81 protein-coding genes, 1 tRNA gene and 3 rRNA genes (2 of these 85 only partly in view) are annotated in these 115,343 nt (G+C 42.8%); 48 read left to right on the top strand and 37 right to left on the bottom strand.

Annotation, left to right across the window (positions count from 1 at the left end; genetic code table 11):
- Together J1N51_RS10060 and J1N51_RS10055 are read right to left on the bottom strand one after the other, a co-directional pair.
- On the bottom strand, positions 1 to 557 hold the beginning of the coding sequence (locus J1N51_RS10060; RefSeq protein ID WP_208830954.1) for a TonB-dependent siderophore receptor. The gene continues 1,561 nt to the left of window position 1, outside the view; the window shows 557 of its 2,118 coding nt (coding positions 1–557); its start codon is at positions 555 to 557; its stop codon lies off the left edge, out of view.
- Between the two features lie 224 nt (positions 558 to 781).
- Positions 782 to 3,040, bottom strand: coding sequence for a TonB-dependent receptor (locus tag J1N51_RS10055; protein ID WP_208830952.1), 2,259 nt, complete (start codon positions 3,038 to 3,040; stop codon positions 782 to 784).
- 205 nt (positions 3,041 to 3,245) lie between these two features.
- On the opposite strand from J1N51_RS10055, the gene J1N51_RS10050 reads away from it, so the two are divergent.
- The 3 genes from J1N51_RS10050 to treF all read left to right on the top strand — a co-directional run bounded on the left by J1N51_RS10050 (position 3,246) and on the right by treF (position 7,191).
- On the top strand, positions 3,246 to 4,253 hold the full coding sequence (locus J1N51_RS10050; protein WP_208830950.1) for a LacI family DNA-binding transcriptional regulator: 1,008 nt from the start codon (positions 3,246 to 3,248) through the stop codon (positions 4,251 to 4,253).
- 160 nt (positions 4,254 to 4,413) lie between these two features.
- Positions 4,414 to 5,649, top strand: a complete 1,236-nt coding sequence (locus J1N51_RS10045) for an MFS transporter (protein WP_208830948.1) — start codon at positions 4,414 to 4,416, stop codon at positions 5,647 to 5,649.
- 3 nt (positions 5,650 to 5,652) lie between these two features.
- Positions 5,653 to 7,191 (top strand): alpha,alpha-trehalase TreF, encoded by a 1,539-nt coding sequence (gene treF, locus J1N51_RS10040; RefSeq protein WP_208830946.1) that lies wholly within the window; start codon positions 5,653 to 5,655, stop codon positions 7,189 to 7,191.
- Between the two features lie 62 nt (positions 7,192 to 7,253).
- On the opposite strand, the gene J1N51_RS10035 is transcribed toward treF, so the two are convergent.
- From J1N51_RS10035 to J1N51_RS10020, 4 genes are all read right to left on the bottom strand, one after another.
- Complete coding sequence (locus tag J1N51_RS10035; protein ID WP_208830944.1) at positions 7,254 to 9,113, bottom strand: cation:proton antiporter; 1,860 nt, start codon at positions 9,111 to 9,113, stop codon at positions 7,254 to 7,256.
- A gap of 217 nt (positions 9,114 to 9,330) precedes the next feature.
- Complete coding sequence (locus J1N51_RS10030; protein WP_208830942.1) at positions 9,331 to 10,770, bottom strand: YdgA family protein; 1,440 nt, start codon at positions 10,768 to 10,770, stop codon at positions 9,331 to 9,333.
- A 95-nt stretch (positions 10,771 to 10,865) separates the two neighbouring features.
- On the bottom strand, positions 10,866 to 18,953 hold the full coding sequence (locus tag J1N51_RS10025; protein WP_208830940.1) for a choice-of-anchor L domain-containing protein: 8,088 nt from the start codon (positions 18,951 to 18,953) through the stop codon (positions 10,866 to 10,868).
- A 189-nt stretch (positions 18,954 to 19,142) separates the two neighbouring features.
- On the bottom strand, positions 19,143 to 20,360 hold the full coding sequence (locus J1N51_RS10020; protein ID WP_208830938.1) for a BaiN/RdsA family NAD(P)/FAD-dependent oxidoreductase: 1,218 nt from the start codon (positions 20,358 to 20,360) through the stop codon (positions 19,143 to 19,145).
- Between the two features lie 283 nt (positions 20,361 to 20,643).
- Between J1N51_RS10020 and J1N51_RS10015 the strand changes: the two genes are divergently transcribed.
- Together J1N51_RS10015 and J1N51_RS10010 are read left to right on the top strand one after the other, a co-directional pair.
- Positions 20,644 to 21,435, top strand: coding sequence for a DUF481 domain-containing protein (locus J1N51_RS10015; RefSeq protein ID WP_208830936.1), 792 nt, complete (start codon positions 20,644 to 20,646; stop codon positions 21,433 to 21,435).
- A gap of 97 nt (positions 21,436 to 21,532) precedes the next feature.
- Entirely contained in the window at positions 21,533 to 22,282 is a 750-nt protein-coding gene (locus J1N51_RS10010; RefSeq protein ID WP_208830934.1) for a DUF481 domain-containing protein, read from the top strand.
- Between the two features lie 13 nt (positions 22,283 to 22,295).
- Here J1N51_RS10010 and J1N51_RS10005 read toward each other — a convergent pair whose 3' ends face one another.
- The gene (locus J1N51_RS10005; RefSeq protein ID WP_208830932.1) at positions 22,296 to 23,234 is read right to left on the bottom strand and encodes a diacylglycerol/lipid kinase family protein; all 939 of its coding nucleotides are present in this window, start codon (positions 23,232 to 23,234) and stop codon (positions 22,296 to 22,298) included.
- 233 nt (positions 23,235 to 23,467) lie between these two features.
- Between J1N51_RS10005 and J1N51_RS10000 the strand changes: the two genes are divergently transcribed.
- The 4 genes from J1N51_RS10000 to cysG are packed head-to-tail and all read left to right on the top strand — an operon-like array spanning position 23,468 to position 29,351.
- The gene (locus J1N51_RS10000) at positions 23,468 to 25,336 is read left to right on the top strand and encodes an assimilatory sulfite reductase (NADPH) flavoprotein subunit (RefSeq protein ID WP_208830930.1); all 1,869 of its coding nucleotides are present in this window, start codon (positions 23,468 to 23,470) and stop codon (positions 25,334 to 25,336) included.
- Positions 25,336 to 27,063: an assimilatory sulfite reductase (NADPH) hemoprotein subunit gene (gene cysI / locus J1N51_RS09995; protein WP_208830928.1), complete on the top strand. Its 1,728-nt coding sequence runs from the start codon at positions 25,336 to 25,338 to the stop codon at positions 27,061 to 27,063. The genes J1N51_RS10000 and cysI overlap by 1 nt, the downstream gene beginning before the upstream one ends.
- A 34-nt stretch (positions 27,064 to 27,097) precedes the next feature.
- Positions 27,098 to 27,895: a phosphoadenylyl-sulfate reductase gene (locus J1N51_RS09990; protein WP_208830926.1), complete on the top strand. Its 798-nt coding sequence runs from the start codon at positions 27,098 to 27,100 to the stop codon at positions 27,893 to 27,895.
- 1 nt (position 27,896) lies between these two features.
- Positions 27,897 to 29,351, top strand: a complete 1,455-nt coding sequence (gene cysG / locus J1N51_RS09985) for a siroheme synthase CysG (RefSeq protein WP_208830924.1) — start codon at positions 27,897 to 27,899, stop codon at positions 29,349 to 29,351.
- Here cysG and J1N51_RS09980 read toward each other — a convergent pair.
- Positions 29,335 to 30,837, bottom strand: a complete 1,503-nt coding sequence (locus tag J1N51_RS09980) for a thioredoxin-like domain-containing protein (protein WP_208830922.1) — start codon at positions 30,835 to 30,837, stop codon at positions 29,335 to 29,337. The genes cysG and J1N51_RS09980 overlap by 17 nt on opposite strands.
- Before the next feature lie 100 nt (positions 30,838 to 30,937).
- Positions 30,938 to 32,599 carry a DUF342 domain-containing protein gene (locus J1N51_RS09975; RefSeq protein ID WP_208830920.1) on the bottom strand — a complete coding sequence of 554 codons (1,662 nt, stop codon included), beginning with the start codon at positions 32,597 to 32,599 and terminating at the stop codon, positions 30,938 to 30,940.
- A gap of 173 nt (positions 32,600 to 32,772) precedes the next feature.
- Here J1N51_RS09975 and J1N51_RS09970 point away from each other — a divergent pair, with 173 nt between their 5' ends.
- The 4 genes from J1N51_RS09970 to J1N51_RS09955 all read left to right on the top strand — a co-directional run bounded on the left by J1N51_RS09970 (position 32,773) and on the right by J1N51_RS09955 (position 38,862).
- Positions 32,773 to 35,538 (top strand): choice-of-anchor B family protein, encoded by a 2,766-nt coding sequence (locus J1N51_RS09970; protein ID WP_208830917.1) that lies wholly within the window; start codon positions 32,773 to 32,775, stop codon positions 35,536 to 35,538.
- Between the two features lie 90 nt (positions 35,539 to 35,628).
- Positions 35,629 to 35,705, top strand: a tRNA-Ile gene (locus tag J1N51_RS09965).
- A 309-nt stretch (positions 35,706 to 36,014) separates the two neighbouring features.
- Complete coding sequence (locus tag J1N51_RS09960; RefSeq protein WP_208830915.1) at positions 36,015 to 36,800, top strand: class I SAM-dependent methyltransferase; 786 nt, start codon at positions 36,015 to 36,017, stop codon at positions 36,798 to 36,800.
- A gap of 154 nt (positions 36,801 to 36,954) precedes the next feature.
- Complete coding sequence (locus J1N51_RS09955) at positions 36,955 to 38,862, top strand: S9 family peptidase (RefSeq protein ID WP_208830913.1); 1,908 nt, start codon at positions 36,955 to 36,957, stop codon at positions 38,860 to 38,862.
- Between the two features lie 4 nt (positions 38,863 to 38,866).
- On the opposite strand, the gene J1N51_RS09950 is transcribed toward J1N51_RS09955, so the two are convergent.
- The 3 genes from J1N51_RS09950 to J1N51_RS09940 are packed head-to-tail and all read right to left on the bottom strand — an operon-like array spanning position 38,867 to position 42,221.
- On the bottom strand, positions 38,867 to 40,576 hold the full coding sequence (locus J1N51_RS09950; RefSeq protein WP_208830911.1) for a two-component system response regulator: 1,710 nt from the start codon (positions 40,574 to 40,576) through the stop codon (positions 38,867 to 38,869).
- Between the two features lie 36 nt (positions 40,577 to 40,612).
- Positions 40,613 to 41,044, bottom strand: a complete 432-nt coding sequence (locus J1N51_RS09945; RefSeq protein WP_208830909.1) for a response regulator — start codon at positions 41,042 to 41,044, stop codon at positions 40,613 to 40,615.
- Positions 41,031 to 42,221, bottom strand: coding sequence for a sensor histidine kinase (locus J1N51_RS09940; protein ID WP_208830907.1), 1,191 nt, complete (start codon positions 42,219 to 42,221; stop codon positions 41,031 to 41,033). The genes J1N51_RS09945 and J1N51_RS09940 overlap by 14 nt, the downstream gene beginning before the upstream one ends.
- Positions 42,222 to 42,546: 325 nt before the next feature.
- Between J1N51_RS09940 and J1N51_RS09935 the strand changes: the two genes are divergently transcribed.
- On the top strand, positions 42,547 to 43,248 hold the full coding sequence (locus J1N51_RS09935; RefSeq protein WP_208830906.1) for a hypothetical protein: 702 nt from the start codon (positions 42,547 to 42,549) through the stop codon (positions 43,246 to 43,248).
- A 14-nt stretch (positions 43,249 to 43,262) separates the two neighbouring features.
- On the opposite strand, the gene J1N51_RS09930 is transcribed toward J1N51_RS09935, so the two are convergent.
- The 3 genes from J1N51_RS09930 to J1N51_RS09920 form a co-directional block, all read right to left on the bottom strand.
- Positions 43,263 to 43,454, bottom strand: a complete 192-nt coding sequence (locus tag J1N51_RS09930) for a hypothetical protein (protein WP_208830904.1) — start codon at positions 43,452 to 43,454, stop codon at positions 43,263 to 43,265.
- Positions 43,455 to 43,710: 256 nt separating this feature from the next.
- Positions 43,711 to 46,566 (bottom strand): ATP-binding protein, encoded by a 2,856-nt coding sequence (locus J1N51_RS09925; protein WP_208830902.1) that lies wholly within the window; start codon positions 46,564 to 46,566, stop codon positions 43,711 to 43,713.
- Between the two features lie 31 nt (positions 46,567 to 46,597).
- Complete coding sequence (locus tag J1N51_RS09920) at positions 46,598 to 47,773, bottom strand: ABC transporter substrate-binding protein (RefSeq protein WP_208830900.1); 1,176 nt, start codon at positions 47,771 to 47,773, stop codon at positions 46,598 to 46,600.
- Positions 47,774 to 47,940: 167 nt separating this feature from the next.
- Between J1N51_RS09920 and J1N51_RS09915 the strand changes: the two genes are divergently transcribed.
- The 4 genes from J1N51_RS09915 (at position 47,941) to J1N51_RS09900 (ending at position 51,229) form a co-directional block, all read left to right on the top strand.
- The gene (locus J1N51_RS09915; RefSeq protein ID WP_208830898.1) at positions 47,941 to 49,254 is read left to right on the top strand and encodes an ABC1 kinase family protein; all 1,314 of its coding nucleotides are present in this window, start codon (positions 47,941 to 47,943) and stop codon (positions 49,252 to 49,254) included.
- An 18-nt stretch (positions 49,255 to 49,272) separates the two neighbouring features.
- Positions 49,273 to 49,539: a TIGR03643 family protein gene (locus J1N51_RS09910; RefSeq protein ID WP_208830896.1), complete on the top strand. Its 267-nt coding sequence runs from the start codon at positions 49,273 to 49,275 to the stop codon at positions 49,537 to 49,539.
- A gap of 75 nt (positions 49,540 to 49,614) precedes the next feature.
- Positions 49,615 to 50,541, top strand: coding sequence for a GGDEF domain-containing response regulator (locus J1N51_RS09905; RefSeq protein WP_208830894.1), 927 nt, complete (start codon positions 49,615 to 49,617; stop codon positions 50,539 to 50,541).
- A 58-nt stretch (positions 50,542 to 50,599) separates the two neighbouring features.
- Complete coding sequence (locus J1N51_RS09900) at positions 50,600 to 51,229, top strand: Hpt domain-containing protein (protein ID WP_208830884.1); 630 nt, start codon at positions 50,600 to 50,602, stop codon at positions 51,227 to 51,229.
- Between the two features lie 4 nt (positions 51,230 to 51,233).
- Here the strand turns inward: J1N51_RS09900 and J1N51_RS09895 are convergent, their stop codons facing one another.
- Entirely contained in the window at positions 51,234 to 51,839 is a 606-nt protein-coding gene (locus tag J1N51_RS09895) for a hypothetical protein (RefSeq protein WP_208830882.1), read from the bottom strand.
- Between the two features lie 252 nt (positions 51,840 to 52,091).
- On the opposite strand from J1N51_RS09895, the gene J1N51_RS09890 reads away from it, so the two are divergent.
- Complete coding sequence (locus J1N51_RS09890) at positions 52,092 to 53,687, top strand: ABC-F family ATPase (RefSeq protein WP_208830880.1); 1,596 nt, start codon at positions 52,092 to 52,094, stop codon at positions 53,685 to 53,687.
- A 71-nt stretch (positions 53,688 to 53,758) separates the two neighbouring features.
- On the opposite strand, the gene J1N51_RS09885 is transcribed toward J1N51_RS09890, so the two are convergent.
- Positions 53,759 to 55,579 carry a DEAD/DEAH box helicase gene (locus J1N51_RS09885; protein WP_208830878.1) on the bottom strand — a complete coding sequence of 607 codons (1,821 nt, stop codon included), beginning with the start codon at positions 55,577 to 55,579 and terminating at the stop codon, positions 53,759 to 53,761.
- Between the two features lie 248 nt (positions 55,580 to 55,827).
- Between J1N51_RS09885 and J1N51_RS09880 the strand changes: the two genes are divergently transcribed.
- From J1N51_RS09880 to J1N51_RS09870, 3 genes are all read left to right on the top strand, one after another.
- Positions 55,828 to 57,030 (top strand): efflux RND transporter periplasmic adaptor subunit, encoded by a 1,203-nt coding sequence (locus J1N51_RS09880; protein ID WP_208830876.1) that lies wholly within the window; start codon positions 55,828 to 55,830, stop codon positions 57,028 to 57,030.
- An 82-nt stretch (positions 57,031 to 57,112) separates the two neighbouring features.
- Positions 57,113 to 60,256 (top strand): efflux RND transporter permease subunit, encoded by a 3,144-nt coding sequence (locus tag J1N51_RS09875; RefSeq protein WP_208833400.1) that lies wholly within the window; start codon positions 57,113 to 57,115, stop codon positions 60,254 to 60,256.
- An 83-nt stretch (positions 60,257 to 60,339) separates the two neighbouring features.
- Positions 60,340 to 60,963, top strand: coding sequence for a LysE family translocator (locus tag J1N51_RS09870; protein ID WP_208830874.1), 624 nt, complete (start codon positions 60,340 to 60,342; stop codon positions 60,961 to 60,963).
- Between the two features lie 28 nt (positions 60,964 to 60,991).
- On the opposite strand, the gene J1N51_RS09865 is transcribed toward J1N51_RS09870, so the two are convergent.
- Positions 60,992 to 61,906 carry an alpha/beta fold hydrolase gene (locus tag J1N51_RS09865; RefSeq protein WP_232842786.1) on the bottom strand — a complete coding sequence of 305 codons (915 nt, stop codon included), beginning with the start codon at positions 61,904 to 61,906 and terminating at the stop codon, positions 60,992 to 60,994.
- Positions 61,907 to 62,054: 148 nt separating this feature from the next.
- On the opposite strand from J1N51_RS09865, the gene J1N51_RS09860 reads away from it, so the two are divergent.
- From J1N51_RS09860 to J1N51_RS09790, 15 genes are all read left to right on the top strand, one after another.
- Entirely contained in the window at positions 62,055 to 62,993 is a 939-nt protein-coding gene (locus J1N51_RS09860) for an AAA family ATPase (RefSeq protein WP_232842785.1), read from the top strand.
- A gap of 23 nt (positions 62,994 to 63,016) precedes the next feature.
- The gene (locus J1N51_RS09855; RefSeq protein ID WP_208830872.1) at positions 63,017 to 64,084 is read left to right on the top strand and encodes a DUF58 domain-containing protein; all 1,068 of its coding nucleotides are present in this window, start codon (positions 63,017 to 63,019) and stop codon (positions 64,082 to 64,084) included.
- On the top strand, positions 64,081 to 66,177 hold the full coding sequence (locus J1N51_RS09850) for a transglutaminase family protein (RefSeq protein ID WP_208830870.1): 2,097 nt from the start codon (positions 64,081 to 64,083) through the stop codon (positions 66,175 to 66,177). Before J1N51_RS09855 ends, J1N51_RS09850 begins: the two co-directional genes overlap by 4 nt.
- A 250-nt stretch (positions 66,178 to 66,427) precedes the next feature.
- The gene (locus J1N51_RS09845; RefSeq protein ID WP_208830868.1) at positions 66,428 to 68,014 is read left to right on the top strand and encodes a hypothetical protein; all 1,587 of its coding nucleotides are present in this window, start codon (positions 66,428 to 66,430) and stop codon (positions 68,012 to 68,014) included.
- A 91-nt stretch (positions 68,015 to 68,105) separates the two neighbouring features.
- On the top strand, positions 68,106 to 70,778 hold the full coding sequence (locus J1N51_RS09840; protein ID WP_208830866.1) for a TonB-dependent receptor plug domain-containing protein: 2,673 nt from the start codon (positions 68,106 to 68,108) through the stop codon (positions 70,776 to 70,778).
- A gap of 189 nt (positions 70,779 to 70,967) precedes the next feature.
- On the top strand, positions 70,968 to 72,212 hold the full coding sequence (dapE, locus tag J1N51_RS09835) for a succinyl-diaminopimelate desuccinylase (RefSeq protein WP_208830864.1): 1,245 nt from the start codon (positions 70,968 to 70,970) through the stop codon (positions 72,210 to 72,212).
- Between the two features lie 81 nt (positions 72,213 to 72,293).
- Positions 72,294 to 73,112 carry a mechanosensitive ion channel family protein gene (locus J1N51_RS09830; protein WP_208830862.1) on the top strand — a complete coding sequence of 273 codons (819 nt, stop codon included), beginning with the start codon at positions 72,294 to 72,296 and terminating at the stop codon, positions 73,110 to 73,112.
- Positions 73,113 to 73,391: 279 nt separating this feature from the next.
- Positions 73,392 to 74,150, top strand: coding sequence for a DUF3450 domain-containing protein (locus J1N51_RS09825; RefSeq protein ID WP_208830860.1), 759 nt, complete (start codon positions 73,392 to 73,394; stop codon positions 74,148 to 74,150).
- Between the two features lie 53 nt (positions 74,151 to 74,203).
- Positions 74,204 to 75,589 (top strand): MotA/TolQ/ExbB proton channel family protein, encoded by a 1,386-nt coding sequence (locus J1N51_RS09820; protein ID WP_208830858.1) that lies wholly within the window; start codon positions 74,204 to 74,206, stop codon positions 75,587 to 75,589.
- 46 nt (positions 75,590 to 75,635) lie between these two features.
- Positions 75,636 to 76,163, top strand: coding sequence for a MotA/TolQ/ExbB proton channel family protein (locus tag J1N51_RS09815; RefSeq protein WP_208830856.1), 528 nt, complete (start codon positions 75,636 to 75,638; stop codon positions 76,161 to 76,163).
- A gap of 23 nt (positions 76,164 to 76,186) precedes the next feature.
- Entirely contained in the window at positions 76,187 to 76,597 is a 411-nt protein-coding gene (locus J1N51_RS09810; RefSeq protein WP_208830854.1) for an ExbD/TolR family protein, read from the top strand.
- 12 nt (positions 76,598 to 76,609) lie between these two features.
- A complete protein-coding gene (locus J1N51_RS09805) occupies positions 76,610 to 77,221 on the top strand; it encodes an energy transducer TonB (protein WP_208830852.1) in 612 nt (203 codons plus the stop codon).
- A 25-nt stretch (positions 77,222 to 77,246) separates the two neighbouring features.
- Positions 77,247 to 78,551: a tetratricopeptide repeat protein gene (locus J1N51_RS09800; RefSeq protein WP_208830850.1), complete on the top strand. Its 1,305-nt coding sequence runs from the start codon at positions 77,247 to 77,249 to the stop codon at positions 78,549 to 78,551.
- Positions 78,552 to 78,663: 112 nt separating this feature from the next.
- Entirely contained in the window at positions 78,664 to 79,089 is a 426-nt protein-coding gene (locus J1N51_RS09795) for a BLUF domain-containing protein (RefSeq protein ID WP_208830848.1), read from the top strand.
- A complete protein-coding gene (locus tag J1N51_RS09790) occupies positions 79,061 to 79,531 on the top strand; it encodes a BLUF domain-containing protein (protein ID WP_208830846.1) in 471 nt (156 codons plus the stop codon). Before J1N51_RS09795 ends, J1N51_RS09790 begins: the two co-directional genes overlap by 29 nt.
- A 14-nt stretch (positions 79,532 to 79,545) precedes the next feature.
- Here the strand turns inward: J1N51_RS09790 and lexA are convergent, their stop codons facing one another.
- On the bottom strand, positions 79,546 to 80,163 hold the full coding sequence (gene lexA, locus J1N51_RS09785) for a transcriptional repressor LexA (RefSeq protein ID WP_208833397.1): 618 nt from the start codon (positions 80,161 to 80,163) through the stop codon (positions 79,546 to 79,548).
- A gap of 141 nt (positions 80,164 to 80,304) precedes the next feature.
- Here lexA and plsB point away from each other — a divergent pair, with 141 nt between their 5' ends.
- Positions 80,305 to 82,740 carry a glycerol-3-phosphate 1-O-acyltransferase PlsB gene (gene plsB, locus J1N51_RS09780; protein ID WP_208830844.1) on the top strand — a complete coding sequence of 812 codons (2,436 nt, stop codon included), beginning with the start codon at positions 80,305 to 80,307 and terminating at the stop codon, positions 82,738 to 82,740.
- A gap of 82 nt (positions 82,741 to 82,822) precedes the next feature.
- On the opposite strand, the gene tesB is transcribed toward plsB, so the two are convergent.
- Genes tesB through J1N51_RS09760 form a run of 4 tightly spaced genes read right to left on the bottom strand, consistent with a single transcriptional unit; the run spans position 82,823 to position 87,240 of the window.
- Positions 82,823 to 83,695 (bottom strand): acyl-CoA thioesterase II, encoded by an 873-nt coding sequence (gene tesB, locus J1N51_RS09775; RefSeq protein ID WP_208830842.1) that lies wholly within the window; start codon positions 83,693 to 83,695, stop codon positions 82,823 to 82,825.
- Positions 83,696 to 83,703: 8 nt separating this feature from the next.
- Positions 83,704 to 84,777: a potassium channel family protein gene (locus J1N51_RS09770; RefSeq protein WP_232842784.1), complete on the bottom strand. Its 1,074-nt coding sequence runs from the start codon at positions 84,775 to 84,777 to the stop codon at positions 83,704 to 83,706.
- Between the two features lie 27 nt (positions 84,778 to 84,804).
- Positions 84,805 to 86,559, bottom strand: coding sequence for a DUF885 domain-containing protein (locus tag J1N51_RS09765; protein ID WP_208830840.1), 1,755 nt, complete (start codon positions 86,557 to 86,559; stop codon positions 84,805 to 84,807).
- A gap of 24 nt (positions 86,560 to 86,583) precedes the next feature.
- Positions 86,584 to 87,240 (bottom strand): TetR/AcrR family transcriptional regulator, encoded by a 657-nt coding sequence (locus J1N51_RS09760; RefSeq protein ID WP_208830838.1) that lies wholly within the window; start codon positions 87,238 to 87,240, stop codon positions 86,584 to 86,586.
- A 188-nt stretch (positions 87,241 to 87,428) separates the two neighbouring features.
- Here J1N51_RS09760 and J1N51_RS09755 point away from each other — a divergent pair, with 188 nt between their 5' ends.
- A complete protein-coding gene (locus J1N51_RS09755; RefSeq protein WP_208830836.1) occupies positions 87,429 to 88,433 on the top strand; it encodes a diguanylate cyclase in 1,005 nt (334 codons plus the stop codon).
- Here J1N51_RS09755 and J1N51_RS09750 read toward each other — a convergent pair.
- Both J1N51_RS09750 and J1N51_RS09745 read right to left on the bottom strand, forming a co-directional pair.
- Positions 88,430 to 90,367, bottom strand: a complete 1,938-nt coding sequence (locus tag J1N51_RS09750; RefSeq protein WP_208830834.1) for a bifunctional diguanylate cyclase/phosphodiesterase — start codon at positions 90,365 to 90,367, stop codon at positions 88,430 to 88,432. The genes J1N51_RS09755 and J1N51_RS09750 overlap by 4 nt on opposite strands.
- A gap of 18 nt (positions 90,368 to 90,385) precedes the next feature.
- Positions 90,386 to 90,931, bottom strand: coding sequence for a hypothetical protein (locus tag J1N51_RS09745; RefSeq protein WP_208830832.1), 546 nt, complete (start codon positions 90,929 to 90,931; stop codon positions 90,386 to 90,388).
- A 185-nt stretch (positions 90,932 to 91,116) separates the two neighbouring features.
- Here J1N51_RS09745 and ubiE point away from each other — a divergent pair, with 185 nt between their 5' ends.
- From ubiE to ubiB, 3 genes are read left to right on the top strand one after another with little or no spacing between them, the layout of a single operon-like run.
- Positions 91,117 to 91,878, top strand: coding sequence for a bifunctional demethylmenaquinone methyltransferase/2-methoxy-6-polyprenyl-1,4-benzoquinol methylase UbiE (gene ubiE / locus J1N51_RS09740; RefSeq protein WP_208830830.1), 762 nt, complete (start codon positions 91,117 to 91,119; stop codon positions 91,876 to 91,878).
- A gap of 15 nt (positions 91,879 to 91,893) precedes the next feature.
- Positions 91,894 to 92,502, top strand: coding sequence for a ubiquinone biosynthesis accessory factor UbiJ (locus tag J1N51_RS09735; RefSeq protein WP_208830828.1), 609 nt, complete (start codon positions 91,894 to 91,896; stop codon positions 92,500 to 92,502).
- On the top strand, positions 92,499 to 94,154 hold the full coding sequence (gene ubiB / locus J1N51_RS09730) for a ubiquinone biosynthesis regulatory protein kinase UbiB (RefSeq protein ID WP_208830825.1): 1,656 nt from the start codon (positions 92,499 to 92,501) through the stop codon (positions 94,152 to 94,154). The genes J1N51_RS09735 and ubiB overlap by 4 nt, the downstream gene beginning before the upstream one ends.
- Positions 94,155 to 94,171: 17 nt before the next feature.
- Here the strand turns inward: ubiB and J1N51_RS09725 are convergent, their stop codons facing one another.
- Positions 94,172 to 95,347: a hypothetical protein gene (locus J1N51_RS09725; protein WP_208830823.1), complete on the bottom strand. Its 1,176-nt coding sequence runs from the start codon at positions 95,345 to 95,347 to the stop codon at positions 94,172 to 94,174.
- 99 nt (positions 95,348 to 95,446) lie between these two features.
- On the opposite strand from J1N51_RS09725, the gene tatA reads away from it, so the two are divergent.
- Genes tatA through hemB form a run of 5 tightly spaced genes read left to right on the top strand, consistent with a single transcriptional unit; the run spans position 95,447 to position 99,663 of the window.
- Positions 95,447 to 95,692, top strand: a complete 246-nt coding sequence (gene tatA / locus J1N51_RS09720; protein ID WP_208830821.1) for a Sec-independent protein translocase subunit TatA — start codon at positions 95,447 to 95,449, stop codon at positions 95,690 to 95,692.
- Positions 95,693 to 95,720: 28 nt separating this feature from the next.
- Entirely contained in the window at positions 95,721 to 96,047 is a 327-nt protein-coding gene (gene tatB / locus J1N51_RS09715; RefSeq protein WP_232842783.1) for a Sec-independent protein translocase protein TatB, read from the top strand.
- The gene (gene tatC / locus J1N51_RS09710; RefSeq protein WP_208830817.1) at positions 96,040 to 96,765 is read left to right on the top strand and encodes a twin-arginine translocase subunit TatC; all 726 of its coding nucleotides are present in this window, start codon (positions 96,040 to 96,042) and stop codon (positions 96,763 to 96,765) included. Before tatB ends, tatC begins: the two co-directional genes overlap by 8 nt.
- Before the next feature lie 10 nt (positions 96,766 to 96,775).
- Positions 96,776 to 98,653, top strand: coding sequence for a sensor domain-containing diguanylate cyclase (locus J1N51_RS09705; protein ID WP_208830815.1), 1,878 nt, complete (start codon positions 96,776 to 96,778; stop codon positions 98,651 to 98,653).
- Positions 98,653 to 99,663 (top strand): porphobilinogen synthase, encoded by a 1,011-nt coding sequence (gene hemB, locus J1N51_RS09700; protein WP_208830812.1) that lies wholly within the window; start codon positions 98,653 to 98,655, stop codon positions 99,661 to 99,663. The genes J1N51_RS09705 and hemB overlap by 1 nt, the downstream gene beginning before the upstream one ends.
- Before the next feature lie 50 nt (positions 99,664 to 99,713).
- Here the strand turns inward: hemB and gppA are convergent, their stop codons facing one another.
- On the bottom strand, positions 99,714 to 101,198 hold the full coding sequence (gene gppA, locus J1N51_RS09695; protein ID WP_208830810.1) for a guanosine-5'-triphosphate,3'-diphosphate diphosphatase: 1,485 nt from the start codon (positions 101,196 to 101,198) through the stop codon (positions 99,714 to 99,716).
- A gap of 15 nt (positions 101,199 to 101,213) precedes the next feature.
- Positions 101,214 to 102,437 carry an ATP-dependent RNA helicase RhlB gene (gene rhlB, locus J1N51_RS09690; protein WP_208830808.1) on the bottom strand — a complete coding sequence of 408 codons (1,224 nt, stop codon included), beginning with the start codon at positions 102,435 to 102,437 and terminating at the stop codon, positions 101,214 to 101,216.
- An 89-nt stretch (positions 102,438 to 102,526) separates the two neighbouring features.
- On the opposite strand from rhlB, the gene trxA reads away from it, so the two are divergent.
- Positions 102,527 to 102,850 carry a thioredoxin TrxA gene (gene trxA / locus J1N51_RS09685; RefSeq protein ID WP_208830806.1) on the top strand — a complete coding sequence of 108 codons (324 nt, stop codon included), beginning with the start codon at positions 102,527 to 102,529 and terminating at the stop codon, positions 102,848 to 102,850.
- Here trxA and J1N51_RS09680 read toward each other — a convergent pair.
- The 9 genes from J1N51_RS09680 to J1N51_RS09640 all read right to left on the bottom strand — a co-directional run.
- Complete coding sequence (locus J1N51_RS09680; RefSeq protein WP_208830803.1) at positions 102,847 to 103,290, bottom strand: HIT domain-containing protein; 444 nt, start codon at positions 103,288 to 103,290, stop codon at positions 102,847 to 102,849. The genes trxA and J1N51_RS09680 overlap by 4 nt on opposite strands.
- A 358-nt stretch (positions 103,291 to 103,648) precedes the next feature.
- Positions 103,649 to 103,763 (bottom strand): 5S ribosomal RNA (gene rrf, locus J1N51_RS09675).
- 143 nt (positions 103,764 to 103,906) lie between these two features.
- Positions 103,907 to 106,782: ribosomal RNA gene (locus tag J1N51_RS09670) — 23S ribosomal RNA — on the bottom strand.
- 380 nt (positions 106,783 to 107,162) lie between these two features.
- A 16S ribosomal RNA gene (locus J1N51_RS09665) occupies positions 107,163 to 108,698 on the bottom strand.
- The 16S, 23S and 5S rRNA genes sit together here, the layout of an rRNA operon.
- 470 nt (positions 108,699 to 109,168) lie before the next feature.
- Entirely contained in the window at positions 109,169 to 111,139 is a 1,971-nt protein-coding gene (locus J1N51_RS09660; RefSeq protein WP_208830801.1) for an LTA synthase family protein, read from the bottom strand.
- 83 nt (positions 111,140 to 111,222) lie between these two features.
- Complete coding sequence (locus J1N51_RS09655) at positions 111,223 to 111,588, bottom strand: diacylglycerol kinase (protein WP_208830799.1); 366 nt, start codon at positions 111,586 to 111,588, stop codon at positions 111,223 to 111,225.
- Positions 111,589 to 111,596: 8 nt separating this feature from the next.
- A complete protein-coding gene (locus J1N51_RS09650) occupies positions 111,597 to 113,279 on the bottom strand; it encodes a phosphoethanolamine transferase (RefSeq protein ID WP_208830796.1) in 1,683 nt (560 codons plus the stop codon).
- 91 nt (positions 113,280 to 113,370) lie between these two features.
- Positions 113,371 to 114,666, bottom strand: a complete 1,296-nt coding sequence (locus J1N51_RS09645; RefSeq protein WP_232842782.1) for an ATP-binding protein — start codon at positions 114,664 to 114,666, stop codon at positions 113,371 to 113,373.
- Between the two features lie 122 nt (positions 114,667 to 114,788).
- Positions 114,789 to 115,343: the 3' portion of a response regulator transcription factor gene (locus J1N51_RS09640; RefSeq protein WP_208830792.1), read on the bottom strand. Its footprint extends 123 nt past the window's final position; only the last 555 of its 678 coding nucleotides appear in the window; its start codon lies off the right edge, out of view; its stop codon occupies positions 114,789 to 114,791.

Here is a 115,343-nt window from a genome sequence, read left to right as displayed (position 1 = left end):
GTTTTGTTCCAAGAACCTTTAGTGATATTTAAATCAATGTCTTGCTGAGCGGTAGGGCGCTTACGGATAAAGTTAACCGTTGCTGAAGGGTTACCTACCCCAGTCATCAAACCATTTGCGCCACGGATTACTTCGATACGCTGGTAAATAGCGGTATCTTCATCCGCGTGGTTGTTACCTGAAATCAATGGCAAGCCAACACCATCAACCTGAAAGTTAGTAATATCAAAACCACGCGCAGTGTAGTAAGTACGGTCGGTTTCGATACGTTCAACTCTGACACCCGTTGCGGTATCGAGTGCCGAATTAATATCATTTAATTGGAAATCTTTAAGCTGTGTAGAGCTAATTACCGATACTGACTGCGGGATTTCGACCATTTTGAGGTCTAATCGCGACGCGCCGTTTACGTCATCTGCACCATAACCTTCGATATAACTGCCTTTAACTTCGATTTTTTCAATCTTGTCTGTATCGACTGTTTCTGATGCATATACCGAATTTGACATCGCAAAAATCGTCGCAGCACACACTGCATTGATTTTAAAAGCTTGCATTACTTTTCCTTCCAAAAATGATCGTAAAAATGGTTAAACGTTCTTAAATAAAATTACAAATAAGAACAATTCGCATTATCATATTTTAAAGGAAGCATTTTGTAAAGCTAAATAATAACAATTCTCATTTACACTTGTTTTCAAGCTTTGTAATAGCCAATTTAAAGTCCCAAACCAAAAAGCCACTTCAAGTGAAGTGGCTTTGATTATTAAGAGTGTGATGCTTAGAACATTTGATATGTCACGCTTAGCTTGATGCTGCGTGGCATAATGTAACGTCCATTCGGAGCCGCTGGGTTACGCGGATCACCCTCTGTAATGCCTAGCTTGTCGGATACGTTATCGATGGCAAGTTGCAATTTAACTTGATCAGTTGGCTCGTATAACAAACCTAAATCAACTTTAGTGTATCCATCAAGGACAACGGTATTTTCGTTATTACCAAAACGGTCGTCTACTGATGTCACTGTACCGTATACCGTAAGGTATTGTTGGTTTTCAAGCTCGAATGCGTAACTCGGCGTCACACGCAGCTGCCAACCAGGCTGACGTTGTGATTCATTACCTTCGTTAGTCGCACTTGCAGTGATTTCAGTGTCCTGAACCGTCGCATTTAAGTTGACGTTAAATCCTTCCTGATTTGTGAAGTTCACATCAAACTCGGCACCAATCGCCTCATTTGTAAGAATTTCGGCTGGTACACCAGGACGACGTACAAAAGTGTCACCTTGGACTTCATTGGTAAATATAGTGGTGTATGCTTGGATTGCATCGGTCATATATTTGTAGCCAACTTCTAATTGCGATACTTCTTTGATCAGGTTTTGGCCTGAAGTGTAAGCACCGTAATTATCTCGGAAGTCATCGAAGTAAGGCATTTTATAGCCGTTATTTACTCGAGCGAATACCGCATTAGACTCATCAATTGAGTAATTAGCACCTAACGTCCATGATGTTTTAGATTCGTCGTAAGATAGTGCTTTAGTAATTTGACCGTCTAAACCTTCATCAACACTATATTCAACAACGTGATTTTCTGAACGAATACCACCGTCGACGGTTAGTTGTTCATTGATAATGTAACTAGCAGTTGCATAAAGAGCACGAGTTCGAGCATCACCTGTCGATGCAATGTCGTAGTTCCAAGTACAGCCTTCAATTGCATCGTTGCACTCTATGCCTGAGAGCATTTCGCCACCAGACTCAAGCACGTGATAAGCCTGGTTACCCAGTGACCACCAATCGTTAGCAGAGGTCGATGCAGTGTACAAACCAACCGACGTAGACAAGTTATCCCATGATTTACTCAATGCAAGATCGTTAGTAAAAGCACGGATATCTTTTAACACAACCCAACGACCAATTTGTTGAACGTCAGTGTCAGCGCCATAAACAGTGCCAGTCACAGCACCGGTTGCAGATTCACCGTTGTCGGCGACATTGGCTAGTTTGGTTGCTGCACCTTCAGGCACTAATCCAAAGGTATTCGCATCACCCGATGTTAAACTAAAGCGGTCAATGATATTCCAACCATTACCAAGGTCGAACTTGACGCTACCGCCTGTCACATGGCCTTTCCAACCGCGACCTTCCCCAAAATCGAATATGTCAGATTCGTTATTCGCACCATAGTACAATTTGGCTTGACGATTCAACGTACCAAGCTGCGTGTATCCCGCATCAACACCTTCAACATTAAGTGGAGTCGGTAGGTACCATGTTCCTGTGTCGTCAGTGATTCGGCTATAGAAGTTAACTTCACCCTTATCGAATTCGCGGGTCAAATTAATGGTAACCTGTTGGCCGTCTTCTGAAGTAAAGCCCGCATCTCGAATTCCTGGCGAGCGTTTAATATAACCGCCAATCATGTAGTACAAATCATCAGAAAGCTCGCCACTTAGTACTAAATCAGCACGCTGTAGGCCATAATCTGAAGTGGTGTATTTAGCCAAGGCAGCTGTATCTGGGCCACCGCGCTTAAGTCTAAAGTTAGTTGTTAATCCTGGTTGGCCATTTGATACCACTGGGTTTGGACCACCGCGCAACGCTTCCATTGTTTCGATGGTTTCGTCGATTCGGAAAATCGACGAGTTTTCTAGGAAAGACAAGGTCGGGGCTGGATAAATAGGAGAGCCTTCAATGCTCAAGGTTAAAAATGGCGCATCACCACTTGCCGGGAAACCTCGAACAAACACATTAGCACCAGATTCACCACCAGAGCTCTCTACCCAAATACCAGGCACGGCTTTGAATAAATCTGCGGTACTTTTTGGTGAAATCTTTTCGATTAGATCTGCGTCTACATTAGTAATAGCAAAACTTGCGTCTTTTTTGCTGATCCCTACACCACCTGGTGTACCACTAACGACGATGACTTCTACGTTTTTTTCTTTGTCTTTTGACTCTTCTGCTAGTGCTGGTGCTGCCATTAAAGATAAGGCTACGGCACTGAACACAGCATTTAATTTGTGCAACTTGTTCATTGAGGTTTCTCCCAACTTGAAATTTGACTGTTGTTAATATTTGTTCGATTTATGAGCTGTTTTTATTTTCGAACACTACCTTAAAAACAAATGCAAACGTTTGCAATAGTTTTTTACAATCGTTTGCATCAACCACTAGGAAGTCACGACAAAACGAAGGTAGAATGAAAATAATCCGAACAGAAATTACAAAGTAACCTGCGCTATGAAGATGAATATCGTAAAACTTGCCGAATTAGCTGGCGTATCGACGTCTACCGTATCACGAGCTTTAAAAAACAACCCAGTGATCAAGCAAGAAACCAGAGACCGTATTCAATCTCTAGCAAAACAGCACAACTTTAGTGTTAATACCGCCGGCAGCCGATTAAGAACCCAAAAAACCAACGTCGTCGGTGTCATTCTCAACTTAACGGACAACACAGCTCAAAGTATCAGTGACCCATTTTTGTTAAAAGTGGTTGGTGATTTAAACGAGGCACTTAACGAGCAAGGTTACGAACTTCTTCTGTCTAATTCTCATATGGCAACGAGTGATTGGTACAACTACTTCATTCAAAGCAGCCGCGTTGACGGGTTAATTGTCATCGGGCAAGGTAAAAGCTCGGTCGAAGTGGATAACCTGGCCGCCCACAATGCTCCTCTTGTTGTTTGGGGTGATCCGCTAACCGAGTCTAATTATCCTATTGTCGGCAGTAATAACGAGCTAGGTGGTTATCTTGCAACGCAACACCTGATTTCCGGTGGAGCCAAGCGCGTATTATTTTTGGGTGATGCGGAACATGCCGAAATGACTCAGCGCTACAAAGGCTATCAACGAGCTCTCACTGAAGCGAGTCTTCCTCATGACCCGGAATTAGTCGTACCCATCGACATTACGAGCAACTCTGCCTATAACAAAATCAACGAATTGATCCTCAAACAGGGTTTGTTTTTTGATGCGATTGTCGCAACCAGTGACATGGTTGCGCTAGGTGCAATGAAAGCCCTGAAAGAGCGTTATATTAACATCCCAGGAGAAGTCGGCATTGTTGGTTTTGATGATATTGTACTTGCCGAATTGCTACACCCCTCTCTAACCACCATTAAACAAGACACCAAAACAGCGTCTAAACTGATGGTTCAACAACTACTAAATCAATTTAATGAGCAAGAAACGGCCTCGCAGCTTGTCGATATTGAGCTGATTAAGCGCAGTTCGACTCGTGCTTAATCTCAATTTATCAGGTAGTTAGAGCTTTTAAGAACTACAGTAAGTCATTAGGCCTGATCATATTGCCAATAATAGGTTATTGATTGCAAAACCATGCAAACGATTGCAAAAATATAATTTGCTCGATATGCTTAGATCAAATCAGTATTGAGGGTGAGCTATGTCTCGAATTCGTATAATCATTGCTATATCGGCCTGTTATTTTTTGTTTGCTATTTTGCTCAATAGCGTTGGTACCGTTATTTTGCAGGCGATAAATTCTATGGACGTCTCTAAAACCGAAGCCAGCTCACTTGAGGGTTTTAAAGACTTATCTATCGCATTTGCTTCGTTTTTTATTGCCTCTTTGATCCCTCGGCTTGGTTATAAAATTGCCCTTTTTATCGCGCTCATCGCTGTCACAATAGGTTCATTGAACAGTGCACTCATGGCAAGCTTCGGCTCTATTCAACTCTTATTTGCCTTAATAGGCGTGTCCTTTGCGCTCGTTAAAGTTGCAGTTTATGCCATTATTGGTCAGCTGACCGACTCTGCTGAGCAGCATTCATCGCTGTTAAATACCGTAGAAGGTATTTTCATGCTAGGTAGCTTATCTGGGTATTGGTTATTCAGCCTGTTTGTCGATCCAAATGACACTAGCTCTCTTGAGTGGCTCAACGTGTATTATATTTTGGCTTTATTAGCAGTGGTTGCTCTGTTATTTGTGAGCTTTTCACCTATTTCAATACCGGCTATTGAAACCAAACAATCACCTTCCCAAGCATTTTTTGACATGCTCAAACTGAGTTTAGACAAACTTATTTTGATTTTTATTATTTCAATCTTTTTGTATGTACTCATCGAACAAGGCATAGGTACATGGCTTCCGACATTTAACAATCAGGTTTTAGGGTTACCGACTGATGTTAGCGTACAGTTAACTTCTATTTTTGCTGGGGCTCTGGCGGTAGGTCGACTTTTAGCTGGGGTTGTTTTGCGATATGTGAGCTGGTTTGTCTTTTTGACTGTGTGTTTGGCGGCCATGTCATTGCTCATTTTACTAACTGTGCCTCTGTCTGCAGACTATTCGGCCCAGTCGATAAAGTCTGTGTTTGATGTTCCGTTTGTGGCGTTTTTATTACCTCTTATTGGTCTATTTATGGCGCCAATCTATCCACTTTTAAATTCTGTCATGTTGTCCAGTTTAGAAAAACATCAACATGCCGCGATGACAGGTTTGATTGTGGTATTTTCCGCGCTCGGTGGCACCACAGGCTCGATTATTACAGGGTTTACTTTCGATAAATTTGGTGGTCAAACAGCTTTTTATCTGTCCATTGTACCTATTGTTTTGTTGTTTTTGTCGGTCTCACTGTTTTACAAAAAGACGCGCCTGCCAAACGTAACGGAGGCTTAATTAATGAAAGCAACACATACCCAATGCTCTGTGTTTTTCGGCTCAGAATTGTTTCGTCGAGTCCAATCACAGCACCTCTTTTCGGACAGCAAAACTTTTGCCGATGCAATTCCAAAGGTGGATATAGAAGAGATTTTAGAGCGTTATACTGCCCAATCAAAGACAGCAGATTTTGACTTGAATGAATTTGTCCAACAACACTTTAAGCTGGACGAACCAAAAGAGCTAACGGATGATAGCCAATCACAACACCTTGATGGCTATTTCGAGGCTATGTGGGAGTTGTTACAAGGCGCACAATTTAACGAAAGTTCAATATCGCTTATCCCTTTAAAACATCCTTATATTGTTCCAGGTGGCCGTTTTAGAGAAATATATTACTGGGATAGCTATTTTACGTCATTAGGGCTTATTAGAGCAGGTAAAACTGAGCTAGTTAAAGCGATGGTAAATAACTTTATCGATATTCAGTCCAGTCATGGCCTGATCCCAAATGGTAACCGTTATTACTATTTATCACGCTCACAACCTCCGGTATTGGCGTTGATGATTGAGCAATTAATGGAGCTTGTTCAAGAATCAAAACAAGAACTTACACCAGAACAAATCAAACACTGGCTCAAAGGTTTGGAGGATGAGTATCAATTTTGGATGAAAGGTGAAAACCAGCTAGATTCAAATAACAATGCCATTAACAGAGTGGTCCGCTTGCTTGATGGTTCTTTGCTTAATCGATATTGGGACGATGAGGCGACCCCTCGACCTGAATCCTTCTCAGAGGACAAAGAATTAGCTGAAAAATTAAATGAAGCGGCTCGCCCTAACCTATATCGAAATATTCGTGCTGGATGCGAGTCCGGTTGGGACTTTAGTTCTCGTTGGCTCAATGACCCAGAGTCACTTTTGAGTATTCAAACCACCCATATTTTGCCTGTGGACCTAAATTGTCTGCTGTTAAAGCTAGAGCAAACCATCGCCGAACTTTACCTACGTGTTCAAAATAACGTATGCGCTGAGCACTACACTACGCTCGCAAGTCGACGAGAGGCGGCGATCAATAGATATTTTTGGAACAAAAACCAAGGATTTTATTTTGATTATGACTTTGTCGCAAAAGTCCAAACGAGTATTTCATCATTGGCAGCCTCTTTACCTTTATTCATTGGCATTGCAACTCAAACCCAAGTGAGCAAAGTTGCTAAACACATTAATAATCAATTTTTAATGCCAGGTGGCTTGGTCACCACAACCTGTTCGACATCACAACAGTGGGACAGTCCAAATGGTTGGGCACCATTGCAATGGTTTACTGTAAAAGGGTTATTAAACTACGGCCAAAACGAACTCGCTAAAGAAATCATGACGCGATGGCTAGACACAGTAGAAACGGGTTTTAAAACGACCGGAAAAGTTATGGAAAAATACAACGTCGTTGATCCTGACTTACTCGCCGGTGGAGGAGAGTATGAAGTTCAGGCTGGCTTTGGCTGGACAAATGGCGTCTGTATTGAGTTTAAGGCGCTTCTGAACCAGAATAATTAATTAGTCTGTGATTTTAATACTGCAAAAAGGCCCCTCAGATTGTATCTGAGGGGCCTTTATTCTTAACCCGGAAGGTTCGTTTCCGTCTCTGCGTCTTGGTCTGATTTACGACGTTTTGGCTGGTGTTCTTTTGGCGTTTCGCTTGGCAGTATCAAACTGACAATTCGCCACCCTGCTTTAGGCTCAAACTTCTTACCGGTTGTAAATACTGCCACCTTCTTCTCACTGATAGACAACAAAGGTAATAAGTTGTCATCATACTGAGCAAGATAATCTTGATAGGTGAACTCTTCACTGATCGCTGTCGTTTTGATGACTGCACCTTTTTTCATCGCGCTGATCAAATAGCCATAGGTCGCTTGTTCAGAAAATAGCCCCATTTTTTTAGCAAACTCTTCACTGATCTTGTGACTTTGGTGCTTAGTTGAGTCGTTACTCGTCAAACCTAAAATTGCTGCATCTTTACCTAACTCATGCTCAAAGTGAGTCATAACCATTGGATTTAGCTGACGGTATGGTGACAGCACTAATACATTACCGATACCCGTCAAGTCTAAGTGACGAGAGGCATGGTCAGAAATCGGGTTTCCGAAATAAGTTCTGACATTATCCATTCGTGCTTTTTTGATCGCGTCCCAGTTGGTGTCGGCAATAATACTTTCGACATCATTGTTTTTAAGCTCGAGTGCTAACGCTTTTGAAAAGTCATTGGCCCCAAACATTAAGAAACCACGAGGCTCTGGGTCTCGAATTCCAAGATAATCAGCAACTTTTGTTGCAGTTAAACTTTGTACAACAACCGTAGAGATGATCACCAAAAAGACCATTGGTACCAACAGATCGGCGCCCGCAAAGCCCTGTTCTTCTAACTTAATTGAAAACAGTGCCGATACAGCAGCAGCAACGATACCGCGTGGTGCAATCCAGCTTAATAGCATTAGGTCTTTTTGTGCTAGTCCCGTTCCTATTGATGAAATGAAAACGGATAACGGACGGGCAACGAACATAATACCCAAAATCACCACGACTGCGCCTAAACCAACGGCTTGAATTGCATTAAAGTCTATGCGGGTTGCAAGTAAGATGAACAAGCCCGAGATCAGTAACACACTTAAGGTCTCTTTAAACTCTAAGACATCATCAACATCAACGTTCTTCATGTTTGCAAGCATGATACCCGCCACGGTAACCGTCAATAGACCTGACTCATGAGCAAGCGCATTTGAAATCGCATAAGAGCCCAGCATAATGGTCAATACAGCTGTATTTTTTAGATAATGTGGAAATACATCGTGGCGTAACGCTAAGCCCATAAAGTAACCAAACGCTGCACCAAAGAACAGCCCCGCACCCACGGTTTTACCGAATGCGAACAGTGTGTGCTCCAAAGCATTGTGTTGAGTTAACACAAACTCAAATACAAGTACCGCAAACAAAGCACCGATTGGATCAATTACAATACCTTCCCAACGCAGAATATTTGAGACATTTCCTTTCGGTCTAACTGAACGCAACATGGGGACAATTACAGTCGGTCCAGTGACCGTGACTATGGCACCGAATAACGCGGCTAGACCCCAAGAAATATCCAAAGTGTAATAAGCCAAAGGCGTCGCCACCAGCCAGGTTACAAGAACACCTACACTACAGAGGTTTCGCACCATGGCACCATGGCCACTGATATCGGAAAACTTTAGTGTTAACGCCCCTTCAAATAAAATAATCGCAACTGATAGTGAGACGACAGGAAATAACAGATCACCAAAAATACTGTCGGCATTTAGAACGCCAGTAACAGGCCCTACGATAATACCGACGACCAGTAAAAATAAAATTGCAGGTAATTTAACCCTGTGAGCCAAAAACTGACAGCCAATAGATAACAAACCGACAATAACTAAAGCCATGGTTGAATCAATCATAATAACTTCCATTAGTTACACCCAAATTAGGTGATTTCGCCGCAAGAATACGACCCTGCGTTTGAAAAGGCAATGACAAAAGAATAGCTAAAACTAACGAAATTTCATCCAATTAGGATCATTTTTTTAATTGCAGGTAAAAAGAAGAAAGAGATTTATTAAGTAAATGAAACAAAGGCTTAAACGTTGCGCTTAAGCCTTTCAATATCTTTATGCTTTAAAACGGTAAAGGCATCGCTTTGCCATTTACTGTTAACGCTAGGTCTTTCAATGAAACCGTTGAGCGATACTTGTTTTCTTCTGCGACAAGCAGCCCTTGCTGAACAAGTGACAACAGTACTGTTGCAGATTGTTGCTGAGCGATCATCACGATTTGCTCTTCTGGCATGTCTTTAGCTTGAGGGTTAGCGCGAATTTGTGATGCGACGGTCAGTGCAGCCCAGTGTTCAAACAACGACTTGTCGCCTTCTAACTCTGCATCAGCAACCGTATGGCTCAACCAAAATTTGCGATCGTCCATCTGGTCTGGAATGGCTTCAATACCAATTAACTGAGACGCCATTGAGCCACTAAAGCTACCTTGAGGAAGCGTACCATTTAACTTAGTAATATCCATTTTTGGCTCTGCTTTTAACAGATCAAGCACTGCAACATCAACAAATGTTTCAGCCGCCGCTTTAGCATCCGTACCTTGTTCTATTGCAGTTTGGCTTTCTTTTAAAAATGTTTCATAGGCAACAAAGAACTTACTGTCGATTTGCTTGAATGTCATTTCTAAATCGAAATCAGAACCGTCATTAGTGCCATCTTTGAACTCTTCTAAACTATAACCAACGATCATGTCTGCTAAACCCGTGTCATCGTTAAGATCAGTTTTGGTAATTACTGCAAGCTCATTTAATACAACAGGTGGCTTACCTTCAATACCATTAAAAGTCAGGTTTTTCATAGTGATGCTGCCTTCTGAATCATACAGATTCATCGACACTAACTTCTCGATTGTTGTTTGGGCTGTCAGGTCAAACGCAACCCCAGAGAAAGACAACTCGCCTGACGGAGAGTCGAAAGTAGAGTCTCCACCCATACCATAATATTCAAAGTTCTGACCATCATACGAACCAGCACCCGCATATTCTTTTACTGCAACTTGCAATGGTGTTTCACAGCTTGAACAATCAAAATCAAACTGGGCCATCTTGTCATTAAAGTCAAAGTTACCCAATAATGAAGCGTTTAAATTGAAAGAATACAGAGGTTGCTCTGCTTCTGTTGTGATATGTGATGACACTGATTTACCATCTACTTTGGCAGTTAACGCTACCCAGTCTAATTGCAAACCATCGTTGAAGATCACAGGTCCGTGAGCAGCATCCAAGTCAATTACAGCGGTAATAGGATCTAATTCAATATTTTCAGCGTCAGGTGTCGCTGCATTACCTGCTGTTAAGTCCAAGGTAAGTTGGATTTTAGCGGAAGAAGAAAACCATTGATTTTTGTATTCAACAATTTCGGCGTCGTAACCCGCTGAATTATTTATTAATTCAACGCGCTCTTTTACCTTAGATTCTAACGTCATACCAACAAACGTTGGTGCGATTAGTGCTGTTCCTACAACAGCTGCGGCTACCACTGATAGGCCAGTTTTGAGACTGCTCATTTCACATCCTTGTATATACAAATATTAAGAATTGATTAGATATGTTTAATTATGAGCAGTCATTATGCCTTATTTTTACTATTTTAAAATAGTGTTTAATCGTTATCGAATAGGTATCCAATACTGATACTCGTCATTCTCGCATCTCTGTCGTTGCGCGTGTGTTCGGCCCGGAAAAACCAATCTTCTGATATATTCCACTGAGCACCAATACCCAATCTCAATTGGGTCGATTCGACTTGACGATGGTGCTCAGGCAGATTTGCTGTCGTATCTATGAAGCCAGCACCGGCTTTCACATAGACGTTAAGCTCAGAACTTCGCTCCCACAGCCAATACCCTAGATCAACACCAAAGCCTTCATAAGATACTAATAGGTCCTGGCTGATACTTGGATTGCGACTATACAAACTTGCTTCACCAAAGTCGGTGTAGTTTAGCTCGGTAAACCATTGAGGCGAAAAGCTATAGCCGACAGTCAATCCATAAGCTAAATCACCGTTGTCATATACTCGCCAAATAGTGTCGTTTTGGTCAGGGTAAACAAAACCCTGACCCATTCCAAATGTCACATACCAACACCCTAACGAATCGTCCCTGTTATCTAAGCGGCGACAATCGTTTAGTTGCATTTGCCCCACATTATCGATACCTGATTCGGACTTTGCTGCCAAAGTAGTAGCAGGTGCGACCACTATTAGCGCAATGACTGAAAGTGCAATGACTTTTTGAAAAGGTATTGACACTCCCCTTTTACAAATTGCAAACATAGCCATCAGTAATACCATAAAGCTTGTCATAGAGCCGCTTCCTGTATAAGTCGATTCAACTTGTTTAAACGCTTGTAAACGGTCATTGATGCCATCTCCATTGAAGTCACCATTTTCCTCATTGTCCGGAATACCGTCGTTGTCTGCATCTACTTCTTTTGAGTCTAAAATGCCGTCACCATCAGAGTCGCGAGTTCCTTCTACTGCGTCTGAAATTCCATCTCCGTCACTATCTAGGTCTAAGTAATCAGGAATACCGTCACCATCAGTATCGCCATTGCCTTCGAGAACATCTTCAATGCCATCGTTGTCAGAGTCACTGTCATCAGAGTCCAATATGCCATCACCATCTGAATCGCCATTTCCTTCTGCACCATCTTCAATACCGTCACCATCACTGTCTGTATCTCGATAGTTTAATAATCCATCTCCGTCCGCGTCAGAGGTCTTTAACAGATCATCATCTACACCATCGCGGTTAACGTCACGGCCACCTGTGTAAGTGACGTCAATTGCATCGTCGATACCATCATTGTCTTCGTCACGATTTAGCAATGGAACAGCAGCCTGCTCTTCAGTATCTGACAAACCATCGTTATCGCTGTCAGTGTCCAAATAATCTGGTGTGCCGTCACCGTCCGTATCAACAATGGCATAAATGTCATCTACGCCATCTTTATCAAGATCTTGACCTCCTGTCGCATCTACATCGTAGGCATCATCGATACCGTCAAAGTCGCTGTCTAAGCCCGTAACAGGTGGACGGTCTGTCTCTATGTAGTCAGGAATACCATCGTTATCACTGTCGGCATCTCGGCTATCAATAACCGTGTCGCCATCACTGTCGGCATTACCTTCACGGATATCTGAGATGCCATCATTATCGTCATCGTTATCGATGGCATTGACCGCACCATCAAAGTCGACGTCATTATTACCACCAGCACCTCTAATAGTGATGTCACTATCCACAGTGTCTTCGATTCCGTCACCGTCTACATCAGATTCAAAGTCAATTTGACCATCGCCATCCGTATCAAAGGCCTGTTCTGGTGTATTAGCAATGTCGTAAATGCCATCACCGTCACTGTCTAAGTCTCTAAAGTCATAGATACCATCGTTGTCTGTATCTACAGGTTCAGTAACCAAAGGAGCACTTGCATTAGCAATACCATCATTGTTGGTATCCACCGAAGGTGCTTCTTCGGTATCTAATTGGCCATCGTTGTCTGAGTCCAAATCATGCATATCCAGGACGCCGTCCATATCGGTATCGACCATTACTGCATCTATGACTCCGTCGCTATTTGCATCCTCGCCACTGACAAAATCCGAATCATACGCATCATCTATTCCGTCGCCATCCGAATCTGTGTAGGCAACATTTGCTTCGATACCATCTACAATGCCGTCGTTATCGCTGTCAGGATCTCTAAAATCTGGCACACCGTCACCATCGACATCGGTTTTTATTACAGTAAGATCATCAATTCCGTCACCATCTGTGTCCAACCCTTCAGTAATCACAGCATCGAATGCATCATCAATTCCATTATTGTTGGTATCTACACCGCCTGTTTGGTCAACGTCATACCCGTCTAACACACCATCATTATCACTGTCTTGTTGTAACGCGAAGTACTCAACCGCATCAGGAACACCATCATTGTCAGAGTCTCTGTCTAAGAAATCGAACGTTCCATCGTTATCGCTTTGTATACCTGCGGCATCATCGTCGATACCATCGCCATTGGCGTCAGTACCACCTGTCGCGTCAACATCTAGGACATCGTCTAAGCCATCATTATCCGAGTCAATACCAGATAAACCATATTCTGCACGGTCAGCTAATCCATCATTATCTGAGTCGGCATCTAAGAAATTAGGAATGCCGTCACCATCAACATCGCTGTTACTGCTTGATGTTTCAATAATGTCAGGAATGCCATCCCCATCTTCATCTAATGATGTATCCAAATAGTTAGGCGTGCCATCACCATCGCTGTCGCCAGCAGTTTCTTCGAGATCAGGAATACCATCATTATCCGCATCGTTATCTAGATAATCTGGAATACCATCACCATCAAAGTCGCCAGCGCCCTCTAATGAGTCGTCAATTCCATCATTGTCTGAGTCATTGTCTAAATAATCTGGAATACCATCGCCATCAAAGTCACCAGCCCCCTCTAATGAGTCTTCGATACCATCGTTATCCGAATCGGTATCAAGGTAATCCGGAATACCATCACCATCGCTGTCGCCAGCAGTTTCTTCGAGATCAGGAATACCATCATTATCCGCATCGTTATCTAGATAATCTGGAATGCCATCACCATCAAAGTCGCCAGAGCCCTCTAATGAATCGTCAATTCCATCATTGTCTGAGTCATTGTCTAAATAATCTGGAATACCGTCACCATCAAAGTCACCAGCCCCCTCTAATGAGTCTTCGATACCATCGTTATCTGAATCGGTATCTATGTAGTCTGGGATACCGTCACCATCGCTGTCTGTATTAAGCTCTAGTGAATCCAAGATACCGTCGTTGTCAGAGTCAAGATCTTCGAAGTCACGAATACCATCACCGTCGGCATCACCAATTCCTTCTTGAGAATCTGGAATACCATCGTTGTCTGAGTCTGTATCTTCATAGTTAGCTAACCCGTCATTGTCGGTGTCAGTAGTGCCTTCTTCTAAGTCACTTAAACCATCGCCGTCAGTATCAATGTTGCTGTCTATATAATCAGGAACACCATCTTCGTCGCTGTCTGCAAAGGTAATGTTGTCATCTACACCATCATTGTTTGCATCAGTGCCCCCTGTGATATCGACGTCAAATGCATCATCAATTCCATCGCCGTCACTGTCGATACCAGTCGCCATTGCTTCTGTACCGTCAGGCACACCATCGCCGTCGCTATCTGAATCGCGATAGTCCGCTACACCATCTGTATCTGTTTGGGTATTACCTTCAATTGCATCTGGCAAACCATCACCATCTGCATCTCGATCTAAATAATCAGGCGCACCATCACCGTCAGTATCAACTGCTGTAAACGCATCGTCGATGCCATCTTGGTTTGCATCCGTTCCGCCTGTTTGGTCTACATCAACTGCGTCTGGAGTTCCGTCACCATCCGTATCCGTATAAGTCGGAGAATCACCAACACCAGCCTCAATACCATCTATTACACCGTCATTATCACTGTCGTTATCAAGATAATCCGGCGTGCCATCACCATCAAAGTCACGTTCGAAAGGTGATAAGGCGTCATCAATACCATCGCCATTAGCGTCTGCACCACCGGTTTGATCGACATCAAACGCATCGTCTATACCATCACCGTCAGTGTCGACACCACTGCTGCCCATTTCTATAACATCTGGCAAACCATCATTGTCACTATCGATGTCTTTGAAATCAGGGATGCCATCACCGTCTTGATCATTCAGTGCATTTGAAACATTGTCATCAATTCCATCGTTGTTAGCGTCAATACCTCCTGTCTGGTCTACATCAAACGCATCAAGAATACCGTCATTATCAGTGTCTATATTTGCGATTCCCGACTCCAAATTGTCTGGAATACCATCGTTGTCACTGTCTATATCTTGGTAATCCGGAGAGCCATCTAAATCGGATTCCTGGGCCAATACAGAATCATCGTATCCGTCTAGATTCACATCTGGACCACCGGTTTGGTCGACATCAAATGTGTTATCGATTAGATCTGTATCAGTATCGCTAAATACCGCACCTGACTCGTAGAAATCAGGAATACCATCACCATCACTGTCTAAATTTAGATAATCTAAGGCCGAACTCGAATCTGTATTGGTTGCCATCACAGTATCATCGACACCATCATTGTTGAGGTCTAAGCCCCCTGTTTGGTCAACGTCAATCGAATCTACGATTCCGTCGCCGTCAGTATCGAGTGTACTCGCACCACTTTCTTGTACGTCAGTGATATTGTCTCCGTCACTGTCTGTATCTAGATAGTCTGGCGTTCCATCACCGTCGGTATCAGTCGCATTAGTCGAAGGATCACCATCTAAATCTGTGTTCTTATCTTCAACTAACGTTGCAATACCGTCGTTGTCATCATCTGGGTCTAGTGCATCAATAACACCATCATTATCAGAGTCGACAGGGTTGTTACTATCAACCACCTCGACCGCGTCTGGGACACCATCACCATCAGAGTCTGGGTTGTTTGGGTCTGTGCCTAAAGCAAGCTCGACATTGTCCGTTAAGCCATCGTTATCAGAGTCATAACTGATCAAAACGCTATCGCCTAGATTAGGGTTAGCGAAGTTATCCACACTCGTGTTGTTAGCGACAGACACATCAACATTGCCGTTACCATCGGGTGTAACTTCAACTGTGTACTGCTGCGGAGTAACTGAAATAAAATTCGTTACTGCGCCGTTCACTACAACTATATCGCCTTGTGTAAATCCACTTACGTCTTCTGAGAAATTAAAAGTTAACGTAATCGGGTCCAACGTGGTGATATCAGTTGGCGCATTATCGATAGAAAGCGTTGGTGCAACTGTATCTTTGTTACCCGTTTGTTGAGCTGCATTACCTGTGTTACCCACCGCATCTGTTTGACTTGCGTTTGCCGCGATGACGTTTGCACCGTCAGATAACGCAGATACATCTGTTGACGCACTCCAGCTACCACCTGAACAAGCCACCGATTGACTACTTGGTGTTGCGCCAGCCACTGTCACTGTTACGTTTCCATCACCAGAAGAACAACTACCTGATAACGGGTAACTATTCGAATTCGCAATATTCGCGTTTGATAGAGAGTTAATGGTTACTACAGGTGCTGTTGCATCTTTATTAGCTTGTTGAGTCGTCGCGTTGCCTGTATTTGAGAACGAATCTGTTTGGCTCGCATTCACTGAAATAGCGTTCGTGTTATCCGCAATTGCAGACACATCAAAAGTCGCACTCCAATTTCCTGCGCTACAAGCTACGACCGTACTGGCCGGAGTTGCACCAGGAATACTGACGGTGACCGAGCCATCAGACGTTGTACAAGTGCCAGTAACTGTGTATGTGTTTTGATTTGCTTGAGTAGCAACAGGAGGTGTGTCTGTAGTTACTACAGGAGCAGCGGTATCTTTACTTGCTGTCTGCTGAGTTGCATTTCCTGTGTTATTCGCTGCATCCGTCTGAGCGGCATCGACTGCAATTGTGTTGGTTCCATCACTAACGCCCGACACATCAAATGTTGTACTCCAAGAGCCAGCACTACACGCCACCGATTTAGGACTACCTGGGGCACCAGGTAAGGTGACCGTAACGTTGCCATCTGCACTAGTACACGAACCAGATACAGGGTAAGTCGACTGATTAGAAGCGTTGGCTGCAGGTAGGGCATTAATAGTTACGAGGGGGCTCACTGTGTCTTTGTTTTCAGTGCCTCCAATCGCAGCTGAATTCCCGACACTGTCATCTTGACTGACATTAATTGAGATTTGGTTAGCACCATCCAAAATAGAAGATACATCAAAATTTGCGGTGTACATGCTCAGGTTACAAGCAACATCTTGAGTTGCTGGTGTAGCACCTGAAATCGCAACAGTCACTAACGTTCCGCCGCTTTCACACATACCAGTAACATCATAACTCGAGCTGTTTGTCGAATTTGCTGGATTTGGGCTATCTATTGTTAATGCCGGCGGAGTTATGTCTTTATTGGCTGTAACTTGTAAAGCGTTACCAACATTACCTTGAGCATCTGTCTGTGAAGCATCTACTTCAATAGCGTTAGGGCCATCGTCAATTGAAGTCACGTCAAATGACGTCGACCAGGTTCCATTCGACTTACAAGTAACGGTACTAGAAATATTAGCCGGAGAGCCATCTTGATCAGAGACCAATACCGTAACATCACCATCACCAACCGTGCATGAACCCGTGACTGCAAATGCTGTTAAATTCCCATTAGGTGTTGTCACATCTGTGACCGGATCAATAACAACATCCGGAGGTGTCACATCCCCCGCGCCAGAAATCACAAATTTGTAATCTTCAACCTCACCAGATGCAACACTTCCAGTTGGCGTACTGGTCGTTAAACCGTCCCCATCATTTGCAATTCGGATCCGCGCGTACGTGTCACCAATTTGAGTGTTTACTGGTATCGAGCTCCAAGTAACCGTAATATCCTGCTGATATGTACCCGAAGGAACAGCAACTGAAGTTTCTTCTCCTGACTCAAAAATACCGTCGCGGTCAAAATCAATCCAAGCGACTATAGTCGAGTTTGAGCCGTTAATACTTGTGGCATTTACAACGATTGAATAAGAAGAATCGGTATCCACTAACTGAGGAAACGTATCAACGCCATCATCAACATCGTCCGTTGCTGTACCAGGGCTATCTTCGACTCCGTCACCATAACCATCAGTGTCACCCGTTGGCATCAAACCTATATAGACACCTTCTTTGATAGTGTGATTGGCGCCTGAAGAAGCAACCAACGTTTGATAGCTATCTGGCGCATCACCATAATCACCACCAGGCTCTGAGCGCAAACTTTTCGCTCTAAAAAAAGCCCATGAGTCAAATTGACCGTCCCCATCGTCAACCACACCCACGGCAACATTAGCCGGCTGACCTGGCACAACAGAAGCACGGCAAGTCACTCGCTTTGTAAAGCCATCCATCTGCGTTTGAAAAGAGACGCCATCACTAAAGTCGTTACTAATATACAAATCTGGGTTAGAAGACGCCCCATTCCCAGGTGTGAATTCACTGCTTCGGTTTACTGAGTCAATACTAAAAGCTTGCCCGTCAGGAGTTAACGCACAATCAACAAAAGGGTTGGGCCCCGTAGTATCGTCGTCGACCCTGATTTTTAATTTGTCGTTAAATCCAGAATATACGTACTCGTTATATTCGTCCGACCCAAATACGAAATCTAATATTAAGGTGTCAAAAGTAGGATTAACTTGAAACGTAAGTTTGGCGATATCAAAACCGGACTCATTGAGGTCGTTATCTGTTACAGCACCCCCACCTTGATTGAGGGTGGTTAAGTTGTCGCTAGCATTGTTACCAACAACACCTTCCACATCACCGGTACTCAAGATCACACCGTTATTGAAGCTCTCGACACCATTAGGGTCAAATAAAAAGTCAAAATTTCTAAACAAACCTATTTGAACGTCATTTCCAGAAAAGACAATGTTTGAAATGACCAAGTCTGACCCACTAATTTCGTTAATAATATCTGTGGTAGTTACAGTGACATTGTCTTTTTTACTGACACTTTCACCATTAGCACCGGTTGTTTCTGCGTTTAGACCAATAGATGCACTTAGCAGTACAGTTGATATCACTAATGACAGGTTCGAAAATTGAAACGTAGCTGACGGCCGCATCGACATAAAAGCATTACCTCTGAAAAATTGAGCGCAGTTTCGTCCATAAATCGGCAGATTAAATGTGGTTCAGATTAGTAGAGCCTAGTAGACAAATAAGAGTCTGCAAAGAGGTAATATTGAAATCTTACGGGATGGATTAGAAGACATAAAAAGGCTAGGGAATTCCCTAGTCTTTTCTCATAAATTTACTGATTAACAAACCTGCCCAGCGGCCCAGCCACTCGCCCATGCCCACTGGAAGTTATAACCTCCTAGCCAGCCGGTGACATCGAGTACTTCGCCGACAAAGTACAAGCCATTGATGTTTTTGCACATCATGGTTTTGGATGAGATGGCGTCTGTATCTACACCACCTAGAGTTACTTCTGCAGTTCGGTAACCTTCCGTGCCGTTTGGTTTTATCTGCCAACTGTGAAGCACTGCTACGACGCTATCTAACTCTTTGTGTTGAAGTTGTTTGATTGGTTTGTCGACAAGGTTTTCCATGGACATCAAAAGCTCAACAAAGCGTTTAGGCAGCCAAGTAGAAAGAGTGTTTTTAAGGCTCTGGTTTGGATTTGATTGTCTGACTGACTCTAATTCAGCTGCGAGGTCGATGTTAGGTAATAAGTCGATACTCATCGCTTCGCCTGGATTCCAATAATTGGAAATCTGTAAAATCGACGGACCTGACAACCCTCGATGAGTGATCAACATATCTGCGCCAAACACAGTGCCGTCATTGGCTTCAATACGCACAGGTAAACTGATCCCAGACAACTCTGACAGCGCTTCTTTTTGTTCTTGATGCAAAGTTACCGGAACTAATCCAGCGCGAGTCGGTAATACTTTAAGGCCAAACTGCTCCGCCACTTGATAACCAAACGGTGTTGCGCCTAATTTGGGCATCGACAGTCCACCAGTTGCAATGACTAAGCTTTGACATTGGTATACATGACTTGGTGTTGTCACTGTGTATTGAGTTATCGTGCCCTGCTCATCTTTTATCGCTTCAATGGCGGTGATCTCTGTGCGCAGGCGGATTTTTGCGTTGGCCGCTTCGCATTCGGACATCAATATACGAACAATTTCCTTGGCGCTGTCGTCACAAAACAACTGACCAAAATCACGCTCGTGATAGGCCACTTGGTACTTACCTATCAAACCCAAAAAATCCCATTGGGTATAACGAGATAACGCCGACTTCACAAAGTGGGGATTACTACATAGGTAATTATTGGGCTCAACATCCATATTAGTAAAATTACAGCGACCACCCCCAGAGATCAGGATTTTTTTGCCTGCTTGTTTGGCGTGATCTAATACCAATACATCTCGACCTCGATACCCTGCTTGCGCGGCACACATAAGACCGGCTGCACCAGCACCAATAATAATGACGTCGTGATTATGAGTTGAAGTAGTAGGCATAGTTTCTCGATTCTGTTATTGCGTTTTATAGGGTTTGAGCAGGCCAAAATAAGGCGCTATTTTCCTTTATCCGTGCAATCAGTACAACAATAAAACAGCTTTTGATGAAGCGGTTTGTAATGCTTCTACCCATAACAAGTAACTTAGCAACAAAAGTAGACCAAAAAACAACCATCAATAGTAGTTTTAATACCGGCTAAAGTGTAGAATCTGCTCTCTTTTTGTGACATTGGACGTTATCTTTCAATTTTTATAACTAATTATTAAGGTCTGCTTGCGCTACATGAAACAATGTCTAATTACCCTTTTGTCCGTTTCAACTGTTATTTTAACTCTCTTCGTTCCTGCTGCTGAAGCGCGCGTTGATGAGTATGGCGATTATGAATTGGAGCCATTGTTTAAAGACAAAGTGTGGGACATGTCGGCAGAACTGGGTATTTTACTGACCTCAGGTAACACAGACTCAAGCTCGTTCATTGCCAAATTAGACGCTAAACACGAGTGGGAAAAGTGGCGTTTTCAATACAACTTTAATGCTCTGTATAAAAAAGACGAACAATACGACGAAGATGTGCAAGCAGAAGTGCTTCAAACCACTGCTGAGCAATACATTTTTAAAGCCCAAACTGATTTTGAAATAACCGAAACCGACGCTGTGTTTGGCTTCTTAAGTCACACAGACGACCGCTTTGCCTCATACGTAACCTATTCAACGATAGTTGCGGGTTATAGCTTTAGGGCGATTAACGAAGAAAAGCGAGTGTTGGATTTCAATATAGGTCCGGGTTATGCCAAAGGCCGTACTTCCGAAGATGAAAACGAACAAGGTGTGATTATTCGTGGCTCGGCGGCGTTTAATTGGGAAATCACCGACTACGCTCGATTTGTTCAAAACGTATCGGTCGAAACCGCAGGATTTAACACCCGTACAATCGCAGAGTCATCATTTACCACTCAGGTAAGTGGCTCAATGCAAATGAAAGTCGGCTTTAAAGCTATCCACGATACGCAAGTCGATGACGAGCAAGAAAAGCTTTCAACTGAAACATCTTTGACATTGGTTATGATCATTTAACGCACTCCTTGCGCTAGTGACCTCAACACCTATGCTGTAGTCAAATAAAAGTAAAAAAGATACAAACTTTAACGATCACAATTTTAAGGGAGTGACCATGAAATCTATCTTTAAACTAAGCGCATTAAGCCTAGCGCTACTAAGCACTTCTGTATTCGCGGACGATGCAGCAGAAGAAAACGACGAGCTAGATGTGAGCGCTGAAGTAGGTGTTCTAATCACAACAGGTAACACGGAATCGTCTTCGTATTACGGCAATTTAACGGTTGAACAAAACCTGTTTCAATGGAAAAACAAGTACACCTTAGATTTCTTGATGAAAGAAAACGAAACAGAAAACGCAGCAGGCGAAACGGTAACTCAAAAAACCGATGATCGTTATACTTTAAGCGCACAAGGTGACTATAAACTAGGTGAAAACTCTGCCGTTTTCATTTTTGGTAGTTATACAGACGATGAATTTGGTGCGTACGCAAAATACACTACTATCGCCGCAGGTTACAGCTTCCGTGCGTTAGACCGTGAAGACATGTTCCTAGACATCAACGTTGGTCCAGGTTATTCACGCGGTGAAGACCAAGACGGTGATACAGACTCAGGTGTTGTTGGTCGATTCTCTGGTGCATATCAATGGAAGTTTTCTAATTCAGCTAAATTCATCCAAAACGTTAGCATTGAGTACGCAGAGTTCAACACTCGTACCATTACAGAAACAGCAGTTCGCGCGACACTAACTGACATGATGAAAATGAAAGTTGGTTTCAAAACTATCTCTAACTCTGACGTTGACGAAGGTCTTGAGAAGACAGATACAGAAACCGCAGTAACCTTAGTTGTTAACTTCTAAAGTATAAGGCGAGTTATCGAGGTGCTTTGAGCGCCAAATGATAATCCGACACATCTACTTTGCACGGTGAGTAACCAATAAACTCACCATCTGCTTCTAATTCGAGGCCTTCCGTTTCTATTTGCGCGAAGGCCTCTTTATTTAACGTCTCTGTAAATATGTCCGGGGACGACATATGCGAGCCAGCCACCAGTTTACCAATCAACTTAAATTTATTAATGAGTGGCATCTGACCTGCAGAAATCACATCCAAGCGAGCACTCGATGCATCGGCCATAGGTGCAATGGGCAAACCACCGCCAAAGTATTTGGAATTACAAAATGCGGTGAGTAAATTGCGAAATTCGCGTTTAGTGTGTGATGATTTGTAGGTGCACTCAGGCTCTTCGTAAAATGGAATATATTTAATCGCAGACCACAGATAACTCAAACTTCTAAACGGTGTTTTTTTGTGTTCGAGCTCTTTCGAAATCATCGCGTCAAAACCAGCCCCCATCACATTGTGAAAAAGCCGAGTCGACTGAACCATTTCACACTCACCCAAATGTAAGGTTTGGCAGTGATTATCTAACAGTACGTCAATTATCTCATCGATATTCATATCTTTGCCATACCAAGCACGCGCAAAGTCATTCCCTGTGCCAGAAGGCAGCAAGCCAACTCTAAATGGTAGTGTCTTTGATTTGATATCAAATGGTAAGCTGTTGATCGCTATATTAAAGGTGCCATCACCACCGACCACGATGAGGTCCGTAACGCCCTCGAGTCGAGTTTTTAAAACTGCGCCATTGGCTGCCAAACCTTGCTCGGTCGCATACAAAAACCATTCGTCTCCCGTTGCTTTGATCGCATCGAGTAACTTCTTTAAACGCACTTTTCTTAAACGCTGAGGCGTCGGATTAAATACTACTAAAAACCGTCTTTGACTTTTACTGCTGGAAACCGCTGACATATCAATGACCTTCCAAAGTCTTATAATTATTATTGTAGGAATAGCCTAAACGCTTTTTGTTCTAACTCATAGTAAAAAAACATATAACTCCGGTCTGACCTCCAAGCCTTTATAAACGGGGGCCTTCCGCCCAATATAACTTTTTGGAATAAATCGAAATCAATAGGCTGTTTATTGTTTTGTTTGTTCGTTTCTAAAATCATTTACTCGGTTTAAAAGAAAGAACAATACCAATGAGCCCAACACAACTTGTACAACAACTTAATGCGACTGCCTCTCCGCTATCTGCTGAGCAAATTACACAGCTCAATCAGCTCGTCGCACAACTCAACCCGATTCAACAGGCTTGGGTAAGTGGCTATCTTGCCGCGGCAAGCCAAGCACAACCTTTCAGCTCTGACTCTGCATCAAGTCAGCCAGCTGTGGCCGCTAAATTATTGATATTAGTGGGCTCACAAACAGGTAATGCACGTGGAGTCGCGACTCAATTAGAACAACAAGCGTCGCAACAGGGTCTCGCAGTCGAGCTAGTAAATATGGCCGACTACAAAGGCAAAGACCTCAAAAAAGAACAGTTTGTTACTATCATCGTCAGTACTCACGGTGAAGGTGATGCCCCAGACGACGCGGTGACGTTACACAAGTTTTTGCATGGCAAAAAAGCGCCTAAGCTGGACGGCTTAAAGTACTCAGTGTTTGCGCTTGGTGACAGCAGTTATGAGTTCTTCTGTAAAACCGGCCATGACTTTGATCAGCAATTAGCGCAATTAGGCGCGACACGTTTAGCACCTGTTGTTGAAGCAGACGTCGATTTTGATCAAGCGGCAAATGACTATATACACTCTACTATTGAGCAATTTGGTAAAGCACTCAAAGAAATCAACGGCTCTTCTAACCTACCGGCTAATGATCTAGGCAATGTTGTACCAATTCAATCAGCATCATCGGCTTTTGATCGCAATCACCCGTTTGCCGCTCCGGTTTTGGCAAATCAAAAGATCACGGCTCGTGGTAGCCAGAAGCACATTCGTCATATCGAGTTGTCGTTAGAAGATAGCGGTATTTCATACCGACCGGGTGATGCTTTGGGCGTTTGGTTTGATAACGACCCAGCGTTAGTTGCAGAAATCATTGTAACCCTTAACTTGCAAGCAGAAGAGCAAGTTGAATGGCAAGGAAGTAACTACTCACTTTCCACACTATTATCGACTCACCTAGAGCTGACTTTGTTACACCCTAACTTTGTTAAACATTACGCTGCCTTACTTGAGTCACAAGGTGTCGTCTATGACGCGCTATCGACTGTATTAGAAGACAAAACAGCTCTGCGCCAATACTGTGCGCAGCGTCAGTTATTGGATGTATTGTTAGAATTTCCACAAGGCTCTGCTGAGGTCACAGCTAGCCAATTAGTCGCGGGTCTACAGAAACTCACACCGCGACTTTATTCTATTGCTAGTAGCCAAGCAGAAGTTGAAGACGAAGTTCATTTAACCGTTGCCGTCGTTGAATACGAAAGTGACGTTGCAAGTCACCAGCACAGCCAAACTCGAACAGGCGGCGCATCGGGCTTTTTAGCTTATCGCGCCGAAGATGCCGAAACGGTTAACGTTTATGTTCAATCGAATAATAATTTCCGCCTGCCAGCGGATACTTCTACACCAGTGATCATGATAGGTCCAGGAACAGGTATAGCGCCATTCAGAGCCTTTTTACAAGAGCGTGAAGCACAAGATGCAAACGGCGAAAACTGGCTGTTCTTTGGTAACCCGCACTTTACCACTGATTTCTTATATCAAGCCGAATTGATCAAGTACCGAGACTCAGGCCTATTGACGCGCTTTGATGTGGCTTTTTCTCGTGATCAGGCTGACAAAATCTACGTTCAAGACCGCATAAAAGAGCAAGGCAAAGCCATCTTTGAATGGTTAGAAAAAGGCGCACACCTATACATTTGTGGTGACGCAGAGCGCATGGCGAAAGACGTCCAACAAGCCTTACTTGATGTCATTCAAGACCAAGCAGGTATCGACGCAGATGCCGCTCAAGATTATTTAGAAAACCTTCGTGAAAGCCAACGATTCCAAAAGGATGTTTATTAATGAGCCAAGACAACCCTAAAAAACTAGCCGTCAACGAAGGCATCAAAACAAAAAGTAATTACCTGCGCGGAACAATTAGCGAAGGCCTACAAGATAAAATCACTGGTGCACTTGCTGAAGACGACACACAACTAACCAAGTTTCATGGTTTTTATCAGCAGGATGACCGCGATGTTCGTGACGAGCGCCGTGAGCAAAAGCTAGAACCACTGTACTCTTTCATGTTGCGAGCACGCGTACCGGGCGGTGTTGCAACTGCCGAGCAATGGCTTGCCATCGACAAAATGGCCGAGCAGTACACCTTGTACGGCTCTTTGCGTTTGACCACGCGCCAAACGTTCCAATATCACGGTATGTTAAAGCCCAACATCAAAAACGTGATCAGTGGCTTAAATGACATTGGTCTTGATTCATTGGCGGCGTGTGGTGACGTAAACCGTAATATTTTGTGTAACACCAATCCGGTTGAGTCTTATATTCATCAAGAGGTGTATGAGACCGCAAAGGCTATTTCTGAGCATTTGTTGCCAAAAACTCGTGCATACGCAGAGATCTGGTTGGATGGTGAAAAGCTAGACATAGGTGAAGAAGAGCAAGAGCCAATTTACGGCCCGACCTATTTACCTCGTAAGTTTAAAGCCGCTGTGGCGATTCCTCCGCACAATGACGTAGATGTATATACAAATGATTTGGGTCTGATCGCCATTGTCGAAGGCGAAGGCAAAGACGCCAAACTACTTGGCTTTAACGTCGTGGTCGGCGGTGGCATGGGCTCGACGCACGGCGATGTCACAACCTATCCACGACTGGCTACAGACTTAGGCTTTGTCAGTAAAGAAGACGCGATTTTAGTCTCAGAAGGTGTTGTTAAAGCACAGCGAGACTTGGGTAACCGTGAAAGCCGCAAACACGCCCGCTTGAAGTACACCATAGATACAGTTGGTATCGACGCATTCCGTGATGCGGTTGTTGCTCATACCGGCGTTGCGCTATCAGAGCCAAAACCAGTGACATTTGACCTGCAAGGCGATCGTTTGGGTTGGACCAAAGGTGTTGATAACAACTGGCACCTAACTTTGTTCATCGAAAACGGCCGCATTATCGACACCGACGAACGCCAACTTAAAACGGGTCTTCGCGAGATTGCCAAAGTCCACAAAGGCGACTTCCGCATGACCGCCAACCAAAACATCATCATTGCCAACGTCCCTGAAGACGAAAAGGTCATGATTGAAGGCCTGACCAAACAATACGGTTTACACAGAACCCTAGACGAGGGTGGCGTTAGCCCGATTCGCGGTAATTCAATGGCGTGTGTTGCCTTACCAACTTGTGCCCTAGCTATGGCTGAATCAGAGCGTTATTTGCCTGAGCTTATCGACAAACTCGATGAATTAGCGATTAAACACGGCATCGCCGAGCAAGATATTGTATTGCGTATGACGGGTTGTCCTAATGGCTGTGCTCGACCGTTTGCCGCTGAAATCGCGTTTGTCGGTAAAGGTCCGGGCAAATACAACTTCTACTTAGGGGCTGATGGTTTGGGTACCCGTCTCAACAAAATGTACCGCGAAAACATTGGTGAAGCTGAAATCTTAGCCGAGCTAGACAGCTTGTTTGGTCGCTACGCGAGCGAACGTGAACAAGGTGAACGCTTTGGTGACTTTGTCGTCAGAGCAGGGATCATCAAAGCAACGGTCGAAGGCAAAGACTTTCACGCAGCATAACGCCTAGGTGTATTTTAATCAGAAGGACAACAAAATGACGGTACAAGCAACTTCATCAGTGCAAACTAGCCCTAATCAAGTGCTGTCAAATAGCAGTACTCGGGTACAACAATTAACAGTAGAAGAAATTGCTGAGGTAAATCAATCTCTTGCTGCTCTGTCTGCGGAAGAACGCGTCGAATGGACACTAGCCAACCTTGCGCCTGAGTTTATGTTGTCCTCTAGCTTCGGCATTCAAGCCGCGGTTATGTTGCACTTAGTGACTCGTGTTCAACCGGATATTCCTGTGGTGTTAACGGATACAGGTTATTTGTTTCCTGAAACTTATCAATTTATCGATGAGTTAACCGAGCGTTTGGACCTTAACTTGAAAATCTATCGCTCTGAGTTAACCCCTGCATGGCAGGAAGCAAAATTTGGTCAACTGTGGACCCAAGGCGAAGCAGGGATCAAACAATACAACCAAATGAACAAGGTTGAACCAATGCGTCGCGCCATCAAAGAACTGGGTGTTCAAACTTGGTTCAGTGGTATTCGACAAGGTCAATCTTCAACCCGTGCTGACAAAGCGGTGACCGAGTTAAGTTATTTAGCAGGTCAAGATCACCCAGTACTCAAAGTTCATCCAATTTTGGAGTGGACCAACAAAGATGTCTTTGAATATCTCAAAAAACACGACCTTCCTTATCACCCTTTGTGGGAACAAGGGTATGTGTCCGTGGGTGACGTGCAAACAACACGTAAACTCGAAGCAGGTATGACCGAAGAAGAGACTCGTTTCTTTGGTTTAACCCGAGAATGTGGCCTTCACGAAAACGGCGGAGGAATTTAATATGTTGTCATTCCCGATCTTTGTAAAACTTCAAGGCAAACCTGTGTTAGTCGTAGGTGGTGGCGAAGTAGGTTTTCGAAAAATCCAATCGATGCGCCAAGCAGGTGCTCGCGTGACGGTGGTTGCGCCGTATATCTGTGATCAAGTTCGGGAAATGGCTGACAATGCACCTTCAGACATATTACTCATTGAAGCAGAGTACAATGCAGGTCACATTGTTGATCATGTATTAGTCATTGCGGCTACAGATGTCCTAGAGGTCAACGCAAAGGTCAAGCAACACGCGGAAGCCATGGGGATATGGGTTAATGTCGTAGACGAGCCTGAGCTATGTGGCTTTACATTTCCAGCAATCATCGACCGTTCTCCTATGACCATTGCTATTTCGTCTAACGGCAAAGCACCGGTTTTGGCGAGGCTATGGAAAGAACAACTCGAACGTCAATTTCCAAAATGGACTGCCAAGCTGGCACAACAAGCCGGAGCCTTTAGGGACAAGGTCAAATCAGGCATTTCGACCTTTCAATCTCGTCGCCATTTTTGGGAAACCATCTTTAGAGGTCCAGCAACACAGTATGCAGCCCAAAACGATTGGGATGGCGTCCAAAACGCACTAGAGACGACGTTTGCTAAGTACACTCAAAACGACCAAACGTCAGCACCAAAAGGTCACGTGTATCTTGTCGGTGGTGGCCCTGGCGATCCAGAATTATTGACCATTAAAGCGTTGCAAACCATGCAAATGGCCGATGTCATTGTTTACGACTATTTGATTTCTGAGCCTATTTTGGCGTTATGCCGAAAAGACGCTCAGATGATCTCGGTGGGTAAAAAAGCCGGCAATCACACCTTGCCTCAAAACCAAATCAATCAGCTGTTGGTCGACTTAGCGCAAGAAGGCAAAGTGGTGTGTCGCTTGAAAGGGGGCGATCCGTATATTTATGGACGTGGCGGTGAAGAAGCTCAGTTACTTGCCAAAAACGGCATTCCGTATAAGGTCATTCCAGGTATAACAGCAGCAGCAGCATGTTCTGCATCATCAGGTATTCCGCTGACGCACAGAGATTATGCTCAGTCTTTACAGTTTATCACCGGTCATTGCAAAAGCTCGGACGCAGTCGCTTCTGCTGACACCAACGGACCACATTGGCCTTCTTTGGCGGTATCTAATCAGACATTAGTGGTGTACATGGGCGTTATCCGCAGTGCAACCATCAAAGACAACCTAATCGAACATGGCCGCGCACCTGACACGCCTGTCGCCATCATTGAAAAAGGCACCCGACCAGACCAGCGCGTCGTCATTGGTCAGTTGCATGAGCTAGATGAGTTAGCCGTAAAGCACAAAATAGGCTCGCCGGCGTTAATCATCATAGGTGAAGTGGTTAAGCTGCATTCCGAACTGCAGCTAACCGAACTAGTCGAGCAAGCAGAGCCTTTTACTCAGGCGGCGTAATCACAAAGTCGGACAAGGTGTTGTTTGTTAAATCCAACACCTTGATGGCTTGATTGTTGGTATCCGCAATAAACACGTTGTTTTTCCAAAGGGCGATTCCACCCGGTTCATTGAGTTGATCTGCGGTCACATCGATGGTGTCGACACGACGTTTTTTCATATCAACGGTTTTGAGTTTGTGATTGTAGGTATCAGCAATAATCAAGGTACTGTCATTTACGGCGACGACCCCCAATGTGTGCTGTAACAATGCCTTTTTGAAAAAACCATCCACATCACCAAAATCAAACAGGCCCTTGCCAACAACAGTATCAACCATGCCACCTTTTAAATCGATAACGCGTATCGCAGAGGCTTCTGAGTCAGCGACATAAAGCTTCTTGCCTTGTATATACAAGCCAGAAGGCTGATTAAACGCAGACGAGGATAAAGTACCATCGGTTAACTGCTCTCGGCCACTACCCGCAAATTCCATTAGGCGGTTTTTGGTTAGGTCCATTTTCCATATCTGATGTGTACCCGCCATCGCTATGTAAAGCTGGTCGTCTTGCAGTGCTAACGCCCATGGCGAACGCAGGTCAGTTTTGAGCGGGTTCGGTCTGACTACATAGCTGCGTCCTAGTTGCCCTGTACCAGCTAGGGTCAAAACCGTTTTAGTGTCTAAGTTAATTTGGCGAATCGTATGGTTGCCTGTATCGGCCACCAACAAAGTGTCTTTGTCTTTAAATATGACGCCTTGAGGCTGATAAAAACTAGCAGTCTCAAAATTACCATCCACCCATTTTGGCTTACCATTACCAATTTCAAAGCGCACTTTACCCGCGTGGTCGGTCACCACTATACGATGATGTAACGAGTCTGCAATAACAACATAATCATCATTTACGGCTATTTTACCGGGTGCTTTTAAGTAGCCATCAGGCATGGTCTCTAACTTAACCGGTAGTGGCGTTTCGTTAAGCTTTCCAGTGTATCGTTCAAGGAGTAATTCGGTAGCTCGTTTGAGTTGCTGGTATTTGCCCTCGCCCGATAATTGCCCTGCATATTTGCCATCAGGGCCAAACACCACAAACGTAGGCCAAGCTCTAACTCCATATTCACGCCACAACTTAAAGTCTATGTCGTTAGCAACTGGGTGTTTAATCTCGTAACGAGCTATGATGTTGCGAAGTGTGATGGGATTTTTTTCATTTTCGAACTTAGGAGAATGAACGGAAATCACAGCGAGTTTGTCGCCAAATTCCTCTTCTAACCGATGTAAATCAGGAAGAACATGCACGCAGTTAACACAGCCATAGGTCCAAAAATCCAGAATGACGACTTTACCTGCAATGTCTTTATCAGTTAAGTCGCGACTGACGTTAAACCAATCAAGGGAATCGTGGAAAGTTAAATCACTAGCAAGAGACTTATTGGCATAAACAGAGCCGATTAAGCTCAGTATGACGACAACAAACACAGCAGACTTCGAAACGCCACGAAACATAGGCAACTCCTGTTAAAATCAGATAATTTTATGGTGTGTACGAAGTAGACCGTCGTAACTGATCAAAAGTTGCAGCCAAAAAAGCCACTATTCAATCTAACTAGCCTTTTGGTTCGATTTCTAAAACAAATTCATTGAGTCGAATGATGGATGGCCCACGCTGGCGATCATTGATTTTGGATTTGTCACCTATCTCTACGGTGGTACCTGCATATAAGGTGTGATGAACTACGACACTGAGTGCGTCTAGGTAATCACGGCGACGCTGAATAAGCTTTTTACGCTGTTCTTGTAAACGACCGACGATTTTTTCGAGTTTGAGTAACTTTGCTTTGTACTCCGCTTTCTGAGCGTCACTCATTAGCATTTTGCCTTTTTCTTTGAGCGCCTCTAAGTCTTCGTTGTAAGGTTGGATTTTGGCCCACATTGCGTCTTCTTTTTGACGGAAAATTTTGTACGTTCTATTCAGCGACACATGTGTATCCGCACCTGCAGGTGCACCTAAATGACCGACCTCCAAGTGTTTGCTCAACATCAGAGTGCCACCAATTAACTTGCCATTAGGGGTAGTGCCTTGTCCGACTTTTAATGATGCCGCAATGATATTGCAGTGGGATAATTGTTTGTGTGCAAACACATCACGCTTCGCACGAATATCAATTTGGTTAGCAAAGGCGATATTGATTCTATACCCTGACTCTAACAAGCAGTTGTATTGGCGGCCCTCGACTTCAGGCTCGAGTAACTTACCTGACGCCCCACCCATAATTGTAATTTCGCCCTGACAACGTATCAGTGCAGACTCAACAAAACCACCAACGACAACGTCACCCGTTGCGATGATCTTCATTTCAGGCGAAACATCACCCGAAATAATGACAGAGCCATTAAATTTAACATGGCCTTGTTTAGGGGTAAGCTCTGGAAGCGAATAGACATTGTCCACTTCCATTCGATTTTCAATGACTCGAGCAAGGCCTTCTCGCTTGGCTAACAACACATCTGGGTTATTAGGATCAATAACTGTACCTTGGGTTTCCTCCAAAATAAGATCTTTACCCGGTGTAGGCGGCAATTCTTCGCCGAGTACATTCATGCCGGGTACACCTTCTGTCAGAGGAAATTTTTGGAATATCTGCTGGCCCGGTTTTACCGTATCAATGTCACCTAAGTCTCTTAAGTCAACTTTGCCGCCTTCTTTTTCAGTAGGCGCCCGCAGCTTTTCCGAGAACAACTCAACAAGCGGCTTAAAATAAGCATTTTTGCCATCTTTTGGCTCTTTGCCAAAGGCAATTCGGGCTTCAAATACTTCGCCTGGCGACGCATCAAAGGTTTTTTCTAATAACCCTTCTACCCTAGAACGCTTAATACCAAAGCGGACACCTGCCTTACGACATGCTTCTTTTACATCATCCACGGACGGTTGTTCGCCACCAAACGCAGATTCGAGATGAAGTTTGGCGGACATTTTATCTTTATCAACAATAACTTTGAGTTTGGCATCTCGGTATTCAGCGATGCGATGGCCAAATCGAGTGTCGCCATCTGGTAAGGAAGCTGGATCTTTTTCAGCTAGTTCAATGAATTCATTGCCTTTTTCGATAAAGCTCGACAATTCTTCAAAAATTAAAAACGCACTACTAAACTCGGACGCCTTAAAGGCTTCCGAAACGTCTTTTTCATCAAGTAAGGGCACTGGCTCTTTACAGTCTATTGCGGCGTAAATATCTGCCCCTTCCTTAGAAAATGTCAATGCGATCAAATTACTTCCTTAAAACCAAACTCAAAAATGAGGTTCCGATTGCGTAAATTATTGTAACCAAGTTTCGTGCCCAAATGCATATTTGATTACAATTTTAATGAGGATTTTTTAAACAAATTGTTCAATACTGAACCTTACACTTTATAACCGACGCAAAACAAGGATGGAAAGCCATGATTTTTAAATCAATTAAAGTCAGTTTGGTATTAGCTTGTTTGTTTACAGCCTATGCCAATGGCCACGCCGATCACGGTAAAGCGAGATATGTCGCTCCTGACGGTAAAGACCAGGGGAACTGTGACAACATTGAACAACCCTGCTTAACAATAGGTTTCGCCGCGGGCCTATCCAATAAAGGAGATGTTGTTAAAGTTGCCAAAGGCAGCTACACCATAAGCGATATTGCGGATGTATTTTATCTTACAAATGACCTAATTGAGGTACGAGGCGGGTATGACAAGTTAAGTGGATTCAAATCTGCAAAACCAAAGCAAAATGAAGTGTTTATAAGTGGCGTGCCCAAGGAATTTCACGCCCAATTTATTCAAAAAGGCTTTACTCCAATTTTAGATGCCAAAGCCCTAAGCACAGAAGCGCGACAAACCCTCAACAAAAAACTCGCAAGTGTCAAAGCACTAAACGAATCGCAAACTGAAGTGACGTGCCAAAACGGTCAAGCCGGAGAGTTTGCGTGTAGTAACATGGACTTAGTCGCTCATATTCCGTTAACACAAATGGCTGGCAAACCTGATTCGGCTAATGATATCTGGGGCCATGTGGACCTCAATACGGGTAAAGAATACGCAATTATTGGCGTATTAAATGGAGTGGCAATTTTTGACATTTCAACGCCGTCGGCCCCCGTTGAAGTCAGTTTTATCACAGCTCCCAATGCAGGCTGGCGCGACATCAAAGTCTACCAGTACTTTTCAACAGCAGAAAACTTATGGAAAGCATACGCGTATTCATCTGCGGATGGCTCAAGTCAAGGTATGGCCATCATTGATTTGAGCTTTTTACCAGAAGCCAGACTCGTAAGAAGAGATTCGATTATTGGCAGTCAGCACAATATTTATATTTCCAATGTCGATTACTCTACTGGTGTTGCCATCAATGATGACAGTGCAAGACTTCACAGTCTCGGTGCCACAAAATACGGTGGCGGACACAACAGTTTTGATTTAATCAACCCAGAAAAACCAACGGCTGCTTATATTCCGACCGATAATACCCGAGCAGACTATACTCACGATGGTGCATCAATGATGGTCGAAGACCAACGAGCCGTCACTCAGTGTGAGCAAGCAGGTGGCCGGTGTGACGTCTTTTTAGATTTTAATGAAAATGAAATGCGCTTGTGGGATCAGACGGTCCCGAGTAATACCAAAGAATTGGGCTCGATCAGCTACCAAGGTGCTCAATATACGCACTCAGGTTGGTATACAGAAGACAAAAACTACGTTTATTTGCATGACGAGCTCGACGAAGTTCGCAACGGCAACAATACCACTGTGTACGTATTTGATGTCCAAGATCTAACTGCTCCAACCGAAGTGGGTAAATGGGTCGGTCCGACAACTTCTATTGATCACAATGGTTACGTGCGCGGAAATCGCTATTACATGTCTAATTACGAACGTGGTATCACTGTACTCGACATTTCAAATCCGGCCAACCCGGTTACCGTTGGCTATTTTGATACTTTTCCGGTTGGCGACAGACCTCGTTTTAATGGCGCCTGGGGTGTATATCCGTTTTTGCCGAGTGGCTTGATTTTAGCGAGTGATATCAACTCTGGCTTGTACATTTTGCGCGACAATACTCGAGACGTTCCACAGGGTAAAATAGAACTTAGCCCGCTGACTCAGGAAGTCGAAGAAGGCACTGCGGCCACATTTACCATTAGTCGCATTGACGGCAGTACCGGTGCTGTTTCAATTCAATACGAAACCCTACACCAGTCTGCAACAGGTGACGATTACACTAGTTCGACAGGCACTGTAAGCTGGGCCGATGGCGATACATCGAGTAAAGAGATAGTGATCAATACCACGCTTGATACCCTTGATGACGAAGGGACAGAGCAATTTATTGTTCGTTTGACCAATGTTCAAGGTGGTGCAACACTCAGTACCCAGAGATCAGTCACCGCTCAAATTGCAGGTACTGGCAAAAATGGTACAGTGCAATTTAGTCAAGCTGAGTTAACTGTCTATGAAAACGTTGATTTTGACAACGGCAGTAAAGTCTTTGAATTAGAAGTATTGCGTCGATTTGGCGCCGAAGGCCCGGTAGAAGTATCAGTCGCCTTTGACGAGAGCTCAGACAGCAGTGCTTTAGCAGACGCAGAGATCTTAACTCCAACCATTTCGTGGGCGGATGGAGACTCAGAGAGCAAATTTGTTCAACTAAAAATTAACGACGATGACGAAACCGAAAGTGTAGAGACACTAGTATTAAAGTTCGAAACCGTCACGCCTGACAATGTCAACGCAGCATCTACAACCTCAATTCAGATCATCGATGATGAGAGTAATCAAGCTCCTATTGTCACCCTGAGTTCGGTGTCTTTTGATCGTCAATATCAACTTACTCTGAGCAGCTTCGCGACTATTACCGATGATTCGGCCGAACTTAGCTACCTTTGGGAAGTGGATTCACAAGGTAAAAACATCACCATCAATAACCCAAATGAGCTTGATGCGACCATTAGTGCAGGCGAAGCTGGAGAGTTTCCAGTGACTTTAACGGTCACCGATATATTTGGCGCACAAGGCTCTGCCACTGCGACCTTTATCGTTGAAGGACAAAGCGTGCCACCTATGGGTCCGCCACCGGTTGAGACACAATCGAACAGTAGCTCAGGCTCAATGCCATACCACCCAATCACCTTGCTACTCGCGTTGGGGTTATTGGCAATAAAACGCCGAAAAAATTGATTAATCATTGGTCAATTAATGACTTGAAGCAAAAACAAGGAGTGACAAGTAATTTAACATTGCTTATACTCCTTGCCGCTTCTTATAAGTGCCCCTATAGCTCAGTTGGTTAGAGCACCCGACTCATAATCGGTAGGTCCCTAGTTCAAGTCTAGGTGGGGGCACCATTTTTAAAGACTCTCCTAGCAAGTATCCACGAACATTTTTATATTTTGCCTTGTTATAAAAAATCCGAAGCACAACCTTTAGTTTGTACAAACATTCCTGTCCTGTACCCCCCATATTTAATTCATAAATTAGCTACAACATGGTGCTTATTTTTCCAAGAAGAATGACCACGGAGGATTATTCACCAAGAAAAATGGAAAAGATTAACTCACTCTAGTTAAGTAACATAAACAAAGTGGACGCACTGAGTTGCAATTTGACGACAGAATGAATAATTTAGTCATAAAGTAGATAAAGAGACAATAGAAATGGAGCTTCACTCTTTCCAAATCATTGAAGATTTTTTATCAAAAAATGTGAACCTAACAGACTCCTGTCAGTTGGGTTACTTCTTGGATCATAAAAAGCGATTTCAAAACGACTTAGAACTGTTATTAAAGCTGAACCCTAAAGGCCCTATTTTAGAAATTGGTTCTGCACCCGGACATATGACGGCACTACTCTCGTTACATAATTTGGATGTAGTCGGAGTAGACTTAAAACCAGAGCGCATTGCACCAATTATCGAAGAGTTTAAATTAAATATTCACGCCTGTAATATCGAATTGTCACCTTTACCGTTTCCTGATAATTCGTTCGAATATATAATATTTAGTGAAGTATTTGAGCACTTAAGAATCGATTTACCATTTACTCTTAGTCAGCTTAATCGAGTACTAAAACCAGGTGGCAAACTTCTTTTAACCACTCCAAATGTTTATTCATTACCCTCTATCGCAAGGTTTTTAACAGGGCGAAGCATTGCTGACCCTGTAATTGAATTCTCCAAGCTTAGAGGCTTAGGGCATATGGGGCATGTACGTGAGTATTCCTCAAAGGAAGTTGGTCGTTGCCTAGAAGCGAGTGGCTTTGTCGTAAACTCTACAACTTACAGATATCATAAAAATAATAGGAGTAAGAAAAAAGCACTGTTAACGCTAGCCTATAGAGTAGTACCGTCTAAATTTCACCGTGAAATAGTGATTTTGGCAGAGAAAGTCTATAACGCTGGTAAGTTTGACTCCGTGATAACTTCACCAAAAGCCAGGTATTAGATTGTAAAAGTAAAACACTGATAACCCAGTAACCATCCTATATTTTCATTAAACATTAACTTTGGTTCTTTACCCAACTTTATACCTGTACACACTCCAACCATTTCTCTGTTAGACTTGTTTTGCTACTGACAATTTATAAACAGGGAACGTTATGAGATTTATTCTATTTGTGTTGGCGCTTTTTGTTGCCACTGCCAACGCTCAACCAAGCCAAAACTCACTTCAGGCTTACGCCAAATTACCTAGTAAAAGCTTGATGGCTATTTCGCCTTCAGGTGATCGCCTCGCTTATCGCGACACAAAATCAGAACAAGATGTCGTTGTTGTCATCGATTTAAAAAAGGGTGAATTACTCGGTGCTATTGATGTATCTGAAGTGCAACCGACGGGTATCGCTTTTGTAAACGATGAGCGACTGATTTTCAAAGTCATGTCCGAGCAGCGTATGGTCGGTTATCGAGGCCGCTACAATGTCGGTCGTGCCTACGCATTTAACCTCAAAGACAACTCCATTCATCAGCTTTTAACCCGTGGATTTGGGATTTATGAAGGTCAAACTCAGCTAGGTAACATAGTTGGTATCTCACCAGATAAACAGTTTGCCTATATGACAGCATACAAAAACCCAGGCCAATTCAGCCTATATAAAGTGGATCTTGCTAACAAACGTCTGCCTAGGCTTTATCAAAAAGGTACCGGCGACACCATTAACTTCTTTTTGGACGTAGAGGGAAATGTTATCGCACGAGAGCGTTTTAACAACGACAATGACTTACATACTGTCGAGGCTCGACGAAATGATGAATGGGTTGAAGTTTTTAGTGATAAAACTGACATTCCTAAATACTCGTTTGATGGTCTGACTCCAGATCGAAAATCACTCCTAACGATTACAACAAACCTAGAAACAGGTACTTTCAGTGTGTATGAGTTATCTCTTGCAGATGGTTCATTGAGTGACCCTATTTTTGAGCACACGGAAAAAGACGTAGAGGCCCTTGTTAAAGGTTTAGACCAAGTTGTTCACGGCGTAAAATTTAGTGGATTTAAACCAAGCTATGAGTTTTTTGATCAAAAGCTCAATGCCAGAATGGCGGGTTTGGCTAAAGCACTGCCAAACAACACGTTTACGATTTCAGATTTCAGTGATAACTGGAACGAGATGATTTTGTTTATGGACGGTGAACTAAGTGCCGGTGATCTTGTTCTTTACAAAAATGGCGGAATTAACTTACTCGGCTCAGCAAGAGAAGAGATTAATCCTGAGCTGGTTCACCCTGTCAGTGAATTCAGTATTGAAGCGAGGGACGGCACTATAATTCCAACGTTACTGACCTTGCCACTTAGAAAGGCAAACAAAGCCCTACCCGTGATCATGTTTCCTCATGGTGGCCCTCGTGCCCATGACACCATGGGCTTTAATTGGATGGCACAGTTTTTTGCGTCTAAAGGTTATGCGGTTATCCAGCCTCAGTTCAGAGGCTCAAGTGGCTTTGGTGTCGATCATATTTTAAAAGGTCGAGGTCAGTGGGGAACAGGAATGCAGTATGACCTAGTCGATACTCTAACTTACTTTGCTAACAAGGGTATTGTTAATAAAGAAAAAGCTTGTATTGTCGGTATGAGTTACGGTGGATATGCCGCTCTATCAGGGATCAGCAAAACACCTGATGTCTATCAGTGTGCTGTTTCTATTAACGGAGTTTCGGACTTAAATCGAATGCTGGAAGTCACCCAACGACAAGTAGGTGAAGACCACTGGGTGATGTCTTACTGGCACGGGTCAATGGCAAATGGCATGGCGACTGAAGAATATTTAGACACCATATCTCCGGTAAATGATGCTAAAAATGTGATTAAGCCGGTTCTGCTGATCCATGGTTCTCGAGATAAAGTGGTACCTTATGAGCAATCTAAACGCATGCTCGACGCACTTAAAGAAGCCGATAAGGAAGCCACCTACATTGAATTAGACGGGGCTGGTCACAACTTCTATCGCGAGCGATACCATCTAGAAGTATTAAATGCCCTCGATGCGTTTTTGACAAAACACATTTAAGCAATCAATAACTTCTATAAAACTCTCTAAAGGCTTTTGCATCCAATGGCTTGGAAAAGTAAAAGCCTTGCACTATTTCTGCGTGGTACAGCTCACACTTCTCAAATTGCTCTATATTTTCAACGCCTTCTACGACAATTTGTAACTTCATTGACTGGCCAAGGTTAATTAAGCCTTTAAACAGGTTACAGTCAATATTGCTAGTTGCTACATCGATAATAAATGAGCGATCTACTTTTAATGTGTGCACCTTAAGGTGTTTTAGATAACTCAGAGAAGAATAACCTGTACCAAAGTCATCAATTGCCAAAATCACCCCAAGTTCATTGAGTTCATCAATGACTTTAACTGCCATTTCAAAATCATTAACTAGTTCGCTTTCGACGATTTCCAGCTCTATTACACTTGGGTCCAATTGGTACTTACTGATCAAGGATTTAACACGAGCTGTAAAAGACTCGTCGCGTAAATGCCGTGCCGAAATATTAATGGCAATTCGAAAATCCGATTTTATTCCTTCAGACTGTGCCCACTCAGCCCTTTGCGCAATGGCTTTTTCTAAAATTTGTTGGTCTATTTCTTTTATTTGTCCGGTTTCCTCGGCAATATCCAAAAACTCCCCTGGACCTATTAATCCTTGCTCTGAGTGTTGCCAGCGAACCAATGCTTCAGCACCAATTATCTTTTTGGTCTCTGTATCTATTTGAGGCTGAAAATAAGGGATAAACTCTCTGTTTGTTAATGCTTGGCGAATTTCGCTTTCGACACTTATCCTTCGCTCTGCCGCTTGCTGTAATTCTTCTGAAAAATAATGGAATTGATTTTTTCCGCTCGATTTAGCGTGATACATCGCCAAATCAGCCTTTTTAAGTGCATCGGTTAGGTTTATGTAATCATTTTCAAAGTCCGCAATACCAATACTGCACTCAACGTTAACACTCAACTCGTTGACGTATATGGGTGATTTAAACGAATCAAAAATACGTTGTGCCACTTTGTGAGAGTAACCTCGTGCTTTACCGACTAACGCAATTGCAAATTCATCTCCTCCCAACCGGCACAATAGGTCTTGCTCTCGACAAACGTGCTCAAGTCGTTCGGCAACTCGCTTTAGTAATTCATCACCGCAGTCATGGCCATAGGTGTCATTTATCCACTTAAAATTATCCAAGTCCAAGAGCATAAGGCCGAAGGTAAAACCAATGCGCTTTCGCAGTGCTTCCGTTTCTTTTATTTGTTGCTCAAAAGCATAGCGGTTGAGCAATCCGGTAAGTTGATCGTGCTCTGCTAAGTCTTGCATCAGCTTTCGACTGTTGTCGAGTTGCTTTTCGTTTTCGTATCTGAGTCTCGAGTGAGTTATTGCTTTTTGTAGGTGTGCAGGTGTGATTTCCTTTTTCAATAAGAAGTCTTGAGCGCCATGCTCCAAACAGCGACTGGCAAGCTCCTCGTCTTCTTGTCCTGTAAGAAAAATAACGGCAGTGGCTCCAAACAAACCATTAGAAGTACGTTTTAATACTTCAAAACCATTCATATCAGGTAATTGATAGTCCAACAGTACCAAGTCATATTGATGATCTTGTTCAGTCTCAATGGCTCGCAGAGCCTCTAACCCAGTCTCAACCTCCGTAATGTCTACGTCGAGCTTTGACTTTTTTAGTAAGCGTTTAATAGACATACGGTCGACTTGATCGTCGTCCACCAGCAATAACTTCATGTAATCAACCTTTACTCACAATATTCCATAGGGCAATTAGTTCTTGGGCAATTCGATAACACGCCAATATGATGTCAGCAGATTTACCAACTGTTGAAATGACGTATCCAATTCTGTTTTGACGATATACCCTGCAATATTTTGTTTGTAAGCTGCGGTCATGTCCTCTTCAGATTTTGACGTTGTTAACACAAACACAACGGTGTCTTCCAATGAGTCGTCATTACGAATATGTTCCAAAAATTCAAGGCCATTCATTTTTGGCATATGTAAGTCTAACAACACGATCCGAGGTTTAGGCACACTGTCACTTTTCAGTGCTTCTAGTGCTTCAAATCCATTTTGTACCCGTGTCATTGGATTGAGAATTCGCATTTTTTTAAACGCTCGTTTCATGCCTTGCGCATCTATGTCATCGTCCTCTACCAACAAAATAGATACTTCATTGTAGTTATCAGATTGCGGCATCTGCTATCTCCTCGTTGTTAGAATGACTTGGGTTTTTCTGTATTTGCTTCGGCCAGGTAAACTTCACCGTTAAGCCTTTGCCTTCCTCACATTCAAAATTTAACCTACCACCGACTCGATTGATGATTTTGTTGATAATGGCTAACCCCATGCCACTCCCTTCAACTTCATCTTTGGGTTTGAGCTTGCTAAATATCTTGACGATTTTTTCAAAGTCTTCTGGTTTTACGCCCGGACCGTCATCAGTGACACTGAATTCGTAGTGGGTATTTTGGTCGTTAAAACCGACCCAAACATGGCCATCCGACTTATCACTGTGTTTGATTGCGTTGTCCAGTAAGTTTCTTAATACCAATGAAAATGGTTGCTCAACGGTGTCGAAGCTCGGTAATGAATCATCCATGTGTAACGTGACTGTTCCTTTGGTATTTAATAACTCAAAGAGATCTTCAGCGGTTGATTTAACATTTACTTCTGAGATATCTCCGGTTGCGTGACCCGCTTTTGAATATTCAAGTAAGTCATCAAGCAGCCTCTCCATTCGGGTGATCCGAGATTTGAGTAACTCAAAGTGCTCTTTAGAGTCATCTGGTAGTTCCATTCCTTCATCTTCTAAGTCTTCCTCAATCCAACTGGCAAGCTGTTTAATGCCCCGAAGAGGAGACTTCAGATCATGTGATGAGGCATAGGCAAATGCTTTGAGCTCATCGTTTAACTCGGCTAGACGATGTGATTCTTGTGCGAGCTTTTGTGCTTTTTGAGAAAGTTCAGCTTCAGCTTTTTCGCGACGCTCAACTTCAATTTTTAACTTTTCGACGGTGGGGATTTCTTTTAGAGAAGGAACCAACTTCCAAAGCATATAAGCAGTTGCTACTGAGACAAGCGCGGTAAGAGACTTAACTCCACCACTAAACCAATAGGTACCATTCCAAACGTTCCAAACTGATAACAAATGGGTAAAACCACACAGCAAAACAAATGCGCCAAACAGCGCCATGATTTTTGAAAATATCAGGTCAGAACGCTGCTTTAATATATAAATTAAAGTCAGCGGAATACTTATGTAAGAAAGAAAAATAAGTGCATCAGAGACAACATGTAGCCAAACTAATCCCGGCTCCCAAAGATAACACATTCCATGCGGCATAAAGTCGCTTTTGAATAATGTGTTTAACATCCTGCAATACCATTTAAACGGAGTACCTTTTATGTATAGCAGATTTTTTTGTGTTATCTATCAGGCGTCTTGTTAAAGCTTTGCTCCATTTCCCTACTGCCTCTTCCTAGCGACTAGATCAATTAATTTTCACGTGCATGGCTAGGAAGTTAGTGCCAAATTTTGGTACAATGCGCACATTTATTGCGTAGATAAATACATTTAAACAAGGACTGTTTTTCCATTATAGGTAATGGGCACTTCCTTTGACTTAAAGATTACTAAAAATGGAGTTTTAGGGGGGCCGTTTTTGGTATTGTTTGTACCCCTAGTCAATGGAGAAATTATGCGCAGTACCGCAAAGGTAGCATTAGCCGCTTCACTTGTAGTTTCAAGTATGGCAACGCAAGCAAGTATCATTACAGAAGACTTGTTTACAACAAATGATGGTCTTTTAACTCTCGATACGAATACTAACTTAGGATGGTTAGATTGGACCTACACAACCAACTTATCATATGAAACAGTCTTAAATCGTATTAACGATGTCAATGACTCGTTATATGGCTTTAAGTACGCAAGTGTATACGATTTTCAAACTTTGCTGAGTAGTTTCAATGCCTCAACTCACAGCAGTAGCTCAACATTTACTGGTATTAGTCCTACGAACGATCCAGTACCGTTATTTAATTCGTTAGGTTATACAAGCTTTTCGACGGATTATAAGTCGGGTCTTGCGATCACAAAAACTTATCGCAGAAGCAACACAAAAAAAGTCATAAAATACAGCTACAATCGCTCGGATGACAAGTACCAGGTTTTACTCGATAGCTCGAACGGAATGTTTTTAGATGCTCGTAAGGACTATGTAGGTCATGCTCTTTACATTGACATGACGCCAGTCAACCCACCAGAGCAGGTTGTCAACAACACAGGTGCGACAGACCCTTCAACAGCAGTGACAGAGGTTTCTGAACCTTCTGTATTTGCCATGTTGTTTGCGGGTATCGCTCTGTTATTCACTCGACGTAAATCGGAAAGTAAATAACAGGCCATCGACTGCTAGGTTGTATAATCGCGACCTAGCTTTTTCTTTTTTGTTTCCAGAAGATGACGGCTTTCTTCACCAAATAAATCTAAATCGATGTCGGACTTGAGTTGTTCGGCGTCCATATCAAACTGACTCACTCCAAGATGAGTTAATTGATAAAACTCATTAGCCGCTTCTTGAAATAACTCTTTTAGACCTCGCATAACGTTTTCTCCGGTATGTACTGTAAACGTAATCAACTCGATAAATCGTTTGGAATTAAGAGCAATGAAAGAACTGTGCCCGTCTGCGCAAATGAGTATAGGTCACTGATAGGATAAGAAATGTGAATTTTAGGTAACGGTTGAGTGACCGTTTTGTGCACTTTTAAGGGGAGAAGTAAAACAACCTTGCACAAGACCTGTGCAAGGTTGTTAACTATTCAGCAATGTTATGTAATCTCGAAGTTTGCGCATATGGCTAGTAAAAAGAAGCACCGGATTTTAACTTTGTCTGCCAAGCTGAGAGCAGCGACTTTAATACTTCAATTTCAATCGGCTTCGCAGTGTAATCACTCATACCCGCTTCAAGGCACTTTTCTTTGTCGCCTTTCATGGCATTAGCAGTCATCGCAATAATAGGAACATCACGCCAGTGTTCACCAACATCACCACGGCGTATAGCGCGTGTTGCGTCATAACCATCCATAACAGGCATGTGACAGTCCATAAAAATAAGATCAAATTGCTCTCGCTTAACGTTTTTTAATTTTCCTAAAGCGAGTTCACCGTTACCGACGACTTCTACCGATAACCCACAATCTGCCAATATTTTTTTGGCGACCATTTGATTAACCATGTTGTCTTCAACCAGAAGGGCAGATAATGATATAGGCTCAAAGTCACTATTATTTTGCTGAACCTCTAACGGCTTATCGATAACTTTTTTAGAGGCCGGTTTTGCCAAAATGTAAAAAGTAAAGGTACTGCCTACGCCATATTCACTCTCTATTTCAATGTCTCCGCCCATCAAGTCACACAACTGTTTTGATATGGACAAGCCCAAACCCGTACCGCCAAATTCTCGAGTGGTCGACGAATCTGCTTGTGTGAAGGCATCAAATATCGATTTCATCCGATCTTTTTTGATCCCGACACCGGTATCACTCACCTGCCATCGACATTCGATTTTGCCATTGTTTAATCGTTTGGTCGTTGCCTTGATATCGACTTTGCCTTTTTCGGTAAACTTAATTGCATTGCCTATTATATTATTGAGAACCTGACGTATTCGGCTACTGTCGCTCACAACAAACTCATCGTTGAGTCCGGTCAGATCAAGGGTAAATTCGATGTCTTTTTCGTTTACGGTTTGTTTTAGGCTTCGATAAACCGATTGCGTTAGTGAACTCAGGTCAACCTCAACGCTTTCCATCGATAATTTACCGGCTTCGATTTTTGAAAAGTCTAGAATGTCATTGATTAGAGACAACAAAGACTCCGCACTGTCTTTCGCAACCTGAGCGTATTCGTATTGTTGGTCATTGAGATCTTCTTTCAACATCAAACTAAGCGTGCCAATAACCCCATTCATTGGGGTTCGGATCTCATGACTCATACTAGCTAAAAACTCTGATTTCATTTTGGCAGACTGCTCAGCACGCTCTTTGGCTTTTTTCAGATATGCTGCTGTGCGTTGTTGCTCCGTAACATCATGCTGAAATCCAATGTAATGGGTCAATTCATCCGCTTCATTGATGATTGGACTTAAGGTCAAATTACACGAGAAAGGCTTACCACTTTTTTTGTAGTTGATAAGCGTAATTTCTAAGTCCTCTCTGTTTTTGATGGCTTTTGATATTCTCGCACGTTTTTTAGGGTCCGTTTTGGGCCCTTGTAGCATTCGGCAGTTTTCACCGATTACTTCGTCGAGTTCATAACCTGTCAAGTCTAGGAACGCTTTGTTGGCGTAAACCACAGGCTGCTCTTTTTCACGCATATCAGAAATAACAATAGCGGTACTCGCCTCATCAATTGCTCTGTTTTTAATAGATAACTCAAAGGCCATTTGTTTTTGGCTTGTCAGATCAGCTGCAACTAATACGTATCCAATCACTTCACCATCACTGATGTATTGATTGAGTCGCCATTGTAGTGTCAAACTTGCCAAACGACTCGAATGATAACGGCTGTAATCAATTTCAATGAGTTTTTGTTGGGTTAAATCTGCCCATGATTGCTCAGGAAAAAGAGTCCTAAAATCTCTGGGTAACGCCAACCTAAACTCTTCACTCAGCTCAAACATACTGTTGTTTTGAAGTACTAAGTTGTAGTCTAAATCCAATACTAGTAGAGGCTCTGACATTGAATTTATGACGCTTTCGAACCGGTCTCGAGACAAAGATGTATTTAATAAATCGTGAAGCAAGTGATTAAACGAAGTTTTGATCGCGACGATTTCGCTTGGCTCTCGGCGACTGATCGGCTGATTAATTTGGCTGCGTCCTTGAGATGCTTCAGCAATGCTATCTCTTAGCTGTGTCAAAGCTTGGCTGGCGATACGTGCCGAAATACGAGCACTGTAGTTGGTGGCAAATATCACCACCAACAGTAAAAAAAACACCATTACAAATAGCTGTAATACATCTCGGTAAGCTTGAGTTAGAGGCTCAATACTTACCGAACGCCACCAGCGCCCTTCCGCTTTAACATAAAACGAACTGGCTAAAAGCTGACGACTTACCGTTTCACCAATCGGTAAAAAATCGACATTCGAGCTATACATGACTTTGTATTCTTCATCGACCAATACTTGTGTGCCCAAGCTCGAACTGTAGGATAAAACATCCTGTAGTCTTTTTATGTATATAACAATTGCACCTTCGGGTGACTCACCATACAACACTGGCGCGGCAATCAACACACCGTGTTTGGATATATCAATATTAATCTGACGCTGCTCAAACACCTCGCTTTTCCAGCTGAAGTGATCGCGGTTCATTTCAAAAAGTGACCAGTTATTAACAACAATTGGTTCGCCACTAAAGTCTAAAAATCCAATCGCAACGTCGTCAGAGTCCGTTATTTTTAATGATTGGAAAAATACAGTCAGGTAATTTTCTCGTTGTTCAAAATCAATGAGACTGTTGATAATGAGGTCGTTGCTAGCGAGGTTCGAAATCTGAGATACGATGTTTTGAACGTTGGTAACAGCGATGTTTTCTATTTGCTCTAATTGAGACTTATGACGGCTATTGAGCTGATCTTGAATAAAAAAGAAAAAACTCATAAACAACACAACAGAAACGGCCAAAGCCATTGCCATTACTTTGGGCATCGCCCTCTTTATGAGTATTTTAAATAGTGGTCTATTTTTCAGCATTGTCTGTTGGGATTAGGTGACCCATCTCATTGTATTCCATCATCATGTAATCGGGCGCTAATAATGCATCCTGCGACTCTGAAAAAGGTTGTAAGTATGTTTTTAATAATCCGTCAAACGACTTCATCGTTTTAAGTGACTCTCTAACTTTATTCCATTCTAGTGAGCCTGAAGCTTCTACCGCTTTTGCTAACATTTTGACTAAATCATAAGCATGAGCCACACCCACCGCGCCAGGTATTGCTTCGGGTTGTATATCCGCCTCATACTTAGAGCGGTAAGCTTCCAATACACGGTTATTAAGTGCCTTATTATAAGGTTTAGCAAAGCTGTATGTTTGTAAAACAGACAGGTCCACCTTGCCTAGAGTCGGTAACCCCACTTGTTTGACAAACTCTCCGCCGACTATCCCCCAATGAGAAATAATCGCCAAGTCCTGACTCGCATGTTCGGCAACTTCCTTGACGATAACCGCTCCCTCAGGTGCGTTTGCAACTAACAGTGCCGCCGTAGCGCCACTTTCTTTAATTCTTTCAATTTCTTTAATCATTGAAGGTTGGCGCCAGTTAAACCAAGAGATTTGACTTACCTCTACACCAAACTGCTCGGCAGCTCTTAACATCGACTTCTCGTTTGAGCGCCCCCAACCGGTTTGCTCCAAGAGTAGACCTACCTTTTTGTGACCTTGCTTTTTTGCATGAAGCAACATAACTGTTGCGGCCTCAGCGTCTCGCACCGACACTCTGAAAACAAAATTAGGATCAAAGCCATTATCTACTATTGGTGTGCCTGCTGCCCAAGGCACTAAAAAAGGCACTCCATACTGATGAATCAACTCCAATTCCTGAAGCACAACTGGAGTATGCACACCACCTAAGATAGCTAAAAGCCCATCCTCTTTGACCAAGTGCTTCACGTTATATCGGCCACGAGCCGGATTTCCTTTGTGATCTTTTATAATTAGTTCAAGTCGTTTGCCAAGTAATCCACCAGCTTGATTTATTTCGTCAATGGCTAATTGAGCTCCACGCTCAATTGCAACGCCACCTTCTTGAGCGACCGCAGACATGTCGGCATCTAACCCGATTTTAACGGTACTTTGTGCCCAACCAAATTGAGGCAGTAATAGTAAAAAGGCAAGAGGCAACAAACGCTTAAGCATATTCAAACTCGTTAATTTTTGTTCAAGTATAAACAAGATTTCTGCATTAGGGGAAGAATTAAAGGACAGGGAATTCTGTTCTCTACCCCTGCGAAGATTGAGCTAACCTTTACTTATCGACGTACTAAATCAGTGAAAACAAAATTATTGGAGTCCAATTCAAACCCATGGCTAGTGATAACACTCGTAAAGTACCTACCGGTAGACTCGCACGCCTCGTGAATATAGGCGGGTTAGCTGGAAACGTTATGACCAACGTGATTGCCGATCGGGTTAAAGATTTGTCGCGCGGCGATAAGCGAAGTTATGGCGCACTCGTTTTACAACCAAAGAATATAAAAGCGCTTGCTGACAAACTATCGCACTTGAGAGGTGCGGCGATGAAGCTTGGTCAATTACTATCCATGGATGCAGGTGAATTACTACCTCCTGAATTGTCCGGGTTATTAGAACAGCTCCGCAACAAAGCAACACCAATGCCGCACAAACAACTCATTGGCGTTATGGAAAGTGAACTTGGAAAGAACTGGATAGATAACTTCAGCTACTTTGATTTACGCCCGTTTGCTGCAGCATCAATAGGTCAGGTACACAAAGCAACATTGGCCGATGGCCGACAATTAGCAGTGAAAGTTCAGTACCCAGGCATTGCGAATAGCATTAATAGCGATGTAGACAATGTCGCAACTCTACTCGCCGTATCACGTCTTATTCCAAAAGAGGTTGATTTGGTTCCGACCTTAGAAGAAGTAAAAAGGCAACTCAACGTCGAAGCTGATTACAAGTTAGAAGCCAAGCACCTCAAGGATTTTTATTCAGCCTTACAACACAGAAAGGACATTACAGTCCCCAAAGTATATGACGCGCTGACCACACAACACATTATCACTATGGAGTATTTGGAAGGGATGAGCTTAGCTTCTTGTACTGAGCTAGACCAATCCCATCGCGAACATATCATCTCGACCTTGTTGGCACTGTTTTTTGAAGAGCTATTCGAATTCCGTCAAATGCAATCAGATCCTAATTTCGCAAATTATCTTTACGATCCAAGAACATCAACCATACAGCTGTTGGATTTTGGCGCGACAAGAGACATTCCCCTTGCTGTTTCAGAAGGCTACAGACAGTTATTGAGCGCCGCTACAAATAACAACAAGCAACAAGTAATTGATGCAGCCAAAGCCATTGGCTTTTTTCAAAATGACATTCCAGAACAGCAGATTGAAACCGTCGTATCAATGTTTATGTTGGCAACCACACCACTGCGTTGTGATTATTTTGACTTCGGAAAAAGTGAGTTAGCAAGCCAGATAAAAGATATGGGATTAGAGCTCAGTATGAAACAGGGGTACTGGCACACCCCACCAGTCGATGCGATGTTCATCCATAGGAAATTGGCAGGGCTATACTTAATTGCCGCAAGGCTAGAAGTGAAAGTCCCAGTCCAACAACTGTTTGCACCTTATTTAACAGACTAATTGATAGAGAAAAAGACCATGACACACCAAAAGCTCGATGCCGAAATAACTTCGCGAATTATTGAAATGGCTTGGGAGGACAGAACCCCATTTGAAGCAATTTATGATGAATATGGGCTTACCGAATCTCAGACAATAAAGTTAATGCGCAAAGAACTTAAACAAAAAACTTTTAAGAATTGGCGAGCCAGGGTTTCTGGTCGAAAAACCAAACATTTACATTTGAGGTCAAAAGATGTCAGTCGAGGATATTGCGCTACCCAATACAAGCACAAGTCAAAGTGACTCTTAACTTTAAGTTGCAATGACTAAAGTCGGGACGTATGCTTGTTTGCAAAGGGTAACTGCTTGAAAAGAAAAATGGAACAACAAAAAAAAGCGCAAATCCTGATTGTAGATGATGATCCCATTCAGCTGAAGCTCATATCAAATCACCTCAATAACCCAGACTACAATTTATTTGTTGCAAAAACTCGTGCCGAGGCATTTTCTGTTCTCGATTCTAATCCTATAGATCTGATTTTACTCGATATCAATTTACCCGACGGCAACGGCATAGATATTTGCCGAGAAATCCGCTCAATGAAAGAGTTTAGTGACGAACTCAGTATCGTGTTTATGACTGGTCATCACAGTAATGAAAAAGAAGCAGAAGGCTTGTCGGTTGGTGCCAACGACTATATTTACAAGCCCGTTAATCCACACGTTTTAATTGCGCGAGTTAAGCTACAGTTACAACAACTACGCAAAACCAAGTTGCTGTCACATTTTGCAAAAGTGGACGCATTAACAGAACTTGGCAACCGCCGTGCTTTTGATGAACAAATCGAACGTGAAATAAAACGCGGTCAGCGCGAAGGTTTACCCGTTTCTTTACTAACATTAGATATCGACTTCTTTAAACCTTATAACGATAACTATGGTCACCCGCAAGGTGATAGGTGTTTACGAGACGTTGCTCAGTGTATTATCAAAGAATGTCGCCGCCCTTCTGATTTTTCATTTCGAATCGGTGGTGAAGAGTTCGCTATTATTCTCTACAACACCGGAACGAGTGGTGCACATGTGTTTGCCGAAAAGCTTAGAAAAAGTTTGCAAGAATGTGCGATTCCTCACGAATATTCTTCTATCAGTGATTATGTAACGTTAAGTATTGGTATAAGTGACACACGTTATTGTGAGTACAAGGTCAAAGAGCTCATCGAAGACTCCGATTCTATGCTATATCGAGCCAAACAATCTGGTCGTAATCAAATCGCTAGTAGAGAGTGGTTGGCGGCTATTTAGGAAAATTTTGCTACACTTCAGGGCAACCCAATCCGTGTTTATTGTTTAGGTAAAGTATATGAGCGGAACTAAATCTGCAGATCAACCTACTACCACGGTGAACTACCCATCGTCTCTCAACGTCATGCAACCTGAGCTGGCGACGGTGACTCACCTCAATCAGCCCGAAACATTTCTGGTTGTGCTAGAAATGTTTATTCAACAACATGAAACATTTAGAGACGATGTCGAATCAGCCATCAGAACTAATAATGGCCCAGAGCTACATATACTGATCCACACACTTAAAGGCTCGTCCGGTGCATTAGGTCTGCAAAAACTCCATGAGATAAGCACCGAACTCGATTTGCAACTTACACAGAGGGTCGACATCGAATCCCTTAATATGACGCCTTTGTTTGATGTGTTGCGATTAAGCCTAGTGGATTGCAGAAATATTCTTGAATTGAATAAAATCAATAAAGATGATCTCTCTAACGATGAAGACGCTGATCTTGTGGTTTTGCTGAGACAATTACGTCAAAAATTGCATCATCACGAGCATATAAACTCACCATTTATCGATATTTTACGCAGCGTATTGCACGAGCAAAATAATCGAAAATACGACCAAGTTTTAGAGCTCGTCGATCGGTTTGAATATTCAGAAGCGTACCAATCATTGCTCGACCTTGACTCTAAAAACTGAACGCCTACTCACATTTGTTGATCTGCTTTAAATCGATATCGTGGTCTTGCGCTTGCTCGATAATGTCTACGTCTTCCATGAAGATAAAGTAGTCTTCGGTTGTATTGGTTTTTAAGAACAAATCTGCCTCTAAATATTCATAAGCTGACATATTTCCAAAGCACTTTCCTTCCATTCCCAAAGAAAAGTACCCATTAATATCAACATCAGCAGCTTTGTACTGACGGATCAGTGCCTGCGCTTGTGCCATGGTTTGTGCGTCTTGTTCTGAAAGCTGCATTACAGTTACTGACTCATTATCTGCAATACCGTCAAACAACAAAGGGGAAAAGCCAGTTTTAACATCAGGTAAAATCACAACCTTAAAGGCGTAGTCTTCCTTTACTGCAGCCAGGTCTCCATTTCCCAATGATTCAAATCCAAAGGAAATGGTCACGGCCCCTTTTTGAAGTTGAATACCTTGGTCTGTTCGAACCGCTAATCTAAGCCCTTGAGGCTCAATGTCCATCGGAGAGAATTGGCTCATTTTGTACATGGTCTTTAACGGCATACTCATACAAGCGGATAATAAAACCACACAGGCAGTCACACACAGTAACCTAATATTCATCTCTAACTCCTTTTATAAGCTGGCTTAAAAAACGATTATTAATCGAACACTTTGCTCATAACAAGCAAAAGTCCTTAAAAGAAACATTTCGTAACTAATTGCCCTAAACCAGCGCATAGCTTCGACTCAATAAATTGGGCCTATTTTTGCTTTTCTGTTGAATTTTTGGTTAAATCGCCGCCTTTATTTTAAAGGGTTTAGGTGGTTTACGACTGTCAAAGCCTAAGTCATCACAATGAGGATACGAATTACGTGATCACAACCGCAAACATTACAATGCAATTTGGCTCTAAGCCATTGTTCGAAAACATTTCTGTTAAGTTTGGTAACGGAAATCGTTACGGCCTAATTGGTGCCAATGGATGCGGCAAGTCAACGTTTATGAAGATCCTTGGTGGTGAGTTGACACCATCAAGTGGTAACGTGAGCTATGGTGAAGGTGAACGTTTAGGTAAACTTCGTCAGGATCAATTTGCGTTTGAAGACTACACCGTTATCGATACAGTCATCATGGGCCACACAGAGCTTTGGGAAGTAAAACAAGAGCGCGATCGCATTTACTCCTTGCCTGAAATGTCTGAAGAGGACGGCATGAAAGTAGCCGATCTAGAAACTCAATTTGCTGAGATGGGCGGTTATGAAGCTGAATCTTCTGCGGGTGAGCTGCTTCTAGGTGTAGGTATAGGAACTGAATTACACTTTGGTTTGATGAGCGAAGTAGCGCCAGGTTTTAAGTTGCGAGTTCTTTTGGCTCAAGCACTATTCTCAGACCCAGACTTCTTATTACTCGACGAACCGACCAACAACTTGGACATCGACACCATTCGCTGGTTGGAAGAGACGCTTAATCAACGTAACTCAACCATGATCATCATTTCGCACGACCGTCACTTCTTAAACTCGGTTTGTACGCATATGGCTGACCTTGATTATGGTGAATTACGTATTTATCCAGGTAATTACGACGAATATATGTTGGCGGCAACACAAGCCCGAGCTCGTATGCTAGCTGATAACGCCAAGAAAAAAGCCCAGATTGACGAATTAAAACAATTCGTTGCTCGTTTCTCTGCCAATGCTTCAAAAGCTCGTCAGGCGACGTCTCGTCAAAAGCAGATCGATAAGATCAAGCTAGACGAAGTAAAAGCTTCTAGCCGTGTAAACCCATTCATTCGTTTTGAACAAGAGAAAAAGCTTTATCGACAAGCACTTGAAGTTGAAGGCTTAACCAAAGGGTTTGACGAAGGTCCATTGTTTAAAGATGTTAACTTTATGGTTGATGTTGGTGAGCGCATTGCAATTATTGGTGAAAATGGTGCCGGTAAAACAACCCTGATGCGCACTTTGTTTGGTGATTTAACTCCAGATGCCGGTGAAGTTCGTTGGTCAGAAAACGTGAAAATCGGCTACTACGCGCAAGATCACCAAGCGGACTTTGAAAGTGACATGAACCTTTTTGACTGGATGAGCCAATGGCGCCGTGAAGGCGATGACGAACAGGCAATTCGCAGTTTCTTAGGCCGTATGTTGTTTTCTTCTGACGATATCAAAAAGTCAGTTAAGGTGTTATCAGGTGGTGAACAAGGTCGTATGTTGTTCGGTAAGATCATGATGGCTACTCCGAACGTCTTACTTATGGACGAACCGACCAACCACATGGATATGGAATCAATTGAGTCATTAAACATGGCACTTGAGCAATATGAAGGTACATTGATCTTCATTTCTCATGACCGTCAGTTTGTTTCTTCATTGGCTAACCGTATTATTGAAATCAAAGACAACGAAGTTGTTGATTTCCGCGGTAGTTATGACGAATACCTTAAGAGCAAAGGTATTGATGGCTAGTTGTTAATTGTTGAAAAAAAGGGCCTATATTGGCCCTTTTTTTATAAACACCCACTTTCTCAAACCTTGACCTAGCGTAACTCATTGGCCGTTCTAAACTTGCCCTGATAATCAAAAATTCGTTCGTGTACTTGCCAAAACTTTTTGGATTTTTTGGCAATCACAAAATCAGGAATTGGAAATCCAGCTTGCTGACTCAACACCTCTCTTAATGACTTAAACTCAGTTGGCGTCTGTGAGTTCCTAAAGCGTCTACCAAATAAATCATTAAAGGCTTTTTTGTGTTTTTCGGAACTCAAGTCAAAAAACTCCTTCAACTCAGCTCCATCTTCATCAAAATAAGTCACTTTTAAGCTGCCATTGTGTTCCGAAAACGTCATACCAGAGCATCTAATCACCATTCGATCAGATAATTTTAGTGCGTCTTTGAGTTTATCATCGGGGTCCACCAGTAAATGCTCGCACTGATGACACTGACGTGCAGCGATGTCATTTTGGGCATTACATTGTGGACATTCTTTAAATACAAACCGGTAATCACACTCAAAAATTTCATCGTCGTCCGGAGTATCTAAAATGCCTTGGCACTGGCGACCATAATGCTCAAGTACATTGCCATCTTTGTCGGCCACACCCCAGAACATATTGCCAAACCCACAGGATGGGCAAAAGACCTGAACCAACTCACTGCGATTGTTTGGCTTAGGCTCACCGACTTCTGGATGAAATATGTTTATACCGTTACCTGCGTAATCAATAACTAAACAATCCGTTTTACCCTCAGACAAACGTAATCCTCGGCCGACAATTTGCTGATACAAGCTCACCGACTGCGTAGGTCGCAAGATTGCAATCACATCGACATGCGGGGCATCAAAACCAGTAGTAAGTACTGATACATTGACCAAAAATCGTATTTGTTTGGATTTAAACGCAGTGATCAGCTCTGCTCTTTCATCAGAATTAGTTTTGGCGGTGATCAAGGCGACTTGTGATTTGCCATGACTGGTGCCTAACAGTTGTTGTAAGTACCCTACGATTTCTTCGGCGTGTTTGACTGTCGCCGCAAAGATCATCACACCTTCACGTACTTTTTGGCCATGCTCGGGTGATTGACCGTTTGCAATCAAAACAATTTGCTCAATGATCCCTTGAGTAACACGAGGGTACTTGCCGAGTAACTCATTGACGTCATTTTCGTTGTATTCACCAAAGGCATTCGTCGGTAATTGCGAGAAGTCGAATTGTTCTACAGCAGCGTCGATTAGAGTAGGCGGCGTCAGGTATTGATGTTTGATCATATGTGACAACGGCAATTCATAAATACAATGTTTGAAAGGCTTTTCTTGTTTGCTCCTGACGAACCCATAGTAGTGGTATTGATAAATCCATCCCATACCTAGCCGAAACGGTGTGGCAGTTAAGCCCAGTATTTTTAAAGTAGGGTTTTGAGTTCGTAGCAATGTCACAATCTGTGCGTACTGGTTGGTATTGTCTTCATCGGCTTCAAACTGATTAACTCTGTGGCACTCGTCAATGATCACCAAAGAATACTCAGCCACAAACTTCTCCAGGTTTCGAGATACCGACTGGACACTAGCAAAGGTCACTTGCTGACTGGTTTCTTTTCGATTAAGTCCGGCCGAAAAAACACCACTTCGCACCGCGACTTGCTCTGCATATTGATTAAACTTTTGATGGTTTTGTTCGACTAGCTCTTTGACATGAGTTAGCACCAATATTTTGCGCTTGGCCAATCGAGCTAATTCAGCAATGACTAGACTCTTACCTGCTCCCGTAGGTAACACAATCACTGCTGGCTCATCACTTTTTCGAAAATGAGCAAGGGTCGCGTCAACTGCATCTTGTTGATATGGCCGAAGTATATACATAAAAGAAAGGCGAAATTTAGGTTAGTCGAATATACTGATTCTATCGTACGAAACACTTTGGGGCACGCGTTCAACTTAAAGAACCTTGTGTTGGCAGAAAGTAGTGTTTTTTCTGTCCTATTTAAGTAATAAATGTGTGTTTTAATTACATACTTTCTTACAATTAGTGTCAGCTAAAATTAGGGCAAACTGATATATCATTTCGATAATAAACACCGATATCGCAAAACTTACAAATGGAATCCGTCATGAGCAACAAAAGGTCTAGTATTTTTATACCCGTCACCGTCATTATTATTGGTTTTGCGCTAATTGCACTCATTGTATTTAGCAAACCTCCTCAATCCGAGAAAAAAGACGTTGATACCCGCCCTATCGTTAAAGTCTCTCCAGCCAAACCAGAACAGCATCAAGTAAGAATTAAAGGATACGGAGAACTGCGTCCTCTTGAACGTACCGTAGTGTCGGCCCAAGTGTCTGGTGAAGTGATCAAATGGAATCCAAATTTTGTCGAAGGTGGATTGGTTAAGCGCGGCGAAGTTTTATTTGAAGTTGAGCCGGACAACTACGAAGTAGCACTTCTTCAAGCACAATCTCAATTACAAAGCGCCAAAGCAGCATTAGTAGAAGAACAAGGCCGTGCAGAAGTGGCCAAACGCGAGGCCAAAACAATGCCTAACGAGCGCGTTTCTGACCTTTATCTTCGCAAGCCACAAGTGATGAGCGCCGAAGCCGCGGTAAAACTTGCAGAGGCCTCTGTAAAACTCGCCGAGCGTGATTTAGCTAACTGTCGCGTTATAGCCCCATATGATGCCTTAGTTGTTCGCCGTGAATTAGGTACAGGACAATTTGTCAGTACAGGGATGAATGTTGGTGAGTTGTACAACGTTGAGCGAGCTGAAGTGGTTTTCCCTATTGCCGGGTTTGATCGCAGCTTTTTACCGGTTAACCTGAAAGGCAAAGATGCCCTGATTTCTACTCAAGACAAATATTCTGTTAACCGTTCAGCTCGAATTGTTCGCGATACTGGCATCATAGATCAACAAACTCGCATGGGCCATGTCGTTGTCGAATTAGAAGACCCATACGGTCTACAACGGGACCTACCGCGTATTTTATTTGGCTCGTACGTTGAAGTGTCGTTTGACGGTTTAGTGTTAAATGACGTGGTTAAACTATCTCAAGATTTGGTCACAAATAATCGAGTATGGATATTAAACGATGACAAGACAATCAAACAAAAAGTTGTCGATGTTGTAAAAGAAGAAGGTAAAGACTTTTTGATTGGTGATGGATTAGAGCAAGGCGATAACATTGTCATGACGATTCCTGAGTTTCCTCAAGAAGGCATGGAAGTGCGCTTAGAAGGTGACAAGAAAAAAGAAAAGACTGAAAAGAACAAAACATCAGAAACGGTAAACGCTGTACTGACTGAGTCAACGGAGGGATAAGCCGGTGACCGATATCAAACAAAACGAAAAGCCGACGGGATTAATCGCTTTTTTTGCGAATAACTCAGTCGCTGCCAACCTAATGATGATTTTTATCATCATTATGGGTTTATTCACCTACTTCAAAATTCAGCGTCAAATGTTCCCGAACTTTGACCTAAACTACATTCAAGTCAGCGCTGCTTATCGTGGTGCATCCCCTCAAGAAATTGAAGAGAGCATTTTAATCAAGATGGAAGAAGCGTTAAAAGACGTAACTGAAATCGAAGAAATGAATTCTCGAGCGTTCCGAAATTCTGGCCAATTAACTTTAGAAATTGCCACAGATAAAGACCTACCAGAGGTTCTTGATAAAGTTAAAGCGCGAGTTGATTCTATTGCAACATTTCCTGCTGGGATGGAGCCGGTAAATGTTAGGCAAATTGAAATTACTCAAGATGTTATAGAAATGTCACTCGTTGGTGATTTTCCGCTGGAAGAGTTAAAGCCTATCGCCAAAAAAATCGAAGACGAACTACTATTGTTAAACAACGTCTCTTTGGTTGAGTTAAGTGCGCCTTCCGATGAAATTTCTGTCGAAGTTCAACCGGAAGCCCTCAGAAAATACAATCTGACTTTATCGGATATTTCCAACGCCATTCGTCGATACTCTGCTAATTATTCAGCAGGTCAGCTTCGCACCGACTCAGGTTTGATTGCAGTTCGAATTGAAAATCAGTACTACGACGGCCACGAGTTTAATCAAATACCAGTAAAAATTGGCGACAACGGTGCGCGCGTTTTATTAGGCGATGTTGCCACTGTTCATGATGGTTTTACGGAAGGGCTAAGATACAACAAGTTTTCTGGTCAAAATTCCGTTTATATGAGTGTTAAAGCCACCAAAGACCAAAACATGGTGGCGGTGTCTAAGTCGGTCAAAGAATTCATCGACATGCGTAACCCTACCTTGCCAAAAGGTATGGAGCTTAAAATTCTTGTCGACATGACTTACTACCTCAACGCTCGTTTAGACATGATGCTGAGTAACCTATTCCAAGGCTCAATACTGGTCGCTTTAATGCTGACCATATTTTTGAGATTCCGCCTAGCATTTTGGGTAATGATTGGCCTGCCAGTGTGTTTCTTGGGTGCCGTAATGTTAATGCCGACGCTTGGTGTCACCATTAATATCATGTCACTGTTCGCATTCATCATGGTATTGGGTATTGTAGTCGATGACGCCATTGTCATCGGGGAGAGTGTCTATACGGAGGTTGAGAAAACCGGCGGTGGGGTCGACAACGTTGTGCGCGGTGCACAACGAGTAGCGACACCTGCGACCTTTGGTGTTTTAACCACTATAGCGGTATTCGCTCCCTTTATGGCAGCGAGCGGACCTCAAGGCACCTTCTTTACCAATATTTCTGGCGTGGTCATTCTGTGTTTAATCTTTAGTTTGATTGAGTCCAAACTAATATTGCCCGCTCACTTAGCTCACACTAAATTTACCCCGGTTAAGTCAAACAGCTGGCGTTCGAGATTTAACAAAGCGTTTAATAATTTTGTTTACGTTAAGTACAAAGGCGCTTTGGAAAAATGTATCGAATACCGCTGGTCGGTAATGATTGCATTTACCTTCATCTTGGTCGCAAGCGCTACCATGATGATGGTTAATCACGTGCGCTTTATTCCACAACCTAAAGTTCCTGATGATTATCCGAGTATCGCAATCGAGATGAATGAGACGGTTTCTGACCAGCAGACGATTGATGCAATTCAATCTATCGAAGCGATGGTCATGCGTGTAGAGCGTCAAATCATAGAAGAAACTGGCGGGCCAATGATGAAGGATATTTTAGCCTTCAATAACAGCCGTAATGCTGGTCGTATTGTTGTTCCGCTTGTTGAAGAAGAAAAACGTGCGTTTGACTCGTTTGAACTAGCAAGACGCTGGCGTGAAAATATGCCAGAGATCCCGGGTATGAAGTCGATTACAGTAAAAGATAGCGTGATCGGTGGTGCCGGTGGTCAAGGTGACTTCGGTTACCTGATTTATGGTCCTGACCTTGATGTGCTCAATGCCGCAGGTCGCCAGTTTATGAAGATGTTGTCGGTACAAAAAGGCTTGTTTGATATCAGCTCGACCTTGGACGCTAACAGCAAAGAAATTCAAATGGAACTCAAGCCGGTTGCCTATGATTTAGGCTTGTCACTGCAATCAATCGCAAACCAAATGGGTACGAGTTTCTACGGTGGTGAAGCCCAGCGAGTACTGCGCAATGGCGAAGAAGTACGTGTTATGGTGCGTTACCCAGAGCTCACCCGCGAACAATTCAGCGAGCTTAAATATGCGACGATTACGACACCTTCAGGTAATGAGGTGATGTTAGGTGATGTCGTGACCTTGACTGAAAAACCAGGTATTAGTTACATTCGTCGCGAAAACGGCTTCCGCTCTGTTTATGTATTTGGCTCTATTGACCAAGCACTCGTCGAGCCAACAGCGGTCGTAGAAACCATCAAAGAAGACTTGTTACCTGAACTCAAAGACATGTTCCCAACCATCAAAACGGAACTTGGCGGAGCGATTGAGGAAGAACAAGATCAGCTCAACGAACAATTGATGTTTTTTGTTGCTGGTATGTTGCTGGTTTACATCTTGTTAGCTGTACCATTAAAGAGCTACTCGCAACCTATGATCATCATGTCCGTGATCCCATTTGGGTTTGTTGGTGCTGTCATAGGTCATTTCATCATTGGTATCGACATGAGTATGATGTCTACCTTTGGCCTTGTCGCCGCGGCCGGTGTTGTTATCAACGATAGTTTGGTGATGACAGATTATGTAAACCAAATGCGTAAAGAAGGTCTTTCTACCTTAAAAGCTGTCGTCGCTGCTGGTTGTGTTCGCTTTAGAGCAATCACATTGACGTCAATCACGACGTTTGTGGGTGTTTTACCTATTATGTTCGAAACTAGCTTACAAGCGCGCTTTGTTATTCCGATGGCAACCGCTCTTGGTTTTGCCGTATTATTTGCGACGGTAGTAACGTTGATATTAGTCCCGTGTTTATACATGATCTTAGAAGACACCAAAGACCAGTTTAAAACCTTTGGTGGCTTATTTGGTCGGGCATATCGCAAGATGTTTGGCACTGAAGCGCCTGCAGTAAGCCAGCCGTATAGAAACACTAGCCATACAAGTGGCAGTTCAAGTTATAATGATGGCGGCGCAGATATATAACTAGATTAGTCAATAGCCATTAGACAAAAGCCCACTTTGCTGTGGGCTTTTTGATTGTGTAAATTAAATTTGGAGACCCTTAGGTGGTTGATTTAACGCTGTTAGCTGTATTTATACCGACATTTTTTGTGGTCAGTATAACTCCTGGTATGTGTATGACTTTGGCAATGACGTTAGGTATGACAGTCGGCGTCAAAACTACCTTATATATGATGTGGGGAGAGTTACTAGGTGTCGCCATCGTAGCGGTCTCCGCGGTCATTGGCGTATCTGCAATCATGCTGCAATACCCAACTTTGTTTACGGTACTCAAGCTACTTGGTGCCAGTTATCTCGCATGGATAGCTATACAAATGTGGCGAAGCAAAGGAAAACTAGCAATACAAGAACAACAAGACGCAGTGACACACTCACGAATGGGCTTGTTTAATCAAGGTTTAATAACTGCACTGGCCAACCCAAAAGGCTGGGCCTTTATGATCTCGTTATTACCGCCATTTATAAACCCAGATTACGCATTGCCAACCCAACTTGTCTTACTCGTTATGATAATTTTGTGCTCTGAATTTATCTGTATGATGCTGTACGCAACCGGGGGTAAAACAATTGGCCGCGTCTTGACCCAAAAGAGCAACGTCAAACGGCTCAATCAAATCTCTGGTAGCTTAATGATGTTGGTTGCTTTGTGGTTACTGTTAGGTAGTTAGGCCAACAAAGTTGGCCTCATATGTTTTATTAATGTTTGTCTAACCAAGCTAATACCTCAGGGAAGTGGTCTTCCACCGCCTTAGGCGAGGTCAATATATCAATGTGATCGTAGTCTTTTTGGTTACCATTTTGTTTCGATAACAGACTAAACTGTGCCTTTGGGTTTTGACACTCAGCCATAAATAGTTGGACGTCTTGCTGATGGCCGAGTGAGTAATCACTTACACCAGTCAAATGCCACATCGGTGGCCATTTTGCGCTTGCTGCGGCTTTGTAATAGTCAAAGCCGTCAATTGGGTCAATCCACTGACTCTTACGAACCCACTTCACACTTTCTACGATGGCTTTTCTCGGCTCAGAATCTGCGCCGACGCCCAGTCTTTTGGCATCTAAAAAACCACTCTTTTTGGTCATAATTGGTGCCAAGAACTTCCAAAATAGATCCACCTTTAACAAGCGCTCACTATTCCAAACCGTCACTTGACGTTTAGTACCAAACTTAACCATTGAGCGCACCATATCTTGAAGTTCTGGATAACGAACAAAGGCACTTGCAAACATAACCCCGCCCCAAGAGTGACAAATAACGTGCATTTGCTTTTGAGTGCGTTGATAAACTTCTTTCATCAACAAAGGAATATCTTTGGTGATTACTTCGTAATAGCCATGGTCGTTACGGTCTTTGACCGATGGAGTACTTTGACCGCGGCCACGATAATCGGCGACATAAACGTCGTATCCTTGTTTAGCGAGATAACCTGCTAAGCCTTTTCCCGATTCGGTATAAAAAATACGACCATTTTCTATCGTGCCATGTAGCATCAAAATCGGCGTACCGGCTTCCCCATTATCTCGCTCTGCGCGAATATGTCTCACGTGTAACGAGTGGTCTTCACAAGTCACAAAAAAAGAAGATTGCGCGATAGAGTCGAATTTTGGCACTGAGGTGCTCCATTTAAATAACTGGTCGGATGTCAGAAATGATAAGTCGTGACCGAAAAAATACAAGTTAATTGTGCGTTTACTTTTGTTTGACCGTAAGCAACACTTAACAGACGCGAGTTGGTAATAGGATAAAAAAGATAAGCTTATGAAATTGACTGAGGCTCAAAACCAGACACAGCAGTGCCTAATTAAAGCAATGACCCAACTTAACCAAGTCGTGCTGGGCAAGGAGCAACAAGTTAAACTCGCCGTCACGTGTTTACTCGCAAATGGCCATTTGCTCATTGAAGACTTACCCGGTATGGGCAAAACGACACTATCTCATGCCCTTGCCGATGTATTTCAATTGGAGTACCAACGCAGTCAATTTACCTCAGATATGTTGCCCGCTGATGTGTTGGGTGTGTCTATTTTTGATCAGTCAAAACAAGCCTTTACTTTTCATCAAGGGCCGATTTTTTCACAGTTACTGTTGGCCGATGAAATTAACCGAGCGAATCCAAAAACACAAAGTGCCCTTCTCGAAGCAATGGAAGAACAGCAAGTCTCTATTGACGGTTCAACTTATACGTTGCCAACCCCTCATTTTGTTTTAGCCACTCAAAACCCAGTTCATCAAAGTGGCACCTATCCTTTACCTGAGTCTCAATTAGACCGATTTTTAATGCGTCTGCAACTTGGTTATCCACCAGAATCGGCCGAATTTGAACTATTAATGTCCACTGATAAATCCAAACAGCGCCGAGCCAAACCAGTCATGACACCAGAGCAGCTGCAACAAGCTCAACAAGATGTGCTCGAAGTACACAAATCTGATGTCGTTGTCCGCTATGTAATGCGCTTATTACACTACAGTCGAACCGAAGGTGTTTATCCAAACCCATTGTCACCAAGAGCGGGACTTGCACTTATTAAAGCGGCACAAGCTTATGCGTACTTAAGTGGAAAAACCTTTATCGACGCCGATGATGTCAAAGCTGTGTTTCCTGCGGTTGCCGAGCACAGGCTCCGCTCTGGGCATAGTACGAGCTCAGCAAATCAATACAGTGACTCAATTTTGGCGTCGGTCAATGTGTTTGAATAATAGGGCTAGGGTCGAAGATAGTCATGCTTGAAGCTCGGGTATCAAACTGGATTGCCAAACGATTTGAAATCAAGTCATCATTTAAATTAGGCCACCAGCAGCTATTTATTTTCCCGACTCGCTTTGGTTTTTTATATCTATTGGCGGTATTGATCATCTTTGTACTCGGAACCAATTACCAAAACAACCCTATTTTAATATTGAGCTATTTCCTGTTCTTTATGTTCATTTGGTCTTTGCATGCCTGTTTTAACAATATGATCCGCTGTCAGTTTGATGCCATTTCTATTAAAGATGGCTATGTTGGCGAAGCAACAACATTGTTTATAAAGGTTACTAAAAGCGCTAAGCCCTTTACTCCTATGCAATTGAGTTTTTGGCAAGACCGTCAGGAGCTTAACTTTGATTACGGCACTCTACAAACGCATACTCTCAGCGTTTTTTTGCCAATAACAAATCGCGGTTTACAGCAACCAGCCATCCTTAAAATAAAATCTGAGTACCCTTTTGGCTTAGTCAAGGCGTGGTCATATTTGCGTTTTGATGAATCGTTTTGGGCATTTCCAAAGCCAGTAAAAGGCGATTGGCAATTCAAAACGGCCCAACAGAACACGGAGCACAACCAACAACAAAATGAAACCGACCCCAACGCAAAGCAGGGAGCTAACTCAGACTCGCATAGTCTAGTACTAGAAAGCCAAAGCGTTGACCGTCAGTTTGATGGGATTAGGACGTTCGTTCCTGGCTCTCCCATGTCTCAAGTCGCCTGGAAACAGTATGCTAAACAAGCGCAGGGGGACCTCTTGCTTAAAGATTTTGTTGATGAGCAACAAACGGAAGTGGCATTGACTTTATCTTCTATTAAAAAAGGCTCCCTTGAATATAAGCTTTCGGTGCTGACCCAAGCAGTACTCGATTTACACCGACAGAAACAACCTTTTGTATTAGAGCTGTCGGGCTATCGAGGGCAGCACGCTCAAGTTCAGTACAAAGGTGATGAAGCGTCATTTCAACAATGCCTCCGCACATTAGGCGGATTTGGCTTGGCTAAATCTGACTTACAAAAGTCAAAACGAGAATTCGAGTCATGAGTATTGTGGCTCGAACTGTGTCTTCACAAACATTGCTCCCTCTCGCTACTGCAGCGTTTAATGTCTTGCTACTTGCGACGATTCCTTTGTTGTTTGAGGCCTTATTGAGCTCGATAATTGTCATCAGTAGCTTACTTGTTTTGATCCAAGTGGTGTTATTAAGAAAAACTCATTGGATGATGAAATCCGTCAAACACATAACCTTGGTCAAAAATGTCGGCGCCTTGGCTTTTTTTGGGTTAATTATCGTATCAGCAAAACAACTTGGATTATTGAACGCCATGGTCAATTTATTGTTTTCTGGTGTTTTGTTGTGGCTTGTTACTGCCGATTTGAACAGCTCAAAATGGGCCAAACAAGTATTTGTCGTCTCGCTGCTATTAACTGCCGTGTCGTTTATCTATCAACAAGATTTACAATGGAGCCTGTACGCATTAATGGTGGTGCTAGGGCTCTTTGTCACCTTGTACCTGTGCCAATCTCAATCTTATCAGAGCCCAGATACGACTATGAGTATTAAGCCGCCCCATTTTTTCGTAATGGTATTGAGTTGTTTAGTGCTCTCAGCAGCAACCTTTGTGTTGATGCCTGCCCTTTCGCCGTTTTGGAAACTGCCTGAACAAAAGCAATCTTCGACGGGGCTAAGCGATACTATGACTCCGGGTGATATCGCGCAATTAGCCAGCTCTAATCGTTTGGCGTTTCGGGTCGAGTTAAGCGGAAATCAAGAGCTAGTTAATGGCTTGTTAAATGACCACGCGAGTCAATATTGGCGGGTCCTTACTTTAGAAGATTTTAACGGTAAAACGTGGCGTCAAAACCCTCAAAGAAAAGTCACACGTTCAGACAGGCCAACGCCTTCTCCTCAGCAGCAATCATCATTGGATTTGTTAAGTTCTGACCTTTCTTTGTCCATCATTGCAGAACCAAGCCACCAGCCTTGGTTGTTAACCTACGGCACAAGTATGCCCCAACACAACCAAATCATGCTCACTAACGACAGCCGATTATTGAGCACTAAATCAATCAGTAAGCGGATCAAATACCAAGCCCAAAACCTAGCGCCCACCAATGTCTTACCGGTGACAGAAAGTGATTTAGAAATTAATACCCGTCTACCTAATAACTCTAACCCAAAAGTCAGAGCACTCAGTCAGGCTCTATTGGCCAATATCAGTACAGAACAAAGAGTGACTTCTGCCAAAACGTTGTTTGCGTTTAACCGAGCTGTTTTGAATTATTTTTCGAGCCAAGGCTTCGTTTATACTTTATCGCCCCGGCCTTTAAGCGGAGAGCACCTAGATGACTTTATGTTCGAGAGTAAACAAGGTTTTTGTGCTCATTACGCCAGTGTTCATGCCTTTATGCTGCGCAGTATCGGAGTACCAGCAAGGGTAGTGACCGGTTATCACGGTAGTGAGCTCAATCCAAACGGCCAATATTTGAATATTTACGATCGCAGTGCCCATGCGTGGGTTGAATACTTAACACCCGATCAACAATGGCAGCGAATAGACCCTACGGGGGCTGTATCACCCGAACGCATTCAAAGCGGTTTAGAAGTTTCTCTGCAAGCCGAGGTCGCTAACCAAAATGCCGCTATCAACTTTGTGAAACAAACCCCATGGCTAAATCAACTCCGTCAGCAATTACAGTCGCTCGATTATTATTGGACCGTTTGGGTACTGGATTTTGATAATAATAAACGAGAAAACGTCGTCAAAGAGTGGTTTAGTTTGGCAACCTTCGGTTACCTTATTGGCGCTTTGATTACCTTATGTATCCTGTTGCTTATAGTTTGGTTGATAGTACGACACTTTAAGCAACCAAAATTGTCCCCTGAACGCATGGTTTTGACTCGATTGTACACAGCATTAAGCGCTACGACACAAAAACCAGATCTCAACCAAATCGATTGGACCATGTCGCTTCAACAACACCAACAAGTGCTAACCCAAAACGCGCCTGAATATGAGCAGCAAATTCTGCAAATTATCCAAACGTTAAATCGAAATTTATATGACAAAGATCACATCATCGATACTCGTGCGCTTTGTAACATTATTGAAACCTTGAATGAACAGACCAAATAAAACCGTCATTCGTTTTGCTCCAACCTCTTATAAACAGGCCATTTCAGCGATTTCCAGCCTGAATTCACCATCATAGTTTTATTACCAAAAACCTAAAAACACTCACTAACCGACTACTTTTCTTTGTAATTTTTGTCACGCAAGCGTCACATTGGATTTATAAAACTGTCATTTTTGGTCAGTAGATTGTGCTCCAGTTTTTACAACATAACGATTCAATCAGTTACCAGTTTCAACATCGGAGACCAAAATGGAACTTAAAAATATCTTTCGTGTTTCACTCGTGGCAGCAGCCGTTTCTTTAACCGCTTGTGGTGGTGACATCAACATCACTCCTACTGTAAACGACAACAGCACGTCGACAGTAGACAATAGCGTTGGCGACAACTCTCCAACATACAATGGCGGTGCTAACCCAGCAGATAACAACCCTTGTGCGTCATATGGCGAACTACAAGGTACGTTTGACGGCACTGACTGTATGTACGACACAGTATTTGCGAGCAAAAACATCGAAATCACAGAAAACGTAACATTTGCTAAATTAGAAAATGACGGTGTTCACGTATTTGATGGTGCCCTTCAAATTGGTCAAGACTGTAAAACAACAACAGGTTGTACGGTAGATTCAAACGGCCCTGTTATGACAGTGCAAGCAGGCGCAACTCTGGCATTTAAATCAGGTGAAGCAATTTTACGTATTGCACGTGGCGCAAAAATCAACGCAATTGGTACGTTTGATGACCCAATCACGTTCACTTCTGCCAAAGCATTTGACCGTTTGAATGTTGAAGGTACTTTACCACTATACGCTGACTGGGGTGGCATCATCATCAACGGTTTTGGTGTAACTGACCAATGTACTCCTACTGAGCGCACTGACGGTACTTGTAATGCAGAGTCTGAAGGTATCTTGTCTCACTTTGGTGGTGACAACAACGCTGACTCGAGCGGTACACTGCGTTACGCAAAAATCTACTACGCTGGTTCAGGCCCTCGTGTTGGTGGTGAAGGCGACGACCTTAACTCTCTTACACTAAATGCGGTTGGTTCTAACTCAGAATTCTCATTCATCCACATTCACCAAGGTTTTGACGATGGTGTTGAAATCTTTGGTGGTGCGGCTGACCTTTACAACATCGTTGTAACGGATACTCAAGATGACTCGTTTGACCTAGATGCAGGCTGGCAAGGTAACGCGTCTCACTTATTCGTTATGCACGGCTCAGTGACATTAGATGACGGTTCAGTGGTTTATATGGGCAATAACGGCTTTGAAACAGATGGTCTAAAAGGTGACGCTGCGGATGACCCTCGTTCAGACGTACCTAAGATCTCTAACGTAACTGTTATCACACACGACCAAAACTCTGTTCGTGACGAGGACCCTTCACAAGCGTTTAAGTTTGATGACCGTATTAACACGGCTTACCACAATGTATTGATGGTTAAAGAGCAAACTGCAAACGGCACTGAATGTATCGAATTTAAAACAGACGGTGAAAAAGAAGCAGATAAGATTTCTTTCGCGGGCTCTACAATGGCTTGTATCGCAGAGTTTAAAGGCGACGCGACCTTCTCTGCAGACGCTCCAGCTGCTCTAGTTGCTACTGCAAAAACAGACTGGTTTGACAATGGTGGTTTGAATGTTCGCCTTGGTACCGCATCTGACGTACTAGCAGCGGATGGTTTCTCTACTAACACAGCATCAACAAACTTAGCAGCGTCTTCAGCAGATGCAGACGCAAGCTACATCGGTGCAGTATCAGACCAAGACACAGATTCAAACTGGTACAAGTGGGTACAGATGGCGGTTACAGCAGCAAAAGCTGACTAATCACCAGTACTCAATCAACGTGGGCGCATGCGCTAAAAATACACTTCGCGCCCACGCTTTTGATCCCCACTTTACTTATTAGGAATCTAAAATGAGAAATCAACGAAAGCTCAACACTATCAGCTTCGCTGTGTCATTAGGATTGTTGGCACAAGCTAACCTAGTGATGGCCGCGGATGATGATGAAATCGAAGAGGTTGTTGCTGTTGGTACTCGCCTGCAAGGTAGTGCAGCAGCCGTCATCGAAGAACGCCGAGGACAAGCGTTTGTTGCAGATATTTTAGGTGCTGAACAATTATCAAGAACCGGTGACAGCGATGCTGCATCGGCATTACGCCGCGTGACAGGTTTGACCCTGGTTGATGGCAAATTTATTTATGTACGTGGTTTGGGTGAGCGTTATTCATCTGCACGGCTAAACGGTGCTAGTATTCCAAGCCCAGACTTAACACGCAACGTCGTTCCTCTTGATATATTCCCTTCGAGCATCATTGAAAGCTTATCTGTACAAAAAGCCTATTCGCCTTCCATGCCAGCGGCATTTGGCGGTGGTGCCATCGATATCAGAACTAAGTCAGTGCCGTCAGAGTTCACTGCGGGTATTGAAGTTGGTCTAGGATACGATACGTCAGCGTCTGAAGGTAACACTTACCGACTAGACGATTCTGGAATTAGCTCTAAGTTATTAGAAGCCAACGTTTTTTATCGCGGTGACTTTAGTACCTCATCGATTGCCGAGCGCAATCAGTTTGTAAGCGACGAAAACGGAACTGCGGGAGCCAAAGCCCTGGCAGTGAACAAAGAACTACTTAAAGCCTTGCCACGAAACTTTGATTTGAAAGAAGAGTCTCTCGATCCTTCATACAATATCAAAGCACACATCGGCCACAGCATGGAGCTATACGGCGGTGATTTGGGCTTTTTAGCATCGATTGCGTATGACACTTCTTGGGATGCAGGTGATAAGACAACTGCAGTGATTTCTTCTGAAGTATCTGATGGTTGTGCAACAGAACTAAATACCTCTGAGCAAATCAGCGCCTCTTGTTACGAGACCAAGAAAGAGTCGTTTGTGACAACCGAAAACGAGCGCTTAAATGCTGTGTTTAATATCGGTTACAACAAAGATAACCACAAGGTCACGTGGTCAAACATCTTATTGCAAGATAACGAAGACGAGTCTGAAGTCGCCATTCAAGAGTCACCAGCGGGTAGTTCTACCTTTACTATTGCCGGTGACGGTCAGGCAAACCGTTCTCACATGTTCAACTATGAAGAGCGTGAGTTAATGGTGTCGCAATTGTTAGGTCAGCATACGTTTTTGGATTACAACGGTTTAGGCTTTGATTGGCAGTACACAGAATCAGAAGCGACAACTGATATTCCAATGAATGCAGAGTTTAAGTTCCGTGACAGATATGACAATGGCAACTATGCCTCATCGGAAATCACAGGTGATGACAACCGTGTTATGTATTCGTTTACCGAAATGGAAGACAACGTAAAATCATACGGTGGTAACTTTACCCTGCCTGTATTTACGTCTTCATTCGAAATGGAATTTAAAGCCGGTTATGACTTCAGCGACCGTGCACGTGTTTATCAAACGTCATCGTTCGCTGTTAACTCAGGCGCTGCCGGTGTCGAGATTGACAATGGCGGAGACCCTCTTAACAACTCAGACTATCTGACGGATGAATTCATTGATGCAAATAACCTTGATGTAAGCTTCAATGAACCTACTGCACCGGATGCCGATGACTATTATGCCGCACAGAAGATTGATGCTGCATATGGTGCCTTTGATGTTATTTACGACACTAAATGGCGTTTCAGTGGTGGTTTGCGCTGGGAAGAGTTTAAGCAAGTGTCCATGGGTTCTTCGAGCCTGATCTTCACACCTGAAGACTTGGATATTTACTTCTCTCCGGAGCGTATTGAGGCCGGTACTATTCAAGAGGACGATACCTACGCTGCACTTTCATTCACTTACATGAGTGGCGAAAACTACCAAATCCGCTTTGGCTACGGTGAAACTGTCGTTCGTCCAGACCTTCGTGAAGTATCTCCGGTTGCTTACTATGACCCTCTAACGGATATTCGTACCATTGGTGTGGTTGGTCTTCAGTCTAGCCCAATCAAAAACTACGATTTGCGTTATGAGTATTACGGTGCAGCAGGCGATAATTTCTCAGTGGCCGCTTTCTACAAAGACATTGAAGCTCCAATCGAGACGATTTTACGTGTTGGTGATTCGGACTATTCGGCGTCATTTGTAAATGGTGAAACCGCAGAAGTATACGGTATCGAAGCTGAATGGTTATATGACTTAACCTTCTTAGCAGATGGCATCTTTACATCAGGTAATGTCACACTTTCTGACTCAGAAGCCGTGATTGACCCAGGCCTAGCAGCTAACTTAACCAACCCGACTAAACGCATGACGGGCCATTCTGAGTATGTCGTTAACTTGCAGTTAAACTACGATTCTACCGATGGCAATCACTCAAGCTCGTTGGTTTACAACGTGTTTGGTGAGCGTATTCTTGCTGCTGGTGTTGGTGGCCGAGAAGATGCCTACGAACAGCCGTTCCATTCACTTGATGTGGTTTATACCTATTACCCAGACTTTAACTCCAAGATTAAGTTTAAGATCAAAAATCTCTTAAACGAAGATCAGGAAGTGACCCAGTCTGACGTCATCGTACGCGAACGCGAAAAAGGCATGGCATTTAGCGTAAGTTACACTTACGAGTTTGACTAACTCAAAATAGCCAAGGTCATATTTTTGTCAAAAGCCACCAGCTCGGTGGCTTTTTTTATTCATCGATACAAGTATTTCTACAAATTCGTGACTTTTTATTCGTTTGTCACAATACCTTCACCGTGCTGTAACTTTGAAGTCATATAACTTGTATTTAATAACCTTAATCATTAACAGCCGAAACTGACTATGCAAACTTCAACTCAATTCGTAACGGAACAACATGTCGAGTTAGAACAAACACTTGCACACCTTGTCCAGCTTGTTCATCGCCCTTCAATTACACCTAATGACGCAGGATGTCAGCAGTATTTGATGCGCCTTTTTCACAAGTGGGGAATGGAGGTTGATTGCTTTGAGATTGAGGGCGTATCTAACTTAATTGCCAAAATTGGCAATGGTGGGACACGAATTGCCTTTGCAGGTCACACGGACGTAGTTCCGGCTCCTTATCCGGAAAACTGGGACTCTGACCCATTTTCATTAACCATTGATGGTGAAAAAGTTGTGGGGCGCGGCGTCGCCGATATGAAAGGTGGTATATCAGCGATGCTTACTGCATTTGAACTCGCATTACCTCACCTAGATTTGGACGCTTATAGTTTTTATTTTTTGATCACCAGTGACGAAGAGGGTGAAGCTGAGTTTGGCACTCAAGAAATCATGGAAAAACTTGAACTTAATGATGAGGTACCGCACTTCTGCATTATTGGTGAGCCCACCAGTCAAACTCAAGTCGGTGACGTGATTAAAATAGGCCGTAGAGGTTCAATCTCAGGTGAGATCACCATACATGGAGTGCAAGGTCACGTCGCCTATCCTCAAGAAGCCAATAACGCCGCACATAGAGCCATGATGTTGGGTCGATGGTTAAGTGACTTGTCGTGGGATGAGGGCACAAAGGACTTTCCTGGTAGTCACTTACAAGTCACCGGTATTAATACTGGCGGCTGGACTGACAACATCATTCCTGGCCAATGTTCGTTGAAGTTCAATATTCGTTACAGCCACAAACAAACTCAAGATTTGATCACTAAACGTATTTCTGATGGCTTGATGCAATTAAAGCAATTGACCAAAGACATTGAAATAGAATGGTCAAGGCCATGTTTGCCCTACTTTACCGCATCGGATGCCGCACCAGAAGTCGCTGGCGCGATACCAACGAATGAGCGACTAGAGCCAGTGAAAGACTTGGATCTTATCGCAGAAACCGAACGTTCAATTTTTAATGAAATGAAGTTGTTCCCGCGTTTGTCTGTATCAGGTGGTACATCTGATGGTCGCTTTATTGCAGCCAAAGGTACCCAAGTCGTTGAGATTGGCTTACCCAATCACAGTATCCACAAAACCAATGAACACGTGTCTAAACAAGACCTATTTGACTTAACCAAAGTCTATAAAAATCTACTGATGCAACTTATGGCCAAATAAACGTTTTTCTCGCTTTATGAGCATATTTTGCTAGCATGGTTTTACACACCACGGATAAAACAACAACCATCGGAGAAAGTAATGCAAATTAATGCGGATACAATTGAAAAACTAACCGACATGGCTCTCCAATATGCCCCTAAATTGGGCTCAGCTATTATAGTTTTAATTATTGGTCTTATCGTAGTAAAAGCCATTACAAAAGGATTTGTAGCAGTTTTAAACAAGAGTAAACTCGACGCTTCTTTGAAGCCATTTTTGACTGGCATCATCAACACGTTGTTAAAAGTATTATTGTTTGTTTCTGTTCTTGGCATGATCGGAATAGAAATGACGTCATTTATCGCTATCTTAGGTGCCGTAGGTTTGGCAGTAGGCATGGCGCTGTCAGGCACACTGCAAAACTTCGCAGGTGGTGTGATGATCCTTACCTTTAAGCCTTATCGCGTTGGTGATTTTATTGAAGCGAAAGGCTATTCAGGTACAGTATCTCAAATCCAAATTTTTAATACCGTTTTACGTACTGGTGACAACAAGACCATCATCATTCCTAACGGCCAGCTAAACAACTCATCGATGATTAACTTTTCGGTTGAAGAAAAGCGTCGTGTCGATTGGACATTTGGCATCGCTTATGGTGACGATGCAGACCTTGCAAGAGCAGTTATCAAAGAATTATGTGATGCAGACGAGCGTATTCACAAAGACCCTGAAGTCTTTATCGCTGTATCGGCATTAGCAGACAGTTCGGTGAATTTTGTTGTTCGCGCCTGGGTCGACAAAGCGAATTACTGGCCGGTATTTTTTGCCATGAACGAAAAAGTTTATAAAACGTTCCCGCAACGTGGCCTTAACATTCCATTCCCACAAATGGACGTTCACTTACACAAAGAAGGGTAAGTTTTTCAATTCCTACAGTTGTGTGAACACTATTAGGGTGTAATCAACAGATTCTCACCCTAGTATCACCAACTTAAAAACGTCTATAAAGCGGCTATTGGGTCGCTTTTTTTATTTGTTTATTGCCAATTTATTAATATCAAAAACAAAACGTTGCTTTTTTATTACAACGAAATGTTACCTGTCACACACTTTTAACACGGCTGTAGTTTTACTGACATTTTCCCGCTCTAGAATTTCTAGCATCTTCTTTTGCATCTATTTTAGATAGGGAAATACATGAAACCGTTGTCTACTACATTGCTTACCAGCGCATTATTAGCAGGTTTAGCATTCACAGCCCAAGCGGACGATCTAAAACCAGTCATAAACGCTGGTAAAGAAATCTCCAAATCCGCTGCTCAGTCACAAGAGAAAATCAACAAGCTTACTGAGCAAACCCAAACTAAATTGCAACAATATCAGACTGTGAATAAAGAAATTGACGGTTTGAATGTTTACAACGCACAACTTCAAAAGCAGTTACAGAGTCAGTATGACGAAATGGCATCGCTTAATCTCGATATCGACCGAGTATCGGTGATCGAGCGCCAAATCACGCCACTGATGATTCGTATGATCAATGGCTTAGAGCAGTTTGTCTCTCTAGATGTTCCGTTTTTACCAGAAGAGCGCACTGAGCGTATTAATGGTCTCAAGGACTTGATGGACCGAGCTGATGTCGCGGTATCAGAAAAATTCCGTCGCGTCTTAGAAGCGTTTCAAGTTGAGATGGGCTATGGCCGTAGTATCGAAGCTTACCAGGGTCTAATCGAAGTAAACGGCCAAGAACGTGACGTTGACTTCTTACGCATTGGTCGTGTTGCCTTGGTTTATATCACTCGCGATGGTTCTTACGCGGGACGCTGGGACCAAGAGAGTAAGTCATGGCAAAAAGCCGATGACGAATTCCGTATGCATATCACCAAAGGCCTGCGTATGGCCAAGAAGCAACTTGCGCCCGATTTACTCGTAATGCCGATTAAAGCGGCTCCTTAATAACCTCATGCGCTAATACAAACGCTGACTAGAATAAAACAGGTTTTAAGAAAATGATTAACGTAATTAAGCCCGCTATCGTAGCAATCTTTGGTGCAGGATTAGCACTGTCGGTTCAAGCAGAACAAACTAACGCTTTGAACTTAGACGACTTATTAAAACAGCTTGAGCAAGGTAAGCTGGCTCAAACTCAAGAAAACAAAAGCCGTGAACAGCGCTTTTTGGCTCAAAAAAACGAACAAGATCGTTTGTTAACAGAAGCAAATCAAGAAAAAGCAAACGCACTGGCCTTATCTGAAAAGTTAGAAACTGAATTCGAACAAAACGAATTTAAGATTGCCGATTTATCAGAAGCATTAAACAAGCGTATGGGCTCACTAAAGGAGCTATTTGGTGTGTTGCAGCAGGTATCTGGTGACACCGCTGGCAAGCTAAAAACATCGAACGTTTCTGCACAGTTCCCGGGTCGTGATGTGTTCTTTGAGCAACTAGCACAGAGCATGGGCGGTTCGTCAAAATTAGCGTCTATCGAACAAATTGAACAAGTTTGGTTTGAGATGCAAAAAGAAATGACTGAGCAAGGCAAAGTCGTACGTTTTAACACTGATGTTGTTGAAGCCGGTGGCGAAAAGGTCAACAAAGAAGTTATTCGCGTCGGTGCGTTTTCTTTAGTGTCTGATGGCAAGTACTTAAACTTATCGCCGTCGACAGGTACGGTTGCTGAATTAGTTCGCCAGCCTTCAGACCGCTTTACTGATACTGCTGCAGAAATCCAGTCTTCAAATAGTTCTGTTGTGCCATTTGCACTTGATCCAACAGGCGGCTCGATTTTAGGCCTATTAGTTCAAGCACCAAGCACCAAAGAGCGTGTCGACCAAGGCGGTACTGTTGGTTACATCATCATTGGCATTGGTTTGATTGCATTTTTGATTGCTCTTGAGCGCTTTGTATCTTTGACAATTATGAGTGCCAAAGTAAAACGCCAAATGAAAAATGCAACACCATCTGACGATAACCCACTTGGCCGAGTATTAAAGGTAAAAGACCAATACCCTCACGTAGCTTTTGACACACTTGAGTTGAAATTAAGCGAAGCAATTTTACGTGAAATGCCAAAAATCACTCGCAACTTAACCTTAATCAAAATTGTCTCGGTCATTGCGCCGCTGTTAGGTCTACTTGGTACCGTTACGGGTATGATCAAAACCTTCCAAGCAATTACCTTGTTTGGCACAGGCGACCCGAAATTAATGGCAGGTGGTATCTCTACGGCACTTATGACAACAGTTTTAGGTCTGGTTGTAGCGATTCCTACAGTTGTCCTATCAACCATGCTGAACACTCGCAGCAAAAACATCTTGTTTATTTTACAAGAACAAAGTGCGGGCATTATTGCAGAGCGTTCTGAACAGCAAGTCGCAGACAAGAAAGCGGCCTAACGGCCCTTCTTCGCGACTCTTAACTTAACGCAAGAAAGGAGAGACTGTGGTGTTTTTCACAGAAACCCTAGAGGCAATACGCGAGTTTATGGACACTGGGGGCGTGGTTCTCAGTGCCATCGCAGTAATGATTTTTGTTATGTGGTTGCTGATTTTAGAACGCATCATGTATGCGCTCAAAGGTTACCGTCACTACAAACAGACACTGATTACAAAATGGCAAAGTCGCAAAGAGCGTGACTCTTGGAACGCCGAGCAAATTCGTCAAGCGTACATCGCCAGAGCAAAACAAAAATTACAGGTTAATTTACCACTGATCACCTCACTCGTCGCCTTATGTCCGTTAATGGGCTTATTAGGTACTGTGACAGGCATGATTGAAGTTTTTGATGTCATGGCCATCAGTGGCAGCGGCAACGCACGTTCTATGGCAAGTGGCGTATCAAAAGCAACGATTCCTACTATGGCCGGAATGGTCGGCGCCCTTTCAGGGGTATTTGCCAACACCTGGATTCAACGCAAAGCCAAACGAGAAATTGAACTGTTAGAGGATCATTTACCGCTTGATCACTAGCGGTAAATTCAGGAGAAAGAATAATGAGAGCGCCATTAGCCAACCTAATGCAGGAAGAAGAACAAGAAAACATCGATTTAACACCAATGTTGGACGTTGTTTTTATCATGCTGATTTTCTTTATCGTCACCGCATCTTTTGTCAAAGAAGCTGGTATTGATGTTAATCGTCCAGAAGCTGCAACAGCAGTTAAAAAAGAGCGAGCAAGTATCTTGGTCGCTATCTCTGATAAAGGCGAAGTTTGGATCAACAAACGCAGAGTCGATATCCGTGCGGTCCAAGCGAATATCGAACGCCTAAAAGCAGAAAACCCACAAGGCTCAGTCGTTATCCAGGCAGACAAAAAAGCAACGACCGATACGCTAATTAAAGTAATGGATGCGTCTCGTGCTGCTGGAGCCTATGACGTTTCAATTGCAGCTCAAGAGAAATAGGACATTACGACCATGTTTGTAAGATTGCTTACTGCTCTTGCGCTAGCTGCTGTCGTCACTGTTGCATTGCTCTATGGTATGCAGGCGCTGATTAAGTCTGGTGACTCGGCTATAACCGAGCCAGCTCAAGGCAGTGTTTTGGACTTTATTCGGCTTAAACAAGAGGAGACCGTTCAAAAGAAAGAACGTAAACCTCAAAAGCCGCCTAAACCACAAGAGCCGCCTCCACCAATGGACCAGCCTCAAATGGCGCCAGACACAGCTGATGCTAGCGACGCTGGATTTGATTTTAGTGCCGATGTCGCTGCAGACGTTTCGCTTGATGGCGGTTTGGCACTTGAATCTGGAGATGGCGAGTACCTGCCTATCGTCAAAGTTCAACCGGTTTATCCTCGTCGTGCGTTACAGCGTGGAATCGAAGGCTATGTGATCGTGGAGTTTACCGTTGACCGCACAGGCGCAGTAAAAGATCCAATGGTTATCGAAGCCGAACCTCAAGGCTTATTTGACCGTGCTGCGATGGACGCAGCGCTTAAATTTAAATACAAACCTCGAGTGGTAAATGGCGAACCTACTGAAGTATCTGGTGTGCAAAACCGCATTACGTTCGAGCTCAATGGTTAACCAAGAGTTATTTAAGGGGTAAATAATGAAAACACTTCTAACTTCAACCTGTATCGCAGCAACGGTATTATTTGGCTCATCGCTGGTTACTATAGTCCCGGGAATAGACGGTTCAACAGTCGTCGCAGCAGAAAAGTCTTCCGAAAAAAAACGTCGCAGAACGCCAGCCATGGGTTCACGTGTATATAGCCAACTAGCCAGAGCACAAGAGCTAGCAGATGCTGGAAACGTAGCAGAAGGACTTGCGGTACTTGATAGTGTTAAAGATAAAGCGGACAGCTTAAACAGCTACGAACGTGCGATGATGCACAATTTTTACGGCTTTATTTACTACAACGCTGAAAGAATGACAGATGCGATGAACGCTTTTGAACAAGTCGTCGCGCAATCACCAATTCCGGAATCACTCGAAAAAAGTACCTTGTTTTCACTCTCTCAGCTAGCAATGGCAAACGGTGACTACCAAAAAACCTTGGACTTTTTGACACGTTGGGAGTCAGTAAACGAGGGTGATATACCCGTTAAAAATTACGTACTAAAAGCTCAGGCTACCTACCAAGCCAAACGCTATGAGGAAGCAGCTTCTTATATCGACACCGCTATAAAGCTTGCTGAAAAACAAGAGGCGCAACCTCTAGAGAACTGGTACGTATTACAAAGAGCCGTGTACTTTGAGCTAAAACAGCCAAAGAAAGTCACGAAAGTACTAGAAACCATGGTACGCAAATTCAACAAGCCTGAATATTGGGTACAGCTCGGTGGCATGTATGGTGAAATTGGCGAAGAAGAAAAACAACTTGCAGTATTAGAAGCAGCTTATCTTCAAGGCTACATCACCAAAAAAACGCAACTTAGAAACCTAGCGCAAATTTATTATTTTAACGGTTTACCCTACAAAGCGGGCTCTGTCATGCAAAAAGCCATCGACAGTCAGCAACTGGCGTCGTCCGAAAAGAACCTCAAGTTTATGGCTCAATCTTGGTTGGCCGCAAAGGAGTATGATTTAGCGGTCAACGCTTTTGACCAATTGGCCAAAGTGACAAAAGGAGGAGATGCTTACCAACAGATCGCTGAGATTCGTTTGCAGCAAGGCAAGTACCAGGCAACCATCACAGCAGGCCAAAAAGCCGCAGAGCAAGGCGACCTTACAAACCCTGGTAATTTATATCTTGCTATGGGTATGGCTTATTTTAATTTGAAAGAGTTTGAAGCCTCTATTGATGCTCTTAACCAAGCAAAAGAGCACAAGTCAGTACAGCGTATGGCAAAACAGTGGCTTAAATTTGTTGAACGAGAGCGCTCTACATATGGTGAATTAGCCGCTCTGTAAGTGTGGGTTTCTTTTTATGTCAGTGTTCTCGTAACTCATTCGAAGCCGTGGCTATTCCACGGCTTTTTATTTTTGGTACTATAATCAGGAAAGTAGCCTATGAGTAACCACCATGAATTTGTATCAATTAGTATATGTCAGCAAACTCCCAAAACCGATGAAGGGTAGGGAGCTAAAGTTACTAATAGAACGTGCAAAAATTAAAAATATAAATCTTGATGTCACATCATTGCTAATAAAATTCGACACCAACTTAATCCAAATACTCGAGGGCAATCGCCATACCTTACAGGAGCTATACGACGACATTGAATCAGACTCTCGCCATATCAATGTTAGAAACTGCTATTTTGAACCCGCAGAGCAACGAATTTTTGGCAAATGGGCGCTCACCTTTCTAAACTTAAATAATGAAAAACTAAAGTCTAAGGAACGGCTGCAAGAATTAGCACACCAGCTGATTGATGCGCGTGGAGACGATGAACACAGTAAAAGTATTTTGTTATTAGATGAGTTTTCAGAAAGAGTTAAACAATAAAGGCACCATGAAAGAAGAGCCCGTAAACTTATATCAACTTCTTTACAAAAGTTACGCTACGCGCCCACTTTCTGTCGAAGAGTTTGCGGACTTACTGGTCGACGCCAGAGTTAAAAACGACTCGCTGGGTGTAACCGGTATTTTACTGTACAAAAACGGGGTGTTTATTCAACTTATGGAGGGTGAGAAAAGAAATATTGATACGCTATATGATGTTATCAAACAAGACCCTCGTCATACTCAATTAGAATGTCTGTACTATCAGCCTGCAAATGAAAGAGCTTGTAAAAATTGGGCAATGAAAATTCACAATTTAGACTTTGGGGTACCTGATAATTTGCTTGGAGTTGAACAACTCATCAGCCAATTACATCAGCAACACCTAAGCGATGGCCAGTCCCCTGCTGAACAGTTAATTACCCTGTTTAAACAGGTAAGCTAATCCACTGGCCACTATTACATTAAGGAAGAGTTACGAATAACCCCAACCGCAAGTCCTTCAATAGCAAACTCTTGATAGTTTAAGTCCACTTTAATCGGCGAGAATTCTTCATTTTCTGCGTGTAAAATGACCTGGCTACCTTTACGCTCAAGACGTTTAACCGTCACATCATCTTCAACACGGGCGACGACTACTTGGCCATCTCGAGCTGTCTGTGTTTTGTGTACTGCCAACAGATCACCATCCAAAATTCCGATGTCTTTCATACTTTCACCTTCAACTTTTAGTAAAAAGTCGGCGCTTGGAGAAAACATTAAAGGATCGACGTTAACGTGACGGTCAACGTGTTCCATTGCCAAGATAGGAGAGCCTGCTGCTACCTTACCAATTAGTGGTAATCCCGAGTCTTGTTCGGTTATTTCCTCGGTTAAGCGGATCCCGCGTGAGGTACCCGAAAGCATTTCAATAAAGCCTTTTTTGGCAAGAGCTTTTAGGTGATCTTCTGCTGCATTTGCCGAGCGAAACCCTAACTGTTTAGCAATCTCTGCACGCGTTGGCGGCATTCCGGTCGAAATAATGGTGTCTCGAATGAGTTCTAAAATCTCTGATTGTCTAGCAGTAAGTGGTCTCATCATCTGTTTTTCCATACAGTAACATAACTGTCAGTATATACAGGCATTGTGATTGTGCAATAGAAAATTACTGTAAATGATAGGTTTTTGTCCGTTCTTTGTTAAAATTGACCTTCGCAGTTCGTTATCTTTAGGGAATTTATGTCTTTTATTAACGCAATAATGTATTGGCTTACTCGTCCTTTCATCCGCACTCAGTTAGTTGCCGACGATAAGCACAATGATATGGGTATCGAGGCAAACAAGCCTGTATCTTATGTATTAGTTACTGATTCGTATACGGATCGCATGGCACTAGAACAAGCTTCAAAGAAGCTTGGCTTGCCATCGCCTTTTTCGGCAATTGATTTGGCCGGAAAAAAACTAAAAAGAACATTAGGCGTCAAGCCCGTCGACTCCATTTTCCTCAACGAAAAGTCACATATTGAAAAAACCACAGAGTTAGGTGAAAACTTACTAAAATTGGTCGAAGAAACCGGTGAAGACATTCAGTTTGTCCCAGTTATGATCCGTTGGGGTCGAGCACCTGGAGTAGAAAAAGACACTAGTCGCAAACCCCGCCTGATGGACTTAATCACTCAAAAACTTCAAGCGTCGCCACTGCGTAAGTTTTTTATCGTTTTGCTTTACGGTCGCCACAGCTTTGTACGTATTTCAAAACCCGTATCGCTTCAGAAAATGGTTAATGACTTTGGCGCTACTGAAGAGACCGCTCACAAATTATTGAGAGTCGCGCGTATTCACTTTGAACGCCAACGCATTGTAGCGACTGGGCCAAAAATAATGGAACGCCAAGCATTTTTTAATAGTATGTTAGCCAGTCCAGCGCTAAAAAAAGCCCTTCAAGAAGAAATGGAATCGAAGAACATTTCCCTTGAAGAGGCAAAACAAAATGCCAAAAAGTTACTTGATGAAATCGCTGGAGATTACAACGAATCTTATATTCGCCTAGGTTCTCGCATACTTACCTGGGTTTGGAACAAAATATACAACGGTATTAGGGTACACAACGCAGATAAACTGCGCGATCTTGCGCAAAAAGGTCACGAAATTGTTTATGTTCCGTGTCACCGAAGTCACATGGACTACTTGTTGGTGACTTATGTGATATACCACGAAGGCTTGGTCCCTCCACACATTGCGGCAGGCATTAACCTGAACTTCTGGCCAGCCGGCCCTATCTTCAGAAAAGCCGGTGCGTTTTTCTTACGTCGCAGTTTTAAAGGCGACAAATTGTATTCTGCGGTATTTAGAGAATACTTATCGACGCTCTTTGCCAAAGGTTATCCTGTTAAATATTACACCGAGGGTGGACGCTCTCGTACAGGCCGCCTTTTAGCACCTAAAACTGGCATGATTGCCATGACCATTCAATCAATGCTGCGCGGCATCGACCGTCCTATCACATTAGTCCCTGTTTACATCGGTTACGAGCATGTAATGGAAGTGAATACTTACCTCAAAGAGCTTAAGGGTAAGAACAAGGAAAAAGAATCCATATTCGGTGTATTTAAAGCACTAAAAAACCTAAAAAATTATGGTCATGGCGACGTAAACTTCGGCGAGCCTATCAACCTTAACGAAATTCTGAATGACAAAGCACCGGACTGGCGAAAAGAGATCAGTGCTACTGACGTCGTAAAACCAAGCTGGTTAACACCGGTTGTCAATCACACAGCAAACCGAGTAATGAGCTCTATCAATGATGCTGCGGTCTTAAACACAGTTAACCTATCAGCTTTGACACTCCTCACGTCAGAAAGTCATGCACTACCTCGGGTTGAGATGGAATCTTTAATCGAGTTTTATGTCGATTTACAAAAGTCAGTCCCCTACTCCAAGCTTATTAAACTACCTGAAGAGACGGCTTCACAAATTATCGATGAGGCAATTTTACTTGAAAAGGTCGACTCAGACAGTGACGAATATGGCACCATCATTAAGCTAGATAACAAAAATGCAATCTTAATGAGCTACTACCGCAACAATGTTGTTCACTTATTTGCGATTCCAGCCATCATTGCTGCTGAGCTAACTCATGCCTCAACGACGAGTTTAGAAGCACTTCAACAGACGGTAAAACAAATTCTACCTCTGCTTAAAAACGAAATGTTTATAACCATCGAAGATGCGGATAAATACGTACAAAACATCGTTAAGCACTTTATTGATAAGGACTTAATCACAGAGACAGACGGTCAATTGAGTATCGCTAACCGCAACAGCATGGGCGGATTACAGCTTAGTTTGATGTCTAGAATCATGAAAGACACCCTTCAGCGATATGCCTTAGCGTTTAATCGAATTCAACAGGTACACGGTATTCAGCGCGGTGAATTAGAAGCAGACTGCTTAAAGTTAGCCAAACGCCTTCTTACGTTGCACGATATTAAAGCCCCTGAGTACTTCGACAAAAAGCTCATATCTAGTTTTGTTACCAGTATAAAAGAACAAAACTACGTTAGTACTGACGAAGCGGGTTTAATGCACCTGACACCAGAGGGTAAATCTGCAGCAGAACAAATCAATGCGCTGTTAGACTCAGAAATCTTGCAGTCATTACAATCCTTAGGTTAATCAAGTTAGGGAATTCAAATAAAAAAAGCACAGTAACTACTGTGCTTTTTTGTATCTAAATCGAGTCTTGATTTAGTCTTGCTCAATTGCGAGGAAAGGCTTTGTGATCTCGAATCACTCCTTCTTGCATGGCCGAGGCCACCAGCTCACCTTTTTGATTAAAGAATTGTCCTCTAACTAAACCTCGTCCACCGCTGGCACTTGTACTTTCCATATCGAACAAGATCCACTCATCCATTCTGAAAGGACGGTGGAACCACATTGAATGATCCAATGTCGCCACCTGCATATCCCTTTGAATATGACTGCGACCATGAGGAAATAACGCCGTTGGTAAGAAATTAAAGTCCGACGCATACGCGAGTAAATAACGGTGAATTCGGCCATCATCTGGTAGCTTGCCATTTGATCGGATCCAAACTTGACGTCTTGCCGGCATTTCGACGGGTTCGAAAGGGTTGTTCACTTGTACGTGACGGATTTCTATTGGCTTTTCACCTGCGATGATAGTTCGCAAAAACTCTGGAATACGGTCAATATTTTGTTGGAAAAACTCATGCTCTGAGACCAGTCCCTCAGGACCCGGTACTTCTGGCATCGTAGGTTGGTGCTCGTAACCATCTTCAGCCGTTTGGAAAGAGGCCGTTAAATAAAAAATTGGTTTGCCGTTTTGAATAGCACGAACACGACGAGTACTGAACGAACGCCCATCACGAATGTTTTCGACATCGTAGACGATTGGTTTTTTGTCATCGCCTTCTCGCAAAAAGTAACTATGAAACGAGTGTACGTATCTGTCTTCTAATGTTTCTTTAGCGGCGCTTAACGCCTGACCTATAACTTGGCCACCAAATACGCGTCCAAATCCTAGATTTTGACTTTGACCGCGGTACAAACCCTCTTCGATTTTTTCGAGGGAGAGTAAACCAAGTAAATCATCTAATACTTTACTCATTATTCACCTTAATTCATTGCATGTTGACTGGCTTTTATCCAATCAATTTCATCCGTCATTATGCGTTGATTAGCCACATAATGCAGAATGTATCCCGGCTCCACGATAAAATCATTACCCGGGTTAAGAGTCATTTCGATGCCGACTCTGTCTTTTGCTACTGCTAACAAAATAGCATTGTGGTTTTGTTTTAAGTAATAAAACAATTGTCCAAAAGTCGTTGAAGGGGCGTGTCGAGCCACCTCAGTAGAAAACTGAGTCTCGCCTTTCAGCGTCGACATCAGTTCTTCTTGTAGTCGACTGCTACCTGGATCCTGCATTGAGCGCACCAACATTTCAGCAGCTTTAGAAGAGTTAGCCTCCACGTTATGGGTGTACTTGTTGAGCATTTCAACCTTTTCTTCTTCGTCAAAATAAGCCGTAATATGGCATCCAGGCTCGACTAACGGACTTAGCTTTAAAGCTGTGGTAAATGTCATGTCATCGTTATTACAATCTACGATGACTCGGTCAGCTTCATGTGCAGCCACGCGTTTTAACTCATGGTCGTCAGTAAATGACTTTAAACGAGCAAACTCAACCATACTGTTATCATAGAAAGGATGATCCATTTCTTCGACAACACACAATAGGATTTTGCGTTGCATTCGCTTGTAGTCACCAAGGATATGTTCGATTATTTTTGCTGTTCGACGGGGGTGCCAGCCAAAAATCAAAATGTGCGTATCTAAATAACTAAAGTCTTTTTCACCCGACATAACTTTCCTTAATTTCTTACTAACTGTTTGGCCTAACTTCCCCAAAAAGGCACCAAATATGGCTAAACCAAGGGGTATTTGAACCAATGCAACGATATACTTTCCAAGCTCAGTAGTAGGACTCAGATCACCAAAGCCAACTGTACTCGTCGTCACAACATAATAGTACATGTACTCATATAGACTGAGTAAGTGATACTCTTTGGCGTACCACAACAAAACCCAGCTGATCCCTGCGTGCGCCACCAGCATGGCAATGAGTGCAGGCCATGTCACCTGACTAAATTGCTTCCATAAATAACGTGTAAACTTATTTACAACCAAGTTTTGTTCCTTTTGTTTCGAAACGCATTAATTGCGCACGGTTTGACGATTGATATAAGCGATCACCTGCTGTTCCAATTGAGCCAAAGGCACAGCACCATTTTTTAACACTTGATGATGAAATTCTCGAACATCAAAATTATTGCCTAATGCCGATTCGGCCAACTGGCGAAGCTGTTTGATTTTAATCTCACCAATTTTGTAAGACAACGCTTGCCCTGGCCATGATATGTATCTATCCACTTCCGTCGTTATATTATGCTTCGACAAGGCGCTATTTTCCATCATGTAATCAATCGCTTGCTGGCGAGTCCAGCCCATCATATGCATGCCAGTATCCACAACCAAACGCGTTGCACGCCACATTTCATAAGTAAGGCGACCAAAGTTTGAATAGGGATCAGTATAAAACCCTGCTTCCAAACCAAGCCATTCAGCGTATAAGCCCCAACCTTCACCAAAGGCAGAGATATAATATGACGAACGATAGTCAGGCACATTTTCCAACTCTTTGTTTAGTGATATTTGCAAATGATGACCAGGTACAGCCTCATGAAGAGTTAATGCTTCAAGCTCGTACAATGGGCGACGATCTAAGGCATAGGTATTAACCCAGTAATAGCCCGGTTCTTTGTCATTTGATGGTGAAACATAACGACCCGTTGTGTACTTTGGTGCAATGTGAGCTGGAACCGCTTGAATACCATAAGGCGTTCGAGGTAAGTATTTGAAAAGCTTAGGCAGTGCAGCATCCATTTTTTTGGCGATGAAACTGGCCTCTTTCAGTAATTCTTCGCCTGATTTGGCATAGAATTTTGGATCCGTTCTTAAAAACTTGAGGAACTGCTCAAAAGTACCTTCAAATCCAACTTGGTGAATAATTTCTTTCATTTCAGCACGGATCCGTTTGACTTCAGTTAAGCCTAGCTCATGGATCTCTTTTGCCGTCATATTTGTCGTTGTATAGTAATTTGCACGATCTTGATAATAATCTTTGCCTTTAGGTACAAATTTTATTGCTATGGTGTCACGTGCATTTGGCTGATACTCATCCACCATAAATGCCAAATACTGTTCATAGGCAGGATTCACTACGTCATTGATTATCGTTTGAGCTTTGTTTTTATATTGAGCCACCTCGGCCTTATCAAAATGATTCATTGAGGCTAGAAATGGCTGGTAGAAAACGCTTTGTGTCGGATCATCAGCGATTAATGCCTTGATACTTTGCTCATAACCCTTCAATACAACCTTGGGCTGTGTAAACCCTACTTTAATCCCCTCTCGCATCCAGTTGATTTGTTGCTCAAAATAACGAGTAAAACCACTCAGCCTGGAAAGATAGTCTTCCACGTCCTTCGCCGTTTTAAATTCGACTTGCCTAGGCAAAAAAGCCAGAGAAGAATGAAATCCCCCCTCTGATGTCAACGGCATAAGATAGTCGCGATATTGCAAACTACTCAATTCACCCATCAAACGGTGTAACAATATCACCCTATTGATTTTGTCTTGCTCAGATAATGCACCAGTATCGATGTTGTTAAGCTCTTTAATCCAGGATGTGAGCTTTTTCTCTTTATTTTGTAAAGCTTGTATAGACAAGTCAGGTAATTGACCTGCTCCGTAGTCCACACCGAACCTGCTTGCTGTCAATGGAGATATCTTTAAGTAACCATCCCAAATGCGCTCACCAACGACAGAAAAGTCTGTATTCTGTGCTCGCGTCGGATTACTTATTAAAACTAACCCAACCGCTAAAATTAGAATCCAATGTTTTTTCAAAATACTGACTCCCTACTTGGTAAATTAAAATAATGAGTTCCACAGCCGTTTGAATGACTGCATGTTTGAAGACCGTTTAGATTTTGGCTGCCAGAGACTGACAAATAAAGGCGAAACTAATTGCATAATCTCTTGTTTGGACGCGCTTAGCCTACCGTATTGTGTAACCTGTTGCCATGAATACAAAATTAGCTGCACAGAACTTTGAACTTTGTGATGAAATTGCTCGACTTTTGTATCGAAATGATAGGTATCAACAAAGTCATTTAGAAGCACTGTGCGTTTCATCTCTACTTGTGAAATAATGTCTGCGTCTAGTTTGGGGCAAATTACCACATCTCGCATCAGCAAAAGCTTGGGAATGTGAGGATTATCTATCCAATATTGGATCATTGCCTCTAATCCCAGAAAAGGACTTACCACGTCTGTACGATTTTTAAACGCCTGGTCAATTTTGTCTAAGGTTTGAAACCAAAACTGCTCAGATAGTTCTAAAAAAATATGCTCTTTAGACTGAAAATATAAATAAACCGTGCCTTTTCCAAGTTTACAGTTGTTAGCGATCTCTATAACCGTTGGTAGCCCTGACACAGAGCTTTTTAATAAGTCTTCAGCTGAGTCTAGTATCGATTTTTTTCTGGCCGTTTTTTGGGCTGAATTACGCGCCTTTTTTATAACCATGGGACTCTTTATTAATAATCTTCATAAAAATGGACTTTTTCACATGGATTATGTGAATAAGCCTTGACCTTAAAATAAAACAATTTTAGTTTATCAACTAAGCGTTGTATTTTCAGTGAATTCAGTTCAATCGCGTCTTTTTAACTGGTTCACCCCCTATTTTGTCATTGTCTTGGAGTCGGTGCGCAATGAAATATCAGGATACGATTGAGCAAGCAGATCAAAAGCTGCAAAAAACTCTTGGTTTTTTGAAGCAGCATCGCTTGCCCGCAAGTCCTATCAATTATTCGGTCGTTTATGAGTATGTTACGGGTGAGAACACCGATCTCAAAGCCGAACTCGAAGTAGACATTCAGTCCGGTCAAACCATCGACTCTTATTTGTTAGAGAGCCTTTACCGACGTCACCTACTTGTCACTGATGAACATCAAAACGCCCTAGTTAAAGATATCAATGCGGTGGTTGATGCTACGCACCGCCATGCAACCAAAGCACAGCGTGACTCATCAAATTACCTGACAATGCTAGACGAAGGGCTAATGTTGTTAGACAAATCAGACCTACAGACATCTCAGCAAGTCATTGAGCGCTTACTTAAAGTAACTTCTTCGATGAAAAGCGCTCAAAAAGTTCTGATCAAAGCCCTAAAACAAGCCCAACAAAAAACTGCCGAACTCCAAGCTCAACTCAATGAAGTCGAAGAGAGTAAGAAGCTAGATCAGCTAACAGGTTTATTTGACCGTTCGGTGATGAATCAAACTGTTGATATGTGGCTTCAAAAAGACGTCAAAGAAATTGCCGCAATTGCCATCAACCTTGACCACTTTAAGCAATTTAATGACAACTACGGTATGACCATTGGCAATGTTATTTTGTCAAAAGTGGCTCAAAAGGTTAAAAGCTATGTCTCTGATTCGGGACTGCCAATTCGCTCAGGCGGCGAGGAATTTTTAATCTTGATTCCAGAAGCGACTAAGCATTCTGCTCATGAGGTTGCAGAGCGAGTCAGAAAAGGCGTGGAAAAACTCCAATTTATTAACGCCAAGAGCAAAGAGAAACTGCCTAAAGTGACAGTTTCTATTGGGGTAACACAATACTCTGAGAAAATGGGCTTAGAAGGCACAATTGAACGTGCTCATTCTGCTTTACGTATGGCCAAAGCGACCGGCCGTAATCGTGTATTTGTCGATTAATCTTCAAAAATGGACTTGGGCTTTGCAATCAAAAAGCCCTGCACACCCGAACAGCCAACTTCTTTTGCTAATGTTAACTGCTCTTCCGTTTCAATATTCGGAATAATCGCACTAACACCTAGCTTTTCCACCAGCTCAGAAATCATTTTTAGATAGTCTCTGTTGGACGCGGTATTTTCACGCTGTATGTATCGACTATCGATCTTCAACCAGTGTAGTTTCATATCAGAGAACCGAGACAAGCTACTAGAGCCACGCCCAAAGTGGTCGATGGCAACTTGAACACCGTTGTTGGCTAACTTAAAGCTGATCTCACGGGCTTGCGGAGTGTGCGACAGGTCGATTTCGTCAAACTCCATAATTAGGTTAGATGCCAATGATTGGGCTTCTTTTAACCAATTGAATAACCAAGTTTGAAATTCTTTGGAGTGGAAAGAAAATGCCGAAACATTAATCGAAATTTTGCCTTGAAGAGCACCAAGTAGATAATGTTTTTGTAATTCAGAAAGGATCTTTTTGTCTAACTCTGTCGTGACTTCGTACTTTTCTGCGAGTACTAAGACGGAAGGTAACGACAACTCTTCATCATCAAGTGCCAGCTTGGTGTACAACTCGGTAAACAATAGCTGTTGGCTAATTGGATCCACAACAGGTTGACGATAAAACTCAACCCTTGCTCGCTCAACCGCATTGAGTAACTCTTGTTTAGACTTAAATCTCGCATTTCGATTTGATTCGCCGTTGGTTTTGTCCATATAAAAGTGCTTGTCGTGGTCAATGGCATAACGCAACGCCTCATCAGCACGTTTTTTAAGGGACTCAGGCGTATCAGACTCGATGATCTCACTGGCACCTAAAAACGCCCCACCATGTTTTTGTAACAACTCACAATCATCCAACTGACGGCCGATTGTTTTGCTATACTCTAAAATCTCGGACGTTCCTTGATGTAATAACAACAAGGCGAAGTCTTGCTCATTCAGTTGAAACAAAGCGCTATTTTTATTTATTCCAGACACTCGCTCGACTGTTTTAACCACTTCTTCAACCACATCTTGATACGCTGAAAACCCCTCTTCGTGACGCAATTTCGACGCGTTATAAAGCTGAATAATTACCAAACCTCCCATCAAACGTTCAGCCTTGCGATTCAGTAAGTCTGACAGTGTGATTTGGAAGTACTCTCGATTGGCAAGGCCAGAGCTGGTCTCGTGGTAAAGGTCGTGTTTTAGCTCATCTAGATGCTGCTGCTGTTGCGAGAACAATACCTTTACTTGCCTCGTCATTTCGTTGTGGACTTCGATCAACTGTTCAAATTCAGCAATACCTGAGTGCGTGGTAATTTGTGGAAAATGCTTATTTGTGACAGCGGAGGCTTGCCTTTTTACCGCCATAATTGGCTGTAATACTATGTTAATTAATGCAAAACCCAGTGCCCATGCGACAAGGCCAACAAACACAGTAACTGACAACATATCGACAAACTGTCGCCAAACAAACTGATAAAACGCGAAGGGGTGGATTTGTACCTCGAGCAATGCCACTTTCTCGAGTCCCTTGTACATTTCTTTTTGACCAATAATCGGCTCCACCGGAAACAATCTGACAAACCAGCCAGGTACATCAGCTGTGTGCTCCAAATTTCGTCTTTCATACATTACTGGTTTAAAGTTTTCGGCGCCATATAGAGAAATTCGCGAGTAGTTACCGGAGTCATAAAATGTATCAATTTTGGTTTGATATACGACGTAGTCTTGCTCGATAACAGCATTTTGCAGTGGTTCAACTAAATAATGCACTGCTGTATTTGACTGATTCAGTAACTCTTGAATTGTTAATTGACGAATATTGAGAAGTGAGAGCCAAGCATATCCGATCACTAATAACGCAATGATCACACTATGGATAACTAACAGTTGGCGTGAAAGCTTCATAAGTCCCTGCTTTTCTTATTATAAAAACACAGCGCCCTGTTGTTGTAAGCTCGCTGTGCGGGTTGATTGTCTGCTTTTGAGAATAAGTTGTGGATCAACAACTGACACGACTTCCAATGAACGATTGCGGCGAAGGTGATCTAGATTGCCCTCATATACGTCCGATTGGGTAATAATTTTAACTTGTTGAGTCTGATACCAAGCTAACCACACTTCAGTGCTTGTCGCTTGTTTATCCTTAACATAAACCAGTCTGAACTGCTCGGCCGGAAAGCCCAGTTCTTTGAGCATGTACCATTTAGCGAAAGCAATTTCGGCCTGGGTAGCTTGGCCTTGTTCAAATACTTGAAGAGGAGTTTTGACGACCTGAGAGGCTCGTTGTTGATCGATTTCGATTAAAGAAGCGATACCCTGAATCTTATCGACTTTTTCTTGCAAACTTAGAAGGCTGTTTTGAAGTGCTAATTGTTGCCATTGGACACGCAGAAGCACCTGCTGATTAGCATCAGCAAGGTTTATACTAAATAGCAATGTAAAGAGTACTGCAAGTGCTCTCATATTCATGGTTCTTCTTATTATTATCCAAACCGAGTCTAACAGACTAAATTTCGATCTTTAACCGTTAAAAGAGTAAATTCAAAAGAATAATAATACTTTTTTATTCTTAAACTTTATTTGCCGACAATTGGTATTGAGACGACAATTAAGTAAACTACTCTCAAGTTATTCCAGTACGGCCGAAAGATCAAATGAAAAGTGAACAGGATCAAACTGATAAGACCCATTTTGGTTATCAGACAATCGACAAGCAAGACAAAGAGAAAATGGTAGCGGGGGTTTTTCACTCTGTTGCAGCAAAATACGACATCATGAACGACCTTATGTCGTTTGGCGTTCACCGCTTGTGGAAACGTTACACCATTGATGCAAGCGCCGTTCGTCCTGGCAATAAAGTATTAGATTTAGCCGGTGGCACAGGTGACTTAACTCGAAAATTTAGCGAGATTGTCGGTGAACAGGGCCAAGTTGTTCTTGCAGACATCAATGATTCAATGATCAAAGTCGGCCGAGAAAAGCTTCACAATCAAGGCTACGTTGGCAATATCGAATATGTTCAAGCAAATGCCGAGGCGTTGCCATTTGCAGATAATACCTTTGATCTTGTGACCATTGCATTTGGTTTGCGAAATGTAACTAACAAAGACAAAGCATTAGCTTCTATATTTCGCGTGCTTAAGCCTGGCGGTCGTTTACTCGTACTAGAGTTTTCAAAACCTCAACAAGACTGGTTAAACAAAGCCTATGACTTTTATTCGTTTAACATCCTACCGACTATGGGCCAAGTCATTGCCAATGACAAAGACAGTTATCAATACCTGTCTGAGTCGATTCGCATGCACCCTGACCAAGATACATTAAAAGGTATGATGGAAGAGGTTGGGTTTGAGCAAGTGCAATACACTAACCTAACGGGCGGTATTGTCGCACTTCACAAAGGTTTTAAGTTTTAAAAGGTCATAACTATCGTGGTGTTAATACAACAAGCATTATTATCCATTGCTGAACCAATGCTTAACCATGTTTTGCAGTACGACTCAGATGCCTCAAATAAACTTAAAAAACTCAATAACAAAAGCTTATCTGTCGAGTTAACCGACCTTTCTGTTAACTTGACAGTTAAGGTATTCGACAACAAAGTATTTGTATCGGGTCAGTCAGAGCCTGCCGATTGCGTCATTAAAACTTCACTCGATGGCCTACAAAAGCTTTCAGACGCTGCGCAAATAACGGCAATGATCCGACAGGGCCAGCTCGATTTGGAAGGTGACTTACACGTTGCACAGGGCTTTTCGGGGCTACTGATGGACAACGATATAGACTGGCAAGAGTGGCTGTCGGAGTACCTCGGCGATGCAATGACTTTTAAACTTAGCCAAGCCATCAAAAAACAAAAAACACATTGGGCACGAAAAAAGCGAGACCTCGACTATACCGCGCAATCAGCATTAGTTGATGAGCTACGTGTTACGCCTGATCGCATTGAAGTTGAACGCTTTGTCGCTGACGTCGACCAGCTTAATGCTCAAACAGAACGATTGACCTTGGAAATTCAAAAATTAAAGGCCCAGCTTTGAAATCAAACCGATACTCACGCTTTTTCCAGATTGCTCATACTTTTTTGTATTACCGTCTGTATGACTTGGTTCCAGAAAGCCATCGTACTTGGTACATGGCATTAACTCATACCTTGTTATTTTGGTATCCCAAAGTATCAAAACAAAACAGTAAAGCAGTGAATTTGCGATTAGCCCTTGAGTCTTTAGGGCCTGTTTGGATTAAATTTGGCCAAATGTTAAGTACTCGCAAAGACTTACTGTCAGAGTCGTTAAGTATTGAGCTGACAAAATTACAAGACCAAGTACCACCGTTTTCATCACAAGTGGCCATCGAGCGAATAAAACAAGAGCTTAACCTGTCTGCAATTGAAGATTTGTTTTTCGAGTTTGACCCTACACCTATCGCTTCGGCGTCCATTGCCCAGGTCCATAGTGCCAAATTGCAAAGAGAAAATGGTGATCACCAAGAAGTGGTTATCAAAGTAATTCGCCCAGGTATTGAAAAACAAATCAACGCAGATGTTGCCTTGATGATGGTAATGGCGCAGATCCTAAACCGCGTCCTAGCAGAAGCCCATCGCCTGCGTCCTGTCGAGGTGGTAGAAGAGTATAAAAAGACCATTGTTGCCGAGCTTAACTTAGTACAAGAAGCGGCCAACGGTATCCAGTTAAGACGTAACTTTGAGCAATCTGATGATCTATATATCCCTCAGATCTTCAGTGAACATTGCAGCAAGCGCGTATTAGTCATGGAACGTATTTACGGTATTCCGGTTTCGGATATTGCTCAGCTTAACGCCCAGGGCTCAGATTTAAAAAAACTAGCAGAGCGCGGTGTACGAGTCTTCTTTACTCAGGTGTTTAGAGACAGCTTTTTCCATGCCGATATGCACCCAGGAAATATATTTATTTCTCGTGAAAACCCAACAGATCCAAAATACATAGGAATAGACTTTGGTATTATCGGTACGCTTAACTCTGAGGACAAACGGTATTTAGCCGAAAATTTCGTGGCGTTTTTTAACCGTGATTATTTAAAAGTAGCGGAGTTACATGTTCAATCTGGTTGGGTACCTAGTCACATAAATGTCGAACAGTTTGAAATGGCGATTCGCACGGTTTGTGAGCCTATTTTTAACAAACCTCTGGCTGACATCTCGTTTGCTCAAGTATTGATTGGCTTATTTGATACCGCCCGTCAATTCGAGATGCAGGTTCAACCTCAATTGGTATTACTACAAAAAACCTTACTATACGTTGAAGGTTTGGGGCGCCAACTTTATCCTCAGCTTGATTTATGGGAGACCGCCAAACCCTTTTTAGAAGACTGGGTTAATGATCAAATGGGGGTGAAAGCGTTATTTAGAACGACAAAACAAAACCTGCCATATTGGATTGAAAAGGCACCTCAAGTACCAGAGTTATTCTACGGAAGTTTGCAGAGTATCAGTCGATTGCCTCTCATGAAAAAAGAGCTGATAGCGGACTATCAAATATTGCAACAGAAACAACAGCGTTTCTTTAAGCGCTTAACCGTATTTTCAATAAGCGCAATCGGTGTGCTGTTAATTACGCTATTTGCAGATGTCAGTAACGACATAAACTGGTTTGCTGCTGATGTATTACTTGCAGCACTTGCGCTGCTCAACGCCTGGAAATTAAGAAACTAAAGTTAGGAAGGTTTCGATTATAAAAATCCATAGTGGGCTTCAAAACGTAATGTGATGCCCACATCGCGTTCAAAGTCTCCATAAACGTGGCCATTGTTGAAGTCTTCAACTAGTCGGTCACGTTTAAACTCAACAAATGGCTCCGCTTCGATAAAGATCCAACTGCGAAACGCTTTTTTACGAAGCCGAACACTCATTTTATAGAACTCGGGACGGTAATCTGGGCTAGTTACCCCCGCCGCAGTGATCCCTAAAATAATGGCCGATTGATCACTCAATGCAGAAATGGAATACAGACCATTTCGCCACTCTGGCGCGTCAAAGTCTTCTCTATCCCGCAACGAATAACTAAAACGTACCTCATTGTTTTGATTTATTGCGTATGCAGAGTCGAATAAAACTCGACCACCAATACCGTCAACAACGTAATACTCAAGAGCCGGTTGAATATTTAAGGTGACTTTGTCAGTCAAATATTTTTTGCGGTAAAGTAACGATGTACGAGCATACAGCTGGCCATCTCCCCAACCTATACGGCTTGACTGATCTAAATCATCTGAAGTTTTGTGCAAAAAGCGTACTGCTGCGCCTAAGGAGCGCTGAGAAGATTTTAGCGCTTCGGGTCGAACTGTCTCGTATGGCAACTTGTTGAGATCTTCTTGCTCATTATCCGACAAGATAAGTTCTGCTTTATTTTGTAAGTTAGGTAGTTTGGCCCGGACTCTGAATTTAACGGGAAAATTAGCCCATTCCCCATCTCTAGGTTCCCAACCGATGACGATATGCCCCCAGGCTTTGGCTTTATTGAGCTCATCATTAGAGTCGGCAAACTTGCTGTCGATCCAATTTGCAGTCCAATCCATTGAACTACCCAAAGTCTCCATTACGGAATTTACATCCACAAAACCTAACTTAAGTCGCTCTTCAGAGCGCATTCTAGCGATTTCACGGCCAACTTCATCAATAGCTTGTTGGTCTCCGTATAGTGCAGCTTCTTCGCCTTGCGCTAATTTTTTTTGGCAAAATTCAATAAATTCTTTGTTTTTGGAGGCGGGTGATGTGAGGCATTCATCAATATTTGTCTGTTTCTTTTTACCCAAAGTCGCAGAATAAGCAGAGCAACACCACAACGCTGAGCAGATTAAAAGCAACGTGCCCAAGTGAGGTTTACAGAAGTTTCTCAATTTATTCATTAGCATCCATTGCTCAACAGGGTTAAAGTAAACCATAAACATATGATTTGATTTAATATCACTTTATAATAGCAATAATTGTATTAAAAGGGGTGAGTTATGGGCTTCGGTGGAATAAGTATTTGGCAACTTTTGATAATTTTAGCGATTATCGTTTTGTTATTTGGAACTAAACGTCTAAAGAATATTGGCTCTGATTTAGGGTCAGCTGTGAAAGGTTTTAAAAACTCTGTGTCTGATGAAGAAGACACGAAAAAAGAACAAGAAAAAATCGCAGATGCCAAAACAGAAGCAAAGTCAGTAGATGCAGATTTTGATTCGACGAAAAAAACAAAATCGGAATAATTGATTTATGGGCTTTTGGGAATTTATCGTGATTGCCATTGTTGGGACTATCGTTTTAGGTCCCGACAAGCTGCCCGGTGCCCTCAGAAAAATTGTCCAGTGGAAACGCAAACTGTCGCAGATGGCGCAAAGCGTCAGTGCAGAAGTTAATGAACAATTACGCGTTCACGAATTACATAACAACTTAAAAGAAGCTGAAAAAAAAGGGTTTGAAAACCTTTCTCCAGAGTTACAACGGTCCGTTGATGAATTATACAAAGCGGCCAATAGCGTCAACCCTGATACTCCAGCAAAGCCAGAAATAGTCGAACCTCAATCAAAAGATGGCTTGGAAAACAAAAAGACCAATGACTGAACAGCCCAAAAATCCACCTTTTATTGAACACTTAATTGAAATCAGACAGCGCCTGATCCGCTCTGTTATCGCTGTTCTAATTTGCTTTTTGGGGCTAGCTTATTTTGCAAATGACTTGTATACACAAGTTGCCCAACCTTTGTTAGATGTGATGCCTGAAGGGGCAAACATGATCGCGACTGATGTCGCTGCGCCATTTTTTACCCCATTTAAGATGGCATTTATGTTTGCTTTAATGTTGGCCTTTCCAATCATACTTCATCAAATGTGGGGATTTGTTGCACCAGGCCTTTATAGTCACGAAAAGCGTTTGGCCGCGCCCATTTTAGCTTCTTCTGTACTACTATTTTATGGTGGTATTGCGTTTGCGTATTTTGTTGTATTTCCTTTGGCCTTTGCTTTTTTCACCAGCGTTGCTCCCGAAGGCATCACAATCGCAACGGACATTAGTAGCTATCTAGATTTCATACTCAAACTGTTTTTTGCTTTTGGATTGGCATTTGAAGTACCTATCGTTGTTTTTGTTGCTTGTTGGGCAGGCGTAACTACAGTCGAAAGTTTAAAAGAAAAGCGCCCTTATGTAGTGGTAGGAGCGTTTATACTAGGTATGTTATTAACACCACCTGATGTGATTAGCCAAACGTTACTCGCGGTACCAATGTGGCTACTTTTTGAGTTTGGGTTAATCATGGCTTCATTGGTAAAACCAAGAAAATAGGCAACCTATTGTGACCGTCACTCGAGCACTGCACTTTGTCCTTCTGATATTAGTCACTATTGTGACCTCGACAACTTATGCAAGCAGTCTCACGTTGGATTTAGACCGAGGTAAAACCAACCTTGTCCCCTATTTAGAATTTAATATTTCTACAGCTGGTCCTCAAGAGGCCCCCCCCATCGAAGGTTGGAGCCAACTGCAGAGTAATCAGGTCAAGTTTGGCTTTGATGATAGGACCTATTGGTTTCGCACTCAGATCCAAAATAACAGCCAATATCCCTTGTCCTTCTATTTAGAAATTGGTAATCCACTCCTTGATAATGTCTCGGTTTATGTCCTGAGAAATGGCAAAGTGAAGTCAGTTCAACACCTTGGCGATCAACAAATATTTCATCACCGCCCCGTACTGCACGAGCACTTTGTTTTACCTATTTCGTTTCTTGCCGATGATGAATTAGAAATTTATATCGCCACTCAAACCTCTGGCACGGTCAATTTCCCTGTGTTTTTGTGGCAAAAAGAAACCTTTCAAAGCCATCAAGATTACAAACGCCTGCTAGATGGTATTTTTCTGGGTGTTATTTTAGCGAGTATTTTTGCTTATGCGTTTACGGCGCTATATGCCCGCTCTAAGACCTCAGCGCTTGATGCTGTGTTATTGTCGAGTTTGTTACTGACAGTATTGACCTTAAACGGACTCGGTTTTCATTACCTTTGGCCTGGTTTACCCGTTGTCCAGCAACACGCTTCTTTATTGTTAGCCGCTATTGCAATTGCGTCCTCAGCCTTTTTGGCGAAGGAAAAAATAGACGAAGCAAAATCAAATTTATTAGCAAGTCGTTCGTTTTTTATAACCGGTATCGCCGCTTTGTGTTTGGTACCCCTGTGTCTTTGGATGAGTTATCAAGCTGGCGTTTATCTTGTTACGGCTGTGGCAATTCTGATCTGCTGTTGTCATGTGTATTCTGGTGTATGGATGGTCAAACACGGTATCAACGAAGAGCAAGACCTCAACGTCAGTGTTGGGATACTGTTGTTTGCTTTGGTCTTTATTGCGATTAATAACTTTACCGCAACGCCGCTGCCTCTCTCCAACTTAGCTCTTTTAGAAATCGCTATGTTACTCATGGTTTCTATTTTGTCGGTCAGTGCTATTCGAAAACAGCTCCAAACCAGCGAACAGCTTCAACAACAACTTGAACAAGAGCGTGCATCTGATGAGTTTCACCTCAGTGGTTTTGAAGCGTTCGAGAGTGATAAAAACACCTCGACGTTTGAGGAAGACGAAGATTTGCGCCAAAAATTAGCAGAACAAAACTTGGAGTTACAAGTTACCCTTCGTGAATTAGAAGATAGAAACACGGAGCTAGAAAAGCTCAATACTCTTGATGCACTCTCGGGCATTCACAACCGCCGTCACTTCGACAAGCGAATCCAAGCAGAGCTTAGACGCGCCCGTCGAGAATTAACGCCACTGTCACTCATTCTTTTTGATATTGATCACTTCAAAAAAGTCAATGACACCTACGGACACGTTGCTGGTGATGAGGTGATTCGAGCGGTAGCACTTACATCCGAAGAGCAACTCAATCGTTCAACCGATGAAGTGTTTAGATACGGTGGCGAAGAATTTGCAATTTTATTACCTAATACAGAGCCTGAAGGCGCAGCCAAGCTTGCTGAAAAGGTCAGAAAAGCCATAGAAGCGCTTAATATTACGACCTCTTCAGGAACGGTAAACTGTACGGTCAGTTTAGGCGTAAGCTCTAGCAAGCAGGCAGAAATCACCGAGCCTAATATGTTGATAGATTTAGCGGATAAAGCGCTTTATAAAGCAAAACAAACAGGCCGTAATAAAACAGTCAGTCAATTAACAGAGGAATTATAATGACAAACACAGGTAACAGTCAGTTTCCGAACACTCGTTTGAGAAGAAATCGTGCAAATGACTTTTCTCGTCGTTTAGTGAGAGAAAACCACCTTACTGTGGACGATCTCATATACCCAATGTTTGTTTTGGAAGGTACCAACCGTCGAGAAACTATAGACTCCATGCCTGGTATCGAACGTTTATCCATTGATTTATTGTTACAAGAAGCGAAAGAGCTTGTAGAGCTTGGAATACCCGCCATTGCTTTGTTCCCTGTCACTCCACACGACCTCAAATCAGAACTTGCGGAAGAAGCATATAACCCTGACGGTTTAGCTCAAAAAGCCATTCGCGCCCTAAAAGAGTCTTTTCCTGAACTTGGTGTAATTTCTGATGTTGCGTTAGATCCGTTTACGATACACGGTCAGGACGGCATTATTGACGATGAGGGCTACGTGCTTAACGACGTAACAACGACAACACTCGTCAAACAAGCTTTATCACATGCTGAGGCTGGCGCTGATATTGTTGCCCCATCAGATATGATGGATGGTCGAATTGGTGCTATTCGAGAGGCGCTCGAAGAGAACCGCTACCCTAATGTAAAAATTATGGCGTACTCTGCTAAATACGCTTCAAGCTACTACGGTCCATTCCGTGATGCAGTTGGTTCAGCAGGTAACCTCAAAGGCGCAGATAAAAAAACCTATCAAATGGACCCTGCCAACTCAAACGAAGCATTACGTGAAATTGCACTAGACCTGCAAGAAGGCGCAGATATGGTCATGGTAAAACCTGGCATGCCATACTTAGACATTGTTCGTCGTGTTAAAGATGAATTTAAGGCGCCAACGTTTGCTTATCAAGTCAGTGGTGAGTATGCAATGCACATGGCTGCTATACAAAATGGTTGGCTAGCGGAAGAACCAGTTATTATGGAATCCTTATTGGCGTTCAAGCGCGCCGGAGCGGATGGCATTTTGACTTACTTTGCTAAAACAGCAGCAACTTGGTTAAAGCAAAAGTAACTAGAAGAAAAAATGCCCGATGTAGATTTAATCTGATCGGGCATTTTTATTTATTTTAATTCTAATTGCCAACCTTGCGCGGCTTGATAGCTCGCCTCTTGGTTTAATTCGGCTTTACTCAATGGATTTTTCTCAAGCCAATCTGGTGGTAAGAACAAATTCATCTTTTCATTTTCGACTGTGACACGAATGTCTGGAAGTACTTCATCGGCTCGGCGCAAAGACAATATCACCGCTAGTCGCAATATACGTACTAACCGGCAAGCTAATAAAACTGAAGTCGCCGTTTGACGGCTTAAAGCGCCATGGTCGATATCTTCTCTGTGATTCCGAATAATTGCGGTTAATAGTTTCTTCTGCGCTTCAGTAAACCCAGGTAAATTAGAATTGGCTAACAAATAGCTGGCGTGTATCTGCTGATCTTTATACGCGACCTGCAAACCAACCTCGTGAACCAGAGCTGACGCTCGCAATATATCCAGCGCATGAAATTGCTCCATATCCCAATGCTCAGAAGCCTGCTGAGCAATGGTGAGGCTTAATTCCATCACCCGCTCTGCGTGGGCTACGTCCACATGATATCGGGTCATGATACTTCTTACAGTGCGTTCCCTGACGTTTTGTTTTGTTAACTCGGGAAGCATAGAGTAAAGCTGGCCTTCACGCAGCGCACCACCCGCTAAGGTCATCCCTTTCAGGTTCAACTGTCTAAATATTGCAATCAGGATTGCCAATCCAGAAGGAAATACTAATTTACGATCTTGCACCAAACCTGCGATAGACAAGTTATCGATACTACCAAACGTAATGGTTTGCTGCATGATAGAAACTAAACGCTCTAAAGTGATTACTTCATCGTAACCTTGGGCGATTGAAATTTCTTGAATCGCCTGAACTGTGCCTGAAGCACCAACCTCTTCTTGCCAATCAAAGTCTTTATATAGGTCCCTGATTTTCGAGATTTCTAGTTCGGCCGCTGCAATCGCGTCAGTAAAGTTAGATTCTGACAGTGCACCATCAGGAAAGTAACGCTCCAGATAAGTAACACAGCCAACATTGAGACTTTTGTATATCTTAGGTTCGTGTTTTTCGCCGGCAACGAGCTCTGTACTTGCTCCGCCAATATCAACAACTAAACGACGATTCTCTGAACTGGATGTATAAGCAACACCCTTATAGATAATTTGAGCTTCTTGTTCGCCACTGATCACGTTGATTTGGTGCCCCAAGATCTGCTCTGCAATTTTTAGAAAATCATTAACATTTTTGGCAAGCCTCAGTGTTGCTGTACCTGAGATCTTAATATTTTCAGTGGGGATATCTTGAAGGCGTTCGGCAAACAAGTTTAGGCATTCCCAGCCTCTAAGCATCGCATCTTGAGAAAGGTTAAAGTCCTTATCTAAACCAGAGGCCAAGCGAACTTTGCGTTTTACTCGACCTATGATTTGCACACTTCCCGCAACAACTTGGGCAATCATCATATGAAAGCTATTAGAGCCCAAGTCAATAACTGCATAACTTTGGTTATCTTTCATATCACGATTTCTCAACTAAGAGTTACGGCGACGTTGTCCGTGATGATGACGTCGCTTTTGATATCGAGGCTTTGGAACATCATCCAATAGCGCCTCTGAATCAAAGTGACTTACCGGAATCGCGTGACCAATGTACTCTTCGATCGCAGGAAGGTTGTAAACATATGACTCACACGCAAAGCTAATCGCATGACCACTTGCACCTGCACGACCTGTACGGCCGATACGGTGTACGTAATCTTCGCGGTCATCTGGTAAATCAAAGTTGTATACGTGAGTCACTTCAGGAATGTGAAGACCTCGAGCCGCAACATCCGTTGCTACTAAAAAGTCTAAATTACCCTTGGCAAAGTTTTCTAGAATAGATAGGCGTTTTCGTTGATTAACGTCACCAGTTAACAAACCAACACGGTGTTTGTCTGCTTTCATCCAGTTGTAAACTTTTTCACAGGCGTGTTTCGTATTAGTGAACACGATTGCTTTATCCGGCCAATCTTCTTCGATTAAAGACAGTAAGAGCTGGATCTTTTTGTCCGACTCAGGATAGAACAACTCTTCTTTAATGCGCTTTCCAGTCATTTGATCAGGTTCTACCTGCAAATGTGTAGGCTCATTCATGTGCGAGTACGCCAACTCTTTGACCTTATAACTCATGGTTGCTGAGAATACGAGGTTCAAACGCTCCGTACGGTCTGGCATTTTGTTAAATAGGTAACGAATGTCGTTTATAAAACCTAAATCAAACATTCTATCAGCTTCGTCTAGCACAATGGCTTGAATGCTGTCTAAGTTGTATATACCTTGCTTTAGGTAATCAATGACACGGCCTGTCGTGCCGATTAGGACATCTACCCCTTGTTGTAGCTGTTGGCGTTGACTTTCATAGCCTTCACCCCCATAAACTAAACCAAGCGATAAGCCTGTTGCTTCGGCAAAAACGACCGCGTCTTTGTGAATTTGAATGGCTAACTCTCGAGTAGGAGCTAGAATTAATGCTCGCGGTTGTCCCTTGGTCTGGACGTTCATTAATTTATTGAACGTCGCCGTAAGAAAAGCGATAGTTTTACCGGTCCCTGTTTGAGCTTGGCCAGCAATATCAGCACCTTTTTCGATTAAAGGCATACACATCGCCTGAATCGGGGTACAATTAGCATAACCAGCATTGGATAGGGCTTTCAGCACATCAGAATGTATTGAAAAGTCGGCAAATTTTGTTTCGGTTAAATGTGTCTTAGTCATAACGGATAAGCATAACCTTTAGCCTTGCAATAAGAAACAAATTATTCAAAATAGAAGTATATATTTAATATTAAAACGCGGAGTGATAAATGAGCGATAAAATTATTAATATAACTGATGATTCTTTTGATTCAGTTATCAACGGTGACAAGCCAGTTCTTGTTGATTTATGGGCAGAGTGGTGTGGTCCTTGTAAGATGATCGCTCCGATTCTTGACGAAGTTGCAGAAGACATGTCTGATAAAGTAACTATCGCCAAGCTGAACATTGACCAAAACCCTGAAACACCACCTAAGTTTGGTGTTCGTGGCATCCCAACGTTGTTGTTGTTCAAAAACGGCGCCGTTGCAGGCACTAAAGTTGGTGCTTTAAGTAAAACTCAATTGGTTGAATTCTTAAACGACAACCTTTAATTGCCAGAAGGCTTAAAGCCTTTCTGAGATAAGCTTTCAAGAAGAGATACCACTAGTTGGTGTCTCTTTTTTTCATCCCAAGGAATAGCATTCCCTACACCCCAGATAGGTCCAGGCCAAGTTATATCGTTTTCATTACGTGCAACAATATGCCAGTGTAACTGTTCTACAACATTACCTAAATTCGCTATATTGATCTTCTTACATCCCGTAACCTTCTTCAGTACTTCAGCGACTGCATTACTCTCTTTTAACAGCTGTGAAGCATCACGCTCAGATAAATCATGTACTTCTGTCACTGTTTGACCATGCTCATCGACTGCTTCCGGAACTAAAACCAACCAAGGGTATCTTTGGTCGTTTTGAAGCCTGAGCTGGCAAAGTGGTAATTTGGTGAGGAGTATTGAGTCACGCTCTATACGAGTATCAAGTTGGAACATGGTTTTATTTCTGCTTTTCAATGGTGTTAGCCAGCATAATACTTCAAACCCTTGAAAGCGAATAGATAAATCGCAGGCAATAAAAAACGATGGACAGGAGTCCGAGTGTCGTGGTGCCAGGGATGGCAAAGAACGAACACCGAGCTAGGGAGCAAGCATCTTAACGAAACTGTCGGTTTAAACAATAAAGCGGTGAGCTACATTACTCCGGGCATCCTGCCCTCCGCCCTTCGGGCCAGCTAAAGCTGTTCTAATTCGTTCCAGACGAATTAGTCGCATGGGGTTGCCATGCTCGAATAGATAAATCACAGGCAATAAAAAACCCCTCGCACGAAGTGCAAGGGGTTGTTTTATTGGAGCCTGGCGGTGAGCTACTCTCGCATGGCAAATGCCACACTACCATCGCCGCAGCTGCGTTTCACTTCTGAGTTCGAAATGGAGTCAGGTGGTTCCACAGCGCTATTGCCACCAGGCAAAACTGGGTACATGGATGTATCAAGGTTCGCGTGACCATGGATGGTCAAGAGCGAACTGGTGAATACACCTCAGTACGTAATCTGGAAAGCTTAAATAAGGTAAGTTCGATTATCTCTGTAGGAGAACACTTAAGCGTTGTATGGTTAAGCCTCACGGGCAATTAGTATTGGTTAGCTTAACGCCTCACAGCGCTTCCACACCCAACCTATCAACGTTGTAGTCTTCAACGACCCTTTAGAGACCTTAAAGGTCTAGGGATGACTCATCTCGAGGCTCGCTTCCCGCTTAGATGCTTTCAGCGGTTATCGATTCCGAACATAGCTACCGGGCAATGCCATTGGCATGACAACCCGAACACCAGCGGTTCGTCCACTCCGGTCCTCTCGTACTAGGAGCAGCCCCTCTCAATCATCCAACGCCCACGGCAGATAGGGACCGAACTGTCTCACGACGTTCTAAACCCAGCTCGCGTACCACTTTAAATGGCGAACAGCCATACCCTTGGGACCGACTTCAGCCCCAGGATGTGATGAGCCGACATCGAGGTGCCAAACACCGCCGTCGATATGAACTCTTGGGCGGTATCAGCCTGTTATCCCCGGAGTACCTTTTATCCGTTGAGCGATGGCCCTTCCATACAGAGCCACCGGATCACTATGACCTACTTTCGTACCTGCTCGACGTGTCTGTCTCGCAGTTAAGCTTGCTTCTACCATTACACTAACCGTACGATGTCCGACCGTACTTAGCAAACCTTCGTGCTCCTCCGTTACTCTTTGGGAGGAGACCGCCCCAGTCAAACTACCCACCAGGCACTGTCCACAACCCCGATTAGGGGCCAATGTTAGAACATCAAACATACAAGGGTGGTATTTCAAGGATGGCTCCACCTGAACTGGCGTCCAAGTTTCAAAGCCTCCCACCTATCCTACACATGTAGGCTCAATGTTCAGTGCCAAGCTATAGTAAAGGTTCACGGGGTCTTTCCGTCTAGCCGCGGGTACACTGCATCTTCACAGCGATTTCAATTTCACTGAGTCTCGGGTGGAGACAGCGTGGCCATCATTACACCATTCGTGCAGGTCGGAACTTACCCGACAAGGAATTTCGCTACCTTAGGACCGTTATAGTTACGGCCGCCGTTTACCGGGGCTTCGATCATGAGCTTCTCCGAAGATAACCCAATCAATTAACCTTCCGGCACCGGGCAGGTGTCACACCCTATACGTCATCTTTCGATTTAGCAGAGTGCTGTGTTTTTAATAAACAGTTGCAGCCACCAGGTCACTGCGACCGGCACCAGCTTAGAGAGCGCGTCTCATCACCAGCACCGGCGTACCTTCTCCCGAAGTTACGGTACCATTTTGCCTAGTTCCTTCACCCGAGTTCTCTCAAGCGCCTTAGTATTCTCTACCTGACCACCTGTGTCGGTTTGGGGTACGGTTCTTAATCATCTGAAGCTTAGAGGCTTTTCCTGGAAGTATGGCATCAATGACTTCCGCTCCGTGGAGCGTCGTCTCGTATCTCAGTTCTAACCGCCCGGATTTACCTAAGCAGTCAACCTACATACTTTCACACGGACAACCAACGCCGTGCTCACCTAGCCTTCTCCGTCCCCCCATCGCAATGATTAAAAGTACAGAAATATTAATCTGTTTCCCATCGACTACGCATTTCTGCCTCGCCTTAGGGGCCGACTTACCCTACCCTGATTAGCATGGGATAGGAACCCTTGGTCTTTCGGCGTGGGGGTTTTTCACCCCCATTATCGTTACTCATGTCAGCATTCGCACTTCTGATATGTCCAGCAAGCTTCTCAACTCACCTTCAACCACTTACAGAACGCTCCCCTACCCAGCGCATAAATGCGCTGCCGCAGCTTCGGTGTCATGTTTAGCCCCGTTACATCTTCCGCGCAGGCCGACTCGACTAGTGAGCTATTACGCTTTCTTTAAAGGGTGGCTGCTTCTAAGCCAACCTCCTAGCTGTCTAAGCCTTCCCACATCGTTTCCCACTTAACATGAACTTTGGGACCTTAGCTGGCGGTCTGGGTTGTTTCCCTCTCCACGACGAACGTTAGCACCCGCCGTGTGTCTCCCGGATATTACTTTACGGTATTCGGAGTTTGCATGGGGTTGGTAAGCCGGGATGGCCCCCTAGCCCAAACAGTGCTCTACCCCCGTAAGTATTCGTCCGAGGCTCTACCTAAATAGATTTCGGGGAGAACCAGCTATCTCCCGGTTTGATTAGCCTTTCACTCCTAGCCACAGGTCATCCCCTAACTTTTCAACGTTAGTGGGTTCGGTCCTCCAGTTGATGTTACTCAACCTTCAACCTGCCCATGGCTAGATCACCGGGTTTCGGGTCTATACCTTGCAACTAGACGGGCAGTTAACCCTCGCTTTCACTACGGCTCCCCTATTCGGTTAACCTTGCTACAAAATATAAGTCGCTGACCCATTATACAAAAGGTACGCAGTCACATAACAAGTATGCTCCTACTGCTTGTACGTATACGGTTTCAGGTTCTATTTCACTCCCCTCACAGGGGTTCTTTTCGCCTTTCCCTCACGGTACTGGTTCACTATCGGTCAATTGGGAGTATTTAGCCTTAGAGGATGGTCCCCCTATCTTCAGTCAAGGTTTCACGTGCCCCGACCTACTTAATATGTCCAACATGGCTTGTCGTGTACGGGACTATCACCCACTATCGTTGCACTTTCCAGAGCATTCCACTAAACCATGCTGATTCGGCTGTTTCCCGTTCGCTCGCCGCTACTTAGGAAATCTCGGTTGATTTCTTTTCCTCCGGGTACTTAGATGTTTCAGTTCTCCGGGTTCGCCTCGCTAAGCTATGTATTCACTTAGCGATACCCTAAAAGGGTGGGTTTCCCCATTCGGAAATCGTGGTCTATAACGGTTTTTATCACCTTAACCACGCTTATCGCAGATTAACACGTCCTTCATCGCCTCCAATTGCCAAGGCATCCACCGTATACGCTTAGTCACTTAACCATACAACCTTAAGTGTTCTCACTCGTCTAAATGCTTGTTACCAAGAATTTATCCTTCGCGATAACTGGTCGTATAATTTCATGTCTTTTATTTATTAACGAAACATGTTGTATAGGCATGTTCGTTTTGACATAAATAACGCTTGAGTTTTCTCTTACAGTGATAATCAAAATTATTTTTAAATTGTTGAATAACAAATTTAATAAACAATAATGTTTACCTTATTTATCAGCTTTCCAAATTGTTAAAGAGCATGACGCTATTGCGTCCGGGTTAAAAACCCTAACTGATGAGCACCGTAATGCGCATGGGTTAGGATTCCCTGCCAATTTCGTAATTAATTATTTGTGTAGGCACTTCGAAGGTGTAACTAGTCTATATAAGGAGGTGATCCAGCCGCAGGTTCCCCTACGGCTACCTTGTTACGACTTCACCCCAGTCATGAACCACAAAGTGGTGAACGCCCTCCCGAAGGTTAAGCTATCCACTTCTTTTGCAGCCCACTCCCATGGTGTGACGGGCGGTGTGTACAAGGCCCGGGAACGTATTCACCGTGGCATTCTGATCCACGATTACTAGCGATTCCGACTTCATGGAGTCGAGTTGCAGACTCCAATCCGGACTACGACAAGCTTTATGGGATCCGCTTACTCTCGCGAGTTCGCAACCCTTTGTACTTGCCATTGTAGCACGTGTGTAGCCCATCCCGTAAGGGCCATGATGACTTGACGTCGTCCCCACCTTCCTCCGGTTTGTCACCGGCAGTCTCCTTAGAGTTCCCACCATTACGTGCTGGCAACTAAGGATAAGGGTTGCGCTCGTTGCGGGACTTAACCCAACATTTCACAACACGAGCTGACGACAGCCATGCAGCACCTGTCTCAGAGTTCCCGAAGGCACTAATCTATCTCTAGAAAATTCTCTGGATGTCAAGGGATGGTAAGGTTCTTCGCGTTGCATCGAATTAAACCACATGCTCCACCGCTTGTGCGGGCCCCCGTCAATTCATTTGAGTTTTAACCTTGCGGCCGTACTCCCCAGGCGGTCTACTTAATGCGTTAGCTGCGCAAGACAACTCTTAAGAGTCAAACTGCTAGTAGACATCGTTTACGGCGTGGACTACCAGGGTATCTAATCCTGTTTGCTACCCACGCTTTCGTACATGAGCGTCAGTGTCGACCCAGGTGGCTGCCTTCGCCATTGGTATTCCTTCAGATCTCTACGCATTTCACCGCTACACCTGAAATTCTACCACCCTCTGTCGCACTCTAGCTAAGCAGTTTCAAATGCAGTTCCCAGGTTGAGCCCGGGGCTTTCACATCTGACTTACTTAGCCGCCTGCGTACGCTTTACGCCCAGTAATTCCGATTAACGCTCGCACCCTCCGTATTACCGCGGCTGCTGGCACGGAGTTAGCCGGTGCTTCTTCTGCGAGTAACGTCAAATCAAGCAGGTATTAACTACTTAACCTTCCTCCTCGCTGAAAGTGCTTTACAACCCGAAGGCCTTCTTCACACACGCGGCATGGCTGCATCAGGCTTGCGCCCATTGTGCAATATTCCCCACTGCTGCCTCCCGTAGGAGTCTGGACCGTGTCTCAGTTCCAGTGTGGCTGATCATCCTCTCAGACCAGCTAGGGATCGTCGGCTTGGTGAGCCTTTACCTCACCAACTACCTAATCCCACTTGGGCTTCTCTAAAGGCGAGAGCCGAAGCCCCCTTTGAGCCGTAGCTATCATGCGGTATTAGCAGTCGTTTCCAACTGTTGTCCCCCACCTAAAGGCAAATTCCCAAGCATTACTCACCCGTCCGCCACTCGTCATCAAACTAGCAAGCTAGTTCATGTTACCGTTCGACTTGCATGTGTTAGGCCTGCCGCCAGCGTTCAATCTGAGCCATGATCAAACTCTTCACTTTAAAAAGTTTAATCACTACTCATCGAATTCTGTTCAAATAAATTTTCGTTCAGACACTCAATGAATAGTTTACAAGTTGCTAGCCTGTCTCATAAGAGACTCTAGCTTATTTTGTTACTACTCAACGGAGTGCCCACACAAATAATTAATTACTAAATTGTTAAAGAACGATGAACATGGAAGTTCGAGTGTCGAAATCAATCATGGATGATTGTTTATTTCGACCGTTTAGAACATTTCCAGTTCTGGTTAAGACTCTGTCTCAACCGGGATGCGAATAATAGACAATCCATTTTAGAAAACAACCCTTTTTTTTCACATTTTTGTTTGAGTGTCTTATTTTTAATCGAAAGGGCGAAATTTGAATCAAAACTCAAGAAAAATGCTGGATTAACGCTTTAGCGCCTTCTAAAAGTTCGAACTCTTATAAAGGTTGCTCAGTTAGTTTTCTATCTTACTTATTATTGAATACTATTTGCCTTGTGGAGAATACCAATGGTTTTTGTACGCCAGACTTCCCCACAACACATGGGCCAATGCGATTTCTGAAAGGTTATGGTTAACGTCTATTGCTGACAAAGTGTTTCGTTCATAATTATATTGAAAGTTCAAAGGAGCTTTACTCGGTTGAAGGATGGTGACCTGATCATTAACCATGTAAGCAAAGTTTTCTGCATATTGCATCATCGCTCTATTTGAAGAGTTTGGCTCAGTTAGATCTTGCCCTAACATTGGCGATGTATTTTCTACACCCATTAACGACAATAGCGTTGGTGCTAAGTCGATTTGACTTACGACCCTTTGATCTAGATGTGGCTTTTGACCTGAATTTAGGATCACACCCGGAATATGAAAATTGTTAATGGGTACAAGATCTTTGCCCATTGCTCTCGAGTCATGATCAGCCACAATGAGGAATATAGTATTGTCCCAGTAGGCTTTCGTCTTTGCTTTTTTAATAAATTGCCCTAAAGCATGATCTGCATATTGAATGGCTTTGTGACGCAATAATTCTTTGTCATCATACTGCTTTAGTTGATTATTGCTGTACTCGACAGGGGTTACGATACCATCAGGTATTTCAAAAGGGTCATGGTTACTTGACGTAAAAATAAAGCTAAAGAACGGTTTTTTTTCGTTATGTAGCTTAGTTAATTCAATATCAGCCTGATTAAACAAATCACCATCGCTTGCCCCCCAAGATGCTACAAATTTTGGGTTTTCAATATCATTAAAATCAACGATATCAGTAAAGCCGTTGCCTAGAAAAAAGCTTTTCATGTTGTCGAAATGACTTTCTCCACCGTAAATGAATTGAGTCTCGTAACCATTTTTTTTAAGTAGAGAAGCAATAGTAAAGAAGTCCTTTTGCGATTTATCTAACTTAACAACGGCCCTAGAGGGCGTTGGAGTAAAACCAGTTATTACCGCTTCAATTCCTCTAACAGAGCGAGTACCTGTTGCATATAGGCGTTCAAATGCCCAGCCTTCTTGGCTTAATTTATCTATTTCCGGCGTGAGCGGGATTCCACCAAGGGATGATACATATTGGGCACCTAAGCTTTCTTCTAGGATTATAACCAAGTTCTTTGGTTGCCCTTTAAAGATTGGTGAACGCTTACTAAAACTAGGATAGTCATCGTTTTTGAAGCTGTCTAAAGGCTGTTTTGACTCCTGACGAATTATTTCAATAACACGCTTATCTTCCATCTTTCCATATAGCTTGGATGCATTTTTTTCATCACCAAATTGGTTAAGTGCATAAGCAACACTGTAAGTTGAATTTAATGTAAGGGAATTAATTAGCGGATCAGTTGAAAAATACACCAAGGCAGGGTTAATTGGTCTATGACCCAATGTCCCTCGCGCAGATAAAGAAATCACAACAATAAGCAACAGACAAGAAACTAGCCTTGCTCCTATTGAAACATTGTATTTGTCCTCTTTATAAGAGACTAAGTGGTTAGAGAGTTGCCATAATTTTTTAACAGGTAAAATTAACAGTATAAAGACCATCACTAAGGTAACTAAATGACCATTAAAGAGCATTTTTGTTACTTCATCTGGATATGCTAAATATTCAATAAATAGTCTGTTTGGTCTGAAACCATATTCATTAATAAAAGCAGGTGTTGCTAACTCAAAAAATAGAATCGCAACAAAGCACACAAAAAACCAAGCTTTCAGTAAAAAAGACCAATGAAAATGAAATCGAGTTTTTGATATCCAAGGGTGTAATAGTGCCGGAATTACGCACAAGTACGCGACACTGCTGAGGTCTATGCGAAATCCATTAACAATTAGGTTTATAAAACTGCTGATACCTTCAAATCGCTCTACTTGCCATAATGCCAACCCTGTTCGAGTTAGAATGAGAAAAACCACGACTGAAGTTGTGAATAATAAAAATGGCCGCAAAAGATTAAAGATTGAAGTAAGCATCGTAAAAAACCAGAAAACTAATACGATGCCTACTTTATGTCCCCAAACTTAAGAGTCACTGAAGAAAAACTGAAATAAACTAATTAAACAAGTATCGCCAACCAAATAAGAGACGCTATCAAAATACTTATAAATACTGCTGCAGATCCCAAGTCTTTAGCTAATCCTGATAGAGGATGAATCTCTAATCCAACGCGATCTACAACAGCTTCAATTGCAGTATTTATAATCTCGGTAAACATAATAAAAAGTACAGCAATGATCAGAACTAACTGTTCTTTCAATGTAATATTGAATAGGAATGTAACGGGTACCGAAAAAACCAGTAACAGAAGCTCTTGCCTAAATGCCGCTTCATTTTTAATAAGCCACTTAAACGCTCTAGTTGAGTTTAATGCTGCGAGATAAACTCGTTTAAGACCTTTGGGTTTATTTTCAATGTCAAACATCGATTAGTTTACTCCTCGTTTATTGAAATGTGCTGTACTTTTCTATAAGTAGCATCAAAGTTACATTGGTTAAAAGGGTCATTGTCAGGTTGATAAACTTTCGACCTTACTTGTACTTCACCTAGTAAAATGTCGAATACATTATCATGGGATAAAGGTTGCTTGCTTAAATTACTTAAACAATCCAACTTGTCTTTGTTGTGTGATTGATCGGCCCAGTAAATAAAAGGCACATGCGTTTGCTCTTTAGGTGCAAAGGCATAGGGTAATCCATGCAAATAGACACCCTTTTCGCCTAGAGATTCACCATGATCAGATACATAAATCATTGATGCTTTGACATCACTGTTAACCGTTAATGAAGAAAGTTCAGCGATGATTTTTGACAATACTAAATCAGTATAAGCAATGGTGTTGTCGTAGGTATTAACAAGCTCCTTTTGACTGCAATTTTGAATATCACTGCGTTGACAATCTGGAGTAAATACACGCTTGTTATCCGGGTAACGTCGATAATATGTTGGCCCATGAGAGCCAACCATATGCAAAACAATTAGCGTATTGTCTTTTGTTAACGAATGGAGTTTATTTTTCAAAGTATTAACTAATACCTCATCAAAGCAATATTCACCATCACACAACGGCTTAATACTATTTGTCGAAATTTGCTCTGATTTGACACGGTTACATACGCCTTTGCACCCACCATTATTGTTACTTATCCAAAAGACGTCGACACCCGCTAAGTGAATTAAATCTATGACATTCTGTTGTGCTAAAGCTTCTCTCTTGTTGTAGCTTTCTCTATTAAGTCTTGAAAACATACATGGAACTGATACCGCAGTTGCCGTCCCACATGAGCGAACATTGTTAAAGGAAACAACACCTAAGTCTTTAGTATGCTTATTGGTCGGTTGTTTATAACCATTGAGGGAAAAGTTTTGAGCACGTGCCGTCTCGCCAAGCACCAAAACAGTCACACTTTTAGTGGTACTCGAATTAGAAATTGTTGGTGAGGTATCTAGAAATGTAAATTTCAAAGGTGGGTATAAGTAATTTTTGTTAGCAAATTTCACCATTGAATCTATTAACGCATAAGGTGTTAAATATCCGACTAAATCGCGATTATTTCTTCCAATTGATGCATAGCTAGAGTAAAAAACGATTGCTATTAAAAAAACACACGCAAAACTACCACTGAGTAATTTAGCTCTAGAAAGAAGCTCTCCCCAAAAAGTTGAATAAGTGAGCTTTACTTTCGCAATCAGTATTGATGGCAGAATACCTAAGATAATAAAAAATACACCAGCAGAAAAATTAACATATGAAAGCGCTTCGGCTCGGTCAGTTTCAAATGAGTTTTGTATCATTCCGTAATCAAAAACAATGCCGTAGGTCACTGTACTATAAAAAACAAGGGAAGATGTCAGTACAAGTAATATTAGTACAGGTTTAGTTATCCATCGAAACGCAAAGAAGCATTGAACAAAGATCGATAAAGACAGGATGAAAATAGGGACAGATAATAAGAATAAAATACTATAGTCATTAAGTGTCACTATTGCAGAAGACGTTTTTAAAATAAACGGGGAGTTCAACACTAGCGTTATATATGCGCATGTAAAAACTAAAAGCTGATTGGTTGAAAGTGAAATACGTTTATGTTTTCTATAAACAAAACTTGTGTTCATACGGCCACCTCATTTTAAAGTGGCTATATGTTAGTTTTGTTAACTTAAGATTTACTTAGGTTAAACTGATATTAACTTGGTGAAAAATAAACTAAGGAATTGATACAGAGAATGTTATTTTTTTTCCAACTAATGTTACCGAAATCCTAGCTCCTATCCTTTCACAGTAAGACTTTACTATTGCTAAACCCAGCCCAAATCGTTCTGTTGATGTTCTAGATTGGTCTTTCTGCCACAGTGGATCAAAAAACAAATCCAAATCCTCTTTTTGGTATTCTTCTTTGCAGACATTTGATATCTCTATCAGGGTATTATCGATAGATGTTTTTGACGTTGTTATTTCTATTTCGGAGTCGACTGGACTGTAGAAAAGAGCATTATTAATTAAGTTCGATAATACAGTTTCTAAGGCAAATTTGTTGCTTTTAGCTATCAGTGACGAATTGTCAAAACTCAGCTTAATTAATCGATTTTTTGTGTTTTCTCTACGCAAAACCTGAGAAATCAACTCGTTGAGTTCAATATCAACAATTGCTAATTGATTAGCGCTACCACTTTGCTGTAGCAGAAGAATACTATTTACAATACTTTTTAATCGGGATGAAATCTCATGCACATCTTTGGCTAAGTTGTCTGTGATTTGTTTTTCGTGAGGAAACTTTAAAGCTACTTCGCTTAAACTTATAAGCTCTGCAATTGGAGTTTTTAACTCATGGGCAATGTCTGAGGTCAACCTTTGCTCACGTGTATAAAGGGTGTGGTTGTCTTTGATAAATTGGTTAACACCGGTAGCTATCGGTACTAGCTCTACTGGTAAGGATTCTACGGCAACTTCACGTTGGTCCGAGTTTAAGCTGATGGTGCTTAATTGGCGATTAAATTCTTCAATGGGTTTTAAGCTGTTAAACACAACTAAAGTGACGATCTTTCTCACTGCAATAACAGCTAGTATTGACGCTAAGATAAAGATGATATCTACAAACCACAAAATGTAATTTAATTTTTCTGTGCTTAGTGCATAAGCAAACTCCATTGGCTTTTGGCTTAATGCAAACTCTTCTCTTGTTACGCCAAGGCGCTCTCTAACATCAGAGTCAACTTGAGGGATAAATTTGGTGAAGACTAATTTTCCAGTCCTTCCGTCTGGGAGTGTAATATTCTTGAAAATGTATTTGTTTAATTGGACTCCTAGCCTTGGCAAATCTTTTATTTCAAAAAACTCCAATGTGTCTGACCTTTCAAACACCTTATTGTCGTACCAGAATTGGTAATATTCTGGATTTTCCTTACCCTCAAATTCGGGCATGAATTCACCCGCAAAGTCGAACTCTATACCCTCCTCATCTTCTTCGACTAATGTTTCAAGTAACCCAGCCTTATTGATCATTGCTCGGTCAAATTCATCACTAATCCAGGTATCAACACTTATGTCAGTGGCCAGTAATATAAAAATCAAAAGTAATGAAATAGATACTGATAAGTATCGGCTTAATTTTTGGTGGATAGAGTTCACGATCCACTCTCAACATAATAACCAAAACCGCGTTTGGTTTTGATGGGGAGCTCATAGCCCATAGATTTAACTTTTTTTCGAGCTGAAGAAAGGTGAGCCTCTAAAGAATTCTTTGCTATGGCATCATACTGTCCAGCAAGATATTCACTTAGTTTTTCTGGGGAGATCACTTTTCCTTGATTGATAAACAAACATTCCACCACTTTGTACTCATTAGGTGTAAGTTGAGCGTCCTTTTCTCCGCATTTTAATTGTTTTAAATGTAAATCTAACGAAATCGAACCTATATTGATATGGCTATCATTTACATTTAAAGTGCCCCTGCGCATTAGACAAAGTAACCGGACATGCAGCTCATCAAAAGAAAAAGGTTTAGTGAGGTAGTCATCTGCTCCATTAAGCAACCCTTCAACTTTGTCTTCTGTAAGGTCTTTAGCAGACAAAATTAATACGCGGATATCTTTTCCTGCCTGGCGAATTGCTTTTAATATCGAAGTACCATCGACAGAGGGCAGCATCAAGTCAAGAATTAGGAGGGAATAGTCTCCAGA

Origin of the sequence: Psychrosphaera ytuae, assembly GCF_017638545.1 — a bacterium.
Lineage (GTDB): Bacteria > Pseudomonadota > Gammaproteobacteria > Enterobacterales > Alteromonadaceae > Psychrosphaera > Psychrosphaera ytuae.
The sequence above is the reverse complement of the archived record's forward strand: the minus strand, read 5'-3'. Positions and strand labels throughout refer to the sequence as shown.

Excerpts from the sequence above, each read along its gene's own strand:
- J1N51_RS10055 (WP_208830952.1), bottom strand. The coding sequence starts at position 3,040 with ATGAACAAGTTGCACAAATTAAATGCTGTGTTCAGTGCCGTAGCCTTA.
- J1N51_RS10050 (WP_208830950.1), top strand. The coding sequence starts at position 3,246 with ATGAAGATGAATATCGTAAAACTTGCCGAATTAGCTGGCGTATCGACG.
- J1N51_RS10045 (WP_208830948.1), top strand. The coding sequence starts at position 4,414 with ATGTCTCGAATTCGTATAATCATTGCTATATCGGCCTGTTATTTTTTG.
- treF (WP_208830946.1), top strand. The coding sequence starts at position 5,653 with ATGAAAGCAACACATACCCAATGCTCTGTGTTTTTCGGCTCAGAATTG.
- J1N51_RS10035 (WP_208830944.1), bottom strand. The coding sequence starts at position 9,113 with ATGATTGATTCAACCATGGCTTTAGTTATTGTCGGTTTGTTATCTATT.
- J1N51_RS10030 (WP_208830942.1), bottom strand. The coding sequence starts at position 10,770 with ATGAGCAGTCTCAAAACTGGCCTATCAGTGGTAGCCGCAGCTGTTGTA.
- J1N51_RS10025 (WP_208830940.1), bottom strand. The coding sequence starts at position 18,953 with ATGTCGATGCGGCCGTCAGCTACGTTTCAATTTTCGAACCTGTCATTA.
- J1N51_RS10020 (WP_208830938.1), bottom strand. The coding sequence starts at position 20,360 with ATGCCTACTACTTCAACTCATAATCACGACGTCATTATTATTGGTGCT.
- J1N51_RS10015 (WP_208830936.1), top strand. The coding sequence starts at position 20,644 with ATGAAACAATGTCTAATTACCCTTTTGTCCGTTTCAACTGTTATTTTA.
- J1N51_RS10010 (WP_208830934.1), top strand. The coding sequence starts at position 21,533 with ATGAAATCTATCTTTAAACTAAGCGCATTAAGCCTAGCGCTACTAAGC.
- J1N51_RS10005 (WP_208830932.1), bottom strand. The coding sequence starts at position 23,234 with ATGTCAGCGGTTTCCAGCAGTAAAAGTCAAAGACGGTTTTTAGTAGTA.
- J1N51_RS10000 (WP_208830930.1), top strand. The coding sequence starts at position 23,468 with ATGAGCCCAACACAACTTGTACAACAACTTAATGCGACTGCCTCTCCG.
- cysI (WP_208830928.1), top strand. The coding sequence starts at position 25,336 with ATGAGCCAAGACAACCCTAAAAAACTAGCCGTCAACGAAGGCATCAAA.
- J1N51_RS09990 (WP_208830926.1), top strand. The coding sequence starts at position 27,098 with ATGACGGTACAAGCAACTTCATCAGTGCAAACTAGCCCTAATCAAGTG.
- cysG (WP_208830924.1), top strand. The coding sequence starts at position 27,897 with ATGTTGTCATTCCCGATCTTTGTAAAACTTCAAGGCAAACCTGTGTTA.
- J1N51_RS09980 (WP_208830922.1), bottom strand. The coding sequence starts at position 30,837 with ATGTTTCGTGGCGTTTCGAAGTCTGCTGTGTTTGTTGTCGTCATACTG.
- J1N51_RS09970 (WP_208830917.1), top strand. The coding sequence starts at position 32,773 with ATGATTTTTAAATCAATTAAAGTCAGTTTGGTATTAGCTTGTTTGTTT.
- J1N51_RS09960 (WP_208830915.1), top strand. The coding sequence starts at position 36,015 with ATGGAGCTTCACTCTTTCCAAATCATTGAAGATTTTTTATCAAAAAAT.
- J1N51_RS09955 (WP_208830913.1), top strand. The coding sequence starts at position 36,955 with ATGAGATTTATTCTATTTGTGTTGGCGCTTTTTGTTGCCACTGCCAAC.
- J1N51_RS09950 (WP_208830911.1), bottom strand. The coding sequence starts at position 40,576 with ATGAAGTTATTGCTGGTGGACGACGATCAAGTCGACCGTATGTCTATT.
- J1N51_RS09945 (WP_208830909.1), bottom strand. The coding sequence starts at position 41,044 with ATGCCGCAATCTGATAACTACAATGAAGTATCTATTTTGTTGGTAGAG.
- J1N51_RS09940 (WP_208830907.1), bottom strand. The coding sequence starts at position 42,221 with ATGTTAAACACATTATTCAAAAGCGACTTTATGCCGCATGGAATGTGT.
- J1N51_RS09935 (WP_208830906.1), top strand. The coding sequence starts at position 42,547 with ATGCGCAGTACCGCAAAGGTAGCATTAGCCGCTTCACTTGTAGTTTCA.
- J1N51_RS09930 (WP_208830904.1), bottom strand. The coding sequence starts at position 43,454 with ATGCGAGGTCTAAAAGAGTTATTTCAAGAAGCGGCTAATGAGTTTTAT.
- J1N51_RS09925 (WP_208830902.1), bottom strand. The coding sequence starts at position 46,566 with ATGCCCAAAGTAATGGCAATGGCTTTGGCCGTTTCTGTTGTGTTGTTT.
- J1N51_RS09920 (WP_208830900.1), bottom strand. The coding sequence starts at position 47,773 with ATGCTTAAGCGTTTGTTGCCTCTTGCCTTTTTACTATTACTGCCTCAA.
- J1N51_RS09915 (WP_208830898.1), top strand. The coding sequence starts at position 47,941 with ATGGCTAGTGATAACACTCGTAAAGTACCTACCGGTAGACTCGCACGC.
- J1N51_RS09910 (WP_208830896.1), top strand. The coding sequence starts at position 49,273 with ATGACACACCAAAAGCTCGATGCCGAAATAACTTCGCGAATTATTGAA.
- J1N51_RS09905 (WP_208830894.1), top strand. The coding sequence starts at position 49,615 with ATGGAACAACAAAAAAAAGCGCAAATCCTGATTGTAGATGATGATCCC.
- J1N51_RS09900 (WP_208830884.1), top strand. The coding sequence starts at position 50,600 with ATGAGCGGAACTAAATCTGCAGATCAACCTACTACCACGGTGAACTAC.
- J1N51_RS09895 (WP_208830882.1), bottom strand. The coding sequence starts at position 51,839 with ATGAATATTAGGTTACTGTGTGTGACTGCCTGTGTGGTTTTATTATCC.
- J1N51_RS09885 (WP_208830878.1), bottom strand. The coding sequence starts at position 55,579 with ATGTATATACTTCGGCCATATCAACAAGATGCAGTTGACGCGACCCTT.
- J1N51_RS09880 (WP_208830876.1), top strand. The coding sequence starts at position 55,828 with ATGAGCAACAAAAGGTCTAGTATTTTTATACCCGTCACCGTCATTATT.
- J1N51_RS09875 (WP_208833400.1), top strand. The coding sequence starts at position 57,113 with ATGATGATTTTTATCATCATTATGGGTTTATTCACCTACTTCAAAATT.
- J1N51_RS09860 (WP_232842785.1), top strand. The coding sequence starts at position 62,055 with ATGAAATTGACTGAGGCTCAAAACCAGACACAGCAGTGCCTAATTAAA.
- J1N51_RS09855 (WP_208830872.1), top strand. The coding sequence starts at position 63,017 with ATGCTTGAAGCTCGGGTATCAAACTGGATTGCCAAACGATTTGAAATC.
- J1N51_RS09850 (WP_208830870.1), top strand. The coding sequence starts at position 64,081 with ATGAGTATTGTGGCTCGAACTGTGTCTTCACAAACATTGCTCCCTCTC.
- J1N51_RS09845 (WP_208830868.1), top strand. The coding sequence starts at position 66,428 with ATGGAACTTAAAAATATCTTTCGTGTTTCACTCGTGGCAGCAGCCGTT.
- J1N51_RS09840 (WP_208830866.1), top strand. The coding sequence starts at position 68,106 with ATGAGAAATCAACGAAAGCTCAACACTATCAGCTTCGCTGTGTCATTA.
- dapE (WP_208830864.1), top strand. The coding sequence starts at position 70,968 with ATGCAAACTTCAACTCAATTCGTAACGGAACAACATGTCGAGTTAGAA.
- J1N51_RS09830 (WP_208830862.1), top strand. The coding sequence starts at position 72,294 with ATGCAAATTAATGCGGATACAATTGAAAAACTAACCGACATGGCTCTC.
- J1N51_RS09825 (WP_208830860.1), top strand. The coding sequence starts at position 73,392 with ATGAAACCGTTGTCTACTACATTGCTTACCAGCGCATTATTAGCAGGT.
- J1N51_RS09820 (WP_208830858.1), top strand. The coding sequence starts at position 74,204 with ATGATTAACGTAATTAAGCCCGCTATCGTAGCAATCTTTGGTGCAGGA.
- J1N51_RS09810 (WP_208830854.1), top strand. The coding sequence starts at position 76,187 with ATGAGAGCGCCATTAGCCAACCTAATGCAGGAAGAAGAACAAGAAAAC.
- J1N51_RS09805 (WP_208830852.1), top strand. The coding sequence starts at position 76,610 with ATGTTTGTAAGATTGCTTACTGCTCTTGCGCTAGCTGCTGTCGTCACT.
- J1N51_RS09800 (WP_208830850.1), top strand. The coding sequence starts at position 77,247 with ATGAAAACACTTCTAACTTCAACCTGTATCGCAGCAACGGTATTATTT.
- J1N51_RS09795 (WP_208830848.1), top strand. The coding sequence starts at position 78,664 with ATGAATTTGTATCAATTAGTATATGTCAGCAAACTCCCAAAACCGATG.
- J1N51_RS09790 (WP_208830846.1), top strand. The coding sequence starts at position 79,061 with ATGAGTTTTCAGAAAGAGTTAAACAATAAAGGCACCATGAAAGAAGAG.
- lexA (WP_208833397.1), bottom strand. The coding sequence starts at position 80,163 with ATGAGACCACTTACTGCTAGACAATCAGAGATTTTAGAACTCATTCGA.
- plsB (WP_208830844.1), top strand. The coding sequence starts at position 80,305 with ATGTCTTTTATTAACGCAATAATGTATTGGCTTACTCGTCCTTTCATC.
- tesB (WP_208830842.1), bottom strand. The coding sequence starts at position 83,695 with ATGAGTAAAGTATTAGATGATTTACTTGGTTTACTCTCCCTCGAAAAA.
- J1N51_RS09760 (WP_208830838.1), bottom strand. The coding sequence starts at position 87,240 with ATGGTTATAAAAAAGGCGCGTAATTCAGCCCAAAAAACGGCCAGAAAA.
- J1N51_RS09755 (WP_208830836.1), top strand. The coding sequence starts at position 87,429 with ATGAAATATCAGGATACGATTGAGCAAGCAGATCAAAAGCTGCAAAAA.
- J1N51_RS09750 (WP_208830834.1), bottom strand. The coding sequence starts at position 90,367 with ATGAAGCTTTCACGCCAACTGTTAGTTATCCATAGTGTGATCATTGCG.
- J1N51_RS09745 (WP_208830832.1), bottom strand. The coding sequence starts at position 90,931 with ATGAATATGAGAGCACTTGCAGTACTCTTTACATTGCTATTTAGTATA.
- ubiE (WP_208830830.1), top strand. The coding sequence starts at position 91,117 with ATGAAAAGTGAACAGGATCAAACTGATAAGACCCATTTTGGTTATCAG.
- J1N51_RS09725 (WP_208830823.1), bottom strand. The coding sequence starts at position 95,347 with ATGAATAAATTGAGAAACTTCTGTAAACCTCACTTGGGCACGTTGCTT.
- tatA (WP_208830821.1), top strand. The coding sequence starts at position 95,447 with ATGGGCTTCGGTGGAATAAGTATTTGGCAACTTTTGATAATTTTAGCG.
- tatC (WP_208830817.1), top strand. The coding sequence starts at position 96,040 with ATGACTGAACAGCCCAAAAATCCACCTTTTATTGAACACTTAATTGAA.
- hemB (WP_208830812.1), top strand. The coding sequence starts at position 98,653 with ATGACAAACACAGGTAACAGTCAGTTTCCGAACACTCGTTTGAGAAGA.
- gppA (WP_208830810.1), bottom strand. The coding sequence starts at position 101,198 with ATGAAAGATAACCAAAGTTATGCAGTTATTGACTTGGGCTCTAATAGC.
- rhlB (WP_208830808.1), bottom strand. The coding sequence starts at position 102,437 with ATGACTAAGACACATTTAACCGAAACAAAATTTGCCGACTTTTCAATA.
- trxA (WP_208830806.1), top strand. The coding sequence starts at position 102,527 with ATGAGCGATAAAATTATTAATATAACTGATGATTCTTTTGATTCAGTT.
- J1N51_RS09680 (WP_208830803.1), bottom strand. The coding sequence starts at position 103,290 with ATGTTCCAACTTGATACTCGTATAGAGCGTGACTCAATACTCCTCACC.
- J1N51_RS09660 (WP_208830801.1), bottom strand. The coding sequence starts at position 111,139 with ATGCTTACTTCAATCTTTAATCTTTTGCGGCCATTTTTATTATTCACA.
- J1N51_RS09655 (WP_208830799.1), bottom strand. The coding sequence starts at position 111,588 with ATGTTTGACATTGAAAATAAACCCAAAGGTCTTAAACGAGTTTATCTC.
- J1N51_RS09650 (WP_208830796.1), bottom strand. The coding sequence starts at position 113,279 with ATGAACACAAGTTTTGTTTATAGAAAACATAAACGTATTTCACTTTCA.
- J1N51_RS09645 (WP_232842782.1), bottom strand. The coding sequence starts at position 114,666 with ATGATCAATAAGGCTGGGTTACTTGAAACATTAGTCGAAGAAGATGAG.